The 104,533-nt window shown below is 72.4% G+C and carries 94 protein-coding genes, 1 tRNA gene and 1 pseudogene (1 of these 96 only partly in view); 71 read left to right on the forward strand and 25 right to left on the reverse strand.

From position 1 onward, the window contains the following. On the forward strand, nucleotides 1-708 hold the 3' portion of the coding sequence (locus tag RM446_RS06060; protein ID WP_311544121.1) for an aminoglycoside phosphotransferase family protein. 225 nt of this gene lie to the left of the window's left edge; the window shows 708 of its 933 coding nt (coding positions 226-933); its start codon lies off the left edge, out of view; the stop codon is at nucleotides 706-708. A 28-nt stretch (nucleotides 709-736) separates the two neighbouring features. On the opposite strand, the gene RM446_RS06065 is transcribed toward RM446_RS06060, so the two are convergent. The 4 genes from RM446_RS06065 to RM446_RS06080 form a co-directional block, all read right to left on the reverse strand. Further along, nucleotides 737-1,411 (reverse strand): response regulator, encoded by a 675-nt coding sequence (locus tag RM446_RS06065; RefSeq protein ID WP_311544122.1) that lies wholly within the window; start codon nucleotides 1,409-1,411, stop codon nucleotides 737-739. A gap of 10 nt (nucleotides 1,412-1,421) precedes the next feature. Continuing rightward, the gene (locus RM446_RS06070; RefSeq protein WP_311544123.1) at nucleotides 1,422-4,034 is read right to left on the reverse strand and encodes an ATP-binding protein; all 2,613 of its coding nucleotides are present in this window, start codon (nucleotides 4,032-4,034) and stop codon (nucleotides 1,422-1,424) included. A 136-nt stretch (nucleotides 4,035-4,170) separates the two neighbouring features. Then, nucleotides 4,171-5,133, reverse strand: coding sequence for a quinone oxidoreductase family protein (locus tag RM446_RS06075; RefSeq protein ID WP_311544124.1), 963 nt, complete (start codon nucleotides 5,131-5,133; stop codon nucleotides 4,171-4,173). 128 nt (nucleotides 5,134-5,261) lie between these two features. Continuing rightward, the gene (locus RM446_RS06080) at nucleotides 5,262-6,086 is read right to left on the reverse strand and encodes an enoyl-CoA hydratase-related protein (RefSeq protein WP_311544125.1); all 825 of its coding nucleotides are present in this window, start codon (nucleotides 6,084-6,086) and stop codon (nucleotides 5,262-5,264) included. Nucleotides 6,087-6,286: 200 nt separating this feature from the next. Here RM446_RS06080 and RM446_RS06085 point away from each other — a divergent pair, with 200 nt between their 5' ends. Next, nucleotides 6,287-6,871 (forward strand): hypothetical protein, encoded by a 585-nt coding sequence (locus RM446_RS06085; protein WP_311544126.1) that lies wholly within the window; start codon nucleotides 6,287-6,289, stop codon nucleotides 6,869-6,871. 42 nt (nucleotides 6,872-6,913) lie between these two features. On the opposite strand, the gene RM446_RS06090 is transcribed toward RM446_RS06085, so the two are convergent. Then, entirely contained in the window at nucleotides 6,914-7,708 is a 795-nt protein-coding gene (locus tag RM446_RS06090) for a protein phosphatase 2C domain-containing protein (RefSeq protein ID WP_311544127.1), read from the reverse strand. 160 nt (nucleotides 7,709-7,868) lie between these two features. Then, nucleotides 7,869-8,753, reverse strand: coding sequence for an SCO6745 family protein (locus RM446_RS06095; protein ID WP_311544128.1), 885 nt, complete (start codon nucleotides 8,751-8,753; stop codon nucleotides 7,869-7,871). Nucleotides 8,754-8,975: 222 nt separating this feature from the next. Here RM446_RS06095 and RM446_RS06100 point away from each other — a divergent pair, with 222 nt between their 5' ends. Continuing rightward, nucleotides 8,976-10,448: a carboxylesterase/lipase family protein gene (locus RM446_RS06100; protein ID WP_311544129.1), complete on the forward strand. Its 1,473-nt coding sequence runs from the start codon at nucleotides 8,976-8,978 to the stop codon at nucleotides 10,446-10,448. Nucleotides 10,449-10,522: 74 nt separating this feature from the next. On the opposite strand, the gene RM446_RS06105 is transcribed toward RM446_RS06100, so the two are convergent. Beyond that, nucleotides 10,523-11,047, reverse strand: a complete 525-nt coding sequence (locus RM446_RS06105) for an inorganic diphosphatase (RefSeq protein WP_311544130.1) — start codon at nucleotides 11,045-11,047, stop codon at nucleotides 10,523-10,525. Between the two features lie 465 nt (nucleotides 11,048-11,512). On the opposite strand from RM446_RS06105, the gene RM446_RS06110 reads away from it, so the two are divergent. Beyond that, nucleotides 11,513-12,991 (forward strand): SDR family oxidoreductase, encoded by a 1,479-nt coding sequence (locus tag RM446_RS06110; RefSeq protein WP_311544131.1) that lies wholly within the window; start codon nucleotides 11,513-11,515, stop codon nucleotides 12,989-12,991. A gap of 32 nt (nucleotides 12,992-13,023) precedes the next feature. On the opposite strand, the gene RM446_RS06115 is transcribed toward RM446_RS06110, so the two are convergent. Next, nucleotides 13,024-14,340, reverse strand: a complete 1,317-nt coding sequence (locus tag RM446_RS06115; protein ID WP_311544132.1) for a cryptochrome/photolyase family protein — start codon at nucleotides 14,338-14,340, stop codon at nucleotides 13,024-13,026. Nucleotides 14,341-14,424: 84 nt separating this feature from the next. Here RM446_RS06115 and RM446_RS06120 point away from each other — a divergent pair, with 84 nt between their 5' ends. Beyond that, a complete protein-coding gene (locus RM446_RS06120) occupies nucleotides 14,425-15,396 on the forward strand; it encodes a 2-thiouracil desulfurase family protein (RefSeq protein ID WP_311544133.1) in 972 nt (323 codons plus the stop codon). Between the two features lie 56 nt (nucleotides 15,397-15,452). On the opposite strand, the gene RM446_RS06125 is transcribed toward RM446_RS06120, so the two are convergent. Both RM446_RS06125 and RM446_RS06130 read right to left on the reverse strand, forming a co-directional pair. Further along, complete coding sequence (locus RM446_RS06125; protein WP_311544134.1) at nucleotides 15,453-16,787, reverse strand: sulfatase-like hydrolase/transferase; 1,335 nt, start codon at nucleotides 16,785-16,787, stop codon at nucleotides 15,453-15,455. 120 nt (nucleotides 16,788-16,907) lie between these two features. Further along, complete coding sequence (locus RM446_RS06130) at nucleotides 16,908-18,242, reverse strand: MFS transporter (protein ID WP_311544135.1); 1,335 nt, start codon at nucleotides 18,240-18,242, stop codon at nucleotides 16,908-16,910. A gap of 294 nt (nucleotides 18,243-18,536) precedes the next feature. Between RM446_RS06130 and RM446_RS06135 the strand changes: the two genes are divergently transcribed. The 3 genes from RM446_RS06135 (at nucleotide 18,537) to RM446_RS06145 (ending at nucleotide 23,033) form a co-directional block, all read left to right on the forward strand. Beyond that, nucleotides 18,537-19,571, forward strand: a complete 1,035-nt coding sequence (locus tag RM446_RS06135) for a LacI family DNA-binding transcriptional regulator (protein ID WP_311544136.1) — start codon at nucleotides 18,537-18,539, stop codon at nucleotides 19,569-19,571. 309 nt (nucleotides 19,572-19,880) lie between these two features. Next, on the forward strand, nucleotides 19,881-22,124 hold the full coding sequence (locus tag RM446_RS06140) for an alpha-galactosidase (protein WP_311544137.1): 2,244 nt from the start codon (nucleotides 19,881-19,883) through the stop codon (nucleotides 22,122-22,124). A gap of 468 nt (nucleotides 22,125-22,592) precedes the next feature. After that, nucleotides 22,593-23,033 carry a DUF4234 domain-containing protein gene (locus RM446_RS06145; protein WP_311544138.1) on the forward strand — a complete coding sequence of 147 codons (441 nt, stop codon included), beginning with the start codon at nucleotides 22,593-22,595 and terminating at the stop codon, nucleotides 23,031-23,033. Between the two features lie 72 nt (nucleotides 23,034-23,105). Here RM446_RS06145 and RM446_RS06150 read toward each other — a convergent pair whose 3' ends face one another. Beyond that, nucleotides 23,106-24,197, reverse strand: coding sequence for a hypothetical protein (locus tag RM446_RS06150; protein ID WP_311544139.1), 1,092 nt, complete (start codon nucleotides 24,195-24,197; stop codon nucleotides 23,106-23,108). A gap of 528 nt (nucleotides 24,198-24,725) precedes the next feature. Continuing rightward, nucleotides 24,726-25,454 (reverse strand): DUF2267 domain-containing protein, encoded by a 729-nt coding sequence (locus RM446_RS06155; RefSeq protein WP_311544141.1) that lies wholly within the window; start codon nucleotides 25,452-25,454, stop codon nucleotides 24,726-24,728. 293 nt (nucleotides 25,455-25,747) lie between these two features. On the opposite strand from RM446_RS06155, the gene RM446_RS06160 reads away from it, so the two are divergent. Then, the gene (locus tag RM446_RS06160) at nucleotides 25,748-26,149 is read left to right on the forward strand and encodes a DUF2267 domain-containing protein (RefSeq protein ID WP_311544142.1); all 402 of its coding nucleotides are present in this window, start codon (nucleotides 25,748-25,750) and stop codon (nucleotides 26,147-26,149) included. Between the two features lie 231 nt (nucleotides 26,150-26,380). Continuing rightward, a pseudogene (locus RM446_RS06165) lies at nucleotides 26,381-27,310 on the forward strand (NADP-dependent oxidoreductase); the annotation flags it as partial. Nucleotides 27,311-27,413: 103 nt separating this feature from the next. Here the strand turns inward: RM446_RS06165 and RM446_RS06170 are convergent. Beyond that, complete coding sequence (locus tag RM446_RS06170; protein WP_311544143.1) at nucleotides 27,414-28,985, reverse strand: long-chain-fatty-acid--CoA ligase; 1,572 nt, start codon at nucleotides 28,983-28,985, stop codon at nucleotides 27,414-27,416. Nucleotides 28,986-29,197: 212 nt separating this feature from the next. Continuing rightward, nucleotides 29,198-29,680 (reverse strand): MarR family winged helix-turn-helix transcriptional regulator, encoded by a 483-nt coding sequence (locus RM446_RS06175; RefSeq protein ID WP_311544144.1) that lies wholly within the window; start codon nucleotides 29,678-29,680, stop codon nucleotides 29,198-29,200. Between the two features lie 67 nt (nucleotides 29,681-29,747). Here RM446_RS06175 and RM446_RS06180 point away from each other — a divergent pair, with 67 nt between their 5' ends. The 7 genes from RM446_RS06180 to RM446_RS06210 all read left to right on the forward strand — a co-directional run bounded on the left by RM446_RS06180 (nucleotide 29,748) and on the right by RM446_RS06210 (nucleotide 37,387). Further along, entirely contained in the window at nucleotides 29,748-30,608 is an 861-nt protein-coding gene (locus RM446_RS06180; RefSeq protein WP_311544146.1) for a p-hydroxycinnamoyl CoA hydratase/lyase, read from the forward strand. Nucleotides 30,609-30,707: 99 nt separating this feature from the next. Further along, nucleotides 30,708-32,033: an MFS transporter gene (locus RM446_RS06185; protein ID WP_311544147.1), complete on the forward strand. Its 1,326-nt coding sequence runs from the start codon at nucleotides 30,708-30,710 to the stop codon at nucleotides 32,031-32,033. Nucleotides 32,034-32,115: 82 nt separating this feature from the next. Beyond that, complete coding sequence (locus RM446_RS06190) at nucleotides 32,116-33,624, forward strand: acyl-CoA synthetase (protein WP_311544148.1); 1,509 nt, start codon at nucleotides 32,116-32,118, stop codon at nucleotides 33,622-33,624. A gap of 857 nt (nucleotides 33,625-34,481) precedes the next feature. Next, nucleotides 34,482-35,894, forward strand: coding sequence for a sensor histidine kinase (locus RM446_RS06195; RefSeq protein WP_311544150.1), 1,413 nt, complete (start codon nucleotides 34,482-34,484; stop codon nucleotides 35,892-35,894). A 54-nt stretch (nucleotides 35,895-35,948) separates the two neighbouring features. Next, nucleotides 35,949-36,380, forward strand: a complete 432-nt coding sequence (locus RM446_RS06200; protein WP_311544152.1) for a roadblock/LC7 domain-containing protein — start codon at nucleotides 35,949-35,951, stop codon at nucleotides 36,378-36,380. A 64-nt stretch (nucleotides 36,381-36,444) separates the two neighbouring features. Beyond that, nucleotides 36,445-36,804, forward strand: coding sequence for a DUF742 domain-containing protein (locus RM446_RS06205; protein WP_311544153.1), 360 nt, complete (start codon nucleotides 36,445-36,447; stop codon nucleotides 36,802-36,804). Beyond that, nucleotides 36,779-37,387: a GTP-binding protein gene (locus RM446_RS06210; protein WP_311544154.1), complete on the forward strand. Its 609-nt coding sequence runs from the start codon at nucleotides 36,779-36,781 to the stop codon at nucleotides 37,385-37,387. Before RM446_RS06205 ends, RM446_RS06210 begins: the two co-directional genes overlap by 26 nt. 133 nt (nucleotides 37,388-37,520) lie before the next feature. Here RM446_RS06210 and RM446_RS06215 read toward each other — a convergent pair whose 3' ends face one another. Both RM446_RS06215 and RM446_RS06220 read right to left on the reverse strand, forming a co-directional pair. Next, nucleotides 37,521-38,852 carry a TrkH family potassium uptake protein gene (locus tag RM446_RS06215; RefSeq protein WP_398694569.1) on the reverse strand — a complete coding sequence of 444 codons (1,332 nt, stop codon included), beginning with the start codon at nucleotides 38,850-38,852 and terminating at the stop codon, nucleotides 37,521-37,523. Between the two features lie 402 nt (nucleotides 38,853-39,254). Next, nucleotides 39,255-39,326, reverse strand: a tRNA-Arg gene (locus RM446_RS06220). A 106-nt stretch (nucleotides 39,327-39,432) separates the two neighbouring features. On the opposite strand from RM446_RS06220, the gene RM446_RS06225 reads away from it, so the two are divergent. From RM446_RS06225 to RM446_RS06340, 24 genes are all read left to right on the forward strand, one after another. Then, complete coding sequence (locus tag RM446_RS06225; RefSeq protein WP_311544155.1) at nucleotides 39,433-39,831, forward strand: response regulator transcription factor; 399 nt, start codon at nucleotides 39,433-39,435, stop codon at nucleotides 39,829-39,831. A gap of 3 nt (nucleotides 39,832-39,834) precedes the next feature. Continuing rightward, nucleotides 39,835-41,163 carry a DALR anticodon-binding domain-containing protein gene (locus RM446_RS06230; RefSeq protein ID WP_311544156.1) on the forward strand — a complete coding sequence of 443 codons (1,329 nt, stop codon included), beginning with the start codon at nucleotides 39,835-39,837 and terminating at the stop codon, nucleotides 41,161-41,163. Nucleotides 41,164-41,470: 307 nt separating this feature from the next. Beyond that, complete coding sequence (lysA, locus tag RM446_RS06235; protein WP_311544157.1) at nucleotides 41,471-42,868, forward strand: diaminopimelate decarboxylase; 1,398 nt, start codon at nucleotides 41,471-41,473, stop codon at nucleotides 42,866-42,868. 67 nt (nucleotides 42,869-42,935) lie between these two features. Next, complete coding sequence (locus RM446_RS06240; protein ID WP_311544239.1) at nucleotides 42,936-44,234, forward strand: homoserine dehydrogenase; 1,299 nt, start codon at nucleotides 42,936-42,938, stop codon at nucleotides 44,232-44,234. A gap of 283 nt (nucleotides 44,235-44,517) precedes the next feature. Further along, nucleotides 44,518-45,576: a threonine synthase gene (gene thrC, locus RM446_RS06245; protein WP_311544240.1), complete on the forward strand. Its 1,059-nt coding sequence runs from the start codon at nucleotides 44,518-44,520 to the stop codon at nucleotides 45,574-45,576. 53 nt (nucleotides 45,577-45,629) lie between these two features. Further along, nucleotides 45,630-46,616 carry a homoserine kinase gene (gene thrB, locus RM446_RS06250; protein ID WP_311544158.1) on the forward strand — a complete coding sequence of 329 codons (987 nt, stop codon included), beginning with the start codon at nucleotides 45,630-45,632 and terminating at the stop codon, nucleotides 46,614-46,616. A gap of 431 nt (nucleotides 46,617-47,047) precedes the next feature. Beyond that, entirely contained in the window at nucleotides 47,048-49,102 is a 2,055-nt protein-coding gene (rho, locus tag RM446_RS06255) for a transcription termination factor Rho (protein WP_311544159.1), read from the forward strand. Between the two features lie 331 nt (nucleotides 49,103-49,433). Further along, nucleotides 49,434-51,251, forward strand: coding sequence for an L-lactate permease (locus RM446_RS06260; protein WP_311544160.1), 1,818 nt, complete (start codon nucleotides 49,434-49,436; stop codon nucleotides 51,249-51,251). Nucleotides 51,252-51,478: 227 nt separating this feature from the next. Further along, nucleotides 51,479-51,694, forward strand: a complete 216-nt coding sequence (gene rpmE / locus RM446_RS06265) for a 50S ribosomal protein L31 (protein WP_311544161.1) — start codon at nucleotides 51,479-51,481, stop codon at nucleotides 51,692-51,694. Nucleotides 51,695-51,850: 156 nt separating this feature from the next. Beyond that, a complete protein-coding gene (gene prfA, locus RM446_RS06270) occupies nucleotides 51,851-52,918 on the forward strand; it encodes a peptide chain release factor 1 (RefSeq protein ID WP_311544162.1) in 1,068 nt (355 codons plus the stop codon). Continuing rightward, nucleotides 52,915-53,772 carry a peptide chain release factor N(5)-glutamine methyltransferase gene (prmC, locus tag RM446_RS06275; protein ID WP_311544163.1) on the forward strand — a complete coding sequence of 286 codons (858 nt, stop codon included), beginning with the start codon at nucleotides 52,915-52,917 and terminating at the stop codon, nucleotides 53,770-53,772. Before prfA ends, prmC begins: the two co-directional genes overlap by 4 nt. 97 nt (nucleotides 53,773-53,869) lie before the next feature. Continuing rightward, nucleotides 53,870-54,790, forward strand: coding sequence for an L-threonylcarbamoyladenylate synthase (locus RM446_RS06280; protein WP_311544164.1), 921 nt, complete (start codon nucleotides 53,870-53,872; stop codon nucleotides 54,788-54,790). 814 nt (nucleotides 54,791-55,604) lie between these two features. After that, nucleotides 55,605-56,765 (forward strand): MraY family glycosyltransferase, encoded by a 1,161-nt coding sequence (locus RM446_RS06285; RefSeq protein ID WP_311544165.1) that lies wholly within the window; start codon nucleotides 55,605-55,607, stop codon nucleotides 56,763-56,765. Between the two features lie 340 nt (nucleotides 56,766-57,105). Then, nucleotides 57,106-57,513: a hypothetical protein gene (locus RM446_RS06290; protein WP_311544166.1), complete on the forward strand. Its 408-nt coding sequence runs from the start codon at nucleotides 57,106-57,108 to the stop codon at nucleotides 57,511-57,513. A gap of 328 nt (nucleotides 57,514-57,841) precedes the next feature. After that, nucleotides 57,842-58,702, forward strand: coding sequence for a F0F1 ATP synthase subunit A (gene atpB / locus RM446_RS06295; protein ID WP_311544167.1), 861 nt, complete (start codon nucleotides 57,842-57,844; stop codon nucleotides 58,700-58,702). Between the two features lie 90 nt (nucleotides 58,703-58,792). Continuing rightward, complete coding sequence (gene atpE / locus RM446_RS06300) at nucleotides 58,793-59,002, forward strand: ATP synthase F0 subunit C (RefSeq protein ID WP_311544169.1); 210 nt, start codon at nucleotides 58,793-58,795, stop codon at nucleotides 59,000-59,002. Between the two features lie 43 nt (nucleotides 59,003-59,045). Then, a complete protein-coding gene (atpF, locus tag RM446_RS06305) occupies nucleotides 59,046-59,588 on the forward strand; it encodes a F0F1 ATP synthase subunit B (protein ID WP_311544170.1) in 543 nt (180 codons plus the stop codon). Beyond that, the gene (locus tag RM446_RS06310) at nucleotides 59,588-60,397 is read left to right on the forward strand and encodes a F0F1 ATP synthase subunit delta (protein ID WP_311544171.1); all 810 of its coding nucleotides are present in this window, start codon (nucleotides 59,588-59,590) and stop codon (nucleotides 60,395-60,397) included. The genes atpF and RM446_RS06310 overlap by 1 nt, the downstream gene beginning before the upstream one ends. A gap of 77 nt (nucleotides 60,398-60,474) precedes the next feature. Beyond that, the gene (atpA, locus tag RM446_RS06315) at nucleotides 60,475-62,118 is read left to right on the forward strand and encodes a F0F1 ATP synthase subunit alpha (protein WP_311544172.1); all 1,644 of its coding nucleotides are present in this window, start codon (nucleotides 60,475-60,477) and stop codon (nucleotides 62,116-62,118) included. 3 nt (nucleotides 62,119-62,121) lie between these two features. Further along, nucleotides 62,122-63,042, forward strand: coding sequence for a F0F1 ATP synthase subunit gamma (locus RM446_RS06320; RefSeq protein ID WP_311544173.1), 921 nt, complete (start codon nucleotides 62,122-62,124; stop codon nucleotides 63,040-63,042). 4 nt (nucleotides 63,043-63,046) lie between these two features. Then, the gene (gene atpD / locus RM446_RS06325; RefSeq protein WP_311544174.1) at nucleotides 63,047-64,489 is read left to right on the forward strand and encodes a F0F1 ATP synthase subunit beta; all 1,443 of its coding nucleotides are present in this window, start codon (nucleotides 63,047-63,049) and stop codon (nucleotides 64,487-64,489) included. Between the two features lie 78 nt (nucleotides 64,490-64,567). Continuing rightward, nucleotides 64,568-64,972, forward strand: a complete 405-nt coding sequence (locus RM446_RS06330) for a F0F1 ATP synthase subunit epsilon (protein WP_311544177.1) — start codon at nucleotides 64,568-64,570, stop codon at nucleotides 64,970-64,972. 37 nt (nucleotides 64,973-65,009) lie between these two features. After that, nucleotides 65,010-65,495, forward strand: coding sequence for a DUF2550 domain-containing protein (locus tag RM446_RS06335; protein WP_311544178.1), 486 nt, complete (start codon nucleotides 65,010-65,012; stop codon nucleotides 65,493-65,495). An 82-nt stretch (nucleotides 65,496-65,577) separates the two neighbouring features. Then, nucleotides 65,578-65,877 (forward strand): MTH1187 family thiamine-binding protein, encoded by a 300-nt coding sequence (locus RM446_RS06340; RefSeq protein WP_311544180.1) that lies wholly within the window; start codon nucleotides 65,578-65,580, stop codon nucleotides 65,875-65,877. Nucleotides 65,878-65,914: 37 nt separating this feature from the next. Here RM446_RS06340 and RM446_RS06345 read toward each other — a convergent pair whose 3' ends face one another. The 4 genes from RM446_RS06345 to nucS form a co-directional block, all read right to left on the reverse strand. Continuing rightward, nucleotides 65,915-66,514: a hypothetical protein gene (locus RM446_RS06345; RefSeq protein WP_311544181.1), complete on the reverse strand. Its 600-nt coding sequence runs from the start codon at nucleotides 66,512-66,514 to the stop codon at nucleotides 65,915-65,917. Nucleotides 66,515-66,615: 101 nt separating this feature from the next. Next, complete coding sequence (locus RM446_RS06350; RefSeq protein WP_311544182.1) at nucleotides 66,616-67,227, reverse strand: cob(I)yrinic acid a,c-diamide adenosyltransferase; 612 nt, start codon at nucleotides 67,225-67,227, stop codon at nucleotides 66,616-66,618. 434 nt (nucleotides 67,228-67,661) lie between these two features. Then, nucleotides 67,662-69,191, reverse strand: a complete 1,530-nt coding sequence (locus RM446_RS06355) for a M20/M25/M40 family metallo-hydrolase (protein WP_311544184.1) — start codon at nucleotides 69,189-69,191, stop codon at nucleotides 67,662-67,664. Between the two features lie 270 nt (nucleotides 69,192-69,461). Then, nucleotides 69,462-70,139, reverse strand: coding sequence for an endonuclease NucS (gene nucS / locus RM446_RS06360; RefSeq protein WP_311544185.1), 678 nt, complete (start codon nucleotides 70,137-70,139; stop codon nucleotides 69,462-69,464). A 347-nt stretch (nucleotides 70,140-70,486) separates the two neighbouring features. On the opposite strand from nucS, the gene RM446_RS06365 reads away from it, so the two are divergent. The 4 genes from RM446_RS06365 (at nucleotide 70,487) to RM446_RS06380 (ending at nucleotide 73,466) form a co-directional block, all read left to right on the forward strand. Then, nucleotides 70,487-70,873: an SCO5389 family protein gene (locus tag RM446_RS06365; protein ID WP_311544186.1), complete on the forward strand. Its 387-nt coding sequence runs from the start codon at nucleotides 70,487-70,489 to the stop codon at nucleotides 70,871-70,873. A gap of 125 nt (nucleotides 70,874-70,998) precedes the next feature. Continuing rightward, nucleotides 70,999-72,189: a 3-hydroxyacyl-CoA dehydrogenase gene (locus RM446_RS06370; protein ID WP_311544187.1), complete on the forward strand. Its 1,191-nt coding sequence runs from the start codon at nucleotides 70,999-71,001 to the stop codon at nucleotides 72,187-72,189. Between the two features lie 128 nt (nucleotides 72,190-72,317). Then, nucleotides 72,318-72,632 (forward strand): ATP/GTP-binding protein, encoded by a 315-nt coding sequence (locus tag RM446_RS06375; RefSeq protein WP_311544188.1) that lies wholly within the window; start codon nucleotides 72,318-72,320, stop codon nucleotides 72,630-72,632. 96 nt (nucleotides 72,633-72,728) lie between these two features. After that, entirely contained in the window at nucleotides 72,729-73,466 is a 738-nt protein-coding gene (locus tag RM446_RS06380) for an alpha/beta hydrolase (RefSeq protein ID WP_311544189.1), read from the forward strand. 215 nt (nucleotides 73,467-73,681) lie between these two features. On the opposite strand, the gene RM446_RS06385 is transcribed toward RM446_RS06380, so the two are convergent. Together RM446_RS06385 and mce are read right to left on the reverse strand one after the other, a co-directional pair. After that, entirely contained in the window at nucleotides 73,682-75,019 is a 1,338-nt protein-coding gene (locus RM446_RS06385) for a DivIVA domain-containing protein (RefSeq protein ID WP_311544190.1), read from the reverse strand. 570 nt (nucleotides 75,020-75,589) lie between these two features. Then, complete coding sequence (gene mce / locus RM446_RS06390; protein ID WP_311544191.1) at nucleotides 75,590-76,033, reverse strand: methylmalonyl-CoA epimerase; 444 nt, start codon at nucleotides 76,031-76,033, stop codon at nucleotides 75,590-75,592. Between the two features lie 84 nt (nucleotides 76,034-76,117). On the opposite strand from mce, the gene RM446_RS06395 reads away from it, so the two are divergent. The 17 genes from RM446_RS06395 to RM446_RS06475 all read left to right on the forward strand — a co-directional run bounded on the left by RM446_RS06395 (nucleotide 76,118) and on the right by RM446_RS06475 (nucleotide 94,263). Continuing rightward, nucleotides 76,118-77,311, forward strand: a complete 1,194-nt coding sequence (locus RM446_RS06395; RefSeq protein WP_311544192.1) for an acetyl-CoA C-acetyltransferase — start codon at nucleotides 76,118-76,120, stop codon at nucleotides 77,309-77,311. 89 nt (nucleotides 77,312-77,400) lie between these two features. Beyond that, on the forward strand, nucleotides 77,401-78,105 hold the full coding sequence (locus RM446_RS06400) for a carbon-nitrogen hydrolase family protein (RefSeq protein ID WP_311544193.1): 705 nt from the start codon (nucleotides 77,401-77,403) through the stop codon (nucleotides 78,103-78,105). Between the two features lie 158 nt (nucleotides 78,106-78,263). Then, nucleotides 78,264-78,872 (forward strand): DinB family protein, encoded by a 609-nt coding sequence (locus RM446_RS06405; RefSeq protein WP_311544194.1) that lies wholly within the window; start codon nucleotides 78,264-78,266, stop codon nucleotides 78,870-78,872. A 117-nt stretch (nucleotides 78,873-78,989) separates the two neighbouring features. Continuing rightward, nucleotides 78,990-79,934 carry a methylmalonyl Co-A mutase-associated GTPase MeaB gene (meaB, locus tag RM446_RS06410; protein ID WP_311544196.1) on the forward strand — a complete coding sequence of 315 codons (945 nt, stop codon included), beginning with the start codon at nucleotides 78,990-78,992 and terminating at the stop codon, nucleotides 79,932-79,934. A 171-nt stretch (nucleotides 79,935-80,105) separates the two neighbouring features. Then, nucleotides 80,106-80,681, forward strand: a complete 576-nt coding sequence (locus RM446_RS06415) for a MarR family transcriptional regulator (protein ID WP_311544197.1) — start codon at nucleotides 80,106-80,108, stop codon at nucleotides 80,679-80,681. Between the two features lie 332 nt (nucleotides 80,682-81,013). Continuing rightward, the gene (locus RM446_RS06420) at nucleotides 81,014-82,744 is read left to right on the forward strand and encodes an acyl-CoA mutase large subunit family protein (protein ID WP_311544198.1); all 1,731 of its coding nucleotides are present in this window, start codon (nucleotides 81,014-81,016) and stop codon (nucleotides 82,742-82,744) included. A gap of 174 nt (nucleotides 82,745-82,918) precedes the next feature. Then, entirely contained in the window at nucleotides 82,919-83,872 is a 954-nt protein-coding gene (locus tag RM446_RS06425; protein WP_311544199.1) for a tetratricopeptide repeat protein, read from the forward strand. Between the two features lie 252 nt (nucleotides 83,873-84,124). After that, a complete protein-coding gene (locus tag RM446_RS06430) occupies nucleotides 84,125-84,817 on the forward strand; it encodes a cytidylate kinase-like family protein (protein WP_311544241.1) in 693 nt (230 codons plus the stop codon). A 315-nt stretch (nucleotides 84,818-85,132) separates the two neighbouring features. Further along, entirely contained in the window at nucleotides 85,133-86,575 is a 1,443-nt protein-coding gene (locus tag RM446_RS06435) for an NAD-dependent malic enzyme (RefSeq protein ID WP_311544200.1), read from the forward strand. Nucleotides 86,576-86,637: 62 nt separating this feature from the next. Continuing rightward, nucleotides 86,638-87,225: a YqgE/AlgH family protein gene (locus tag RM446_RS06440; protein ID WP_311544201.1), complete on the forward strand. Its 588-nt coding sequence runs from the start codon at nucleotides 86,638-86,640 to the stop codon at nucleotides 87,223-87,225. 54 nt (nucleotides 87,226-87,279) lie between these two features. Then, a complete protein-coding gene (locus tag RM446_RS06445; protein WP_311544202.1) occupies nucleotides 87,280-87,525 on the forward strand; it encodes a DUF3039 domain-containing protein in 246 nt (81 codons plus the stop codon). 516 nt (nucleotides 87,526-88,041) lie between these two features. Further along, on the forward strand, nucleotides 88,042-88,842 hold the full coding sequence (locus tag RM446_RS06450; protein WP_311544203.1) for a class E sortase: 801 nt from the start codon (nucleotides 88,042-88,044) through the stop codon (nucleotides 88,840-88,842). Nucleotides 88,843-88,848: 6 nt separating this feature from the next. Next, entirely contained in the window at nucleotides 88,849-89,022 is a 174-nt protein-coding gene (locus RM446_RS06455) for a hypothetical protein (RefSeq protein ID WP_311544204.1), read from the forward strand. Between the two features lie 154 nt (nucleotides 89,023-89,176). Next, nucleotides 89,177-90,904: a DEAD/DEAH box helicase gene (locus tag RM446_RS06460; protein WP_311544205.1), complete on the forward strand. Its 1,728-nt coding sequence runs from the start codon at nucleotides 89,177-89,179 to the stop codon at nucleotides 90,902-90,904. A gap of 104 nt (nucleotides 90,905-91,008) precedes the next feature. Then, nucleotides 91,009-92,037 carry a zinc metalloprotease gene (locus RM446_RS06465; RefSeq protein ID WP_311544206.1) on the forward strand — a complete coding sequence of 343 codons (1,029 nt, stop codon included), beginning with the start codon at nucleotides 91,009-91,011 and terminating at the stop codon, nucleotides 92,035-92,037. 247 nt (nucleotides 92,038-92,284) lie between these two features. Continuing rightward, a complete protein-coding gene (locus RM446_RS06470) occupies nucleotides 92,285-93,295 on the forward strand; it encodes a tryptophan--tRNA ligase (protein WP_311544207.1) in 1,011 nt (336 codons plus the stop codon). A 182-nt stretch (nucleotides 93,296-93,477) separates the two neighbouring features. Then, nucleotides 93,478-94,263 (forward strand): FkbM family methyltransferase, encoded by a 786-nt coding sequence (locus tag RM446_RS06475; protein ID WP_311544208.1) that lies wholly within the window; start codon nucleotides 93,478-93,480, stop codon nucleotides 94,261-94,263. 95 nt (nucleotides 94,264-94,358) lie between these two features. Here RM446_RS06475 and RM446_RS06480 read toward each other — a convergent pair whose 3' ends face one another. Beyond that, a complete protein-coding gene (locus tag RM446_RS06480) occupies nucleotides 94,359-94,934 on the reverse strand; it encodes an isochorismatase family protein (protein WP_311544209.1) in 576 nt (191 codons plus the stop codon). Nucleotides 94,935-94,974: 40 nt separating this feature from the next. Beyond that, nucleotides 94,975-96,285, reverse strand: coding sequence for a nicotinate phosphoribosyltransferase (locus RM446_RS06485; RefSeq protein WP_311544210.1), 1,311 nt, complete (start codon nucleotides 96,283-96,285; stop codon nucleotides 94,975-94,977). Between the two features lie 214 nt (nucleotides 96,286-96,499). Between RM446_RS06485 and clpS the strand changes: the two genes are divergently transcribed. The 7 genes from clpS (at nucleotide 96,500) to RM446_RS06520 (ending at nucleotide 101,280) form a co-directional block, all read left to right on the forward strand. Next, nucleotides 96,500-96,790, forward strand: coding sequence for an ATP-dependent Clp protease adapter ClpS (gene clpS / locus RM446_RS06490; RefSeq protein ID WP_311544211.1), 291 nt, complete (start codon nucleotides 96,500-96,502; stop codon nucleotides 96,788-96,790). A gap of 28 nt (nucleotides 96,791-96,818) precedes the next feature. After that, nucleotides 96,819-97,388: a DUF2017 domain-containing protein gene (locus RM446_RS06495; protein ID WP_311544212.1), complete on the forward strand. Its 570-nt coding sequence runs from the start codon at nucleotides 96,819-96,821 to the stop codon at nucleotides 97,386-97,388. A 64-nt stretch (nucleotides 97,389-97,452) separates the two neighbouring features. Next, complete coding sequence (locus RM446_RS06500; RefSeq protein WP_311544213.1) at nucleotides 97,453-97,875, forward strand: M67 family metallopeptidase; 423 nt, start codon at nucleotides 97,453-97,455, stop codon at nucleotides 97,873-97,875. Between the two features lie 213 nt (nucleotides 97,876-98,088). Next, nucleotides 98,089-98,367 carry a MoaD/ThiS family protein gene (locus tag RM446_RS06505; protein WP_311544214.1) on the forward strand — a complete coding sequence of 93 codons (279 nt, stop codon included), beginning with the start codon at nucleotides 98,089-98,091 and terminating at the stop codon, nucleotides 98,365-98,367. A gap of 8 nt (nucleotides 98,368-98,375) precedes the next feature. Next, nucleotides 98,376-99,323: a PLP-dependent cysteine synthase family protein gene (locus RM446_RS06510; RefSeq protein WP_311544215.1), complete on the forward strand. Its 948-nt coding sequence runs from the start codon at nucleotides 98,376-98,378 to the stop codon at nucleotides 99,321-99,323. Nucleotides 99,324-99,474: 151 nt separating this feature from the next. After that, nucleotides 99,475-100,284 (forward strand): thioesterase family protein, encoded by an 810-nt coding sequence (locus RM446_RS06515; RefSeq protein WP_311544216.1) that lies wholly within the window; start codon nucleotides 99,475-99,477, stop codon nucleotides 100,282-100,284. A gap of 225 nt (nucleotides 100,285-100,509) precedes the next feature. Next, nucleotides 100,510-101,280: an MBL fold metallo-hydrolase gene (locus RM446_RS06520; protein WP_311544217.1), complete on the forward strand. Its 771-nt coding sequence runs from the start codon at nucleotides 100,510-100,512 to the stop codon at nucleotides 101,278-101,280. 46 nt (nucleotides 101,281-101,326) lie between these two features. Here RM446_RS06520 and RM446_RS06525 read toward each other — a convergent pair whose 3' ends face one another. After that, nucleotides 101,327-102,085, reverse strand: a complete 759-nt coding sequence (locus RM446_RS06525; RefSeq protein WP_311544218.1) for a hypothetical protein — start codon at nucleotides 102,083-102,085, stop codon at nucleotides 101,327-101,329. Between the two features lie 255 nt (nucleotides 102,086-102,340). Between RM446_RS06525 and rph the strand changes: the two genes are divergently transcribed. Continuing rightward, nucleotides 102,341-103,018: a ribonuclease PH gene (gene rph / locus RM446_RS06530; RefSeq protein ID WP_398694596.1), complete on the forward strand. Its 678-nt coding sequence runs from the start codon at nucleotides 102,341-102,343 to the stop codon at nucleotides 103,016-103,018. Then, nucleotides 103,015-103,662: an RdgB/HAM1 family non-canonical purine NTP pyrophosphatase gene (gene rdgB, locus RM446_RS06535; protein WP_311544220.1), complete on the forward strand. Its 648-nt coding sequence runs from the start codon at nucleotides 103,015-103,017 to the stop codon at nucleotides 103,660-103,662. The genes rph and rdgB overlap by 4 nt, the downstream gene beginning before the upstream one ends. Nucleotides 103,663-104,533 lie beyond the last annotated feature (871 nt).

The following is a 104,533-nucleotide window of genomic DNA, read 5'->3' on the forward strand; positions in this document are numbered from 1 at the left end:
CCCGACCGCGGACTGGGCACATCCGAGGCACGCGTACTGCGGCTGTGGCAGGGAACCGGCCGTGTGCCGGCCGTCTGGGAGGTCGACCCCCAGAGCAGCGCCGTACTGCTGGAGGCCGTGGGCAAGGGGCGCACCGTCGCTCTGGTGGGAGAGGTCCCCGACATGGCCGACATCGCCGCGTTGATCGCGGACCTGCATTCGGTGGACATGCCCCGCAGCGACCTGGACCAGTTGCACCCGCTGGACAGCCGGATGAACTTCATCTTCGATCTCTGGGAACGCGAGCGCCAGACCGGCCGGGCCGCCGAGATCGTCCCTCCCTCGGCAATGCATCGCGGCCACGCCCGCGCGCGCGACCTGTCCCACGCCGAGGACGAGGACGACGACGGCACCGTGCCGCTGCACGGCGATCTGCACCCCGGAAACGTCCTCTACGGCGGACCCGAGCGCGGCTTCGTCGCGGTCGACCCCCGCGCCTGCGTCGGCGACGGCGCCTTCGACGCGGTCGACTGGGCGGTGTGGCAGGCCGAGGACCTGGAGGAGGTCGACCGCAGGGTGGCCGTGCTGGCCGACGGCATCGGCGTGCGCGGTGAGCGGCTGATGGCCTGGTGCCGGGCGTGCGCGCCGCTGTTCGCCGTGGCCGCCGCGAACCGCGGGCGGGCCGACACGCCCCACTTCGCGATGCTGATGCGGCTGGCCGCGGGCTGAGGTTTCGCCGGCACGGCGGGGCGCGGGCTCAGCCCTTCTCGAACCGGTAGCCCATACCCGCCTCGGTGATGAGGTACAGCGGGTGCGCCGGATCGGGTTCGAGCTTGCGGCGGAGCTGGGCCATGTACACCCGCAGGTAGTTGGTCTCGCTCTGGTAGTTGGGCCCCCACACCTCGTGCAGCAGCTGGCGCTGGCTGATGAGCCGCCCGGCGTTGCGCGCCAGCACCTCCAGGATGTGCCACTCGGTGGGGGTCAGCCGCACCTCCTCGTCGCCGCGGGTGACCCGCTTGGCGCCGAGGTCCACGGTGAACGCGGCGGTCGTGACCACCGGTGCCTCCTCGACGTGCATGGACCGGCGCTGAGCCGCGCGGATGCGCGCCATCAGCTCGTCCATGCCGAACGGCTTGGTGACGTAGTCGTCGGCGCCGGCGTCCAGGGATCGCACCTTCTCGCTGGCGGAGTGGCGGGCCGAGAGCACGATGATGGGCACCGAGGTCCAGGCGCGCAGCCCTTCGATGACCTCGCCGCCCTCCATGTCGGGCAGTCCGAGGTCCAGCAGCACCACGTCGGGCGGGTGCTTGGCCGCGGCCTGCAGCGCGGAGGCGCCGTCGAAGGCGGTGTCGACGTCGTAGCCGCGCGCCCGCATGTTGATCCGCATGGCCCGGATGATCTGCGCGTCGTCGTCGACGACCAGGATCCGCATTCGTCACACCCTACGTTTCGGAGGAGGCGCCGTCGGACGCGGCGCGGGAGCCGTCGGAGGCCCTCTGGTCGGCGGCCGCCGCGGGCGGGACCGGCGCCCCGCCGCGCGCGGGGTCGGCCGTGGTGCTGTGCAGCGTGAAAACCATGGTCAGACCGCCGCCCGGGGTGTCCTCGGCGGTGAGCGTACCGTCCATCGCCTCGGTGAATCCTCGCGCGACCGCCAGGCCCAGACCGATCCCGGTGCCCCGCGGAGCGTCGCCGAGGCGCTGGAAGGCCTCGAAGATGCGGTCCTTGTGCTCGTCGGGCACACCGGGCCCGTGGTCGGCGACCCGCAGCTCGACGGTGTCGCCCAGGGCGCTGGCCGACAGCCGGATGGGCGGCCGGTCGGGCGGGTTGTGGCGTGCGGCGTTCTGCACCACGTTGGCCACCGCGCGCTCCAGCAGCCCTGCGTCGGCGCGCACCCGGGGCAGGCTGTCGGGCACGTCCACGTGCACGGTGTGCGGCGGTATCCCGATCAGCGTGGCCGGAACGACCTCCTCCAGGCCCACCGCGCGGATCTTGGGCTGGACGGTGTCGGTCTGCAGCCGGCTCATGTCCAGCAGGTTGTCGACCAGGCTGTTCAGCCGGTCCGTGGACTCCTCGATGTTCTCCAGCAGCTCGCCGCGGTCGTACTCGTCGAGTTCGATGTCGACCGAGCGCAGGCTGGAGACGCTCGCCTTGATCGAGGTGAGCGGGGTGCGCAGGTCGTGGGAGACGGCCGCGAGCAGCGCGGTCCGGATCTTGTTGCGGGCCGCCTGGCGCTTGGCCTCAGCCGCGTCGTGCGCCAGGCGCTGGCGCTCCAGCGCCATTCCGATGTGGGTGGCGAAGGCGCTGAGGATGCGCCGGTCGGAAGCCGGAAGCACGTGCCCGTGCAGGGCCAGGGCGAGGGAGTCGCTGACCGAGACGAGCGCGTCGGCCTGGTCGGGGGACTCGCAGGGGGCTTCGCCGACGGACTCGACGTTGGTCCACTCGCCGCCGTCCTCCTGGCGCAAGAGGGTGACCGAGCGCTGGCCGAAGGTCTCGCGGATGCGGCGCAGCAGCGCCGGAAGCGGCTCCTGGCCGTCGATGACGCTGCCGGCCAGCAGGCTGAGCGTGCTCGCCTCGGCCTTGGACCGGCTGGCCTGCATGGCACGGCGCTTGGCCAGGTCGACCACGAACGCCACGAGGACTCCGACGAGGATGAACACGGCCAGCGCGATCCCGTTGCCGGGGCGGTCGATGGCAAGCCCGTACAGCGGGGGTGTGAACAGCAGGTCCAGGAGCAGTGTGCTCCATACCGCGCACATCAGCGCCGGCCACAGCCCGCCGGTCATGGCCGCGGCGATGGTGGCGACCAGGAACAGCAGGACGTGGGTGGTCAGTCCGGCTCCGGCGGCCATCGGCAGCTGCAGCGCGCCGGCCAGGAACACCGGGCCGAGCACGCCGATGCCCCAGCCCCAGACCTGCCGGGCGCGGCTCAGTGAACCCGGGCGGGGCGGCAGCAGGTTGCGACCGCGCCCCACCTCCTCGTGGGTGACGATGTGCACGTCGATGTCGCCGGACTCGCGGGCCACCGTGGCGCCCACGCCGGGGCCGAGGATGTACTGCCAGGCGCGCCGCCGCGACGAGCCCAGCACGATCTGGGTGGCGTTGACGCCGCGGGCGAATTCCAGCAGCGCGGTGGGGATGTCGTCGCCGATGACCTGGTGGTAGGTGCCGCCCAGCTCGGCCAGGAGCTTGCGCTGGCCGGTGATGACGTCGGGCAGCGGATGGGCGAGGCCGTCGCTGGCGACCACGTGCACGGCCATGAGGTGGCTGGGCTGCGGCCGACCGCCGCGGGAGCGGGCGGCCACGCGGGCGGCGCGGCGGATCAGGGTCTCGCCCTCGGGCCCGCCGGTCAGCGCCACCACCACACGCTCGCGGGCCTCCCAGGTCTGGCGGATCTTGTGCTCGCCGCGGTAGAGCGCCAGGCCCTCGTCGACGCGGTCGGCGACCCACAGCAGCGCCAGCTCGCGGAGGGCGGTCAGGTTGCCCTCGCGGAAGTAGCTGGAGAGGGCGGCGTCGATCTTCTCGGCGGGATAGATGTTGCCGTGGGACATCCGCCGCCGCAGCGCGTGCGGGGACATGTCGCACAGCTCGATCTGGTCGGCGCGCCGGACGATCTCGTCGGGGATGGTCTCGTGCTGGCGCACTCCGGTGATCTGCCGCACGACGTCGTTCAGGGACTCCACGTGCTGGATGTTCAGCGTGGTGATCACGTCGATGCCGGCGTTGAGCAGCTCGTCGACGTCCTGCCACCGCTTGGCGTTGCGGGTGCCGGGGGTGTTGGTGTGGGCGAAGTCGTCGACGACCGCAACCCGCGGGGCGCGCAGCAGCAGCGCGTCGAGGTCGAGCTCGCCGGAGCCGCCGCCGGGCTGCGCCGCGCGCGGCAGCTGTTCCAGGCCGTCGAGCAGCTCGGCCGTGCGGGGGCGGTCGCGGGTCTCGACCAGGCCGACCACGACGTCGGTGCCGCGGTCGCGTCGCCGGTGCGCCTCGCCCAGTGCGGCGAAGGACTTGCCGACGCCGGGAGCGGCGCCCAGGTAGATGCGGAGCTTGCCACGTGCCACACCTCCATTGTGCGGCGAATCCGCCGCGAACCCGTCGATCTTGTGGCCATCGTCACTGGAAATCGCTTTCCTTCACGATGGCTACAAGATCAACGGCGTTGTCCGGGGGTCGCCGCGTTACCGACCCCTCGGACCATCACGCCTCACGGGTCGGGTCCAGGACCAGCTTGCCCTGCGTGGTGCGTGAGCGCAGGTCCTCGTGGGCGCGGCGGGCGTCGGCGAGCGGGTACTCCCCGCCGACCACGGCGCGAAGGCGGCCCGTGCGCACCAACTCGAACATCTCGGCCATCGCGCGCCCGACCACGTCGCCGGGCAGCTGGAAGGCGTGCGGCAGCCACATCCCGCTGACCGTTGCGGAGTGGCGCATCAGGTTGGGCAGCTGTACCGGCTTGGGCGCCTTGCGCGAGGCCATGCCGTAGAAGGCGAGCCGCCCGAACGGCGCCAGCGCGCGCAGGCTCTCGTCGGTGACGCGGCCGCCGGTCATGTCCAGCACCGCGTCCACCCGGCGGCCCTCGTTGGCCTCGACCAGGGCGGCGGTCATGTCCTCGGCGCGGGAGTCCACCGCTGCGTCGGCGCCCAGCTCCAGGGCCAGCTCGCGCTTCTCGGAGCTGCCGGCGGTGGCGATCACCCGGCCGGCGCCGAAGGCCTTGGCCAGCTGGACCGCGATCGAGCCCACGCCGCCCGCGCCGGCGTGCACGGCGACCGACTCGCCTTCGGCCAGGTGGACGTTGCGCCGCAGCAGGACCCAGGCGGTGGAGCCCTGGACGAGCAGCGCGAGCGCGGTGCCGGCATCGACGCCGTCGGGAATGTCGACGGCCATGCCGGCCGGCGCCGCGGCCCGCTCGGCGTAGCCCCCGCTCTCGACCATGGCCACCACCCGGCGTCCGTCGGGCGTGCGCCCGGCGACCTCGCTTCCGGGGACCAGCGGCAGGGCGCTGCTGGAGAGATAGGTGTCCTCGACGCGGTGGGTGTCGGCGTAGTTGACGCCGGCGCGCTCGACCTCGATGAGCAGGTCGCCGGGGCCGGCTACCGGGTCGGGGAGGTCGGCGGGGTTCAGGACCTCGGGGCCGCCGAACTCGGTGATCTGGATCGCTCGCATAGCGTTGCTGTCTCCCAATGCGGGTGTCGAGGGGCCGGTCGCGTCGCAGACCGACCGGATGGTATGTCCCGAGCCTAGTCGTGCGCGCCGCGCGGCCGGTCCAGGGGGTCGGCGGCGTGTCGGGCGGCTCACTCGTGGGTGCCCAGGCCGGGGAACCGCGGCGGCCGCCTCTCCAGGTAGCTTCCGATGCCCTCGGCGAAGTCCTCGGCGGCGAAGGCCTCGGCCATCAGCCCGGCGGCCTCGTCGGCCGCGTCGTCGAAACCGGTCTCGTGGGCGCGCAGCACCTGGCCCTTGATCGCCGCCATCGAGCGCGGCGAGCACTCGGCCGCCAGAACGCCGGCGTAGGACAGCGCCTCGGCGAGGACGTCCTCCCGCGGCAGGGAGAAGTCCACCAGCCCCATGTCGCGGGCCTCCGCGCCCAGCACCACGCGGGAGGACAGCAGCAGGTCCATCGCCCGGCCCCGTCCGACCAGCCGCGGCAGTTGCCAGGCGGCTCCGTACTCGGCCACCAGGCCGCGTCGGCTGAAGGAGGTGGTGAGCTTGGCGTCGTCGGCGGCGAAGCGGACGTCGCAGAAGAGCGCCATCACGAGTCCGACTCCCGCGGCCGGCCCGTTGACGGCGGCGACGACCGGCTTGCGCAGTTTCGCCGGCGCGGCCATCGAGCGCCCGTCGACCTCGATCGGGGCGCCGCTGATACCGCTGAGCGCGTCCATGTCGGCGCCGGCGCAGAACGCCCGCCCGGCGCCGGTGACGACGATCGCCCGGACCGCGGGATCGCCGTCAGCCTCGCGCAGCAGCGTGAAGAGCCGGTCGGCCATGTCGGGGGTCCAGGCGTTGAGGCGGTCCGGCCGGTTCAGGGTCAGCAGCAGCACCCCGCCGTCGCGTTCGCTGAGCACCGGCGCACCGGCTGCGTCGGCGTCTGCGGGCGGTGTCGGGTCGGTGGTGCGGGCCATCGCGGTCCTCCCGTTCGTCGCTGCGGTCCTGTGCCGGGGCGCGACCGGTTGCGGGCGCGTCAGGCTCCGGACCGCCGGTCGGCCAGATCCTACGGGCGTGGCACGCGAGGCTCTTTACCCCCGCAACACGGACATGTCAGGTACATTCCCTTTGGTCTTACCGGCCCCGGGGTCGAAACACACGGTGAGGGAGCCGTCCCGTGGCACTCGCGCGCACACGGATCTACACCGACGACACGCGCCTGTTCTGGCTGCAGCTGGGCAAGGTGGCGCTCGGGGGTGCCGCACTGTTCACCGGCTTCTGGTTGTCCGGCGTCAACGACGCGGTGCTGTGGTGCAGCGCGGGGATCTCGGTCGCGAGCCTGGCCGCGATGATCCTGCTGGCCTGGCGGACCCGGGTCTCCTACGGACGCGTCCGCTTCGTCCTGGACGGCACCACCCTGCACTACTGCCGCGGGGCGCGCGGGGACCGCTCGGAGAGCCGCCGCTACGACCTGGGCGACATCGCCAGGGTCCAGCTGCGGATGCACGTCGGCAGCGCGCAGTCGCTGGAGTTCGGGTTCAACAGCCACGGGCTGCCCGAGCTGCGGATCGAGACGCTGGACGGGCAGGCCGACCGCTTCCGGGTGCTCGCACTCGACCTCGAAGGGTGCGAGGAGTTCCGCAGCTTCGTCACCCACGTGTGCCACAGCGGCGGCATGGAGAAGCGCAGCCCGGCCACGAGCGGCACCGACGCGGTGGTCGACCGCTGGGACAACCCGGCGTGCACGCGCACGGTGTCCTGAGCCCGCTGCCGCGGGGCGGCGGACGCCGACCGCACCGCCGGTTCACGCCGGCTCCGCAGCGGGAGGGCCGAACGCGCCCGCGACCACCGTCGCGTCGTCGTGGCGCTTGCCGTGGGGCACGCCGCGGGCCTCCTCCTCGGCGCGCACCCAGGCGACCAGGGAGTCGGGGCCCTCCGCCTCCAAGAAGCGCCAGATCCGCCGCCACGGGTGCCCGTAGTAGTCGGCGAGCCGGGCGCAGCCGTCGGTCATCAGCGCGAACCGCGCACCGGCCGTGTGTGAGACCCCGGTGACCGCGCGGTAGGCGGCCTCGGGTACCGCTCCCGCCACCCAGAACCCGCCCTCGGTGTTGCGGTGTGCGCGGACCAGTCCGGCGCTGTAGGGGCGGCCGCCGGGGAGCTGCTCCACGCGGCCGTCGGTGGTCGCGGCGACCTCCCCGCCGCGTTCGGCCAGCAGCACCGTGCAGTCGGCGAGGACCAGGTACTCGACCCGGCGGGCCCCGGGCGCACCGCGGTCCAGGCCGCCGGGCTCGGGCCGTGCGATGGCGACGGTGGCCGACGGGCTGTCGGGGTTGTCGAGGTCGCAGGTGCCGCCGTGAGCGCGGCGCGCAGCCCGGATGGCCGCGGCCAGGCAGTCGGACAGCGGCGCCGGGCGCTCGGCGGACAGCTCGGCGGCGAGCCCGCCGCACAACCGGTCCACCAGCCAGGAGACGCCGTGGCGGCAGCCGGAGTCCACCGCGGGCGGGGCCGTGGCCCCGTCGATCACCAGCGCCCAGTCGGAGCCGGCGTACACCCGGTCCTCGTTGGCCCGGCCCTGCCCCTGCTCGCTCGCGAAGCTCATGCGCACCTCAGCAGCTTAGGAGACCCGCGCAGCCGCCGACGGACAGGCGCCGCCGCCGCGCCCCGGACCGCTCGCACCGCGCCGGGAACGGCGGCGCTCCTTGTGCGCGGGGTGCGCACGAGGAGCGCCGCCCGCCATACCCGCCCCGTCGGTCGACGGTTCAGCTCCGGCGGCTCCGGGGGGCCGGGACGAGGCCCTCGTCCCTGAGGGCCTCGGTGAAGGGGGCGGTGAGCTCCGCGAGCCGCTCGCACCCCCGGGCGCGGATCGCCGCGTAGGGCTCGGCCGAGAGGACGTCGGTGCGCGACTCCAGGTCCGCGCGCAGGGTGCGCCCGGCCTCGGTCAGCGAGAGCGCGCCCTCCTGGTCGGCGGTGACCAGACCGCGCCCGACCGCGCTGCGGACGCCCTCGGCCCACTCGTCTTCGCTCCAGCCGCGGCTCTTGCGCAGGAACGACGTCTTGATCGCGCCGGTGGCGGCATGCGTGGCAAGCGCCTCCAGCGGCGCGAGCCGCGCGTCGACGAGGGTCGCGATGTGGCCGTCGCCGCGGAACTCGCGCAGCAGGGTGGCGGCGTGCCAGAGCACCGTGTGCGGCTCGCCGGGCCACTCCAGCCCCGCGTGGCCGGCGAACAGCGGCCGCCCGTGCGGCAGGCCGGCGGCGGCCTCCGCGGCCGTCCGGGCGAGTCCGGCGGCCTCCTTCATCCGCTCCGAGCCCACGGCCTCCTCGCCGAGGACGCGGCGCAGCACCCGGTCGGCGACGTCGAGGCGGGTCCGCAGGACGGCCTCGGGCGAAGCCAGCGACCACGCCCGCGGGATGACCGAGCGCACGACCGCGGGGCTGAAGTTGTAGAAAGCCGCCGTCACCGTGCCCGAGCCCACGGCCCCCATGGCCGCCGAGCGGGAGGCGAAGTAGACCAGCGCGCGGTCCTCCAGCCCGAGCGCGGCATAGCGCTCCCGCGACTCCGGCGCGAAGTAGACGGGGACGTGGAGCGGCTCCAGGGCCGACCAGGCGGTGCGGGCGAGGTCGGGGGACGGTGCTTCGTCGGGCATGGCACTCTCCTGATCTCCTCGGGGGGCGGCCGGGTCGTCCGGTGCCGCCGGCAGGCGGGCCGCCGCGCCCCCGTACCCGCCTTGCCCCCGCAAGGCTAGACAGGCCCGCCCGGCCGGGCGAGACCGCCCCACGGGTTGACACCGACCGGTCGGTTTGCGTAGGAACGACAGCGGCGGCGCGCCGGTCGGCGGCCCGCCCGGCGACCGCGAACGGGAGCGCTCATGGAGGCTTCGGCCACGACCACGTCCGGACGCGTCAGCGGCGCAGTCGAGGGCGGTGTGTGCGTCTTCCGCGGCATCCCCTACGCGGCGCCCCCGGTGGGGGAGGCGCGCTTCGCGGCGCCGCGCCCGCCCGAACCGTGGCCGGGCGTGCGCGAGGCGGTCGAGTACGGGCCCACCGCACCGCACCCGCCCTACGAAGCCGGAATGGCCGACGAGCTGCCCGAGCGCGACATCCCCGGACCCGAGTGCCTCAACCTCAACGTGTGGACCCCCGGCACGGGGGAGCGCGGCCTTCCGGTCATGGTGTGGGTCCACGGCGGCGCATTCACCAACGGCTCCGGCGCCGAACCCGCATACGAGGCGCGGGCCTTCGCCCGCAGCGGCGTCGTCGCGGTCACCCTGAACTACCGGCTCGGCGCTCAGGGCTTCGCCCTGGTCGAGGGCGCGCCCGCCAACCGGGGGCTGCTCGATCAGATCGCGGCGCTGGAGTGGGTCCGCGACAACATCGCCGCGTTCGGCGGCGACCCCGACCGCGTCACCGTCTTCGGCGAGTCCGCCGGCGCCATGAGCGTGGTCACCCTCATGGCGATCCCGCGCGCCCGCACGCTGTTCCGCCGCGCCGTCGCCCAGTCCGGCGCGGGCCACAACACGGTCTCCGCCGAGGACGCCGCCACCGTGGCACGGGTCCTCGCCGAGCGCCTGGATGTGCCGCCGACGGCCGCCGGCCTGGCGGGCGTACCGCCGAAGCGCCTGCACGAGGAGCAGTCGCGCATCGCCGCCGACCTGCGGGGTACGGCCGACACCCGCGTGTGGGGGACGCGGCTGCCGGCCTTGGGCACCCTCGCGTTCTCGCCCGCCGTCGACGGCGAGGTGCTCGCCGAGCGGCCCGTCGACGCGCTGCGCGCGGGCGCGGGCGGCGACAAGGACCTGCTGATCGGCACGACCACCGAGGAGTACCGGCTCTTCCTGGTCGCGCCCGGTCTGATCGGCCACCTCCGCGAGAAGCACGTCATCGCCCAGGCCGCCGGGCTCGGGCTGTCCCCGGAGGCCGCGGAGGAGTACCTGCGCCGCAACCCCTCGCCGGGCGACGCCTTCGCGGAGCTCGGCACCGACGCCGTCTTCCGCATCCCCGCCTACCGCGCACTGGAGGCGCGCGCGGCGGCGGGCGGGGGCGGGCGCACCTACGGCTACGAGTTCGCCTGGCGCTCCCCGCGCTTCGGCGGGCGGCTGGGCGCCTGCCACGGACTGGAGATCCCGTTCGTCTTCGACAACCTCCCGGGCCCGGACGAGCCCCGTCAGCTCGCCGCCGACTTGCACGCCGCCTGGGTCCGCTTCGCCTCCACCGGCGAAGCCGACTGGCCGCAGTGGGACGCGGTGCGGCGCCCGTTCATGCGCTTCGACGCCCCGGAGTCGGCGGTGGTCCACGACCCGGCTGCCGAGACGCGTCGCCTGTGGCAAGGACTGCGCGAGTAGCCTGCCGGACCGGCGGACCGGCGGACCGGCGGACCGGCGGACCGCGGGCCGGTCGGGGGCGGGCGCCCGGACCGCTAGTGCGGGGACGTCTCGGTCGGCGCGGACCCGGCGGCGCCGGAGGACTCGCGGGCCCGCTTCTGGGCCGCCTGCACGGTCTCCTCGGCGGAGGAGCGGTCCTGCCATCCGCGGACCTCCGAGCTCTTGCCCGGCTCCAGCCGCTTGTAGATGTCGAAGAAGTGCGTGATCTCCTGAAGCTGGAACTCCGGCATGTTGCGCAGGTCGCGGATGTGGTCCAGGCGCGGGTCGCCTGCGGGCATGCACAGGACCTTGGCGTCGGGTCCCCGCTCGTCCTGCATCCAGAACACCGCGACCGGCCGCACCCGCACGACGCAACCGGGGAAGGAGCGCTTCTCCAGCGGGACCATCGCGTCCAGCGGCTCGCCGTCCTCGGCCAGGGTGCCCGGGATGTAGCCGTAGTCCGCGGGGTACTGCGTCGAGGTGAACAGCGTCCGGTCGAGCCGGATGCGGCCCGCCTTGTGGTCCATCTCGTACTTGTTCTGCGACCCCTGCGGGATCTCGACGATCATGTCGAGTTCCATCCGAACCCCTCCTCGCAGTGTTGCGGTAGTGGCGCCGGAGCGGCTGACGCGGCGATCGCCGCCCCTCCTTTCCCCGGCGCGGCCTGTGCCGGGCGCCGGAGTGCCCGAGAGCATCCGCCGTGCCGCTCGCCACGCCGAACGCTACCCCCGGTGGGCGGGAGGAGCGCGGGCCGCCCTCCCCGCAGGAAGCGTGCGGCACCGACCGCCGAAGACCCCCTACCCGCGATCACTCGGCGCGTGCGCGCCGGGCCGCCGCGGCGAGGGTGACACACGCGACACCGACGCAACCCCGCTGTCGGGCCGCGTCCTGAGCGAGGGCCGCGGAGGCAGTGTGCACTCGCCCGGCTCCGTGCCGGGCCGCGGGCCCGTCCCGCCCGTTGTGTTCGCGGCCCCCGGAGCGGGCAGGGGGACAGCAAGCCGCCGCGGGACCGCAGGTCACCGCGGTACGGGGACGGGGGGACGACCATGCGCGTACTCGTGACGGGTGCTACCGGCTACATCGGCGGCCGACTGGTGCCCGAACTGCTCGGGGCCGGCCGTACCGTCCGGTGCATGGCCCGGTCGGTGGAGAAGCTGCGCGACCACCCCTGGCGCGGCGAGGTGGAGGCCGTCCGCGGCGACGTCCTCGACCCCGACAGCCTGGACGAGGCGCTGGAGGGCGTCGACGTCGCCTACTACCTGGTCCACTCCATGGGCGGCGGCGCCGAGTTCGCCGAGCGCGACGCCCGCGGCGCGCGCAACTTCGCGGCCGCCGCCGAACGGGCGGGCCTGTCCCGGATCGTCTACCTCGGCGGCCACGTTCCCGACCGCGACCGTTCCTCCCCGCACCTGGCCTCCCGGGAGGAGGTCGCCGGCATCCTCCTCGACTCGGCCGTCCCGGCGGCCGTGCTGCGCGCCGCCGTGATCATCGGCTCCGGATCCGCCTCCTTCGAGATGCTGCGCTACCTCACCGAGCGGCTGCCCGCGATGACCACGCCGCGCTGGGTGCGCACCCGCGTCCAGCCCATCGCCGTGCGCGACGTGCTGCGCCTCTTGGTCGGCGCGGCCGACCTGCCGCGCGAGGTCGACCGCGGATTCGACGTCGGCGGACCCGACATCCTCACCTACGCGCAGATGATCCGGCGCTTCGCCCGGATCTCGGGCGTGGGGCGGCGCCTCATCGTCCCCGTCCCGGTCCTCACCCCGGGCCTGTCGAGCCTGTGGGTCGGCCTGGTCACCCCGGTCCCCGGGGCGATCGCCCGTCCGCTGGTGGAGTCCCTGCGCAGCGAGGCCGTCTGCCGTGACGCCGACCTCGCCGACATGCTCGGCGACCACGAGCGCCTCGGCTTCGACGAGGCCGTGCGCCTCGCGCTGCGCCGCATCCGGGAGGCAGCGGTGGCGACCCGCTGGTCCTCCGCCGCGTGGCCCAGCGCGCCCAGCGACCCGATGCCCACCGACCCCCGATGGACTGGGGGGTCGCTCTACACCGACGAGCGGCGCGTCCGCGCGCGCACCCGCGCCCCGGAGCTGTGGCCGGTCGTCGAGGGCATCGGAGGGGACCGCGGCTGGTACTCCTGGCCGCCCGCCTGGGCCCTCCGAGGGCTGGTCGACCGCGCCGCCGGCGGGGTGGGGCTGCGCCGCGGCCGCCGCGACCCCGGGCGCCTGCGGGTGGGCGACTCCCTGGACTTCTGGCGGGTCGAGGAGATCGAGCGGGGCGCTCTGCTGCGGCTGCGGGCCGAGATGCGGATGCCCGGCCTGGCGTGGCTGGAGCTGCGGGTTGAGGACGCGGACGAGGGCGCCGTCCTGCACCAGCGGGCGCTGTTCCATCCCCGCGGCCTGGTCGGGCACCTCTACTGGTGGGCGCTGCTGCCCGTGCACAAGCTGGTGTTCCGGCAGATGGCGGCCAACATCGCGGCGCAGGGGGAGCGGGAGAGCGAGCCCAAGGCGGGCGCGGCGCCGACGTGAACCGGGCGCGCCGCGCCGGCGCGGGAGCGCCGTCAGTCCTCGTCGAGCAGCGGCGGCGGATAGCCGGGGACCGGCGGGTCGGCGCGCCACGGCGTGTGCGCATCAGGCCCGGCCGCCGCGGCGAGCTCGGGTACGTAGCGCCGGATGTAGGCGCCGTCGGGGTCGAACCGCCGGCTCTGGCGCAGCAGGTTGAAGGAGCGGTTGGGCCGCGTGTCGTTGCCGGTGCCGGCCACCCACTGCCAGTTGCCGTAGTTGTCGGCGATGTCGCCGTCGCTCAGCACCGCGTGGAAGTGGTCCCCGCCCCGCTTCCAGTGCACCCGCAGCCGCTTGGTCAGGAACGCGGCGGTGATCAGTCGCGCGCGGTTGTGCATGAAGCCCTCGTCGAGGAGTTGGCGCATGCCCGCGTCCACGATGGGGACGCCCGTCCGCCCTTCGCGCCAGGCGGCCAAGCCGGACTCGTCCGCGCGCCAGGCGATGTCGCGCCGCCGGTAGTCGCGCCGCGGAAGGTCCGGGAACGCGGCGCAGACCTGGTGGTGGAAGTCGCGCCAGGCCAGCTGGCGGACGAACGGGGCGCAGGCGGTGCGCTCGCGTGCGGCCGCCGCCAGCTCCAGCGGCGACAGGCAGCCGAAGCGCAGGTCGGCGCTGAGCCGCGAGGTGGCGTCGGCGGCGAGGTCGTCGCCGGCGTGCTCGTAGTCGGCGCAGGCGGCGCCGAGCCAGGCGTCCATCCGGCGGCGCGCCTCGACCTCGCCGCCCCGCTGGCGGTGCGGCGAGAGCGGTCCGGTGCCGGAGTCGGCGAGCCGCTGCGGGACCGCCCCGGGGTCGAGCCCCGAAGGCACCTCCAGCCGCTTCGGCGCGGGCTCGGGGGTGCGCCACCGGACGCCCTCCCAGGCCCGCCAGTAGGGGGTGAACACCTTGTAGTGGTCGCCGCCCGCCGGCACCGCCTCGCCCGGCGGCACGACGGTCACGCCGGGGAACTCGCGCACCCGGATCCGCTGCGCTTCGGCGGCCTCGCGCAGCCGTGCCGCGCGGCGGGCGGCGAAGGCGCTCACGTCGGCACTCAGGTTCACCCGGTCCGCGCCGGTTTCCGCGGCGAGCCGGAGCGTCTCGTCGACCGTGTCGCCGAAGCGCACCACCAGGTCGCCGCCCAGGCGCCGCAGACCCTCGCGCAGGGCGGGCAGCGCGTCGCCCAGATAGGAGAGGCGGTTGCGCGCCGAACGCCTTCGGACCGCGCGGTCGAGGACGAACAGTGGGACGACGGGGCGGCCGGACCGCGCGGCGGCCGCCAGCGCGGGATGGTCGCATATCCGCAGGTCGCGCGTGAACAGCACGATCGTAGGCCGCTCCGGCACCGCCGTCCTTCCATCAGAGTGTGCTGCGAATACTACCCGCGGTGACGTTCGGTTCGGTCCGGTCGCCCCGGGTAGGGCGGGTGCATGGCGATACACGCGGACGCCCGGGTCGGCGCCCGTCCCCGCGTCGGAGTGCCGAGCTGCCTGCTCGGTTCGCCGGTGAGCTGCGACGGCGGCCGCTCCCGCAGCCGCTTCCTCGCCGACGTCCTCGACCGGCACGTCGACTGGGTTCCGGTCTGTCCCGAGGGCGGGAACGGGCCGGGCGTGCTGCGCGAGCGCCCGCGGCTTGAGCGCGCCGGAAGCGGCGGACGGGCGGCGAGCCGCAGCCGCGCCGATCGCACCGACGACCCGCGCGCGGCGTCCGACCGACGATTCGAAGCGCTCGACCGCCTGGACGGCTGCGTGCTGAAGGACGAGCCACCCGGTTGCGGACTGTCCGGCCCTCCGGTCGACGAGCGCCCCGACCCGCCCGTCGAGGAACAGGGGCGGCTCCGCGACCCCGGTCTCCGCGAGCGCTTCGTCGAGCGCGTCTTCGCCCGCGCGCGGCTGCGGGCACTGTTCGCCGGCGCACGCGGCGACGGGGCGGGACCCGCGCCCGGCGGTGCGGACGAGGCGGGCTGTGCCGCGTGGCGCCCGCGCGAGCTGGTCGCCTTCCACGCCCGGAACAAGCTGCAGCTGATGGCGCACTCGCCCGAGGGCTACCGAGCGACCGGCCGAATCGCCGCCGAGGCGGGATCGCGACCGCCGGAGGAGGTGCGGCGCGACTACACCGCCGCTTTCACCCGGGCTCTGGCCCGCCCGGCGAGTCCGGGCCGCAACGCCAACGCGCTCCAGCACGCCTTCGGGATGATCAGCGACCGGCTCGACGGCGCGCGCCGCCGCGACCTGGTCGACGCCGTCGACCGCTACCGGGAGGGCCTCGTCCCGCTCAGCGTGCCGATCGACCTGATCCGCTATCACGCGGACGCCGCGAGCGCTTCCTGGGTCCGCGAGCAGACCTACCTGGATCCCTACCCGGCGGACCTGCGCTTGCGCGACTCCCCGGCGGCGCCATAGCTCCGGGGAGCGCCCGGGGCCGACCTGGAACGCCGGTCCGGGCCCGGCCGCGCCCGTCAGCCGGCCGGATCGATCACGGGGTGCTCGCCCGTCTCCGCCAGGCGCTGGAGCAGGCGCTTGCGCAGGGGCCCCGCCGCCTCCTCCGCCGCTTCGGCGGCAGCCGGGTCCGCTATCAGGTTGTGCAGCTCGTGCGGATCCTCCTCCAGGTCGTAGAGGTAGGCGTCGACGTAGCGGTCCGCCGCCGGTGTGTTCCAGGCGTCGGCGCCGGGGGCCACCACCCCGTACTTCCAGCGCGGCGTCCTCAGCGCCCGGCCCAGCTCCGACTCGCTGATCTGCACCAGGACGTCGTCGGGCCGGTCGTCGGCGGCGCCGCCCACCAGCGGCAGCAGCGAGCGCCCGTCCATGTCCTCGGGAACGTCGAGGCCGGCCGCGTCCAGCAGGGTCGGCGGCAGGTCGATGTGGCTGACCAGCCGCTCCAGCGGGCGGCCGGTGTCCAGGCCCGGACCGAGCAGGGCGGTCGGCACCCGGATGGAGGCGTCGTGGCAGCTGCGCTTGTACTCGGCGTTGCGGGTCTTGAAGTGGCACCCGTGGTCGGAGGTGAAGAGCACGATCGTGTCGTCGGCGAGCCCGTGGTCCCGCACCGCCGACAGCACCCGGCCCAGGCACTCGTCCAGCCGCTTGACCATGCCGAGGTAGCCGCCGAGGTGCTCGGCGGAGTTGCCGCCCAGGGCCGTCAGGTCGCCGGGCACCCAGGCACCGTCGTAGCGCTCGCTGTAGCCCTCGGGTGCCGGGTAGTCGTCGCGCTGGTTCTGGTGGTGGGGCTCCAGGTACGACACGAAGAGGAAGAACGGCGCGTCGCGCTCGCGGGCGATGTAGTCGACGGCGGCGTCGGTGAGCGCGTCGGCGCGGTAGCCGGGCAGCTCGTGCGCGCGGCCGTCGCCGTCGTAGAGGGTGGTCTCGTAGGCGTCGGAGGTGAACTCCAGCAGGTTGGCCGCGAGCCAGTCGCGGTAACCGCCGCGCTGCCCGGGGCGCACCGGGCCGGCGGTGTGGGTGTCGCCGAGGTGCCACTTGCCGATGTAGCCGGTGTCGTATCCGGCGTCGGCGAAGCGGTCGGCGACGGTGGGCGCGTCCTCGGGCAGCGGGATGTTGTTGCGGAAGCAGCCCAGCTGGGCGGGGTAGCGCCCGGTCTGCAGCGAGGCCCGGGAGGGCGCGCACACCGGCTGGCAGGTGAAGGAGCTCCGCACGTGCACCCCCTCCGCGGCCATCCGGTCGAAGTTCGGGGTCAGGTCGAGGGGGTTGCCGTGCGCCCCCGTCGTGTCCCACCGCTGCTGGTCGGTGAAGAACACGATGACGTTCTTAGGTTCGCGGCCGTCGCCGGGCGTGCTGCTCACTGTCGGGCTTCCTCGTCTTCGCGCCGTGGCGCGGCGAGCCCCCGGGGCCGCCGCGCCTGCCTTGCGTCGTGTGCCCGGCCCCGCCGGAGCGGGGCCGGGGCCGGTGTCCCGCCGTGGCCGTCAGCCCTGCGCCGGGCTGCCGAGGGCGGCCGCCTCCTGTTCGCGCTCGGCCGTGTCCACGTGCCGGGTCTCGCGCATGAACAGCGTAGAAACCACCGATACCGCGCCCAGGCCGACGACGAGCAGCGCCACCGGCCAGCTCGCCTCGCCGCCGGCGATCAGCAGCGCGGTGGCGATGGCGGGGACGAAGCCCGCGACCATGGCCGAGGACTGGTAGGCGAACGACATGCCCGAGTAGCGGACCTTCACGCTGAACATCTCGGTGAACAGCGTGGCCTGCAGGCTGGACATGCACACCGCGCCGCCGATGGCGGCCAGGCCCATCGCGACCCAGGCCCACCACGTGCTGCCCTGCTCCAGCAGCCAGAAGTAGGGGAAGGCGGTCAGCGCCACCAGCACGCCGCCGGTCAGGTAGAGCGGGCGCCGCCCGATCTTGTCGGAGATCGCCCCCGCCACGGGCATCAGCGCCAGTCCGATGACGTTGTAGACCACGATCCCGGTCAGCGCCACCCCTTGGGCGAACCCGAGCGAGGTGGTCAGGTAGCTGATGGCGAAGGGCTGGTAGATCTGGGAGGTCCCGGCCTCGCCGAGGCGGGCGCCGAACCCGACGACGATGCTGCGCGGGTTGCGCTTCAGCGCCGTCCACAGGGGGATGGTCTCCTGGGCCTCGGCCTTCTTCACCCGCTCGAAGGCCGGAGTCTCCTCGATCTTGAGCCGGACGATCAGGCCCACGGCCAGCAGCGCCGCGCTGAGCAGGAACGGGATGCGCCAGCCCCAGGTCAGGAAGGCGTCGTCGGGCATCAGGGCGAACAGGCTGACCACCGACACGGCGATGAGGTAGCCGATCGGGCCGCCGGTCTGGGGCAGGCTTCCCCAGAAGCCGCGGCGGGAGCGCGGCGCGTGCTCCACGGTGAGCAGCGACGCTCCGCCGAACTCGCCGCCCAGCCCCAGTCCCTGCACCAGGCGCAGCGTGACCAGCAGGATCGGCGCCCATACGCCGATGGTGGCGAAGTCGGGCAGCAGCCCGATCAGGAAGGTCGCACCGCCGATGATGAGCATGGTGGCGACCAGGACCTGCTTGCGCCCGACCCGGTCGCCGAGGTGGCCGAACAGCAGCGCGCCGATGGGCCGGGAGACGAAGCCGACGCCGAAGGTCGCCAGCGAGGCGAGGGTGCCGATCAGCGGATCGGCGTCGGGGAAGAACAGTTCGTTGAAGACCAGCGCGGCCGAGAGCCCGTAGAGGTTGAAGTCGTACCACTCCAGCAGGGCGCCGGAGAGGCTGGCCGCGATGACCTTGGACATGGGTTGGCGTGGGGTTTCGCTCGGGCTTGTCATGACGGCCTTCTTCATTGGGCGTAGGGCGCGTTCGGATAGCGGCGGGACCGGGCGGGTGCCCGGGCGCGCGTCCGGGGCGGACCGGAGCGTTGCGGTCCGGGCGGGGCGCCGACGCCTCCGGCGGTGCATGCCCGCCCGCCGCGCCGACGCCGCGGAGTGTGCTGCGGCGTTCGTGTTATTCGATTAACATGACGCACGTTACATCGGTCCCGCCCGAGTCGTCCAGCGCCGCGGCGCGCGCCGCCCGCACACGGCCCGCCGGGACCAGCCGAACGGCCGACTAGTCTGCGGGATGTGGCAGTGACAGAGCCTCCCGAACGACCCACCCAGCGCGACATAGCGCGCCGAGCGGGGGTCTCCACCGCCACGGTCTCCTATGTCCTCAGCGGGCGCCGTGGCGGCGCGAAACCGCCGCCCGAGGAGACCCGGCAGCGGGTGATGCGCGCCGTCGCCGAGGTCGGCTACCAGGTGGACCACGCCGGGCGCAGCCTGCGCCGGCGCCGCAGCGACCTGATCGCCCTGATGTACCCGGCGCCCTCCAGCCCGTGGTCGGACCGGCTCGCCGAGCAGATGCAGGAGGCGGCCGCCGAGCGCGGTCTCGGCGTGGTGGCCCTGCCGATGAGCGGCTCCGCCGCAGGCGGCGCGCTGCTGCGTGTGCTGCGGGAGCGCTACGTCGACGGCGCGGTCCTGCTGCCCGACTGCCCGGTCGACCCGGACGAGATCGCCGTGCTCGCCCGCCAAGGGCTGTCGCTGGTGGTATTCGACGACGACCTCGACCCCGACGGCTTCGACGTGGTGCGCCAGGGCCGGGGCCGCGCCTGCCGCGACGCCGTCGAGCACCTGGTGGCCGCGGGCCACCGCAGGATCGCCTACCTGGGCCACCCCGGCGAGGACCGCTGGCGCACCGCCCGGTCGGTCAAGCTGCGCAGCTACCGGCAGGTCCTGCAGGAGCACGGCATCGGCGTCGCGCCCGACCTCGTGCTGCCGGTCGCCGACTCCCGCCCCGACGCCTACGCCGCCGTGCGCGGACTGCTGCGCCGCGCCGAGCCGCCCACCGCGGTCGTCTCGGCCACCGACCGCGCCGCGATCGACGCCGTGTGGGCGGCGCGCGACCACGGCACGGCGGTGCCCGGGGGACTGGCCGTCACCGGCATCGGCAACATCCCCGAAGGCCTGGTGATCAAGCCGTCCCTGACCACGGTGGGCGCGCGCGAGTTCGACTTCTCCGCTCAGGTGGCCCGCCTCTTCGAGCGCCTCGACGCCGCCGCCGCGCTACCGGGAGAGGTGATGGCCGCCCGCTGGGAGCTCATCGTCCGCGAGTCCGCCTGAGATATGACCGTTGATCTATTCCCAAAACAGCGGAGCTGGTGCCTCTGACCTGGGCAAACGAACTCCATCGCGAGACGTCCACGAAATCCCGTTATCGTTCCGTGACATTCCCTGGAGTGGGTCTGGAGCGGCCCGGTTCACCCTCGTTTTGTTCCTCCGGTACGGCCGACCGCTAGGGAGGCCCCACACAGCTTGTAGCTATCGTCACTGGAAATCGTTTTCCTTCACGATGGCTACAAGATCAACGGGGGTTCCTTCTAGCCTTGGGGCGTCCGGCCGGCTCCGATCCCCGACCCCTGGAGGCGCCCAGTGAACGCACCGACCGACGCGACCGGCCCTGCATCGCCGGTCGTCGCACTGCGCAGGGCCGGCACGGCTCTGGTCGTCGACCTCGCGCCCCAGGCAGGGGGCGGGCTTCCCGAGGTGCTGCACTGGGGCGCCGACACCGGTCCGCTCACGCCGGAGCTCGCCGAGCATCTTCGCACCACCTCGGTGCCCGCGGTGCCCCACAGCGCGCCCGACGCGCCGCGCGGGTTCACGGTGCTGCCCACCGAGGCCGACGCCTGGGCCGGCACACCCGCGCTCAGCGGCCACCGCGCAGGAACGGCCGGTGCGCCGCGCCTCGGACTGCGGGACCACCGCGCCTCCTCCGACGACGCGGCCGACACCCTGGTCCTGGACCTGTACGATCCCGCCGTCGGCCTCGCCGTGCGGCTGCGCTACCGGCTCGACGCCTGCGGCGTGCTGCGCGTCGCGGCGACCGCCGAGGCGGCAGCCGGCCCGCACTCCGGCTCCGACGCGGCCTACGACCTCGCCGCGCTGCGCGTGCTCCTCCCGCTGCCCGCCCGGGCCGCCGAGATCGTCGACCTGACCGGGCGGTGGGTCCGCGAGCGCAGTCCCCAGCGCCGCGACATGGCCGACGGGACCGTCCTGCGACGCGCCCTGCGCGGCCGCCCCGGCCACGACAGCCCCCTGCTGACGGCAGCGGGAACCCGCGGGTTCGGGTTCCGCTCGGGCGAGGTCTGGGCGGCGCACGTGGCCTGGAGTGGCGACCAGGAGTACCTCGTCGAGCGGCTGCCCGAGGGCGCGGGCGCGCACGCGGCCGCGCTCGGCGGTGCCGAGGCGCTGCGGCCGGGCGAGATCCGCCTGGGGCCCGGCGACTCCTACGAGGGTCCCGAGATCGTCTTCGCCCACTCCACCGCCGGCCTCGACGGCGTTTCGGAGCGCCTGCACACCGCCTTGCGCGCCCGGCCCGAGCACCCGGCCGAGCCGCGCCCGATCGTCCTCAACACCTGGGAGGCCGTGTACTTCGACCACGACCTCGACCGGCTGCGGGCGCTGGCCGACCGGGCGGCGGCCGTGGGGGTGGAGCGCTTCGTCCTCGACGACGGCTGGTTCCAGGGCCGGCGCAACGCCCGGGCCGGGCTGGGCGACTGGACCGTCGATCCCGACGCATGGCCCCGGGGCCTGGACCCGATCATCGAGCACGTCCAGGCGCTGGGCATGGACTTCGGCCTGTGGGTGGAGCCGGAGATGGTCAACCTCGACTCCGACCTCGCGCGCACCGACCCCGGCCGGCTGCTGCACCCCGAGGGCGCGCCCGGTCGCTCCTGGCGCCACCAGTACGTGCTGGACATCGCCCGGACCGACACCTGGCGCCACATCCGCGACCGGCTCGACGCCCTCCTGCGGCGCTACCCCGTCCGGTTCGTGAAGTGGGACCACAACCGGGACCTGTACGAGGCGATGCACGCCCCCGACGACGGTTCCGGCGCAGCGGGCGCCGACCGCGTGCCCGGAGTCCACCGCCAGACCCGCGCCCTCTACGACCTGCTCGACTCGCTGCGCGAACGCCACCCCGACGTGGAGTTCGAGTCCTGCTCCAGCGGCGGCGCGCGCGTGGACCTGGGCATCCTGGAGCGCGCCGAGCGGGTCTGGGCCTCCGACTGCAACGACCCGGTGGAGCGCCAGGGGATCCAGCGCTGGACCGGCCTGCTGCTGCCGCCCGAACTCGTCGGCTCGCACGTGGGACCCCCGGTCGCCCACACCACACACCGCCGCACCGAGACCGCTTTCCGGCTGACCACCTCCCTGTTCGGCCACGCCGGGATCGAATGGGACCTCACCGCCTGCTCGGAGCGCGACCTCGCGGCGCTGACCGCGTGGACGGCGCTGGTGCGCGAGTTCCGGCCGCTGCTGCACACCGGCCGCACCGTGCGCAGCGACGCCACCGGCCCCGACGCGCTGCTGCACGGGATCGTGTCGCCGTCGGGCGAGCGCGCGCTGTTCTGCTTCGCCCAACTGGAGACCGCAGTGGCCGAGCAGCCCGGGCGCACGCCGCTGCCCGGACTCGACCCCGAGCGGCGCTACACCCTGCGCTACCGGACCGAGCTGGGCGACCCCACCCGGGGCGCCGCCGGCGCGCCCGCGTGGATGCGCACCGACACCGCCGCGCCGGTGATGACCGGCGCGGCGCTGGAGCGCCTGGGCGTGCCGATGCCGCGGCTCTTCCCGGCCCAGGCCGTGCTGGTCGAGGCGGTCGCCGCGGAGTAGCCGCGCGCCGCGCTGGTCCCCGGACACGGGTTCCCGCGCGCCGAGGCGTGTGGATCCGCGGGAGACTCGGCCTGGCCGCCTGCGGCCGCGCGCCGGTCTTTGCGGAGAGCGGGCCCGGGCCGGCGGGGCCCGCCGGCCCGGCGGCACCGCGCGGATGCCGGCGGAGACGGAACCGTGCCAGGATCGCGATTTCGTGCGCGCATGCGGGCGCGGTCACCCTGTTAGCATCGGTCCACCTTCGCGGCGGTCGCGTGCTGCGCCCGGTGCAGGGGTCCAAGACCCGACCTCGGCGCGCGCCCCGCGGGGTGGCGATTGCGCGCGAACCCGCGCCGACCGGTCGTCTCCAGTGGCCGATACGGCGGCGTCGCCGCCGCGGCACTGCGGACGCGCAGCCGTACCCCCGCTCCATCGGTCCGTCTCCCTGAAGAAGCTGTCCCCCCGAATCTGTCGAAGAACCAGGAAGATGCCATGACCGTCGACCCCCAGGCCCAGTCCCGAGCCGCCACCGGCGCCCAGATGAAGCGTCGCAGCCCCGCTGCGGCCTGGCTCGGACTGCCGCTGATCACCCTCGGGATCTACTACTTCGTCTGGTACGCCAAGATCCACCGCGAGCTCGGCGGGTTCGACCCCCGCTACTCGGGCAGCTCCCCGGCCGGGGCGGTGTGCTCGCAGCTCTTCGGCGGCCTGACGCTGGGGATCTGGACGCTGATCAACATCGCCGGTACCGCCGGCCGGATCGCCGGCGCCCAGCGCGCCGCGGGACTCAGCCCCTCGTGCGGCGGCGGTGTCGCCATCCTGCTGTGCTTCCTGCTCGGCACGCACGTGATCTACTTCCAGAGCAACATCAACAAGATCATCGACGCCTACGGGCAGGTGCCCGAAGGCGAGCCGGTGGAGCTGCGCGCCTGACTCCTCCGATCCGGCGCGGGGCCCGCAGTGCACACGGGCGCGACGGGCCCCGCGCCGCCGGGGTACGACGTCTCAGTCGCCCTTGGCGAGCGGGTTCTTCAGTCCCGGAGACCAGGCGGCGGCGGTGGCCGCCGCACTCCCTGCGGCCTCGGCGACGTCCGGCGCCGTGTGCTCGGCCGGCTCGGCGGCGGGGGAGTAGCGCAGCTCGCCGGTGTCGCCGACGATGCGCACGCCGGAGTTGCGCAGGTCCTCCACGTCGGCCCGGCTCCAGGCGTCCACGGTCTCGCGGTAGGTCAGAGGGATTCCCAGCCGCGGACCGCGCGACGGGCGCCGGGCGAACCCCTCTATGATCCGCGCCCGCAGCCGCCGCGCGTCGTCCGCCGGCCACTCGGCCGCGGCCAGGTTCGAGTTGAGCGTTCGCAGCACCTCGGCCTCGGGAGCCGTCACCCCGCTGTGCACGGTCGTCGAGTCGTCCGGCGCCGAGATGCTCGACGTGTCGCCGAGCTCCACCGCCTCCAGGAACCGGTGCCACAGCCGATCGGCGGGCGAGCCCGGATTCGTGATGAGCGTCACCTTGTCCGTCCCCACGATCGAGGCCCACCGCCGCGCGAGCCCGCCCAGCGCGAACGCGCGCCACAGGTGGGCCTTGCCGTCGCTCTCCACCGCATCCCAGCCGGCCTCGCGCTGGCGTTGGAGCTGGCGCAGGTAGGAGTGGAAGCTGGAGGACTTGCCGTTGCGAATGTGCTGCTGCCACACCGACGGCAGCAGCTTGCCCAGTCCGCGCCCGGTGATGAACACGCGCGTATCGGGAGAGCCCAGCGCCTCGATCGTCTTGCGGGCCGCATCGGAGCGCACCACCGACAGCGCCTCGGCCGAGACGATCGCCGTACCCTCCCACGACCGGATCTGCTTCTGCAGGTTCTCCCACCAGGACTGCTCCTTGGCGGCGCGTGCCTCGGTCACCCACGAGTACTCGCCGCGCAGCAGCGCGTAGCTGGCGGTCTCGTGGTAGTTGACCCGGGTCGCGCCGGGGCGCCGCCGGGGGGGAACCGGATAGAGCGCACCGAGCGCGGCGAGCTCCTTGGTGCGGTCCTGCATCATCTGCTGCAGATAGGTCGTTCCGGATTTCTGCACCCCGATGTGCAAGACAAGCCGCTCTGCCACCGAATACTCCACTCCCTAGGTACTGCGCGCAGAAGCTACCGGCGAGGGGCGAGCGGCAGGCGAACCCCGAGCGAACAGCGGGATTCGATCGAGCGCGTCGCCGTGCCCCCGGCCGACCGTGCCGGCGCCGGACAGCGCGCCGGGGCCTGTCCGGTTGAAGGCACGGTACCGCCAAAACCCGGTCCTGTACCCGGAGCGCGGCCGTCGCGGGCGGGCCGCCGGCCAGTGCGCGGTCGGCGGCGGAAGGCGGCCCGCGCAGGGAGCGCGCGGAGGAGGCGGGACCGAAACGGAAATGTCCCAGCCCGCCAGTACATTCGCTATCGCTCCCGCAACGCGGGGGTGAGGCGAGCGGACGCCAGACACGGGCGGCCGGTCCGGCCGGGAACCGGGCCGGCCCCCACTCGCCGGGCCCTTCCGGCGGCCCAACGGGCGCCGGAAGGGCGCCGCCGCCGTCTCGCCGACCGCAGTGTGCGGGCGAGGGGCCGAGGAACTTCCGATCGGCCGGCCCGGCAGCAAGGCGCGCCGGCGTCAGCCGCCGGATCCCACCTCGGCCACCGCTTGGTCGATACTCTCGGCCAGGTCGATGTCGGCCGTGGTCACCGCGCCCACCGATGCCGTGCGCACCGTGAAGCGGATGCCGCCGGCGGTGCGCGCGTGGTGGGCCCGGCGTCCGGCCCGGTCGCTGATCCGGTCGATCCGGGCGAGCAGGGGCGGGAGCCGGTCGGCGGGGATCTGCACGGTCCGCGACAGCCCTTCGGTGCCGCCCTCCCACTCGGGCAGGCGCTCCAGAGCGGCGTCGAGCGTCTCCTTGTCCAGCCTGCTCGGCTCGCCGGTGATCCCGGTGTCGGCGCGTCCCCGGGCGCCGGTCGGGTCGGCGGTCCACCTCGCCAGGTCCTCCGGCAGCGCTGCGGCGAGACCGGCCGAGATCCCCGGTTCCGAACGGGCGATCTCCGCGAGCACGACCCGCGCGAGGTGCAGTCCCTCCTCCGGCAGGCAGCCCAGCTCGCCCGCGACCTGCTGGGCGATCCCGCTCGTCCCGCTCGCGCGTTCGACGCGCTCGATCTCGGGGTCCTGCGCGTGCGGCGGTTCGATCCACAGGGACTCGGGCAGACTGTCGTGCAGCTCGCGCCGGGTGCCCTCGTCCAGGCGCCGCGCGATCGAGGGGACGACCGCGCGGATCGCACGTCCCGCCCGGTCGGTGTCACCCACCTCGCCGTGCGCCGCCACCCGTTCCACGAGCTGCTGATGCGCGACCATGGCCCACCTCCCGATTCGGCTGCAGGTGGCCGGAGCGGACGCCCGATCGGCGCCGCCCTCCGGCTGGGTGGACCGACTAACCCGTCCGCGGCCGGTGAAACCGGGCTTCGGCGGAGTGAAGCGGCAGGTGGCGGGCGCGAAAGCGGCGCGGTGCGGCGCATCGCGGCGCCGCGGTGATCGGCGCCGTGCATACGGGCCGTTCCTGGTGGTAGCGGACCTGTGCACGATCGTTCGGCGGGCAGCGCCGGACCGCTCGGTCCCGCTGCCGCAGCCCATAGGAGTAGGAGGGGGACATGCAGCACGACGCGTTCATCGGCCAGGTGCAGGACCGAGCCCGCCTCGACAGCCGTGGGGCCGCCGAGGCCTTCACCCGGGCGACCCTGGAGACCGTCGCCGAGCGGATCAACCCGGACCTCGCCGACGACCTCGCCGCCCAGCTCCCGCAGGAGATCGGGGAGAACGTCCGGCGGGTCACCGACCAGTGGTTCCCCACCCAGCGGTTCGGCCAGGACGAGTTCGTCCGCCGGGTGGCCGAGCGCGCCCACTCAGACGGGGAGCGGGCCGCCTACGCCGCCCGGGTGGTGTTCGAGATGCTGGACGAGGCGACCACCGGCGACGTGATGGGCAAGGTCCGCCAAGGCATGCCCGAGGACCTGCGCGAGTTCTCGCTCGCGGGCAGCAGCGGCGATGCGTGACCGCCCCTTCTTCGCCCCCCGACTCCCGCCCGCCGGTCGCCGGGCGGGGGGCGGGGCGAGGCGCCCGGTCGCCGCAGCGGCCGACTCTAGGCTGGGGCGGCTACCCCGGCGTACCGAGACCGAGGGTGTCCGGGACGATCGTTCCGGAACGAGCGCAGCGCGGCGCGGCGGGCGCGGCGGCGAGCCCCCCGCCGCCCGCAGACGAAAGGTGGGGAAATGGCGGCGACCACGATGCGGGCCGTGTCCCAGGACGTCCACGGCGGTCCCGAGGTCCTTCGCGAGGTGGAGCTCGACGTGCCCCGCCCCGGACCCTCCCAGGTGCTGGTGCGGGTGCACGCGGCCGGCATCAACCCCACCGACTGGAAGCACCGGGCCGCACGCATCTTCCTCGGCGACCCGCCCTATGTGCTGGGGTGGGACGTCTCCGGCGTCGTCGAAGCGGTGGGGATCGGGGTGACCGTGCACCGACCCGGCGACGCGGTCTTCGGCATGCTGCCCTACCCCTACGGTGCGGGGTCCTTCGCCGAGTACGTCACCGCGCCCGCGCGCTCCCTCACCGGCAAGCCGCGGGCCATCACCCATGTCGAGGCCGGCGCCCTGCCGCTCGCCGCGCTGACCGCCTGGCAGGCGCTGGTGGACACGGCCGGCCTGACGGCGGGCCAGCGGGTGCTCGTGCACGCCGCGGCGGGCGGAGTGGGCCACCTCGCGGTGCAGATCGCCAAAGCCCGCGGCGCCTACGTGTTCGGCACGGCCAGCGCGGGCAAGCACGACTTCCTGCGCGGAATCGGGGTGGACGAGCCGATCGACTACCGCGAAACCGACTTCGCCGATGCCGTCGCGGACGCGGACGCGGTCCTCGACACCCTCGGCGGCGACAACGCCTTCCGCTCGCTGGGCGTGCTGCGTGCCGGCGGAACGCTCGTCACGATCCTGCCGGTGCCGCCCGAAGGCCTGCTCGACGAGGCGAAGGGACGCGGCGTGCGCGCCGCGCCCCTGCTGGTGGAAGCCGACCAGGCGGGGATGGCGGCGATCGCCGCGCTGGTGGAGTCGGGTCGGCTGCGCCCGCACGTCAGCGAGGTCTTCCCGCTGGAGCGCATCGCCGACGCCCACCGGGCCGGCGAGACCGGACGCACCACCGGCAAGCTGGTCGTCGACGTGGCGGGCGAGCGGCACCCGGCGCATCCGGTCGAGCCGGACCGAACGCGGGACAGCTCCAAGCCCCGCGTGCCGGAGGATCCCTTCGGCCCCCCGGCGCCCGCCGGTGCTACTGGCGGGAGACCGCCGAGGCGCCGTCGCGCAGCACGTACTTCTGGATCTTGCCGGTGGCGGTCTTGGGCAGCTGGTCCACGAACTCCACCCGCGTGGGCGCCTTGAAGTGCGCGAGGTTCTCCCGCGCGAAGGCGATCAGCTCGTCCTCGGTGGCCGAGGCCCCCTCGCGCAGCACCACCGAGGCCTTGGGCGTCTCGCCCCAGCGCTCGTGCGCAACGCCGACGATCGCGACCTCCTGGACCGCCGAATGGCGCAGCAGCACGCCCTCGACCTCGATCGAGGAGATGTTCTCGCCCCCGGAGATGATCACGTCCTTGATGCGGTCCTGGATCTCGACGAACCCGTCCGGGTGGGTGACCGCGGCGTCGCCGGTGCGGAACCAGCCGTCCCCCATGACCTTCTCGGTGGCCTCCGGGTCGTTGTAGTAGCCGGCCATCACAACGTTGCCGCGCACCGCGATCTCGCCGACCGTCTCGCCGTCCCAGGGGACCTCGCCGCCTCCGGGGCCGAGGACCTTCAGCTCGCCGGAGGTGATCAGCTCGACGCCCTGTCGCGCCTTGACCGCGGCGCGATCGGCTCCCACGAGGCCGGCGTGCTCGGGCCAGGGCTCGCACACGGTGATGAACGGCGCGGTCTCGGTGAGCCCGTAGACGTGGGTGACCGACCACCCGAAGGCGCCCTCCAGCCGCTCGATGGTGTCGGCGGCGGGCGATGCTCCCGCGGTGACGACGTGCACGCCGGGCGGCACCTGGCCGCGGACGTCCTCGGGCGTGTTGGCCAAGGTGATCAGTACCGTCGGCGCCGCGCAAAGCCAGGTGACCTGCTCGTTTCGGATCAGGTCGAACACGCGCGCCGGGTCGACGGCGCGCAGGCAGACGTGGGTGGCGGCCGCCGCGGTGACGGTCCACGTATAGGTCCACCCGTTCGCGTGGAACATGGGCAGCGTCCACAGGTAGCGCTCGCCGACTCCCACGCGCAGGTGCAGCAGGGTACCCACCACGTTCATGTAGGCGTTGCGGTGGGTGATCATCACGCCCTTGGGCCGGGCGGTGGTGCCGCTGGTGTAGTTGATCGTCAGCAGGTCGGTCTCGGCGATGTCGGGCCGGGTGAAGTTCGGTTCGGCGCCCGCGACCAGGGCCTCGTAGTCCTCCCACCCCTCGGCGGAGCCTTCCAGCGCGACGAAGCGCTCCACGCCGGGCATCCGGTCGCGCACCCCGTCGACCGCCGCGAGCTGGTCCGCGTGCGCGCACAGCACCTTGGCGCCGGAGTGGTTGGCGATGTAGACGAAGTCGTCGGCGGTGAGCCGGTAGTTGATCGGCACCAGGACCGCGCCCAACTGGGGAACGGCGTAGAAGGACTCCAGCTGCGCGTGTGTGTTGGGCGCGATGTAGGCGACGCGGTCGCCCTTGGCCACGCCCATCCGCTGCAGAGCGGTCGACCAGCGGTCGCAGCGGTCGAAGAACTCCTCGTATGTCAGCCGCAGGTCCTGGTCGACGACCGCCTCCCGCCGCGGATGCAGCCTGCGCGTGCGCCGCGCGAACTCCAGTGGGCTAAGGGCGGTTTCCATGGTGCCTTCTCTCCGTGACGGCGGCGAGCGGATCGTCCCCGGTACCTGGGTGCAACGAAAATACGGCGCGCCCTCGGTCCGGGACAAGACCGCCACACGACGGCGGGCGGCGCCGCTGTCAGGGAGGACGCGGCGCGCGGGTCCGCCGGACCCCTGCCCCCGAACGGCCGCTCCGCGCGGCGGGCGCCGCCGCGGGGGCGGCGGCGCCGGGGTCAGGCGCGGGCCGCCTCGGCCCCGGTGAACGCGCCCAACCCCGAGGCGCAGGCGGCGAGGGCCCGGCGCAGGGCGGCCGCGTCCTGGGGCGCGACGTCGCGCAGCATGCGCTCCTCCAGAAGGTCGGCCGCGCGGTCGCAGGCCTCCAGAGCCGCGCGGCCCGCGTCGGTCAGGTGGGCGCGCAGCACGCGGCGGTTCCCGGGGTCGGGCTCGCGGCGGATCATGCCCTTGGCCTCCAGCGTGCCGACCATCTCGTTCGTCGCCTGCGGACTGACGAAGGACCGCCGGGCCAGTTGGGCGGCCGACAGCCCGGGCTGGGCGCGCAGCACGCTCAGGGCCGTGTACTGCAGCGTGGTCAGCCCGTAGTCGCGGGTGATCGCGTCCAGCTGCGCGCGGGCGACGAGCTCCACCCGTTTGACCAGGTAGATGATGCGCGGTTCGGGGGGATCGGCGGCTTCGTCGGCACCGGCGGGTGTGATCATGATTGACACATTATCAAGGTTCTTGTTAAACAGCTTCATCAAGGTCCCTGATATCAAGGAGTTTGACATGGAGTCAGAGGGTGGGGCGGCGGCCGGCCCGGCTGAGACCTGGGGGGAGTCGGTCCTCGTCGACTTCGACGAGGGCGTCGCCTGGGTGGCGCTCAACCGGCCCGGGAAGCGCAACGCCATGAACCCCTCGCTCAACGAGGAGATGGTCGCCGTCCTCGACGCGCTGGAGGGGGACGAGCGCTGCCGCGTCCTCGTGCTCACCGGCGCGGGGGACTCCTGGAGCGCCGGCATGGACCTCAAGGAGTACTTCCGCGACGTCGACGCCTCCGGCGATCCGGCACTGCAGAACCGGGTGCGCCGCACCGCGGCCGAGTGGCAGTGGCGGCGGCTGTCGACCTACGCCAAGCCCACCGTGGCCATGGTCAACGGCTGGTGCTTCGGCGGCGCCTTCACCCCGCTGGTCGCCTGCGACCTGGCGGTGGCCGACGAGGACGCCCGCTTCGGGCTCTCCGAGATCAACTGGGGGATCCCGCCCGGCGGCGTGGTCAGCCGGGCGCTGGCGGCCGCCGTGCCCCGGCGCGACGCGCTGTACCACATCATGACCGGCGCGACCTTCGACGGCCGCGAGGCCGAGCGCATGCGGCTCGTCAACGAGGCGGTCCCGGCCGCGAGCCTGCGGGCTCGCACCCGCGAGCTCGCCCGGCAGTTGGCCGGCATGAACCCGGCGGTGCTGCGGGCGGCGAAGACCGGCTACAAGCTCGCCGCCGAGATGTCCTGGGACCAGGCCGAGGACTACCTCTACGCAAAACTGGAGCAGTCGCAGTTCCTCGACCCCGAGCAGGGGCGCAGCCAAGGGCTGGAGCAGTTCCTCGACTCCAAGAGCTACCGGCCCGGCCTCGGACACTACACGCGCGGCTGAACCTTCGGCCGACAGGCCCGAGGGCGGAGCGGGCCCCGGCTCCGCCCCTCGACCGGCCCGGAGCCGGGGCGCATCCCCCTTCCTGCAACGGAGACCGACGTGACCAGCTCTGTGCCCCCAACCGCACCCTCCCAGCAGCGCGAAGCCCGCAAGATCGCCCTGGCCAGCTTCGTCGGCACCAGCATCGAGTGGTACGACTTCTTCCTCTACGGGGCCGCGGCCGCACTCGTCTTCGGGCCCCAGTTCTTTCCCTCCGACAACGCGCTCGCCAGCCAGCTCGCCGCGCTGTCCACGTTCGCCGTCGGGTTCGTCGCGCGCCCGCTCGGCGGGATCATCGCAGGCCACCTGGGCGACCGCGTCATCGGCCGCAAGCGGATGCTCGTCGTGTCGCTGCTGGTCATGGGATCTGCGACGGTGCTGGTCGGCCTGCTGCCCAACTACGCCCAGATCGGCGTCGTCGCGCCGATCCTGCTGGTGGTGCTGCGCCTCGCCCAAGGGCTCGGCGTGGGCGCCGAATGGGGCGGGGCCGCCCTCATGGCCGTCGAGCACGCGCCCGCCGGCCGCCGCGGACTCTACGGCGCCGCTCCGCAGCTGGGCGTGCCCGCCGGCGCGATCACGGCGAACCTCGTCATGCTCGGCTCCTCGACCATGACCGCCGAGGCGTTCGCCGAGTGGGGGTGGAGGCTCGGCTTCCTGGCCAGCGTCGTGCTCATCGCGGTCGGCTATGTGATCCGCCGGCGCATCAGCGAGAGCCCGCTGTTCGAGGAGGAGCGGAGCAAGCGGGCGGAGGGCGACGGCCGGGCCCCGAGCGCCCCGCCGCTGGCCGAGGTCGTGCGCCGCTACCCGCTGGGGGTCCTGCGCGCCGTGTTCGCGACGGCGGCCTCCACCGGCCTGGGCTACATCGTCCTGGTCTACACGCTCTCCTACGGCACCACCGAGCTGTCCTACTCGCGCGACGCGCTGCTGGCCGTGGTCACCATCGCCAGCGGTGTGCAGCTGGCCGCCATCGTGGGCTGGTCGGCGCTGAGCGACCGGGTGGGCCGGCGCAGCGTCTTCATCGGCGGCGGCCTCGCCCAGATCGTGCTGGCCCTGCTCTTCTTCCCGATGTTCGACCGGGAGAGCCTGGCCTGGGCGCTGCTGGCCTGCACGCTCGCTGTCGTCGTGGTCTCCGCCCAGTACGGCCCGCTTCCCGCGCTACTCGCCGAGCTGTTCCCCACCCGGGTGCGCTACAGCGGCATTTCCGCGGGGTATCAGCTGGGCAACGTGGTCGGCGGCGGCCTGGCGCCCATCGCCGCCACCGCTCTGTTCGCGGCCCAGGGCGGATCCGCAGCCGTGGGCCTCTACCTCGCCGGGATGGCGCTGCTGGCGACCCTGGCCGTGCTGCTGACCCCCGAGACCTCCGCACGCGACCTGCGGCGGATCTGACCGCTCGCGGCGTCCTCCGGATGCCCGCCCCCGCAGCCGCCCACCGACTGTGCCCCCGTCCGCGACCCGCACGGAGACCGCCATGCGCAACCACGGCATCGGATCCTGGCCCGCCCGGAGAAGCCGCGCGGCCGGTGCCCGCACCGCCCTCGTGCACGACGGCCGCTCGACCACCTACCGCGAGCTCGACGAGCGCTCCACCCGGGTGGCCCGCGTCCTGGAGGAGCGCGGGGCGGTGCGCGGCGACCGCGTCGCCTACCTCGGCGCCAACCGGCCCGAGTTCCTGGCGGCGATGTTCGGCTCCGCGCTACTGGGAGCGGTGTTCACGCCCTTCAACACCCGCCTGGCGCGCGCCGAACTCGAGGTCCTCGCGGCCGACAGTTCGCCCGTCCTCCTCCTCGCCGACGCCGACCGCCGCGCCGACGCCGAGGCGCTCCACCGCGCCGGCCTCGTGGGCGGCTACCTCACCGTCGGCGGTGCGGGCGCCGAGGACGACCCCTGTGACCTGGAGCGCGCGGTCGCGGCCGCGCCGGGCGGGGCCCTCGACCGGCCCGTCGCACACGCCGACCCGTTCCTGCTGCTCTACACCTCCGGCTCGACCGGCCGGCCCAAGGGCGTGGTGCTGACCCACGGCAACGTCACCTGGAACTGCCTCAACTCGGTCGTCGACACCGACCTGGTCGGCACCGACACCGCCCTGGTCAGCGCGCCGATGTTCCACACTGCGGCGCTGAACATGCTGTGCCTGCCGGTCCTGCTCAAGGGCGGCCGCCTGCTGCTGGAGGAGAGGTTCGACCCCGAGCGCGCCGTCGACCTCATCGAACGCGAGGGCGTGACCGTGACCTTCGGCGTGCCGACCATGTACGAGCGCATCGCCCGCTCACCCCGGTGGCCCGACGCCGACCTGTCCGCGCTCCGCCTCCTGCTGTGCGGGGGCGCGCCGGTGCCGCCGCCCCTCATCGACAGCTACATGCGCCGCGGCCTGGCGTTCGTCCAGGGCTACGGGTTGACCGAGGCTGCGCCGGGCGCGCTGCTGCTGCCGGTGGCCGACTGCGCCGGCAAGGCCGGCAGCGCCGGTGTGCCCGCGTTCTTCACCGACGTCCGCACCGCCGAACCGGGGCCCGGGCCCTCCGAGGTGCTGGTGGAGGGGCCCAACGTCACCCCGGGCTATTGGAACCGCCCCGCCGAGAGCGCGGCGGCGCTGCGCGAGGGGTGGCTGCACACCGGCGACGCAGCCGAGGTCGACGGTGACGGGTACTTCCGCATCGTGGACCGGGTCAAGGACATGTACGTCTCCGGTGGGGAGAACGTGTACCCGGCCGAGGTCGAGGCGGCGCTGGCGGCCCACCCCGACGTGCTGGAGTGCGCGGTGGTCGGTGTGCCCGACGCCACGTGGGGCGAGTCCGGCGCCGCGCTGGTCGTGCCCGTGCCCGGTCGCCGCCCGGAGCCCGCGGATCTGCGCGGCTTCCTCGCCGAGCGGTTGGCGCGCTACAAGATCCCGGCCGCCTTCTCCCTCGGCGGGGAGCTGCCGCGCAACGCCGTCGGCAAGATCGACAAGAGATCGCTGCGCTCCCGGTTGGCGGGCGCGTAGGTGAGGGCGCGCCACCGGGCGCCGAGCCGCGCGCTGTCGGCCGCCGGTGCGGCCGACAGCAGGGGAGGGAGGGTGGAAGAATCGCCGGGCGCGGGGGCGCCTTCGCCGGTCGCGCGCCGCAGTCTCCGGAGCAGCAGTGTCCGATGTGCCCGGAATCATGCTCGGTGCATGCTTCGGCAGTGAACGTGATCTTGCTCACCGGCTGCGTTTTCTGCCCTGAGTGCGAACCTGCACGCGGATTCTCGTCTCCCGCGGAAGCCCGTTCCAGGTCAGTGCCGCATTCCCCGCGGTCGGCGAAGACGGCCCCGGTCGTCATGCGTATTGCGCATCGAGGCCGGGAGGCCGGAGGGCCGTCGTGGCGGTAGGTTTGAGATCGGTCGGCAGGTCCCGAATTGTGCCGCACTAAATGTCTGGTTTCGCGGGTATCTGCGGCGGCTTGGCGGGCCGCAACCCCCGCGTCGAGTTTTTCTACGGTGTGCGCTGTCGGGCGATATCTCTACGGAACGGCTTTCCTGTGCTAGCGTAACCGCCGATTCGTCGGATTCCAGGCGCTTGCTGCAATGGGATCGTGCCCGGTCCAGGAATTCGGGGGCGGTCTGTCGCGGAGTGCGTCTGGCTCTGCCCGCGGCGCGGACCCGGGTGACCGCTCGGAGCAGCGCCCCACGCTGCTCCGGCTCGCGGGACTCGGCGAACCGGCCGCCGCTCACCCGTTCCCGCATAAGAGGAGGTGTGCCGTGGCGCAGGCGTCGTCATCGGCCGGCCAGGGGAATCCGCCCCCGGCGCAGCCGCCGGTCACACATCAGAACCCCCCGCCGCCCATGTGGCCGGCGCCGCAGCCTGAAGGCCGCTGGAAGCGGATGCTGAGACGGCTCGGCATCGGCAGACGCGGAGCGGCGCAGCAGGGGATGACCGCCAACGAGCTGTTCGCTGCCCAGCAGCAGGCGCTGAACCAGCAGTTCAACGGCCGTCCGGTGCCCAACGGCGCGGTCCAGGCCCACCACCCCGGACCGCCCCAGGCGGCCTGGCCGCAGTACCCGCCCCCGGCTCCCGGGTACCCCCGGCCCGACGCCTACCAGCAGCCCTCCCAGCCCCCGCCGCAGGGCGGGTCGGCCTGGCACCACACCCCGAGCGGGGTGCCCCAGCAGGCCGAGCCGGCGCTGCCGGCGGAACCTGCCGCGCCCGCGGAGGCGCCCGGGCAGGGCGAGTCGGGCGGCGCCACCGCGCCGGTCGCGGTCGGCGGCGAGCAGGCGTCGGTGAAGCTCGTCACCAGCACCCTGGCCGGCCTGGCGATGCGCGACCTGGCTCTGGTCGACTCGCTGATCGAGGTGGTCGAGGACCTGGAGGACAGCAGCGAGGATCCCGAGCTGCTGGACAGCCTGTTCAAGATCGACAACCTGGCCACGCGGATGCGGCGAAACAGCGAGAACCTGCTGGTGCTCGCCGACCAGGACACCGGCGACCCCTCGGCCGAGCCCGTACCGATGCTCGACGTGGCGCGCGCCGCGATCTCGGAGATCAAGGACTACCAGCGCGTCCAGGTCGGGCGGCTGCCGCAGGTCTTCGTCGCGGGCACGGCCGCCGACGACCTCAGCCACCTGCTCGCCGAGCTGATGGACAACGCGACGGGCAAGTCGCCCGAGCACGCCCAGGTGGTCGTCAGCGGCCAGTACATGGTCGACGGCGAGCGCCTGCTGATCACGGTCCAGGACGAGGGCATCGGCATCCCCGACGACCAGATCACCGACCTGAACGAGCGCCTTCGCGGTGAACCCGTGCTCGACGAGCAGGTCATGCGGCACATGGGCCTGTACGTGGTCAGCAACATCGCCCACCGCCACGGGATGGAGGTGCAGCTGGAGGCGCGCGCTTTCCGCGGGATCAGCGCCCACGTGGTGGTCGGTTCCGGCCTGGTCAGCAAGACGGGTCCCCAGCCCTCCGCTCCCGCCCCCGCGCCACCCCCGCTCCCGGCGGCTCCCCCGGCTCCGCGCCGTTCGGCCCCCGAGTCCCCGAGGGCAGCGGCTCCTGTCCAGAATGCGCAAGAGGAGCGCAGCGCCATGGATTCCTCCTCGTCGGTCACCCCCGCCGGCCTGCCGCGCCGCAGCGCACACCGCACCACGTCGCCGATGCCGGTCGCAGAGACCTGGGACTCCGAAGAGCAGGCCGAGAGGGCCGAGGAGGCGGAGTCCGCGGACAGAGCCGAGCGCATCCGCGACGACCTCGCCGGATTCGTCGAGGGCGAGGAGGCCGCGCGGGGCGACGAGGATGCATAACCGCCCGGATCGGCTCAGGACCACCACCCGAACCACTGAAGAAGCTGGACCGAAATGGACAACCGCTTGAGTGAGAGTGCCGACGCGGAGAATTTCACCTGGCTGATCTCCAACTTCGTCGATGACGTCCCCGGCGTCGAGCACGCCATCGTGGTCTCTTCCGACGGCCTGCTGCTGACCGCGTCTCGCGACTTCCCCGAGCAGTACGCCGAGCAGCTGGCCGCCATCGCCAGCGGCATGCACAGCCTGGCGCTGGGCGGGGCGAAGATGTTCGGCAAGGGCGAGTGCGAGCAGCTGATCGTACGCATGCAGCGCGGTCACCTGTTCGTCATGTCGATCAGCGACGGCTCGTGCCTGGCGGTGCTCAGCGCACCCAGCGCCGACATGAAGGTCGTCGCCTACCAGATGACCAAGCTGGTGGAGAGCGCAGGGCACGCGCTCACCCCGCAGCTCCGCTCACAGCTGCGCGGGGTCGTGTCACCGTGAGGGAACCATTGCCAGTCAACGAACGCCCGTGCGCATGGGCGGGGACGAAGAGGGTGGCAGCCGAATGAGGAACCGCAGGAGCAGGCGCGGGCGCATCCGCCCCTACACCTTCACCGGCGGTCGCACCCGCTCCCGCCATCCGCTGCTGGTGCAGACTCTCGTCTCGGCGGCCGACGCGGGCACCGAGACACCGTCCAACCTGCCTCCCGAAGCACAGCGCATCTACGAGATGTGCCGCGAGACGCGCTCGGTCGCCGAGCTCTCCGCGGCACTGAAGATTCCGTTGGGTGTAACGCAGGTCCTGCTCAGCGACCTCGCCGACCAGGAGCTCGTCTACATCCACCCAACAATCACCGGCCACAGCCCGTCGGAAAACCAAGTTCTTGAAAGGGCGCTTCGTGGACTCGAACGTCTCTTCCAGTAGCTCCAGCGCAACGGGTCGGTCGCTCGTCTCCGCCAAGGTGGTAGTCGCCGGCGGATTCGGTGCGGGCAAGACCACGCTGGTCGGCTCGGTATCGGAGATCCCCCCGGTCTCAACCGAGGCCGTCATGACCGAAGCAAGCGAGAAGCACGACGACCTCTCCTCCACCCCGGAGAAGGTCACCACCACAGTGGCCATGGACTTCGGCCGGCTGACTCTCGAACAAGAGCTGATCATGTACATGTTCGGCACGCCGGGTCAGGCGCGGTTCTGGTTCATGTGGAACGACATCGTCCGCGGCGCCATCGGCGCGGTCATCGTCGTCGACTCCCGCCGGCTGGCGGACTGCTTCGACGCGATCGACTACTTCGAGACGACGCAGGGCGTGCCCTACATCGTCGCCGTCAACCGGTTCGACGACGACCTCCCCTACACCGTCGACCAGATCCGCGAGGCGCTGGAGATCGCCCCGAAGGTGCCGATCATCGACTTCGACGCCCGCGACCGCAATTCGGCGGGCAACGTTCTGAAGATCCTCCTCCGGTACGCGCTCGAGCGTCCGAGGCAACCCGACGCCGCGGCCTGAGCCCGCGGAGTCCGATGCGAACGGCCGGGCCGCCGCACCCCGCTGAGCGGGACGCGGCGTCCCGGCCGTCGCGGTTCGGCGCCGGCCTCGGCTGCTCTCGGCGCTTTCGACCGTCCTCGGCCGGCCCTGCTCCTCAGCCGACGATCGGGCGCTCCTCGGGCAGTTCGAAGCGGCGGCCCGTGGTGCGCAGCGCCAGCGCGGTCGCCAGCGTGATCGGCCCGAGGCGGCCCACGAACATCAGCAGCGTGATCAGCAGGTGGCCCAACGGGGGGAGTTCGGCCGTGATGCCGGTCGACAGCCCCACCGTGCCGAACGCCGACACCGTCTCGAACAGCACCTGGTCCAGACTGAACCGCGTCGTGGACAGCAGGACGAGCGTGCAGCCGATGACGGCGCCGATGCTCAGCAGCGCGACGGCAAGCGCCTGCTGCTGCGCGCCGGTCTCCAGGCGGCGCCCCATCACGTGCACGCTGGACTCGCCGCGCACGATCGACCAGAGCACGAAGCCCACCAGCGCGAAGGTGGTCACCTTGATGCCGCCGGCGGTGCCGGCGCTCCCGCCCCCGATGAACATCAGCACGTCGGTGGCCAGCAAGGTGGAGGGCCGCATCTCGCCGACGTCCAGGCTGTTGAACCCGGCGGTGCGCGGCATGACCCCGTGGAAGAACCCGTTGAGCAGCTTGTCGGCGTCGTCGTAGGCGCCCAGCGTCGCGGGGTTGCGCCACTCCAGCACGGTGATCAGCGCCGTTCCCACCACGAGCAGCAGGGCGGTCATCGCTGTGGTGATCTTGAAGTGCAGCGACCACCCGCGGCGGCCGCTGCGCCGCGCGTGCCGCCACAGCTCGAACCATACGGGGAACCCGAGCCCGCCGGCGATGACCGCGAGGGCGATCGGGACGAGGATCCACGGATCGGTGTCGAAACCGACCAGGCTGTCGGTGTAGAGCGCGAAGCCGGCGTTGTTGAACGCCGAGATCGCGTGGAACACGCCGTACTCCAGCGCCCGCGGCCAGGAGTAGCCGTGGTGCAGGGCCAGCCTCAGCACCAGGACGAGCGCGAGCACCGCCTCGACGCTGACACTGACCAGAAAGACGCCCTGCACGACGCGGCGCACCTCGCCGATGGTCAGCGCCTTGGTCTCCATCTGGGCGCTGAGCTGCATGCGCAGGCCTACGCGATGGGCCAGGAGCAGCACGACCACCGAGACCAGGGCCATGATGCCGAAGCCGCCGACCTGGATCAGGGCGCCGATGATTACGATGCCCAGGCCCGACCAGTAGGAGGCGGTGTCGAGGACGATCAGCCCGGTCACGCACACCGCGGAGGTGGCGGTGAACAGCGCGTTCTCGAGCCCGGTGGCGGAGCCGTCGCGGGAGGCCCACGGCGTCATCAGCATCGCGGTGCCTGCGAGGACCACGGCGGCGAAGCTGCCGACCACGATCACCGACGGGTGCTGCAGGCGCACCAGTAGTCCGCGAAGGGGGGCCCGTCCGGTCAACCGGCTCCGGGCGAGAGCAAGCTTGCGCCGGGCGGTGCTGCCGAGGTTCTGCCGCACAGCCCTACGCCGTCCCGAGTCGAAGCCGTCCGAAGGTCACAGGTTCGGCAGTCTAGCCCGTTCCCCTCCGCCGGACGCGGCGGCTCGGCGGAGGTTCCAGCAGTCCTCCCGACACACCGTTCAGACCTAGTCCGCCGCCGGTGGGGACCACCGTTGATCTTGTAGCTATCGTGAAGGAAAACGATTTCCGTTTGCGATAGCTACAAGATCAACGGTGCTGGCGTCGCGGGTGGAGCGGGGTGAAAGGGAAAACCAGCGGGCGCAGATGCGTCTCCGCTGGTCATCGGGTGAGAGTCGCTGCTCTTGGTGCTGTGCCCCCTGGAGGATTCGAACCTCCGCACACGGCTCCGGAGGCCGTTGCTCTATCCCCTGAGCTAAGGGGGCGCTTTCGAGATCAAGACTAGCAGGCTCCGGGGGGTGGATCGCCCAGAATCCGCGGGCTTGGCGGATCGCCAGCGAAGACGGGGGGCGGACCGTTAGTCTCGCGCCCGTGGGTGATGCTCTGGCACGGGTACTGGTGGTCGACGACAACGAGGTGATCAGGCAGCTGATCGCCGTCAACCTGCAGCTTGAAGGCTTCGAGGTGCACACCGCTGTTGACGGCGAGGACTGCCTCGCCCGTGTGGGCGAGGTCCAGCCCGACGTGATCACGCTGGACATCATGATGCCCAGGCTCGACGGATGGGTGACGGCGTCGCGGCTGCGCGAGGACGCCGCCACGCGCAGCATGCGCGTGCTGCTGATCACCGCCCGCGCACAGGAGGACGATGTGCGCCGAGGGAAGGAGATCGGCGTCGACGCCTATCTGACCAAGCCCTTCGACCCCACGGAGCTCATCCGCCTGGTCCGCGAGCTCGCGGCGGGCAACCGGGCCGAGCAGGCCGGCTGATCCGTGGCCGCGGACCGCCCCGACGCACAGGGCATGTGGTGGCGGCCGGACGGCGCTGCCCCGTGGCGTGTGGATGCCCTGCTACGCGGCGCCGTGGCCCGCGCCGCCGAGTGCCCTCCGGAGGACGTCCCCATTGCCGAGCCGCGGCGGGCCGCGCCGCCGGGCCACTCCCGCTGCACGAGCGCGCTGCCGCTGCGTGCCGCCCGCCCGCTCGGGCTGAACGCTGTCCGGCTGGCCGCCCAGGCGGCCGAGCGGCTGCGCGACTGCCCCGGGGTGGCCGACGCCGGGGTCGAGCGCGGCGGGTTCGTCACCCTCGACGCCGACCCGGAGGCGCGCGCCGCGATGGTGCGCGCCGCGGCCGCCGACGGGGACCGGTTCCTACGCGGCTACCTGCACTATCTGGAGGGCATCGGCCGCCTCGGCGACCCTCCCGGCCGGCACGGTGAGGGTGCCCCGGCCCCGAGCGCCGCGGTGCCCGTGCCCGCGGCAGAGGGGGAGCGGTCCGCCTCCGCACCGCTCGACGAAGCCTCCAGCGTCGAGGACCTCCGCCGCCTGGCGCGCGCCGACGCCCTCCTGCGGATGAACGCCGCCGTCGGGACCGGCTCGGAATCCTCCGTCGGGACCGCGCCGGAGCCCGGTGGCGAGGGCGCTGCCGGCGCACCCCCGCGCGAGGTCTCCTGGCGCGACCCCCGGCTCGACGGCGGCCACGGCACGACCCCCGCCGCACGGTTGCTCGCGACCGTCGGGGAGGCGAGCGCGCGCGTCGCCTTCTGCCGCTCGGCGGCCGCTCGGCCGCGGCCGAGCGAGGAGACCGGCCCCGGCCTGCCGGCGGTCCCGACCGCCGAGCGTCCCGGAGCCTGGGTGCTCGGCACCGCGGCCAATCCCGCCTTCGCTGTCCGCTACGCCCACGCCCACGCCGCCTCGACCCTGCGCTGGGCGCGGGAGGCGCACGAGGCCCGAGCGGCGCGGACGCCCGAGGGCTGCGCTTGTTCCGAACCCGCCGGGGAGCACGTCGACGCCGTCCTCGCAGCCGCGCTGGAGCCGCCCGCGGCCGCCGAGCTCGCCGGAGCGCTGTACGACGGCCCGCTGGTGCTCCACGCGGCGCGGAGACGTAGCGAACCCCATATGCTGGTCAGATACCTCGAAGGTCTCGCGGCTGCCTACCATGGTTGGCGGGGTTCCTGCGGCGGACTGATCGTCGGGGCCGCCGGCGGCCCCGCGGGCAGGGAACCGGCGTCCGCGTTCGGTCGGCTGCGGCTGTGCGCCGCGGCGGCCGAGGTCCTGCGCGCGGGTCTGTCCCTGCTCGGCGTGTCCGCGCCCACAAGGCTGTGAGTACTCCGAAGGCGACGACCGCCCGTGTCCGCAGCGCGGATTCCCCGGGGGAACCCCGGACGCCGCACCGGCGGAGAGGCCCCGGGCGCCTCCACCGAGCGGGCGCCCGCCGACCGCCCGCAACGCCGCGGGCCCGCAGATGGATCGGCCCCCGGAGCCGGACGTCGGCGTGCGCCGCCGCGCACACCGAGCCCCACCGCCCGCACCACCCCCGGTTCGGCCGACCCCGGCCCCGACCGCGCCGGCCCGGCCCGGACCGCCCCGGAGTCGGCACGAAAACCCGTCCACACGTCGAGAGCGCACACTGATGAGCCGATACGCCCACCCCGCGGGTCCCCGCCACGCGGAGGTGCTGCCCGAGGAGAACCCACCGAGCCCGCCGCGCGACCTGGCGCGCCTGGACCCGCGCGTATGGCCCGCCACCGCAGGGCGCGGCGACTCCGACGGCGAGCTGGCCGTCGGGGGTGTGGGTGTGCGCCGACTGGCCGCCGAGTACGGAACCCCCCTGTTCGTGATCGACGAGGAGGACTTCCGCCGCCGCGCCCGCGCCTACCGCGAGGCCTTCAGCGACGCCGAGGCCGACGTCTACTACGCCGGCAAGGCGCTGCTCACCAGGGCTGTCGTCCGCTGGGTGCACGAGGAAGGGCTCAAGCTCGACGTGTGCAGCGGGGGTGAGCTGACCGTCGCCCTGGCCGGGGGCATGCCGCCCGAGCGCATCGGCATGCACGGCAACAACAAGTCCGAGGCCGAGCTCGCCCGCGCCGTCGAGGCCGGGGTGGGGCGCATCATCGTCGACTCGTTCGACGAGATCGAGCGCCTGGAGCGCATCGCCGGCGAGCGCGGCCGCGTCCCCAAGGTCCTGGTGCGCGTGACCACCGGCGTCGAGGCCCACACGCACGAGTTCGTCGCCACCGCACACGACGACCAGAAGTTCGGCCTCGCGCTGAGCACCGGCGCCGCGGCCGAGGCGGTGCGGCGGGTGCTGGCCTGCGAGCACGTCGAGCTGGTCGGCCTGCACTCGCACATCGGCTCGCAGATCTTCGACACCGCCGGGTTCGAGGTGGCCGCGCGCCGCGTCACCGAGTTCCTCACCAGCGTCCACCGCGAGACCGGAGCCGATCTGGCCGAGCTGGACCTGGGCGGCGGCCTGGGGATCGCCTACGTCTCCGACGACACCCCGCTGGAGCCCGAGGCCATCGCCAAGAGCCTGCTGAGCATCGTGCAGCGCGAGTGCGACTCCCACGGCCTGCCGATGCCGCGCATCGCGGTCGAGCCGGGCCGCGCCCTCTCGGGGCCGGCCGGGATCACGGTCTACGAGGTCGGCACGGTCAAGGACGTCGAGGGCATCCGCACCTACGTGAGCGTCGACGGCGGCATGAGCGACAACATCCGCACCGCCCTCTACGGCGCCGAGTACACCTGCGCGCTCGTCTCGCGCGCCGGCGCTGACGAGCCGGTGCTCTCCCGCCTCGTCGGCAAGCACTGCGAAAGCGGCGACATCATCGTGCACGACCTGTACCTGCCCTCCGACGTGCGCCCCGGCGACCTGGTGGCCGTCGCCGCGACCGGCGCCTACTGCTTCTCGATGGCCAGCAACTACAACCACCTTCCGCGCCCCGCGCTGGTCGCGGTGCGCGACGGCGTCCCCCGCACGCTGGTTCGCCGGGAGACCGAGGAGGACCTGCTCCGCTTGGACGTAGGCTGACTAGCGCGCCTCCGGCGGCGGACGAAGTGGACGGCACGACGTGACAGAAGTGGGAGTCACTCCTCTTATGGCGATGAAGGTGGCGCTGCTGGGATGCGGCGTTGTGGGTGCGGAAGTGGTGCGGCTGGTCGACCAGCAGGCGTCCGAACTCGCCGCACGGGTGGGAACGCCCCTGGAGATCGGCGGGATCGCCGTGCGGCGCCTGGGGCGCGATCGCGGCACCGGCGTCGACCCCCAGCTGTTCACCACCGACGCCACGGAGCTGGTGACACGGCCCGACATCGACCTCGTGGTCGAGGTCATCGGCGGAATCGAGCCGGCCAGGTCGCTGATCCTGGAGGCGGTCAAGGCCGGCAAGTCCGTGGTCACGGCGAACAAGGCGCTGCTGGCCGAGGACGGTGCGACCCTGCTGAGCGCCGCGCGCGAGGCCGGCGTCGACATCTACTACGAAGCCGCGGTCGCCGGCGCGATCCCGCTGCTGCGCCCGCTGCGCGACTCGCTGGCCGGCGACCGGGTCAACCGGGTGCTGGGCATCGTCAACGGCACCACCAACTTCATCCTGGACCGGATGGACAGCCAGGGGGCCGGGTTCGCCGAGTCGCTGGAGGAGGCGCAGACGCTCGGTTACGCCGAGGCCGACCCCACCGCTGACGTCGAGGGGTTCGACGCGGCCGCCAAGGCGGCGATCCTGGCACGGCTCGCGTTCCACACCCAGCACGTCACAGCGGCCGACGTGCACCGCGAGGGCATCACCGAGGTCTCGGCGGGCGACATCGCCGGCGCCAAGGAGATGGGCTGCGTGGTCAAACTGCTGGCGATCTGCCAGCGCACCCCCGACGGCGGCTCGGTGGGCGTGCGCGTCCACCCCGTGATGCTGCCGCGCGAGCACCCGCTCGCCGCGGTCACCGAGGCCTACAACGCCGTGTTCGTCGAGGCGGAGTCGGCCGGCCGGCTGATGTTCTACGGGCCCGGCGCCGGGGGAGTACCCACCGCCGGCGCCGTGCTGGGCGACCTGGTCGCCGTGGCGCGCAACCGGCTCGCCGGGACCTTCGCGGGAGAGGGCGGCCACGACACCGGGCTGCCGGTGCACCCCATGGGCGAGACGGTCACGCGCTATCACATATCGCTGGACGTCGCCGACCGCCCGGGCGTGCTCGCACGCGTCGCCGAGGTCTTCTCCGAGATGGGCGTGTCCATCAAGAACGTGCGCCAAGAGGGCTCCGGCGAGGACGCGCAGCTGGTGCTGGTCAGCCACATCGCGCCCGACTCCGCCCTGGCCGAGACGGTCGAGCGGCTGCGCGGGCTGGACATGGTGCGGTCGGTGGCCAGTGTGATGCGCGTCGAGGCGTTCTCCGAGGACGTGTGACGCCCGCGGGCGCGGCGGCGCGCAGACGGGCGCGCGCCGCGCGAAAACACCGTCCCAACTGCTGAGACGAGGATCGCGGGATGCACGCGCCACGGCGTTCGGGCTCTAGACTCGGAGGCGGTCGCACGGCCGCGCGGCGGCGCCCGACGGCGTCCGCCGCACCTGCCGCGCACATCCACCGGGGCATGCCGCGCGATCGGGCGTCGTGCTCCTATCCGCGGCACGGCCGCTTCGCGAATACGCTTTTCCATCCGCACTTTCTCGAAAGGGCCCTGTCGTGAGCATGGCACGGGCATGGCGGGGGGTGGTCGAGGAGTACCGCGACCATCTCCCGGTCACTGCGAACACCTCGGTCGTCACCCTGTTGGAGGGCGGGACCCCGCTGGTTCCGGCCGCACGCGTCTCCGAGCTGACGGGGTGCGAGGTGTTCCTCAAGGTCGAGGGCCTCAATCCCACCGGGTCGTTCAAGGACCGCGGCATGACGATGGCGATCACCAAGGCCGCCGAGGAGGGCGCCAAGGCCGTCATCTGCGCCTCGACCGGCAACACCAGCGCCAGCGCCGCCGCCTACGCCGTGCGGGCCGGGATGACGTGCGCGGTGCTGGTGCCCCAGGGCAAGATCGCCATGGGCAAGCTCGCCCAGGCTCTGGTGCACGGCGCCAAGCTGCTGCAGGTCGACGGCAACTTCGACGACTGCCTGGAGTTGGCCCGCAAGCTGTCGGTGGACTACCCGGTCGCGCTGGTGAACTCGGTGAACCCCTACCGCCTGCAGGGGCAGAAGACCGCGGCCTTCGAGGTCGTCGACGCGCTGGGCGACGCACCCGCCGTGCACTGCCTGCCGGTCGGCAACGCCGGCAACATCAGCGCCTACTGGATGGGCTACAGCGAGTACGCCGGCTCCGGGGCCGCCACGTCCGCGCCGCGCATGTTCGGGTTCCAGGCCAGCGGGTCGGCTCCGATCGTCTCAGGCGCCCCCGTCGAGCAGCCGCGCACCATCGCCACCGCCATCCGCATCGGCAACCCGGCCTCCTGGCTCTACGCCGAGCGGGCGCGCGACGAGTCCGGCGGGCGCATCGACTCGGTCACCGACCGCAAGATCCTGGCCGCCTACCGGATGCTGGCCGCCGAGGAGGGCGTGTTCGTCGAACTGGCTTCGGCCGCAAGCGTCGCGGGGCTCATCCAGTCGGTCGAGGCGGGCCACATCGAGCGCGGCACCCGCGTGGTGTGCACGGTGACCGGCAACGGCCTCAAGGACCCCGACTGGGCGCTGGCGGGCGCGTCCACCGCCACGACGGTGCCCGTCGACGCGCACGCGGCGGCGTCGGCCCTCGGCCTGGCCTAAAGCCGACGCGGCTCCGCGCCGTATCCGACCCCCGACCACGGAAGAGCGTTCGCATGCTCCAGACGCGCCCTGCCGGTGTGCACGTCCGCACTCCCGCCACTTGCGCGAACCTCGGTCCCGGATTCGACGCCCTGGGGCTCGCGCTGCGCCTGCACGACGAGGCCGACGTCCGCCTGACCGGAGACGGCCGGCTGGTCGTCGACGTCGAGGGCGAGGGTGCGGCCGACGTGCCGCGCGACGGCACCCACCTCGTGGTGCGGGCGATGCGGGCGGTGTTCGAGGAGGCGGGGGAGCCGCTGCCCGGTCTGCACCTGCGCTGCACCAACCGCATTCCGCACGGGCGCGGACTGGGATCGTCGGCCGCGGCCATCGTGACGGGCGTCTGCGCGGCGACCGCGCTGCTCAGCGGTGAGGACCCGGCGCTGGGGCGCCTGGACCGCGATCGTGTGTTCCGGCTGGCCGCCGGGATCGAGGGGCACCCCGACAACGTGGCGCCGTGCGTCTACGGCGGGTTCACCGTCGCCTGGCGCGGCGACGGGCAGTGGCGCGCGACCGGAATGGCGCCGTCGGCGCGGCTGCGGCCTGTGGTGTGCGTGCCTGAGGACAGGCTCTCGACGGAGGAGGCGCGCGGTCTGCTGCCCGCGACGGTGCCGCACGCCGACGCGGCGTTCACCGCGGGACGCGCCGCGCTGCTGGTGGCGGCCGTTTCCGGCCACCCCGAGCTGCTACTGGACGCCACCGAGGACCGGCTGCACGAGCAGTACCGGCGCCCGGCGATGCCCGAGAGCCTGCGGATCGCCGGTGAGCTGCGTGAACTCGACGGGCTCGCGGCGGTGGTCTCGGGGGCCGGGCCCACAGTCCTCGTGCTGGTCGACGCAGGGCCCGACTCGCACGGGCCTGCATCGCCGGAAGCGGCGGATGTCCCGCAAATCAGTGACGACCTGGTTGATTCGATTCGGCACCGGACGGGTAAGCATTGGCACATACGCCCCTTAGCCATCGATCCGGCAGGAGCGTGGATCGAAACTCCCCGTTCATAGACCTGTGTCAAGGAATAGCTGTGGGCTCCGGTGATGTTAGGCTGGGTGAAGCACCAGATGCCCCGATGCGGGGCGTGTGCTCATCCGCCACAGTGTTTTCCGCGTCCAAGGTGTACGTGGTCTTGGCCATGCGATCACTGCGCACGGTTACCACTGTGTTGAGTTCGCGGCGCTCCCGTGAATCCGTCCACCCTGACTGTGTCGCCGACTCGCCCGTCGAGGGCGGCAGAACGGTTCACGGGCGGCACTACCGGACTCATCGCCCTCACGCCTGGCTGTACCCAGAGCCCGCCGCGATCGGGTAGGGGATCGACGGTTCCCGACACATCCGCGTGGGGCATGCCCGACCCGGCCCCCGCCGGTTCGCACCACCGGGCCGGCCGTTAACGACACGATGACGGCCTGAGCCCGCTCCTTGGGAAGGACCCTTAGTGAGCGACACCACCGAACTCCACACGGACGCGGCGGTCAGTAAGCAGCAGGAGACGACCGCGTCCGCTGCGGACGCCGGCGACGCCGCGACCTCGTCCAGAAAGAGCACGTCGTCCCGGTCGCGGTCCGGTGGCACCGGACTGTCGGCGCTGAAGCTGACCGAACTCCAGCGGCTGGCGTCGAGTCTCGGTATCACGGGCACGGGGCGGATGCGCAAGAACGACATCATCGCCGCCATCGAGGCGAAGCAGGGCGGCCCGGTGTCGGCGCCGCAGTCCGACGGCTCGGCCAAGCAGGCCGCGGACGGTCCTGACAAGAGCGCCGGGCAGCAGGGCGGCGCCGCGGGGCAGCGGGCTTCCGGGCAGCCCGACACCGAGCAGCGCGACACCGAGAAGCAGGACGCCGGGCGCAGCGCCCCCGCGGCCGAGGCCCGCTCGGCCAAGGCCGAACAGGGCGGGCGCGGCTCCGAGTCCGCGCAGGCCGGCGGCTCCGAGAAGCCGGCCCGCAACCGTCGGTCCCCGCGCAAGCGCGGTGAGGACTCCGCAGACCAGAACCGGCACTCGGACGGTACCGATCCCTCTACCCCCGCGAGCAGCGTGACGAAGACATCCAATTCCCAGAAGACCGACTCCCAGGGCGGCCAGTCCGGGCAGGGCGGCGGCCAGGGCGGCCAGCAGGGCGGCGGCCGCGAGCGCCAGCGCAACCGGCGCAACCGCGGCAACCGCGATGACTCCGGCGGCGACGGCCAGCAGCAGAGCCAGGACGGCGGCCAGCAGCAGGGCGGCGGCAACCGCGGCGGCGGAGGCGGAGGAGGCGACGACGACTTCGCCGGCGGGCGCCGGCGCGGGCGTCGCCGGGACCGCCGCGACCGGCGCCGCGACCGCCAGGACCCCGAGCCCGTGGTCAGCGACGACGACGTTCTGCTCCCGGTCGCCGGGATACTGGACATCCTGGACAACTACGCGTTCGTCCGCACGACCGGGTACCTGCCCGGCGCCAACGACGTCTACGTCTCGCTTGCTCAGGTGCGCAAGAACGGTCTGCGCAAGGGCGACGCCATCACCGGCGCGGTGCGCCAGCCGCGCGAGGGCGAGCGCCGCGAGAAGTTCAACGCGCTGGTGCGCCTGGACACCATCAACGGCATGACCCCGGATCAGGCGCGCAACCGCCCGGAGTTCTCCAAGCTGGTGCCGCTGTACCCGCAGGACCGCCTGCGGCTCGAAACCGAGCCCGGCATCCTCACGACGCGGATCATCGACCTCGTGGCGCCCATCGGCAAGGGGCAGCGCGGGCTCATCGTCTCGCCGCCCAAGGCCGGCAAGACCATGGTGCTGCAGTCGATCGCCAACGCGATCACCGAGAACAATCCGGAGACCCACCTGATGGTCGTGCTCGTCGACGAGCGGCCGGAAGAGGTCACCGACATGCAGCGCACGGTCAAGGGCGAGGTCATCCACTCGACCTTCGACCGTCCGGCCGAGGATCACACCACCGTCGCCGAGCTGGCGATCGACCGCGCCAAGCGCCTGGTCGAGATGGGCCTGGACGTGGTGGTGCTGCTCGACTCCATCACCCGGCTCGGCCGCGCCTACAACCTCGCCGCGCCGGCGAGCGGGCGCATCCTCTCCGGCGGTGTCGACTCCACCGCGCTGTACCCGCCCAAGCGGTTCTTCGGCGCCGCCCGCAACATCGAGAACGGCGGCTCGCTGACGATCCTGGCCACCGCGCTGGTCGAGACCGGCTCGCGGATGGACGAGGTCATCTTCGAGGAGTTCAAGGGCACCGGCAACATGGAGCTCAAGCTCAACCGGTCCCTGTCCGACAAGCGGATCTTCCCCGCGGTCGACGTGGTGTCCTCCAGCACCCGCAAGGAGGAGATCCTGATGTCGGGCGAGGAGCTCAACATCATCTGGAAGCTCCGCCGGGTGCTGCACGCCCTGGACATCCAGCAGGCGCTGGAGCTCCTGCTGGAGCGGATGAAGGACACCAAGAGCAACACCGAGTTCCTCCTGCAGGTGCAGAAGACCACGGTGGGCGGACCCAACGAGCACTGACGCGGCGCGGCGGTCCGCACTCGGCCGCCGCGCAGCGCCGCACGTGTGAGCGCGGCGCCGCATCCCGATCGGATGCGGCGCCGCGCTTTTTCGCGCCGGAACCGCTCCCTATCCCTCGCGCCGCTCGCGCCAACCCCGCCGCCCCGGCGCGATGTCCGACGCGCACGGGAGCGAGTCCGTTGCGATTTGTGAACCCATGTGAGCCGGTTGAACTGCGTATGCGCGGATACCGCGGCATTTCGACCTTTACCCGACGGGATCATGTGATCTAAGGTCACGGCGTACGGCGTGTACTGGATACCGTGTACGACTCCACCCCCGGGAGTGAAGGATGGACAGCCTCCCCCTCCTCAGCCTGTTCGCCATCGCGCCGATCCTGGTCGTCGGCGTCCTGCTGGTCGGATTCCGCCTGCCCGCCAAGTACGCGATGCCCGCCGGCTACGTCGTCGTCGTGCTCGTCGCCGTAACCGTGTGGCAGATCGAGTGGAGCGCGGTGGCCGCCTCCACGGTGCAGGGCCTCATCCTCGCCGTCGGCCTGCTCTACATCATCTTCGGCGCGCTCCTGCTGCTGGCCACGCTCACCAAGAGCGGAGCCATCCACACCATTCGCGCCACCTTCACCGGTATCAGCTCCGACCGCCGCGTTCAGGCGATCATCATCGGCTGGCTCTTCGGCAGCTTCATCGAAGGCGCCTCCGGCTTCGGCACCCCCGCCGCCATCGTCGCCCCGCTGCTGCTGGCGCTGGGCTTTCCGGCGATGGCGGCCGTCATGGTCGGCCTGGTCATCCAGAGCACGCCGGTCAGCTTCGGTGCCGTGGGAACACCCATCCTGGTCGGGGTCGACGGCGGGCTCGCCGGCTCGGAGGCGGTGCAGCAGCGGGCGCAGGAGCTGGGGCTGGCCGTGCCTGAGCTCGTCGAGCGGATCGGCCTGCAGACCGCGATCGTGCACGGCATCACCGGAACGCTCATCCCGCTCTTCCTGTGCTGCCTGCTCTGCGGCTTCTACGGCGAGCGCCGCCGCTTCGCCGACGGCCTCCAAGTCTGGCCCTTCGCGCTGTTCGCCGCCTTCTCCATGACCATCCCCTCCGTGCTCTACAACGCCTTCCTCGGCGTGGAGTTCACCTCGCTGCTGGGCGGGCTCACCGGCCTGCTGATCGTGGTCGCCGCGGCCCGCCGCGGCTTCCTGCTGCCTAAGACCACCTGGGACTTCGGGCCGCGCGAGAGCTGGCCGGCCCGCTGGACCGGACGGCTCAGCCCCGGCGACGGCGACGGCCCCGAATCCGCCGGAGGCGCGCCCTCCATCGGGCTGCTGCGCGCGTGGTCGCCCTACCTGCTGGTCGCGGCGGTCCTGGTGGCCACCCGGGTGCTTCCCGGCGTGCCGGAGTGGCTGCAGTCGTTCGAGCTGGGCGCGAGCGAGCTGTTCGGCACCTCGATCGGCGACGCCGTGCAGCCGCTGTACTCGCCCGGCGCGGTCTTCATCCTGGCCTGCCTGGTCACCTACGCGCTGCACCGCATGAGCGGTACCCAGATCGCCGCGTCATGGCGCATGGCCGGCGGCCAGCTCGCCGGCGCCGCGGTGGCCCTGCTGTTCGCGGTCCCGCTGGTGCGGGTCTTCATCAACTCCGGGTCGGAGTTCAGCGCCGGCGGACTGGACAGCATGCCGCTCACCCTGGCGCAGGGCGCGGCGGCAGCGGCCGGCGGCTCCTGGCCCGTCCTCGCCCCCTGGATCGGCGCGCTCGGCGCGTTCGTCGCCGGCAGCAACACCGTCTCCAACCTGATGTTCTCGCTGTTCCAGTTCTCCACCGGCGAGCACATCGGCGTGGCGCCCGAGACCGTGGTGGCCGGGCAGGCGGTCGGGGGCGCCGCCGGGAACATGATCACCGTGCACAACGTCGTCGCGGCGTCGGCCGTCGTCGGCCTGGTCGGGCGTGAAGGGGACCTGATCCGCCAGACCTTCATCCCGATGACGTACTACCTGCTCGCGGCCGGTGCGTTGACCTACCTGATGGCCTATGGCCTGGGCCTGAACGCGGGACTGCTGATGCTCGCGCTCATCCTGGGCGCGCTGGCGGCCCTGGTGGTGCTGATCCGGCGCGCGGCGCGCGGCGGCGACCCGGGGAGGGAGCCCTCCGGCACCGACGTCCGCTGACGCCGGACGAGCCGGGCGGACGCCCCCGTGCATGGGAGGTGCGGGGCGTCCGCCCGCCTTCGCCGCGGTCGGGAATAGCCGCTGGTCGGTTCTTGTTCGAAGGTCTGGCAAACTGGTATATCGACCGCCGCGGTACCGGTTCACGCCGTCGAAGGCAGCCATGCGGCGCGCACCAGTGCGCGCCCTGCCGAGGGCGCCCGGCGACCGCCACTAGCGAGGAGATCCACGTGAAAGCCGACATCCACCCCGAGTACGTTGTAACCCAGGTCACCTGCACCTGCGGGAACACCTTCACCACCCGCAGCACCGCGCCGTCGGGTGAGATCCGGGCCGACATCTGCTCCGCCTGCCACCCGTTCTACACCGGCAAGCAGAAGATCATGGACACCGGCGGCCGGGTCGCCCGCTTCGAGAAGCGCTTCGGCAAGCGCTCCAACAAGTAGCTCCGCAGGCGGCGCCGGAGCGCGCGGTCCGGTTCCGGGCCGCGCGGCCGGCGCCGCTGCTCGTAGGCAGGCCTCGCGGGCCGCGCGAGCACACCCGCGCCCGCGGGCCCGCGCGCACCCGATCACCACGCCACCGACGGAAGCTGGATACCAAACGTGAAGCTGGACGACCTCCTGGGCGAGTACTACGAGCTGGAACAGCAGCTCGCCGACCCGGCCGTGCACGCCGACCAGTCGCAGGCGCGCGCTCTGAGCAAGCGCTACTCCCAGCTCACGCCGATCATCTCCGCCTATCGCGAGCTGACGCAGGTCGAGTCCGACCTCGAGACCGCCAAGGAGCTCTCGGCCGAGGACCCCGCCTTCGCCGACGAGGCCAGGCAGCTGGAGAAGAGCCGCGAGGAGCTCGTCGACCGCCTGCACCATCTGCTCATCCCGCGCGACCCCGCCGACGAGAAGAACCTCATCATGGAGGTCAAGGCCGGCGAGGGCGGCGAGGAGTCCGCGCTCTTCGCGGGCGACCTCGTGCGCATGTACCTGCGCTACGCCGAGCGCCACAGCTGGAAGACCGAGGTCATCGACTCCACGCCCTCCGACCTCGGCGGCTACAAGGACATCACCATCGCCTTCAAGAACAAGGGTGCGCCCGAGCCCGGCCAGGGCGTGTGGCCCCAGTTGAAGTTCGAGGGAGGCGTGCACCGCGTGCAGCGCGTGCCGGTCACCGAGTCCCAAGGGCGCATCCACACGTCGGCCGCCGGCGTCCTCGTCGTGCCCGAGGCCGAGGAGGTCGAGGTCGAGATCAACGACAACGACCTGCGTGTGGACGTCTTCCGCTCCTCCGGCCCCGGCGGGCAGAGCGTCAACACCACCGACTCCGCGGTGCGCATCACCCACCTGCCCAGCGGAATAGTGGTCTCCTGCCAGAACGAGAAGAGCCAGCTGCAGAACAAGGAGCAGGCCATGCGCATCCTGCGCTCCCGGCTCCTGGCGGAGGCCCAGGCCAGCGTCGACGCCGAGGCCGCCGCCGAACGCCGGAGCCAGGTGCGCACGGTCGACCGCTCCGAGCGTGTGCGGACCTACAATTTCCCCGAGAACCGCATCTCCGATCACCGTGTCGGCTACAAGGCCTACAATCTCGACCAGGTCCTCGACGGCGACCTGGGCGGTGTCCTGCAGGCGCTCATCGACGCCGACACCAAGGAAAGGCTGGAGCAGGCCGAGTCATGAACTTCCTGCTCGACGAGGTCGCCCGGGCCACGCTGCGGCTGGCCGAGGCGGGCGTCCCCTCGCCCCGCACCGACGCCGAGGAGCTCGCGGCGTTCGTGCACGGCGTTCGTCGAGGAGAGCTGCACGAAGTCGCCGACTCCGACTTCGACGCGCTCTACTGGGAGTGCGTCGCCCGCCGCGCCGCGCGGGAGCCGCTCCAGCACATCACCGGGCGCGCCTATTTCCGCTACCTGGAACTCCAGGTGGGTCCCGGCGTGTTCGTGCCCAGACCCGAAACCGAGATCATGGTGGGCTGGGCGATCGACACCCTGCGGGCCATGGACGTGGCCGACCCGCTGGTGGCCGACCTGGGCACCGGCTCGGGCGCCATCGCCATCTCCATCGCCCAGGAGGTCCCCCGCTCGCGCGTGCACGCGGTCGAGTTCGATCCCGACGCGCTGAGCTGGGCCAAACGCAACATCGACGCCAGCGGCCACGCCGACCGCATCACCGCCCACCAGGCCGACATGCGCTCGCCGCCGGCCGACCTCGACGGGCGGCTGGACCTGGTGATCTCCAATCCGCCCTACGTGCCCACCGCCGAGGCGGCGCTCATACCGCCGGAGGTCGCCAACCACGACCCCGGCCCCGCGCTGTGGGCCGGAGACGACGGCCTGGACGCCATCCGCGACCTGGAGGCGGTGGGGCGCCGGCTGCTCCGGCCGGGCGGGGCGATGGCCATGGAGCACGGCGACGGCCAGGGCATCGACATCCCGCGGCTCTTCCCCGAGGAGCAGGGCTGGCGCGACGTCCGCAACCGCAAGGACCTGGCCCACCGGGACCGGTTCGTGGTCATGCGCCGAGCCGAGGACTGATGGCGGCGCCGGCGGCGTGCGCCGCCGTTCCCGCGACATGACAGGCAGGCGGTCAGCGCGCCCGTCCGGGCGCCGACGAGAGATGAGGTGACCTCAGGTGAGCCGCAGCTACGACTGCGCAGACGCGCAGGGGCGCAAGGACGGCATCGCCGACGCGGCGTCGAGCGTCCGCCGAGGCGAGCTGGTGGTGCTGCCCACCGACACCGTCTACGGGATCGGCGCCGACGCGTTCAGCCCGGCGGCCGTGTCGGCGCTGCTGGACGCCAAGGGGCGCGGTCGCGACATGCCGCCGCCCGTGCTCGTGGGCTCCGTGCGTGCCGCCCAGGCGCTCATCGAGGACCTGGGCAACTACGGCCAGGACCTCATCGAGGAGTTCTGGCCCGGGCCGCTGACCATCGTCTGCGCCGCCGCCCCGAGCCTCTCGTGGGACCTCGGCGACACCAAGGGGACCGTGGCGGTGCGCATGCCGATGCACCCGGTCGCACTTGAGCTGCTGAAGGAGGTCGGCCCTATGGCGGTGAGCAGCGCGAACCTGTCGGGGCACCCGGCCGCCACGACGGCGGAGGAGGCCGAGAAGCAGCTCGGCGACGCCGTCGCCGCCTACCTCGACGGCGGCGCGTGCGCCGACGACACCCCCTCGACGATCGTCGACCTGACCTACGCAGTTCCGCGCGTGCTGCGTGACGGGGCGATCTCCGTGCAGCGGCTGCGCGCGGTCTGCGGCACCGTGATCGGCGTGCCCAAGCGGCGCTCCACGAGCGAGGGAGAGACCGGCGACGAGGCCGCCCAGGACGGCGCTGAGGAGCCCGCGGGCACCGGCTCGGGGGAGAGCCCGGGTGCCGCCGGAAGTACCGCGGGGGCGGCGGCTGACGACGCCGAGCCGACCGCGAAGGGCGAAGCGGCACCGGCCGCCCCCGGTGCGTCGCCCGACGCGGCCGCGGCCGCGTCCCCGGAGTCCGGCGAGGCGCAGCGGGCCGACTCTTCCGAGACCGGAGCCGAGCGCGGCGGCACGGCCTGACTCGGGCGCATCTCCGTTGATCTTGTAGCCATCGCAAATGGAAATCGCTTTCCTTCACGATGGCTACAAGATCAACGGGGTTCGGCCCGGTTCTAACGTGCCGGGGCGCTAAGAAAGCGCAAAGAATGCAGCGCCCGCGATCGGCGGCGGCTACGGAGCGCGTCCGGGGTGCCGGTGCCGGCGGGCAGGCGGCACCGGCACCCCGGACGCTCGGAGGGATCGGGAGGGCGCCGCGAGCGGGCCGTGCCCGATGCGTCCGGCGCACCGGGTGGGCGGCGCCGCTCGACGACGGCGTCCCGCGCGCGCCGGTCTCCCCGCTGCGCAGCGGCTTCGGTGCAGCGCGGGCGGCGGTGCACCGCCCGGCCGTCGCACGGCGGCCCGCGGGTCCCGCGGGCCGGGGGCGCCTCCTCATGCCGCGGGCGTGCTGCGCGTCGGCCTCCGTGGCCTGTGTCCGCGCCGGGGGGACCGGCCGCCCGGATCCCGGACGCGAACTGTGACACGGCGCACTTTTCTTACTCTGCGTAGTCGAAACGTATTGCCGCGCACCCGCGGCAGGTAGTGCTAGTTTCGACTGCGCCGCGGTCACCGGAACGGCAGCCGTATCCGACGTCGCTCGCACCGCGGTCGCGACCGCCCCCTCGCGTCCCGAGGGCGGCCGGTGGCCGACCGCCGTCCCGCCTCGCCGGTTCGCGGCCCGTTCCGCCCGAGGGCAGCACCAGCAGCAGAAGCCGTCAGCCCAGCGCCGAACCGCCGACCGCCTCCGCCGGCTCCCCCCGCCGTCGGCGCGCAATCCGAGGAAGGCACCAGAAACGCCGTGCGTGAGTACGCGCTCACCTTCGTCATCGCCTTGGCGGTCACCTATCTGCTGACCCCGTTCGTACGGCGTGCGGCGATCACGTTCGGCGCGGTCCCCCCGGTCCGCGACCGCGACGTGCACTCCGAGCCGATCCCGCGCATGGGCGGCATCGCCATCTACGGCGGCTTCGCCGCGGCGCTGCTGATCTCCTACCGGCTGCCCCACCTGCAGGACGTCTTCGTCTACAACACCTGGCGCGGACTGCTGCTGGCCGGCGGCCTGATCGTCGTCATCGGGATCATCGACGACCGGTGGGGGATGGGGCCCGTGCCCAAGCTCGCCGGGCAGACCGCGGCGGCGGGGATCATGGTGTGGTCGGGCGTGCAGATGCTCTGGCTGCCGGTGCCGGGCACGCAGCTGTCGCTCGGGCCGATGCTGGGCTCGCTCGTCTCGGTCGTGCTGATCGTCGTCACCATCAACGCCGTGAACTTCGCCGACGGGCTCGACGGCCTCGCCGCCGGGATCGTGGCGATCTCGGCGTTCGCGTTCTTCGCCTACTACTACGTCGCAGCGGTCGACCAGGGGTTCGAGCGGCAGTCCTACCCGGCCATGATCGCGATCATCCTGGCCGGCGTGTGTATCGGGTTCCTGCTGCACAACTTCAACCCGGCCCGGGTCTTCATGGGCGATACCGGCGCCATGCTGCTCGGCCTGCTGCTGACCTCGATCACCATCACCGTGACCGGCCAGTTCTACCCGGACGGCCGCACGAGCGTGCACGGGATCGCGCTGTTCCTGCCGGTCTTCCTCCCGCTGCTGGTGATCGCGCTGCCGCTGGCCGACCTGGTGCTCGCGGTCGTGCGCCGCACGCTGGCCGGGAAGTCGCCGTTCGCCCCCGACAAGAAGCATCTGCACCATCGGCTGCTGGAGCTGGGGCACTCCCACGCCCGCGCTGTACTGCTGATGTACCTGTGGGCCGCGATCATCGCGTTCGCGTCGGTGTCGCTGTCGGTCTTCGACACCCCGTTCGTCGTGCTGACCGTCACATTGCTGGTGGCGGCGTGTGCCGTGGGGCTTATCACGCTGCCGCGGCTGCGCCGCCGGAACCGGGCGCGCGACGCCCGCGCCCGAGCAGCGGCCGCCGGCTCCGCGTCGACCACGTCGGCCTCGGTGGACTAGGGGGAGAGCGCGATGCTGATCACGCCCCGCCGCCCGGCCCGTCGCGCCGACCCGGCCTCGCGGACCGCGGATCCCCGGCGGCGTGGAACCGCGCCGGGCCCCACCGGTCCCGTCCCGCAGTGAACCCGTCCGGAACCGGAGGTCGAGACCAGCCGAACGCCACATGACCCGCGTTCACAGAACAGCGGCGACAAACTCGACAACCTGCATAGACGGCCGGTGATCTCGACTCCGCGCGAGCGGCGGGGGTGACCGCAGGGGTGACCCGTGCTCGGATGCCCGAATCCTTGTGATAGCTTTCACGAGCAAGCACCCCCACGTCACTACCGGAGCCGAACCTATGAAGGGACACGACGCCCGGATTCTCCGTGGCGCCGCGATTCCGACCGCCGCCGCCGGTGCGCTGGCCATGGCCGTCGCAGGCTTTGCGGCGGGCACGCAGGCGTTCCTCGGCGCCGCCACCGGTGCCGTCCTGGCGCTGGTGTTCTTCGGTTTGAGCTTCCTCATCGTCACGTGGGCGGGCGACAAGAACCCCAAGTACCTCTACCCGGCCGCCATGGGCACCTATCTCGCCAAGATCGTGCTGCTCGGCGTGCTGCTCGTGGCGTTCGGCGACGCCGCCGTGTTCAACCACCTCTCCTTCGCCATCACGGCCTCGGCGTGCACCGTGGTCTGGATGGGCGCTCACATGTGGGCGCTGAACACCGCGAAGATCCTCTACGTGGAACCCGCGGAGGAGGGGACGTGACGGCCGCCGGCTTCGGAGCCCGTGTGCCCGCTCCCCCCGCCGCGCGAAGGCGCGGGGGCGCGCGCTGCCGGGCCTGGGGACGTCGCCCCGCGTCGATCATGGGCTTTCCGCACGGTATGTTCATCTCGGTTGGCATCGGCTGGGCCGCCATCCAGGCGCTGTCCTTATCCAGCGGCGAGCCGCACGGATCAGTGGGAACGGCATAGGCGCGGCCGTCTTCGAGCTGCCATCCTGACCAACCACTCCGGTGCTCCGCCGCACGCATTGACGGCGCGGCACCGCCAACCACGAACGAGGTTTGAGTTGTGTCACGACGAAAGGATTCGCCGTGAGTGCTGAAGCGCGCCTCCTCGCGTCCGGGGAGGAGAGCTGCCATCTCTTCGGAGACAACGGCTGCGGATTCGACTCAGTCGTGCCCGGCGCGGAGGTCTTCTTTCCGGAGCCGTGGCTGAGCTTCGGAGTCGCAGGCACCTCCGGCATCACCAAGTACACGGTGCTGCTGGCGCTGTGCGTGCTCCTGGTACTGGCGTTCAGCTACTTCATCCTGCGCAGGCCCTCGGTGGTCCCGGGGCGCGTCCAGGCGGCGGGCGAGCTGATCATCGAGTTCATCCGCACCAACGTGGTGCACCAGCAGATCGGCGGCAAGCGCGGCGAGAAGTACATGCCGCTGATGATGACGCTGTTCCTGTTCATCTTCGCGATGAACGTGATGGCCATCATCCCCTTCCTGCAGCTTCCAGTGACCAGCCATCTGGCCTATCCGATCGTGCTGGCCGTGTACATCTACGTGCTGTGGAACTACATCGGCCTCCGCGAGCACGGGTTCCGCGGCCACGTCATCGGCAAGCTCGTGCCGCCGACGGCTCCCAAATGGGTCCTGCCGATCTTCGCCCCCCTCGAATTCGCCTCGACCTTCCTGATCCGGCCGTTCACCCACGCGGTCCGGCTCTTCGCCACCATGCTGGCTGGCCACCTGCTGCTCGCGGTGTTCGCGGCGGCCGGGTGGTACATGCTCAACCTCGACGCGGGCGGCGCCCTCACCATCGTCTCGATCGGCTACTCGCTGCTCGCGCTCGTGGCCTTCCTGGTCTTCACCGCCCTGGAACTGTTCATCATGGCGCTGCAGGCCTATGTGTTCGTGACGCTCGCCTCCAACTACATCGGCGAGTCCATCGAGGGAGCACACTGACCTCTCCTCGTCTTGACCCCAGCCCGATAACCAACGTCAGTCCGGCGGCGAGAACGCCCGCCGGCGGGTTCTGAGTAAAGGAATGCAGTAATGGACATCACGGGTAACCTCAACGTCATCGGCTACGGCCTCGCCGCCATCGGCCCCGGCATCGGCGTGGGGCTCGTCTTCGGTCTGGGCGTCCAGGCCATCGCCCGCCAGCCCGAGGCCCGCGGTCTCCTCCAGGGCCAGATGATCATCGGCTTCGCCCTGTCCGAGGCGCTGGCCCTCATCGGCCTGGTGCTCGCCATCGCGCTGTAGTGGCCGGCTGGTTGTCAACGGAAACAGCGAAGGGAAGCCAGCCATGATGTTCTTGGCAGCCGAGGAACCGAACGTCCTCAGGGTCCACTGGGACGAGGTCGTGTTCGGGGCCATCGCCTTCTTCCTGATCCTCGCCGTCATCACCAGGATGTGGCCGCGCTTCACCGCGATGCTGGACGAGCGCAAGAACCAGATCGAAGGTGGCATCGAGCGCGCCCAGAAGGCCGAGGCCGATGCGGAGGAGATCCGCCAGCAGTACCGCGAGAAGCTCGACGAGGCGCACCGCGAGTACGCCCGCGAGCTGGAGAAGGCCAAGGAGCAGCGGGCCTCCATCATCGCTGAGGCGCGTGAGGAGGCTCAGACCGAGGCCCAGCGGATCCTCGACGCCGCGCACGCCCAGATCGAGGCCGACCGCCAGCACACGTTCGCTCAGCTGCGCGGTGAGATCGGGTCGCTGTCGACCGACCTCGCCGAGCGGATCGTCGGCGAGTCGCTCAGCGAAAGCGAGGCCCAGAACCGGGTCATCGACCGGTTCCTGGAGGAGCTGGAGCAGAGCGAGAACACCTCCCAGGCCGAGGTGCGCTGATGCGGGGCATCAGCCGCTCCTCCCTGCAGGAGGTCACGGAACGGCTCGGCACGGTGCTGGAGTCGGCCGACACCGCTGCGCTGGGCGCCGAGCTCTTCGACGTGGTGGCGCTGCTGGAGCGCGAGCACACGCTGCGGCGGTGGCTGGCCGACCCGGCCAACCCGGCCGAGGCGAAGTCGGGGCTGATCGGCGAGCTGCTGGAGTCGCAGGCGTCGCCGTCGACCGTCATGGTCGTCGGCGACGTCGTCCAGGCCCGCTGGTCGCGCCAGCGCGACCTGATCGACGCCGTCGAGCGGGCGGCCGTCTTCGCGACGATCGCCCGGGTCGAGAGTGAGCAGCGGCTCGGTGAACTGGAGGACGAGCTCTTCCGGTTCAGCCGCGTCATCGCCGGCGACACCGAGCTGCGCGCCGCCCTCACCGACGAGTCCGTCTCCGAGGTGCGCAAGGGCGGCATTGTGGAGGCCCTGCTGGCGGGCAAGGCCGACCCGGCGACGACCACCCTGGTCACCCGGGTTGTGACACACCCGCGGGGCCGTACCCTGGAAGACGGTCTGGAGTACTACGGGCAGCTCGTCGCCGAGCGCGCCCAGCGCTACGTTGCGCTGGTTCGCACGGCGGTCGTCCTGAGCGAGGACCGGCAGGAGCGGCTGCGCGCCTCCCTGGCCCGGATCTACGGGCGCCCGATCCACCTGAACATCGACGTCGACCCCTCGATCGTGGGCGGCCTGTCCATCCGGGTGGGCGACGAAGTCATCGACGGCACGATCACCGGGCGTCTGGGCGAGGTCCGGCGACGCCTGGCCGGCTGAGGCGACGATCCACCCCCAAGCAGAACGCACCGGCGCCGGGGAACGCGGCGCCATACGAGAGCAAGGACATACGTGAGATGGCGGAGCTGACGATCCGGCCGGATGAGATCCGGAACGCGCTGCAGCGCTTCGTCCAGTCGTACGAGCCCGACGCCGCCGCGCGCGAGGAGATCGGCACCGTCACCTACTCCGGTGACGGGATCGCGCGCGTCGGCGGCCTTCCCTCGGCGATGGCGAACGAGCTGCTGCAATTCGAAGACGGCACCCTGGGCTTGGCCCAGAACCTGGAGATCGGCGAGATCGGCGCGGTCGTCCTCGGCGACTTCTCCCAGATCGAGGAGGGCCAGGCCGTTCGCCGCACCGGCCAGGTGCTCTCGGTGCCGGTGGGCGACAACTTCCTCGGCCGGGTCGTCGACCCGCTGGGCACCCCCATCGACGGCCAGGGCGAGATCGAGACGACCGAGCGCCGCGACCTGGAGGTGCAGGCCCCCACGGTCATGCAGCGCCAGCCGGTGGGCGAGCCGATGCAGACCGGCATCAAGGCCATCGACTCGATGACCCCGGTCGGCCGCGGCCAGCGCCAGCTGATCATCGGTGACCGCCAGACGGGCAAGACCGCCATCGGCATCGACACGATCATCAACCAGAAGAGCAACTGGGACTCCGGCGACCCCAAGAAGCAGGTCCGCTGCATCTACGTCGCCATCGGCCAGAAGGGCTCGACCATCGCCGGCGTGCGCGGCGCGCTGGAGGAGGCCGGGGCGATGGAGTACACCACCATCGTGGCCGCCCCCGCGTCCGACCCGGCGGGCTTCAAGTACCTGGCGCCCTACACCGGTTCGGCGATCGGCCAGCACTGGATGTACGACGGCAAGCACGTGCTGATCGTCTTCGACGACCTGACCAAGCAGGCCGAGGCCTACCGAGCGGTGTCGCTGCTGCTCCGCCGCCCGCCGGGCCGCGAGGCCTACCCCGGTGACGTCTTCTACCTGCACTCCCGCCTGCTGGAGCGCTGCGCCAAGCTCTCCGACGAGATGGGCGCGGGCTCGATGACCGGTCTGCCGATCATCGAGACCAAGGCCAACGACGTCTCGGCCTACATCCCGACCAACGTCATCTCCATCACCGACGGCCAGGTCTTCCTGGAGAGCGAGCTCTTCAACCAGGGTCAGCGCCCGGCCATCAACGTCGGTGTGTCGGTCTCGCGTGTCGGCGGCGCGGCCCAGACCAAGGCGATCAGGGGTGTCACCGGTTCGCTGCGCCTGGGCCTTGCCCAGTTCCGCGAACTGCAGGCGTTCGCCGCCTTCGGCTCGGACCTGGACGCGGTGTCCAAGGCGCAGCTGGAGCGGGGTGAGCGGCTGATGGAGCTGCTCAAGCAGGGCCAGTACCAGCCGCTGGCGATGGAGCGGGAGGTCGTCTCCATCTGGGCCGGCACCACCGGCCAGATCGACGACGTGCCCGTCGAGGACGTGCGGAGGTTCGAGGAGGACTTCCTGGACTACGTCTCCCGCGAGCACGCCAAGGTCCTCGACAACATCCGCGAGAGCGGCAGGTTCGAGGAGGAGACCGAGGCCGCCCTCAAGGAGGCCATCGCGGAGTTCAAGATGACCTTCCAGACCTCGGCCGGCACTGTGCTGGGCACCGAGGAGGAGGCCGAGGCGCTCGAAGAGAGCCAGGTCGGCCAGGACACCATCAAGGTAGCCAAGAGCAGCGGGAAGTAGCCCATGGGTGCACAGCTTCGCGTCTACCGCCGGAGGATCCGCTCGACCAAGTCGATGGCGAAGATCACCCGCGCGATGGAGCTCATCGCCACCACCCGCATCACCAAGGCACAGCGGGTGATGCGGGCGGCGGAGCCCTACGCGCGGGAGATCACCCGGTCGGTCTCGGCCTTGGCCCAGCAGGTCAAGGACCACCCGCTGCTGATGGAGTCGGAGAACCCGACGCGGGCCGCGGTCCTGGTCATCACCAGCGACAAGGGCCTCGCCGGCGCGTACACGGCCAACGCCATCAAGGAGTCCGAGCGCCTGAGCGCCCTGCTGGGCAACCAGGGCAAGGAGGTCCTGCAGTACGTGGTGGGACGCAAGGGCATCGCCTTCAACCAGTTCCGCGGCCGCGCCATGGAGCGGACCTGGGAAGGCATCACCGAGCGGCCGACCTACCTGGACGCCCGCGAGATCGCCGACGCCCTGATGGACCGCTTCACCAAGGACAGCGAGACCGAGGACGGGGTGGACGAGATCCACATCGTCTCCACCGAGTTCGTCTCCATGCTGACCCAGCACGCGGCCTCCCACCGGGCGCTGCCGCTGGAGGTCGAGGAGGTCGAGCCGAAGGTCCTCGAAGCCGAGCAGGGCGGCCCGCTGCCGCTCTACGACTTCGAGCCCTCCGCCAAGGAGGCACTGGACCAGTTGCTGCCCCAGTACGTGGCGAACCGGATCTATTTCGCGCTCCTGGAGTCGGCAGCATCGCAGCAGGCCTCGCGCCGCAACGCGATGAAGTCGGCCACCGACAACGCCGAGGAGCTTGTCCAGAACCTGACCCGCCAGGCCAACCAAGCCCGCCAGGCGGAGATCACCAACGAGATCAGCGAGATCGTCGGCGGCGCCGACGCGCTCGCTGGTGCCAGCGCGGGAAGTGAGTAGGAAAGTGACTGCGACTGCTGAAGGGACGGCCGCGCCTGGCACGGCCACCGGGCGAATCGCCCGGGTCACCGGCCCGGTCGTCGACGTGGAGTTCCCGGTCGGCGCCCTGCCCCCTCTGAACAACGCCCTGAAGACCGAGGTCACCCTCGGGGGCGAGACGAAGACGCTGACCCTTGAGGTCGCCCAGCACCTGGGCGACAACCTGGTGCGCACCATCAGCCTCAACCCCCAGGACGGAATGGTCCGGGGCGGCGAGGTCCGCGACACCGGCGAGCCCATCAGCGTGCCGGTCGGCGACGGAGTCAAGGGGCACGTGTTCAACGCCCTCGGCGAGTCCATGGACGTGCCGAGCTCCGAGCTGCAGGTCACCGAGCGCTGGCCGATCCACCGCAAGGCGCCTCCCTTCGACCAGTTGGAGTCGAAGACGGAGATGATGGTGACCGGCATCAAGGTCATCGACCTGCTCACGCCCTACGTGCGCGGTGGCAAGATCGGCCTGTTCGGCGGCGCCGGTGTGGGCAAGACGGTGCTCATCCAGGAGATGATCACCCGTATCGCCCGCAACTTCGGCGGCGTGTCGGTGTTCGCCGGCGTCGGCGAGCGCACCCGTGAGGGCACCGACCTGTTCCTGGAGATGGACGAGATGGGGGTCCTCCCGGACACCGCGCTCGTATTCGGCCAGATGGACGAGCCCCCCGGCACCCGTCTGCGGGTGGCGCTGTCCGGGCTGACCATGGCGGAGTACTTCCGCGATGTGCAGAACCAGGACGTGCTGCTGTTCATCGACAACATCTTCCGGTTCACCCAGGCCGGCCAGGAGGTCTCCACGCTGCTGGGCCGCATGCCCTCGGCCGTGGGCTACCAGCCCAACCTGGCCGACGAGATGGGCGTGCTGCAGGAGCGGATCACCTCGACCCGCGGCAACTCGATCACCTCCATGCAGGCGATCTACGTCCCCGCGGACGACTACACCGACCCCGCTCCGGCGACCACGTTCGCCCACCTGGACGCCACCACCGAGCTCTCGCGGCCCATTTCGCAGAAGGGCATCTACCCGGCGGTGGACCCGCTCGCGTCGACCTCGCGCATCCTCGACCCGCAGTACGTGGGCCAGGAGCACTACGACGTCGCCCAGCGGGTCATCGGGATCCTGCAGCGCAACAACGACCTGCAGGACCAGATCGCCATTCTGGGTATCGACGAGCTGTCCGAAGAGGACAAGATCATCGTCGAGCGTGCGCGCCGCCTGGAGCGGTTCCTGTCGCAGAACATGTTCGTCGCGGAGAAGTTCACCGGCAACCCGGGCGTGTTCGTCCCGCTGGAGGAGACCATCGCCTCGTTCAAGGCGGTCTGCGACGGCGAGTACGACCACCTGCCCGAGCAGGCGTTCCTCGACGTCGGCAACATCGAGATGGCCGTCGAGAAGGCCAAGACGCTGCAGGGCTAGACGTTCAACGGGGCGCGGGCGGCACCCGCGGTCGGCCGCGCCCCGTGAAACCGCCCACTAGCAGAGGAGTTTGTGGCAGTGTCGAAGAAGCTTTTCGTCGAGATCGTCTCGCCGGAGCGGGAGCTGTGGGCCGGCGAGGGCGACATGGTCATCGCCAAGAGCGTCGAGGGCGAGATCGGCGTGCAGCCCGGCCACACGCCGGTGCTGGCCCTGCTGGCGCCCGGCGCCGTCGTCCGGGTCCTGGGCGCCCGCGAGACCGGCGAGGTCCGCGCCGCGGTCCATGGCGGCTACATGGTCGTGACCATGGGCGACCGTGTGTCGATCCTGGCCGAGCTCGCGGAGCTGGCCGAGGACGTCGACGTCGAGCGGGCGAAGGCGGCGCTGCGCGACGCCGAGTCCGAGGGAGAAACCGAGGACGAGGACGCCCAGGGGCGTGCCGCGCGGGCGCGCAGCCGCCTGCAGGCCGCCGGCGTAAGCGAATGAGCGGCGCCGGCGGGCGCTGAACGGGGGAGATGCGCCGGTGCAGGAGCTGATATTCGGCCAGCCGTGGTTCAAGGCGGCGGAATGGCTGTTCATCGCGCTCCTCATCGTGATCGTGGTCGCCCTGCTCGCCGTCACCGCGCGGCGCTATGGCCTGGAGCGCGGAGGCGGCGCCGTCGAGTGCTACCTGCGCTCGGGTGCGGGGGCCCCGGACCTGCCCTGGCGCATGGGACTCGCCCGGTACGGCAGCGAGGAACTGCGCTGGTACCGGGTCTTCTCGTTGTGGCCGCGGCCGGCAGCCGAACTGTCGCGCCGCGGCCTCGTCGTTCTGCACCGCCGCCCGCCCACGCCCGGCGACCTGCGCGAGCTCACCCAGGACCTGGTGGTGATCGAGGTCGGCTGGGCCGCCGCCGACGGCTCCGATCCCGCGGAGGCGGTCTACGAGCTGGCGATGTCCGACGGCGCGCTGACGGGGTTCCTCTCCTGGCTGGAGTCGATGCCGCCCGGAACGCACTGGCAGTCGTGAACCTCCGCCGCCGCGGAGGCGCCTGCGGCGACTCACCGCCGGGCGAGCGGCACCGAACCCGCCCGCCGTCTAGGCTGGGCGCATGATCGTTGCATTCTCAGTGAGTCCGATGGGTTCCGGCGACGACTCCGTCGCCCCGGCGGTGGCCCGCGCGGTGCGCGTCGTGCGCGAGAGCGGCCTGCCCAACCGTACCGACGCCATGTTCACCAGTGTCGAAGGGGAGTGGGACGAGGTGATGGACGTCGTCAAGCGCGCCGTCGCCGCCGCCGGCGAGGGGGCGCCGCGGGTCAGCCTCACGTTCAAGGCAGACATCCGCGAAGGCGTCAGTGAGGGCCTCACCAGCAAGGTCGCAGCCGTCGAGCGCGAGCTCGGCGGGTCCTGAGTCCGCGCCCGGGTCACGGCCGGAAAGCGGAGGCGGGTCAGAGCCCCGCCACGGTCGCGACGAGCATCAGGCCCACTATCATCGCGATAAGGATGCCCGCGATCGCGAACCCGCCCTGGACGGGATAGCGCTCGATGAACGTCACCATGCGCAGGTCCGGGTACATTTTGGCGAGTTCGCCGGCGGTGACGGGGCGGTCGGGACCGCTGCACGGTACCGCCAGTGCCCTCACCAGGCGGTCCATGTCCTCCCGCGCGTAGTTGGTGCCGGCCACCCTGAGCACCAGCTCGCGCCGGGTGTCGAGCAGGAAGAGCGTGTCGCCGGGCGGCGCCCGGTGGGCGTGAATCTCGGCACGCACCACCTCCGCGGCGCGTGAGCGCAGTCGGCGCTGCTGGAAGAACAGCCCGTGAAGGACGATCTCGTCCGCCGTCAGTTCGATCCGGGAGCGGATCAGGTGTCCGACGGCGCCGGCGATCAGTGCGGTGAACCCGGCGCCCCCGACCAGGGCGGCTATGAGGCCGAACTTGAACGTCACTGTTATGACGAGACTCCCCATGACCACCGCCGCGGTGACGAGGTGCCACACCGCCTTTCGGGTGTCCGGCCGCAGTGCGAGTACCTCCGGTGCATAGCGCATGCCCGCGCCACTCCTGTCTGTCCGTCCTGTCGGTCCTGCAGAGGGTCCCGGCGCCGTCCGGTGCGGTTATGGTCGGGCGCCAGGCGGCCGCGGTCCCGAGGTCAGCGGTCGCCGCCCGGCTTCCATAGCACTTCCGATCCGTCCTGCCCCAGTACCCGGCACAGGATGAACAGCAGGTCCGAGAGCCGGTTGAGATAGCGCGCCGTCAGCGGGTTCACGCTGGTGCCGTGCTCCTCGCGTGCCGCCCACGCGTTGCGCTCGGCGCGCCGCACCACGACGCGGGCCTGGTGCATCAGCGCCACCGGCGCCGATCCGCCGGGAAGCAGGAAGGAGCGCAGCGTGGGCAGGTCGGTGTTGTAGCGGTCGCACTCGGCCTCAAGGCGCTCGATGTAGGCCTCGTCTACGCGCAGCGGCGGGAACTCCGGCTCCCGGCCGGGCGGAGCGACAGGGCAGGACAAGTCGGCGCCGAGGTCGAACAGCTCGTTCTGGACGCGGACGAGCATCGTGCGGACGCGTTCGGGGACGCCGTCGCCGCCGAGCGCGAGCGCGGTTCCGATGGCGGCGTTGGCCTCCTCGACGTCGGCGTAGGCGACCAGGCGCGAGTCCGTCTTGGCGGTGCGGCTCATGTCGCCCAAGGCGGTGGTGCCGTCGTCGCCCACACGCGTGTAGATCTTGGAAAGCACGACAGGGGTCTCGGAATCCCGTTTGGTCATGGAGCCACTCTAGGCCGTGCGGCCCGTGCGGCCCGTTCGGCCCTGCGGGCGGTGCGGGGTGCGCAAGGGCCGCGGTGCACCGGCCGGGGCCGGACGGACACGCGTCGGCAATCGTTCTGTTTCGGGGGCTGTGCTCCGCACCGTCATGCTGATACTTTTCGAATCGAGGGAGACACGCAGAGTAGTTTCCCGGGGTCGGGTCCGCGGGCCGGATCGGGTGCGGCGCGGGGGCCATCCGAAAGGACCGGTGCGGACGCCGCCAGCGGCCGGGCGGCGACCGGGGTCGAGGGGGCCCGGTCGCCGCGCATGAGGGGACCGGCGAGCGCGGCGGTGTGCGACGCGGCGGCCGGATCCGCGGATCGGCCACGGAAAACGCCCGTGGGCGAGGAGTCGGCTCCTCGCCCACGGGCGCCTCAACGAGTGCGGCAGGACGGTTACCGCAGCCAGAGGTCTCCGACCCGGTCGGCACGGAACTCCTGGGCGGACTGGATCCGCGGAGCCACGCCGTTGACCGGGAGGGTGCTCTTGGAGTAAGTCTCCACGGCGTAGGCCACGCCGTCGGAGAGCTGGTCCAGCGCCGTCCAGTCGATGTTGCCGATGTCGTCCTGGGCCGTGTGGTAGTTCGGGTCGAAGTCCTCGCCGGCAGTGCCGCCGTAGTACTCGACCTGCTGCTCGGTCTTGGCGGCGTCGCCGCCGCTGAACAGGCCGCCGGAGGCGATGCCGGCCTCCATGAAGGCGCTGTAGTCGGACCTTCCGCTGAAGGCGGTCGGCTCGGTCACCAGGCCGCGCTGCTCGTAGTAGTCCTCGAACATCTTCTGGATGGCCCCGGAACCCGAGGGCGGCGGCAGCGAGCCCTCCAGTTCGCCGCGTCCGTCGTAGATGAAGCGGCCGAAGTTGGGCGAGCCCAGCATGTCGAAGTTCAGGTACAGCGCGATGCGCTCGCGCTGGCGCTCGTTGAGGCCTTCGACGTACTTGGTGGAGCCGACCAGGCCCTGCTCCTCGGTGCCCCAGAAGGCGAACCGGACCTTGTTCTCGTGGCCGTCCAGCTTGGCCAGCTGCTGGGCGGTCTCCAGGATCGCCGCCGTGCCGCTGCCGTTGTCGTTGATACCGGGGCCCTCGGGAACACTGTCCAGGTGGGCGCCCACCATGACGACGTTGTCGCGCGCTCCGCCCTTGGTCTCGGCGACGATGTTATAGGAGGTGCGCTCGGAGACCGAGGCGTCGACCTTCAACCGCAGTTCCAGGGAGTCGCCGGCCGCCACGAGCGCGTCGCCGGTCGCGGTGGTGGTGCCCACCACCGGGATGGCCGACTCCTCGCTGACCGTGCCGTTGAGCGGGCCCTCGACGTTGTTGGCGACGACGGTGCCCGCCGCTCCGGCCTCCGCGGCGTTGGCGGTCTTGGCCTGGAAGGAGCAGCTGCCGCGCATGACGATCGCGATGGCGCCCTCGGGGAAGCCCGCGAAGTCCTCAGCGGTGCAGCCGCTGTCGGTGCTGTCGTAGTCGACGGGCACGCCCGCTCCGGTGGCGTCGCCGGCCCCGGAGTAGGTCATGGTGACGAAGTCCTCGCCGGGGGTGAACTCGCGCTTCTCGGGGGCGAGTTGGGTGAGCACGGCCTCGGAGTGCTCCTCCCACAGCTCGTAGTCGTAGGTGTCGCGCCTGGGGCGGTACCCGGCGCGCTTGAGCTGGTCGGTCACGTAGTCGGCGGCGACGTCGTAGCCGGGGGTGTTCGTGGCGCGGTTGCCGCCGTTGTAGTCCGCGATCGTGCTCAGGTTCTCGACGTGCTCGCGCAGACCGTCGGGGGTGACCAGGGTCGGCAGCACGGCTTCGTCGGCGTGGGCGGTTCCGGGGGCGAGTCCCAGGCCCAGCACCAGGGTGGCCGAGGCACCCGCAGAGGCGAGGCGCTTGACGGTCGGCGGAACGTGTCGCCGGGGTCTGGGGGATCGTCCGGTCGGGCTTGTAGGCACTGGCGTCCTCCTGCTGCGGACGCCCGTCTACTCGGGGTGATGAGACGGGCGCGGTTCGTGCGAGGTATCGGGCACTCTGTCACCGCCGTATACCGCAGAGCAAGGTGATACGCCCTGTATTGCCACATCCAGCCACAGTTCTTCCGCCGTTTCGGCGATGTGTGGTCTCATGGACGGTTTCCGGCGCGCCCGCCCGGCCGGACGCAGAGAACCGCCGCGGCGGTGCGCCGGCGGCGGTTCGCGGGGTGTCGGGGGATCGCCCGGCCCGGCTCAGAACAGGCGCGGGGTGTCGGGCTCGATGCCCCGCAGCGCGTCATAGTCGAGCGTGACGCAGCCGATGCCGCGGTCGCCCGCGAGCACGCGGGCCTGCGGCTTGATCTCCTGGGCCGCGAAGACCCCCTTGACCGGGCTGAGCGAGGGGTCGCGGTTGAGGAGCTCCAGGTAGCGGGTGAGCTGCTCGACGCCGTCGATGTCGCCGCGCCGCTTGAGCTCGACGGCGACGGTGCCTCCCTCGCCGTCGCGGCAGAGGATGTCCACCGGGCCGATGGCGGTGGGGTACTCGCGGCGGATCAGCGTATAGCCCTCGCCGAGCGTGGTGATGTGCTCGGCCAGCAGCTCCTGCAGGTGGGCTTCGACGCCGTCCTTCTGCAGCCCGGGGTCGGCGCCCAGGGTGTGGGAGCTGTCGTGCTGGATCTCCTCGATGCGCAGCACCAGCTTCTCGCCGGACTTGCCGTGGGTGACCGTCCACAGCTCGGAGCCGTCCTCGTCGGCGGACTCCTTGACCGAGCAGGGCGGGTTCATCCAGTTCAGCGGCTTGAACGCGCGGTCGTCGGCGTGCACCGAGACCGAGCCGTCGGCCTTGAACAGCAGCAGCCGGGGGGCCATGGGCAGGTGGGCGGTCAGGCGTCCGACATAGTCGACGCTGCACCGGGCGATCACGAGTCTCACGCTGCACGATCCTAGCCCCGGCGGGCGGTCGGCGCGGGCCGCTCGGGAGGCCGCTCCCACAGGCTGTTGGGCAACCGGATGATCACCGGTCCGCGGGCCCCACCCCCGTTGATCTTGTAGCTATCGTGAAGTAAAACGATTTTCAGTGACGATAGCTACAAGATCAACGGTGATTTCCCGACTATGGCGTCGGGGCTAGCCACATGTGGCGCTCCGGCACCGTGACGATCCGCGCACGATGCCACTAGCGTCGCAGACCGGTGTGCGAGGTCCCGGCATCCGCCGGAACGGGCGGCTCCGCCGCGGATCCCGCACCCCGCCCCGGTCGCCAACAGAGAGGGACCTCCATGTCGCTGACGGTTTCGCCGGAACTCCTGCACAAGGCCGAGCAGGGACCCGTCGACAACGACGATTTCATCGCCTGCATCCGCGAGTCGCTGCCCTACGCCTGGAGCGTGGTCAGCGGGCTGGCCCAGCGAGCCGCCGGCGGCCACGCCGACTTCGAGGCCAACGAGGTGCCCCCGCCCGGCGAGACCGAGCGCGGGCAGCTGCTGCGTCTGCTCGCCAGCGACGCCATGCGTGCCGCCGTGGAGCGCCACTTCGGGATGCGGCTGGCCTTCCAGAACTGCCACCGGGTCGCGCTCTTCAAGCCGGGCGCCGACGCCGCCCACGCCGAGTTCACCTCGCCGCGTGCGCAGCTCCTCAACCAGTCGCCCGAGCTCGTCGACTGCTGATCCGCGGCGCGCGCCGCCCGCACGCGGCGCCGTCCCTTCGGGGGCGGCGCCGCGGCGCTTTCTCCGGGTGCGCCGCGAGGGCTCCTTCCTGCGGCGCCGCCGCGGCGACCGCGTAGGGTGGGCGCATGCAGGAATTTGACAAGGTCGGCGTGGTCGGGCTGGGTACCATGGGCGCCGGTATCGCCGAGGTGTTCGCCCGGGCCGGATTCCAGGTGTGGGGCGTGGAGGTCGACGGCGACGCCCTGGACCGCGGCCGCGACCACGTCCGTAGTTCGCTGTCCAAGGCGGTGGACAAGGGCAAGCTGGGCGCCGAGGAGCGCAGCGGCATCCTCGACCGGATCGCCTTCACCACCGATCGCGAGGACCTGCGCGACGCCGATTTCGTCGTCGAGGCCGTCCCCGAGCGGATGGACCTCAAGCGCGACGTCTTCGCCGACCTCGACCGCATCTGCCCTCCGGGCACGATCCTGGCGACCAACACCTCCTCTCTGTCGGTCACCGAGATCGCCGCGCTGACGGACCGGCCGGACAAGGTCGTGGGCCTGCACTTCTTCAACCCCGCCCCGGTGATGAAGCTGACCGAGGTCGTCAGCACCATCAGCTCCGCACAGGCGACCGTCGACATCGCCACCGAGGTGGCCAAGCGCATCGGCAAGACCCCCGTCACGGCCACGGATCGGGCCGGCTTCGTCGCCAACGCCCTGCTCGTGCCGTTCATCAACGACGCCGTCTCGGTCTACGAGCGGCGGATCGCCTCGCGCGAGGAGATCGACACCGCAGTCACCAAGGACGCCGACCTGCCGATGGGGCCGCTCGCGCTGGCCGACCTCGTGGGTATCGACGTGTGCCTAGCGGTCATGGACGTGCTCTGGGAGGAGTTCCGCACTCCCCGCTACGCGGCCACCCCGCTGCTGCGCCGCATGGTCGCCGCCGGGCGCCTGGGCCGCAAGAGCGGGCGCGGGTTCTACGACCACGGCGGTCGCGCCAACATGCCGGAGGACCTGCCCGCCGGCCAGCTCGCCCAGGCCGTGCGCACGGGCAGCTTCGGGTTCGACCTTGCGGCGATGCTGCTGGTGCCGCACGTCAACGACGCGCTGCGGATGGTCGGCGACGGCTACGCCTCGGCACAGGACGTCGACACCGCCATGCGGTTCGGCTGCGGCTACCCCAAGGGTCCGGTGGAGCTGTTCGAGGAGCGCGGCATCCCCTGGTTCGGCGCCGTCCTCGAAGCCCCGATCCCGGCGCGGCTCACCACCGCCACCGCGGCCCCGGTCCTGCTGGCCATGGAGGTCAACGGACACCGGAGCCTGCACTAGTCGCGGCACAGCGCCGTCGATCTTGTAGCTAACGCAAATGGAAATCGTTTTCCTTCACGATGGCTACAAGATCGACGGGGTTGGGGCCCGGGTGGGTCGCGGCGGGTGGCTCCCCCTACTCTGGAAGGGTGAGTCCGCGCCGCAACAGCCCTCGCCGCCGCAACGGGCAGAGCCGTCCGCCCGGCGACGACGAGGTCTTCCAGCGCATCACCGGAGCCGAGCGCCGCGAGAACGGCCCCGACGGCGAGTGGGCCGTGCGCCGCATCAGCGGGTCCGCCGCGACCAAGACCTACCGGTGCCCGGGTTGCCATCAGGAGATCCCGCCGGCCGTTCCGCACGTCGTGGCCTGGCGGCCGTTCGGCGACGGCGATGACCGCCGCCACTGGCACAGTTCCTGCTGGGAGCACCGGACCAGCCGCGGCGTCCGCTTTCCGCGGCGCTGACTCCCGACACCCCCGCGGTCCGGCCGCACCGGCGCACCGCCGGGCGCGCCTGCGCCGCCCCGCCGCCCCGCCGCCCCGTCAGTGAACCGAGGGACCATGCAGATCCGCGCCACCACGGTGCTGCCCGCCGAGCGCCGCCCCGTCACCCTGCACACCTCCGACGGCCTGGAGCTCGTCGGCGAGCTGGCCCTGCCCGAGGGCCGCGAGCCCGTCGCCGCGATCGTGTGCCTGCACCCGCTGCCCACCGCCGAGGGCATGATGGACAGCCACGTCCTGCGCAAGGCCGCATACCGGCTGCCGGCGCTGGCGGACACCGCCGTCCTGCGCTTCAACACGCGCGGCACCGAGTCCCGGCACGGCAGGAGCCAGGGCGAGTTCGGCGAGGGCGAGTCCGAGCGCTACGACGTGGCCGCAGCGATCGAGTTCGCCGAGTTCGAGGGGCTGCCCCGCCCCTGGCTGCTGGGCTGGTCCTTCGGCACCGAGCTGGCGCTGAAGTGGGGCTGCGACCCGGAGGTCGAGGGTGCGATCCTGCTCTCGCCGCCGCTGCACCGGGCGGGCGAGGCCGACCTGGACGCCTGGGACCGCTCCGGCAAGCCGCTCGTCGCGCTGGTGCCGGAGTTCGACGACTACCTCCGCCCCGACGAGGCCCGCAAGCGCTTCGCGCGCGTCGGCCGGGCCGAGGTGATCGGCGTCGAGGGCGCCAAGCACCTGTGGGTGGGCGAGCCCTACGTCCGCACGGTGCTCGACACGGTCGTCGAGCACGTCGCTCCGGGGGCCGCGCCGCTGCCCGTGGAATGGGACGGCCCCTATGAGCGCGACACCTTCTCCGCCTGACCGGCCATCAGGACGGGCACCTGCCGGGGACGAGTGCGGCCGCACCGGAACGCGCCGCGGGCCGCCGCCTAGCCGGAGCCGCCGGAGCCGGACGCGCGCCGGGCCCCGGCGCACGAACAGGCCCCGGCACCCCGAATCGGATCGGGTGTGCCGGGGCCTTTCGCGGTCGCGGTTCCGGCCGAAAGCCGTGCCCTAGCGACCCGACGCCGGGACGGCTACTCCTGCCACCAGTCCTCGTCGTCCTCGGCCTTGGCGCCGGAGGCGGCCACCGGCTGCTTGGCGGCCTCGCCGCCCGAGCGCTGCTGGGCCTGCTGCTCGCCGCCCTGCTGCGACTCGATGGCCGGCGCCGGCTCGGAGGAGGCCACCTGAGCGGGGGCCGGAGCCGCCGGTGCGGCGGCAGCGGGGTCCCCGCCGCCGGCCCCCAGCAGCTGGCGCAGCTGGTCCAGGTGCGACTGGATGCTGTCGCGCTGGCGGCTCTTCTCCTCGACCTCCTGCTGGGCGATGGTCATGATCCGGTCGGCCTCGGCCTTGGCGTCGCTGACCATGTGGTCGGCCTTGGACTTGGCCTCGGCGGAGATCTGCTCGGAGTTCTTCTTGGCGTTGGCCACGAGCTGCTTTGCGTGCTGCTCGGCCTCGCGGCGGGTCTGCTCGGCCTGGTTGCTGGCCTTCGTGGCGCGCTGCTCGGCGCTGGCGGCCCGCTCCTCGGCCTCCGAGACCAGCTTCTGCGTCGCGGCCTGCGCGGCGGCCAGGCGCTCGGCGTCCTGGCGCTCGGCCTCCTCGCGGCGGCCGGCCAGCTGGATCTCGAACTCGGCCTCCTCCTGAGCCCGCTTGGCCTCGCTCTCCTCAAGCGTGCGCTGGGCCTGGGCGCGCATCTCGTCGGCCTGGCGCTTGGCGGTCTGCAGGGTCTCGTCCCGCTCGCGCTTGGCGGAGGCGCGCGCCTGGGCGCACTCGCGCTCGGTGGTGGTGCGCAGCTTGGCGATCTCGCCCTCGAAGGTCGCCCGCTTCTCGGCGATCTCGTGGTCGACGGCCGAGCGCTTCTTCTGCACCTCGCGCTCGGTGGTGGAGGTCAGTTCGTCGGCCTCGCGCTGGGCCGTGGTGCGGATCTCCTCCGACTCGGACTCGGCGGAGGAGCGCATCTCGTCGGCCTCGCGCTGGGCCGTCGTGCGCAGGTCGTTGGCCTCGTTCTCGGCGGCCGAGCGCATCTCGGCGGCCTCGATCTTGGCCTCGGACTTGATGTCGTTGGCCTCGGCGCGGGCGCCCTGGACGAGCTCGGTGGCCTGCTCCTCAGCGAGGCGGAGCAGCTGCTCGATGCGCGCGCCGAGTCCCGAGTAGGTGGGACGCTCCTGCTCCTGCAGTTGGCGCTTGGCCTCGGTGAGGTCGTGCCGACCCTGCTCGGCCTCTTCCTTTGACTGCTGGAGCTCGGTCTTGAGTTGGTCGACGAAGCTCATCACCTGCTGCCGGTCGTAACCGCGCAGGACTACGTCGAACTCGGTGGCCTGGTTGCCTTCCTCGAAGAAATTGGTCAGCTGGGCTTCAATATCGGACGACGACATGTGGCGGAATCCTGAACGAGTGACGAGACGGCTACTTACGGGTGTTCGTGTCGAGTCGGGGGCATGCGGCCCGGCGCCTGCGGCCGCTCCTCTCGCCACGATCCAGCGGTTTCGCGAGCTACTCCCGGGGAGGGTACTCCGGGAACCACGCGTCTGTGGGCGAGTTCGCTCCATTGGTACGGATTGCGGAGCGAAGGAGCCTTACCGACGGAAGGGGACGCTCTGCGCAGCTTGCCCGGCTCGGCGAGCCGCGGCGGGCAAGGGACGGTGTGTACCGGAAGTCCCGGTAGTTAGCAGACTTTATCAAGCTCAACGCCCCGCAGAGGAGGGTTTGCGGCATACGGATCGGGGTCTCGGGGCAATCGCAGGGCGGGACGTGGGACGATAGCGCATGTGACGGTTCCGTTGCGCTGCGCAGCGGTGCGCGGACCGCACAGCGGTGCGCGGCGGCGAAGGCGCGCCCTGCGGCCGCGGGCACCTGCATAACCGGGGGTCTCCAAGGACCGCCGCTCGCGCGCGGACCCGACCCGACCGGTGGGCCCCCGCCCACCGGTCGGCCTCGGCAGGCGCCTACTCCGCGCCGCCCGCCCCCTCGCCGGCCGCCTGCACCAGCTCGGTCAGCACCCCGCCGCAGTCCTTGGGGTGCAGGAAGGTGATCGAGGAGCCCATCGAGCCCGGGCGCGGAGCCTCGTCGAGGACGCGCACTCCCGCCGCTCCGATCTCCGCCGCCGCGCCGGCCACGTCGCCGGTGCCGAAGGCGATGTGGTGCACGCCTTCACCGTGCCGGGCCAGGAACCTGGCGACCGGGGAGTCCTCGCGGACCGGCTCCAGCAGCTGCAGGTAGGTCGCGTGGCCGTCGTCGGTGCCGTTCACGCGCAGCATCGCCTCGCGCACGCCCTGCTCCTCGTTGACCTCCTCGTGCGCGACCTCGAAACCGTGCACCCGCCGGTACATGCCCGCGGTCGCGTCCAGGTCGAAACAGGCGATGCCGACGTGGTCGATCCGGGTCAGCAATGGCTCCACCTCCGAGAATCCGCCGAACGACGCGTATGTATCGTGGCAGACGAGGTCGGACAGGAACGCAACGGAGGCTCGCCAATGCCCGGATCCGTCATCGTCAGTGGAGCACGCACCCCGATCGGGCGCCTGCTCGGTTCGCTCTCCGGGTTCTCGGCGGTGCAGCTCGGGTCGTTCGCGATCGAGGCGGCGCTGCAGCGCGCCGGGATCGCCGGCGACCGGGTCGACTACGTCGTCATGGGCCAGGTCCTTCAGGCCGGCCAGGGCCAGATCCCCTCGCGCCAGGCGGCCGTGGGTGCCGGCATCCCGATGAGCGTGCCGTCGCTGACCATCAACAAGGTCTGCCTTTCGGGACTGGACGCCGTCGCGCTCGCCGACCAGCTCATCGGCGCCGGCGAGTTCGACGTCGTCGTCGCGGGGGGCATGGAGTCGATGACCAACGCGCCGCACCTGCTGCCCAAGGCGCGCAGCGGGTACAAGTACGGTTCGGTCGAGGTCCTCGACGCCACCGCACACGACGGGCTGACCGACGCCTTCGACGGCGACTCCATGGGCGCCTCGACCGAGCGGCACAACGCCCGCCTGGGCATCGGGCGCCCCGAGCAGGACGCCTTCGCCGCGCGCTCGCACCAGCGGGCGGCCGCAGCGGTCAAGGACGGCCGCTTCGAGGCCGAGATCGCGCCGGTGCGCGTTCCGCAGCGCAAGGGCGAGGACCGGCTGGTCACCGAGGACGAGGGCGTGCGCCCCGACACCACGGCCGAGAGCCTGGCCCGGCTTCGCCCCGCATTCCACGACGCCGGCACCATCACACCCGGCACCTCCTCGCAGATCTCCGACGGGGCCTGCGCACTGGTCGTGATGAGCCGCGCCAAGGCCGAGGAGCTGGGCTGCGAGATCCTCGCCGAGGTCGGCGCACACGGCAACGTCGCCGGGCCCGACAACGCCCTGCAGTCCCAGCCCTCCAACGCCGTCCGCCATGCGCTGGGCAAGGCCGGCGGCCAGGCGTCGGACCTGGACCTGATCGAGATCAACGAGGCGTTCGCCAGCGTGGCCGTGCAGTCCATGCGCGACCTCGGCCTGCCTGAGGACTCCGACAAGGTCAACCCCGACGGCGGCGCCATCGCCCTCGGCCACCCGATCGGCATGTCCGGCGCGCGGCTGGCCCTGCACCTGGTGCACGAGCTGCGGCGGCGCGGCGGCGGTCGGGGCGCGGCCGCCCTGTGCGGCGGCGGAGGCCAGGGCGACGCACTGCTGTTCGAGGTCCCCGGGGCCTGAGCGGGGCCCGCAGGCCGCGGCGGCCCGGCGAGGCCGCCGCGGGGGCCGCCGAAACGAGTCCGGGCCGGAAGGCGGAAGGGGGCGGACCTGTGCGCGAGCCGCTGGTGGTCGCGGTCGCCCAGCCCGTGTGCGAGCCGCGCGACGTGGCCGCCAACGCCGGGGTGCACGCTGAGGCGGTGCGCGCCGCGGACGCCCGCATCGTGGTGTTCCCGGAACTGTCGCTGACCGGCTACGAGCTGGACGCGGCGCCGCTCGCGCCCGGCGACGCGCGGCTGCGGCCGATCGTGCAGGCGTGCGACCGGGCGGGCGCGACCGCGCTGGTGGGGGCGCCCGTGCGAGGCGAGGACGGCGTCGAGCACATCGGGATGCTGGCGGTCGACGGCGGCGGGGCCGCGCACGTCTACAGCAAGACGTGGCTGGGCGGTGCCGAGCCCGAGCGGTTCGCGCCCGGCACCGGGCCCGCGGTGCTCGACGTCGACGGCCGCCGCGTCGGGCTGGCGATCTGCAAGGACTTCGGTGTGGCCGCGCACGCCGCCGGCACCGCCGCACTCGGCGCAGTCATCTACGCGGCGACCACCCTCGAGCACGCGCGCGACGAGGCCGTCCAGCAGGAGCGCGCCGCACACGCCGCCGCCGAGCACGGGATGTGGGTCGCCGTCAGCAGCTTCGCCGGACCGACCGGCGGCGGTTACTCCCGCACGCTGGGGCGATCGGGGGTCTGGCGGCCCGGCGGAGCCGTCGCCGCCCAGGCCGGGCCGGACGCCGGCGTCATCGTCCGTACCGCGCTGGCCTGACCGGGCACCGGACGCGGCCGGCCCGGGTCCCCGGGGAGGCGGGCAGGGCGGACCGGTGCGCGGCGCGGACGCTCCGGTGCGCCGAGGGGCCGCTTCCGGCCGCGCGGCCGCGGTCCCGGCGGGCTTCTGCCGACGCGGGGCGTGCGTAGGCTCCCGGTATGCGCGACCAGCCTCCGGTTTCCGGTCCCGACGCTCCTGACGGCTCCGCGGCCCCACAGGCTGCGGGCGGCGCGGCGCCCCCGGCCGACCGCGCTCTGCGCGAGGCGCAGCGGGCCGTGCTGGCCCGCGCAGCCGGCGGCGAGCGCGAGACCGCCGAGGCGTTCCTCGACTACCTGCGGCGGGTCGTCGCGGACAAGGTCCGCGGGCTGACCGAGGAGCAGGCGCGCCGCCGGCTGGTGCCCTCGCGGACCACCATGGCCGGACTGCTGGTCCACCTGACCTTCGTGGAGCGCAACTGGTTCCAGCGCGTCGTCGGGGGCCGCTCCGCGGCGGAGCTGGACCTGCCGCTCGATACCGCCGAGGACACCTGGGACGTCCCCGCCGAAGCGACGCTCGCGTCGCTGGCAGCCGACTACGAGCGCGAGTGCGCCCGCTCCCGCGCCACCGCCGCCCGGTTCGACCTCGACGACGTCTTCGGGCAGAAGGAGGCGGAGGGACTGTCGCTGCGCTGGATCCTGCTGCACATGATCGAGGAGACCGCCCGGCACGGCGGCCACGCCGACATCCTCCGCGAGCAGACCGACGGCAGGACCGGAGACGGGGGGTGACCCCTGCCCCCCGCCGGGCCACGGGAAGCCCCGGAGGGCGGGGGAGCGTGCGCCGGGGAACCCGCGGTTGCGATACTTGGACGTCCGAAGGACTGCGGCGAGCGCGGAGGGAGACCGATGGACGTCGGCGACCTGGTCAAGCGGGTGCTGGAGGGGGACCGCCGGGCCCTCGCTCGGGCGATCTCGCTGGTGGAGGAGTCCGCGCCCGAGCTTCGGGAGATCGTCTCCGGCCTCGCCGCGCACACCGGGGGCGCTCGGATCGTCGGGCTGACCGGCGCCCCCGGGGTGGGAAAGTCCACCTCGACCAGCGCGCTGGCCAAGGCGCTGCGCGGACGCGGCGACAGCGTGGCGGTGCTCGCCGTCGACCCCTCCTCGCCCTTCACCGGCGGCGCCCTGCTCGGCGACCGGGTGCGCATGCAGGAGCACGCCACCGACCCCGGCGTCTACATCCGGTCGATGGCCACCCGCGGGCACCTCGGCGGGCTGTCGTGGGCCGCTCCGCACGCCTTGCGGATCCTCGACGCCGCCGGGTTCACCGCGGTGCTCGTCGAGACTGTCGGCGTGGGCCAGGCCGAGGTCGACATCGCCGCGCACGCCGACACCACGGTCGTGCTGTCTGCACCCGGTATGGGCGACGGAGTCCAGGCGGGCAAGGCCGGGGTCCTGGAGGTCGCCGACGTCCTGGCAGTGAACAAGGCCGACCGCGAGGGCGCGCGGGCCGCCGTGCGCGACCTGCGCCAGATGGTCGCCCAGATCGACAGGGAGCCGGGCGAGTGGAAGCCGCCGGTGGTGAGTATGTCGGCAGCCGAGGGTGATGGCGTGGCGGACCTCCTCCAGCGCCTCGACGAGCACGCCGAGCACCTGCGCGAGTCGGGGGGCCTGCGCGCGCGGCGCCGCGACCGCGCCCGGCGCGAGATCGAGGGCATCGCGATGGGAGAGCTCACCCGCCGGCTCGCCGACGTCCACGGCCACGCCGCGTTGGACAAGCTCGCCGACGAGGTTGCCGCCGGGGCGGACCCCTACGCAGCGGCCGACACCGTACTGGCGGCGCTGGACACCTGAGCGCCCGGTGGGTGGGCGGGCGGCGACGCGGCCGGGTCGCAAGCACTGCAGAGCCGCAGCCGGCGGCGGGGCCGGGCCGCGCCGCGCGACGGCCGTCCGGCCTGGAGGTGCAGGCCGGCGGTGCGCCCCGCCGGGGAGTGCGCGGCTCCTACGGGTCGGTACAGTGTCGGCGTGGGCAACCCGCTGAATCTCCCGTTCGATCCCATCGAGCGCGCACACGACAACTGGACGCGACGGTGGGGCGCCAACCCGTCGATGCTGGCCGTCACCTCGATCATGCGTGCCCAGCAGATCCTCATCGGCCAGCTCGACACGGCGCTGAAGCCCCACGCGCTGACTTTCGCGCGCTACGAGGCGCTGGTGCTGCTCACCTTCAGCTCGACGGGGGCGCTGCCCCTGGGCAAGATCGGCGAGCGCCTGATGGTGCACCCCACGAGCGTCACCAACACCATCGACCGGTTGGAGCGCCAGGGCTTCGTCCGCCGCCTGCCCAATCCCAGCGACGGCCGCGGCACCCTCGCCGAAATCACCGGCAGCGGACGCGAGGTCGTCGAGCAGGCCACCCGCGATCTGGTCGCCATGGACTTCGGGCTGGACTGCTACTCCGACGAGGAGGCCTGGCAGATCCATTCGGTGTTCGCCAAGCTCCGCGTCGAGTTCGGCGACTTCCCCGCCGCGCGGTTGCGCTCCGCTGACGGGAGCGAGCGCTCGGGCGAGGGCCCCGGCGACTCCGCTGCAGGGGACTAGCTAGCCGGAACCGCGTCGATCTATTCCCAAAACAGCGGAGATTGTGCCACTGACCTGGGCAAACGCACTCCGTTGCGAGACGCCCACGAAATTCCGTTATCGTTCCGTGACATTCCCTGAAGTGGGTCTGGAGCGGGCCGGTTCACCCTCGTTTTGTTCCTCCGGTACGGCCGACCAGAGGGAGGCCCCACACAGCTTGTAGCTATCGTGAAGGAAAGCGATTTCAGTTTGCGATGGCTACAAGATCGACGGTGCTGTGGCGGTGCACCAGCGCCCCCGGGCGCCCGCCTGCGGCTCTATGCATCGTTAGTTGGACATCCTACTATTGGACTATGGCCAACCCTGAAGACATCGCTGCGGGCCGTGCCCGCTGGCAGGCGCGCTACGACGCCGCGCGCACCCCCGGGTCCGGCGGGCGGGGCAGCGCCGCCCCCGAGGCCAGGACCACCATCTCCGGCGAGCCCCTCGACCCCGTCTACGGGCCCCAGGAAGGTGTCGAGGCCCCCGGCTTCGAGCGGATCGGCTGGCCGGGGGAGTTCCCCTTCACCCGCGGGCTCTACGCCACCGGCTACCGCGGGCGGCCCTGGACCATCCGCCAGTTCGCCGGATTCGGCAACGCCGCCCAGACCAACGAGCGCTACCGGATGATCCTGGAGTCCGGCGGAGGCGGGCTCTCGGTGGCCTTCGACATGCCCACGCTCATGGGCTACGACTCCGACCACTCCTTCGCGCTGGGCGAGGTCGGCCACTGCGGTGTGGCCGTCGACTCCGCCGCGGACATGGAGGTGCTCTTCGACGGCATCCCGCTGGCCGAGATCACGACGTCCATGACCATCAGCGGCCCGGCCATCCCCGTCTTCTGCATGTACCTGGTCGCCGCCGAGCGCCAGGGCGCCGATACCTCCGTGCTCAACGGCACACTGCAGACCGACATCTTCAAGGAGTACATCGCGCAGAAGGAGTGGCTCTACCCGCCGGAGCCGCACCTGCGCCTCATCGGCGACCTCATGGAATTCTGCGGCGAGAGCGTGCCTGCGTTCAAGCCGCTTTCGGTGTCCGGCTACCACATCCGCGAGGCCGGAGCCACGGCCGCCCAGGAGCTGGCGTTCACCCTCGCCGACGGCTTCGGCTACGTCGAGCTGGGCCTCTCCCGCGGGCTGGACGTCAACCGGTTCGCTCCCGGCCTGTCCTTCTTCTTCGACGCCCACGTCGACTTCTTCGAGGAGATCGCGAAGTTCCGCGCCGCCCGCCGGATCTGGGCGCGCTGGATGCGCGACCGATTCGGCGCCGACCAGGAGCGCGCCCAGTGGCTGCGCTTCCACACCCAGACCGCCGGGGTCTCGCTCACTGCCCAGCAGCCCTACAACAACGTGGTGCGCACCGCGGTGGAGGCGCTCTCGGCGGTGCTGGGCGGCACCAACTCACTGCACACCAACGCCCTCGACGAGACCCTCGCGCTGCCCACCGAGCGGTCCGCCGAGATCGCCCTGCGCACCCAGCAGGTCCTGCGCGAGGAGACCGGTGTGATCAACGTCGCCGACCCCCTCGGCGGCTCCTACTACGTCGAGGCGCTGACCGACCGCCTGGAGGCCGAGGCCGAGCGCATCTTCGAGCGCATCGAGGGCATGGGCGGGGGAGCCGGAGCCGAGCACGCCATCGGCCCGATCACCTCGGGCATCCTCGCCGGCATCGACAACGGGTGGTTCACTTCCGAGATCGCCGAGTCCGCCTTCCAGTACCAGCAGGCCCTGGAAAAGGACGAGAAGCGCATCGTCGGTGTCAACACCCACACCGCCTCGGTCACCGGCGAGGTCGAGACCCTTCGGATCAGCCACGAGATCGAGCGCGAGCAGAACCGGGCGCTGGCCGGGCGCCGCGAGAGCCGGGACGGCGCGGCCGTCGACAAGGCGCTCGCCGACCTGCTCGGTGCGGTCCGCGACCCCGAACGCCCCAACCTGATCCCCGTCATCCTCGACGCCGTGCGAGCCGAGGCCACACTCGGCGAGATCTGCGGCACCATGGGCGAGGAGTTCGGCACCTACACCGAGAAGCCGCACCTGTAACGCAGGCAGCGCCCGGCGGGCACCGGCGCCCGCCGGGCCTGGAACGCGCGGGGCCGCCGCCGGGGCCGCCGCCGGGGGCGTGCCGGGCGGCGGCCCCGCGGCCTGCCGAGCAGGGCGGCGGCCCGCCCTCCACAACCTTCACCGGCGCCCCGCACTATGCGGCAGGATGGAGGTATGCAGCCTTCGGACTTCTCCATGCAGAGCGCGGTCGACCTCGGAGCTCGCAAGGCGGCCTTGGAACGCGAGGCCAAGCGGCAGGCCGAGGCGTCGTCCGGCAACGCCAATCCTTACGCCATCGACATCAACGAGGAGAACTTCCAGCAGGAGGTTCTGGAGCGCTCGATGAGCGCCCCCGTCGTCCTCGCCGTCCTCCAGTCGCGTTCCGAGCAGTCGGACCAGGTCGAACGGGCTTTGGACCGGCTGGCCGTCGAAGCCGGCGGCCAATGGGCGGTCGCCAAGGTCGACGTGCAGGCCAGCCCGCAGATCGCCCAGGCCATGCGCGTCCAGGCGGTGCCCACCATCGCCATGGTGATCGGCGGCCAGGTCGTGCCCGGCCCGGGCGGCCCGGCCACCTACGACCAGCTGCGCGACTGGCTCAGCCAGATCTTCGAGGGCCTGCGCCAGCAGGGCGTGCTGCCCGAGGAGTACAGCGGCCTGGGCGAGCCCCAAGAGGACGGCGAGGACCAGGAATGGGAGGGCGCCGAAGCGGGCGAGCAGAGCCCTGCCGACGCCGAGGCCCAGGAGGCCCTCCAGCGCGGCGACTTCGAGGCCGCCGAGGCCGTCTACGCCAAGGCCGTCGAGGCCGACCCCCAGGACGCTGAGGCCAAGATCAAGCTCGCCCACATCCGGCTGGTCGCCCGCGTCCGCAGCCTCGACGGCAACGAGCGCCGCAAGGCGGCCGCCGACGACCCCGCCGACGTGCAGGCCCAGATCGACGTCGCCGACATCGACATGTACGGCGGCAACATCGAGGACGCCTTCGACCGCCTGGTCGCCACCGTGCGCCGCACCGCCGACGACGACCGCGATCGGGCGCGCCAGCACCTGCTTTCGCTGTTCGAGGTCCTGCCCCCGGGCGACCCCCGCGTGGGCAAGGCCCGGCGCGCCCTCACCTCCGCGCTCTTCTGATCCCGGCGGACGGGAACAGGCCGCGCAGGCCTGGCTGAGCCGCGCCCACCCGGCGGCGGGCGGCCCGTGCCGCACCGTCCGCCGGGAGGGGCCCGGGCGCCGCGGCGTGCCCGCGGCGCTGCCTGCGCAGCCCTCGGCCGCACCGCAGGAGGTTCGCCGCCCGGACGTGGCCCGGAGCGCCGCGGCGGGTACTACCGGGGCACGGGTGCCCGGCACGGCGGGCACCGGGCCCAACCCGGGCGGGTGAGCGCGATGGTTTACGTGGTGACGGTTTCGGCGGCCTTCGGGGCCGGCGGCAGCGTGATCGGCCCGGCCCTCGCAACGCGGCTCGGCGTCGCCTTCGTCGACCGCGCCATCCCGGCCGCGGTCGCGAGCGAGATCGGCTGCACCCTGCAGGACGTACTCGAGCACGACGACCGCGCCCCCACTGGGCTGCAGCGCCTGCTGGCCGGGGCCGCGCGGCTGCCGGCGGTCACGCCGGGCAGCGTCGACATGACCTACGTGCGTGCCGCCGAGGGCAGCGGGCACCTGCTCTTCGACCAGGAGTTCGTCGAGCGCACAGAGCACGTCATCCGCGAGGTCGCCCAGGTCGGCGGCGTTATCCTCGGCCGAGCCGGCGCCTGCGTGCTCGCCGAACACCCCGGTGCGCTGCACGTGCGCCTCGACGGGCCTCCCGAGGCGCGGCTGACCCGGGCGGCCGCGCTGCGCGAGCAGGGCCCGCACACCGGCTCCGCAGGCGGCGCCGAGGGGCGGTGGAGCCCGCCGACCATGCGCGACCTGCGGGACAACGATCGCGCGCGCTCGGCCTACGTGCGCCGCTTCTATCGGGCCGACCCGGCATCGCCGGCGTTGTACCACGCGGTGCTGGACACCACCGCGTTCCCCCTCCAAGCCTGCACCGACGTCATCGAGCGGCTCGCCCGCGAGCGTGCCCGGCGCACCTGATCGCCGCGGCGCCCACCGAGGGCCGCCGGACGCCGGGCCGATCCGCCGCGTCCCCGGTTGGATACCGAATACGATTCCGTGTCCGTTTTCTCACCTGTGAGGCGCGCAGAACGATCACCGGTGATGGCACTATGAGAGTGGCGCCCCGGGTCCGTCGTCCGCGCGGCAGCCCGACCGCTGCCCGCCTCCCCCGATGCGCGGCCCCGGTGCCGGCGCCAGGCAGCATGATCGCGCGGCCCGACCTGTGCCGTACCTCCCCCGCCGGCAGGCCGACGGCAGCCCCGCGGCAGATCCGTGATTCACAAGGAGCATTTCGTGGCCACCCTTCCCAGCGTCTCCTACTCGATTACGATTCGCCTGGAGCTCGACGGGCACGGCAGCGCGGTAGGCAGCCTCACCAACGCCGTCGAGCACGTCGGCGGCGTGATCACCGCCCTGGACGTCGCCTCGGCGGGCCACGAGCGCATCCGGATCGACGTCACCGCCGCGGCCCGCGACACCGACCACGCCCAGTCCATCGTCGACGCGCTCGGCGCGATCGAGGGCGTCACGGTCCACAAGGTCAGCGACCGCACCTTCCTGCTGCACCTCGGCGGCAAGATCGAGATGAAGTCGAAGGTGCCGCTGCGCAACCGCGACGAGCTGTCGATGGCCTACACCCCGGGGGTCGCGCGGGTCTCCCAGGCCATCGCCGCCAACCCCGACGACGCGCGCCGGCTGACCATCAAGCGCAACAGCGTCGCCGTGGTCACCGACGGATCGGCGGTGCTGGGGCTGGGCAACATCGGCCCTCAGGCGGCCATGCCGGTGATGGAGGGCAAGGCGGCGCTGTTCAAACGCTTCGCCGACATCGACGCCTGGCCCATCGCGCTGGACACACAGGACGTGGACGAGATCGTGCGCACCGTCCAGCTGCTGGCGCCCGGGTTCGGCGGCATCAACCTGGAGGACATCTCCGCGCCCCGCTGCTTCGAGGTCGAGGAGCGGCTGCGCGAGCTGCTCGACATCCCGGTCTTCCACGACGACCAGCACGGCACCGCGATCGTGGTGCTGGCCGCCCTGCGCAACGCGCTGCGGGTGGTCGGCAAGGACCTCGGCGAGGTCCGCATCGCGATGTCGGGCGCCGGCGCGGCGGGCACCGCCATTCTGAAGCTGCTCATGCACGCCGGCGCCAAGCACGTCGTGGTATGCGACCTGCACGGGGCGGTCCACTCCGGCCGCGGCGACCTCGACCCCAACCTGGCCTGGATCGCCGAGAACACCAACCCCGAGAGCTACGCCGGCGACCTGCGCGGCGCGGTCGAGGGGGCCGACGTGTTCATCGGCGTCTCGGCGCCCAACGTGCTCGACGGCGCCGACATCGCCGAGATGAACGACGACTCCATCATCTTCGCGCTCGCCAACCCCGACCCCGAGGTCGATCCGGAGGTCGCCCATCTGCACGCCTCCGTGGTGGCCACCGGGCGCAGCGACTACCCCAACCAGATCAACAACGTGCTGGTCTTCCCCGCAGTCTTCCGCGGGCTGCTGGACGCGCAGAGCGACCACGTCGACGCCGACATGATGGTGGCCGCCGCCAAGGCGCTCGCCGACGTCGTCACCTCCGACGAGCTGGGCCCGCACTACATCGTCCCCAGCGTCTTCCAGCCCGACCTGGCCCCGCAGGTGGCCACCGCCGTGCGCGACGCCGCGCTGCGCGAGCAGGCGCAGCGCGCCGAGCGCCGCGCGGGCGGGGCGCAGGCCCGCGCCGCGGACTGAGGGCGTCCCCACCCGGCCCGGCGGCACTGGATTCCGCCCGGCGATGCGGGTACACGTGGAGCATGGACGAGCCGACTCTGACCGGGAGCCTCCTCGTGGCGACCCCCCTGCTGGAGGACCCCAACTTCCGGCGGGCGGTGGTGTTCGTCGTCGACGACGAACCCGCCGAGGGCACGCTCGGCGTGATCGTCAACCGCCCGCTGGAGCTGGCGGTGGGTGAGGTTCTGGAGGACTGGAGCGGGTTCGCCACGGCTCCCGCGGTGATGTTCTCCGGCGGGCCGGTGGGAACCGGCGCCGGGTTGGCGCTGGGCACGCCCGGCGGCGACGACGCTCCGCTGGGGTGGCGCCCGCTGGAGGGAACGCCGCACGAGGGCTCGCGGGTGGACGGGGTGGGCGTCGTCGACCTCGACACCCCGCCGGAGGTCCTCGGCAGCGCGCTCGGCCTCTTCCGGGTCTTCGCCGGGTACGCGGGGTGGGGCGCGGGCCAGCTCGCCGGCGAGATCGACGAGGGCGCCTGGTACGTGGTCCCGGCGGTGACCGAGGACGTCTTCTCCGCCGACCCCTCGTCCCTGTGGCCGCGGGTGCTGCGCCGCCAAGGCGGGGATCTCGCCTTGGTATCGACCTATCCGGACGACCCGACACTGAACTGAGCGCCGGTTCCGCAGGATACCGTGGAACGAGCATGGAGGAGGTGTGAGGGCCCGATGGCAATGGACGTTGTCAACAAGGTGCTTCCGGAGAGCGAGACCCGGCCCGACGTCTCGCATGACGACGGTGATCGCGAGCGGTTCGCGCACTACGTGCAGAAGGACAAGATCACCGAGAGCGCTGTCACGGGCAGCCCGGTGATCGCGCTGTGCGGCAAGGTGTGGGTACCCAACCGCGACCCGAAGAGGTTCCCGGTCTGCCCCGAGTGCAAGGAGATCTACGAGGAGATGATGAAGGGCTGAGTCCGCGGTGCGCCCTCCGGGCGCGAACGCGGACCAGTGAGCCCGCGCGGGTCGTCGCGCCGCGGGCCCGCCGCCGGGCGGGCTCCGCAGGCCGCCTCCGGCCGCTAGCGGGTCAACTCCTCCTCAGGTCGCCGCGAGATCGGTGCCGCCGGCGCTCTGTGTCCGCAGGCGGCCACGGGCCCGCTGCGGCGCACCCTGCCCGCGCCGCGTAGCGGCGGCGGCCGTGTGCATCGCCGCGCCTTCGTCGCCCCCTCGGTTCGCCGCGATCGCCCGCCGATTCGGCGATGAGCGCTGTGCGCGCGTCGGCGGCGCGGTACCCTCCCGTGTGGACCGATCGCCGCATTCGGACCAACGGGGAAGCACGTGCCGAATGCGCCCTCGGATCCCCGCGTCCACGCGACGCCCCCTGATTTCTTCCCGACTCCAACACCGAGCACAGCCGCCCCCGAAGCACAGCGGCACGCGTCCCTCACCGCGCCCGGGTGGCCGGGGCGGCGGCAACCGACGGTAGGTCACATGGTCTCCACGAGTGAACTGCACGCGCCCCGCGCCGGGCGCCGGGGCCACGCCCGCGGACGCCGCAGGAAGCCGCCGGCACGGCGGCGCACCGGCGGCGACGTCGCCCGCGGGGTCGTGCGCACCCTGGGCGAACTGCTGTTCACCGCCGGGGTGCTGATGCTCTTCTTCGCCGCCTACGAGGTCTACGGCAAGCAGATGCAGACCGACCAGGAGCAGCAGCAGCTCTCCCAAGGACTGGAGGAGAGCTGGGAGCAGCAGGAGGAGAAGGGCCCCGACGCCGGTGCCATGCCCGGCGCCGCCAACAGCCGGCTCTACATCCCCGACCTGGACCTGAAGTGGGTCGTGGTCAACGGGGTCTCCCCGGAGGACATCCGCTACAGCCCCGGTCACTACACCGACGGCGACGTCTCCGGCGGCGACGCCACCGCGGCCGGCGAGAAGGGCAACTACGCCGTGGCCGGGCACCGCACCCCCGGCATCTTCTGGGACCTCGACCAGCTGCAGGGCGGCGACGAGATCGTGGTCGAGGACGCCGACAACTTCTACACCTACGAGGTGATCGAGGAGACCACCGTCACCCCCGACCAGGTCGAGGTGGTCGACCCCGACCCGTTCGACACCCAGGACAGCGGCGACCCGCAGCGCTCCCTGCTGACGCTCACCACGTGCGCGCCCAAGTTCAACAACACCCACCGGCTGGTCATCCACGCGGAGCTGGCCGACACCCGTCCCAAGGAGGACGGCATGCCCGACAACATCGCCGACATGGCACCGCAGGACCAGGGAGAGGGGGCCTGACCGCTGATGTACGGACTCGTCTGGCGCATCCTCCCCGGGCCCTGGCCGGTGCGGCTGGTGCTGGTGCTGGCGCTGGTGGCGGGCATCGCGGCGGGGCTGTGGTTCTATGTCTTCCCGGCGATCGACCCCTACATGCCCTTCAACGACGGCGCCGTGGAGACCTCCACCAGCGGCGGCTGAGCAGGCCCGGCGCGGCCGGTGCGCACGCGGGCGCACCGGCCGCGCCGCGGTGCGCCCCGCTGGCGCGACGTGACGAACGCACCGGCCGCCGGACACCATGCGCCCCGGCTGAGCGGGATACCCTCGTCCCCGTGAGCATCTGGGGAATCACACGATGACGCTTGTCGACACCGATACCGAGGACCGGCTGAGCGGTCTGCGGCAGTGGCAGCGCGAGGCATTCGAAGAGTACTTCCGCCGGGAACCCCGGGACTTTCTGGCGGTCGCCACGCCCGGCGCCGGCAAGACCACGTTCGCGCTGACCCTCGCCGCGGAGCTGCTGGCCCGCCGCACCGTCCGCGCCGTCACGATCGTCTGCCCCACCGAGCACCTGAAGAAGCAGTGGGCCGAGGCCGCGGCCGCATTCGACATCCCGATCGACCCGGACTTCAAGAACGGCCAGGGCGCGCTCGGCAAGCAGTACCTCGGCGCCGCCGTCACCTACGCGCAGGTCGCGGCCCACCCCATGCTGCACCGCAACCGCACCGAGGCGCGCCGCACCCTGGTGATCTTCGATGAGGTCCACCACGCCGGCGACGCGCTCTCCTGGGGCGAGGCGGTGCGCGAGGCGTTCGACCCCGCGGCGCGGCGGCTGTCGCTGACGGGCACGCCCTTCCGCTCCGACGTCAACCCGATCCCGTTCGTCGACTACGTGCAGGACCAGAACGGGGTGCGGCGCTGCGCCTGGGACTACAGCTACGGCTACGCCCCGGCGCTGGCCGACGGGGTCGTGCGGCCGGTCATGTTCATGGCCTACTCCGGCGAGATGCGCTGGCGCACCACGGCCGGCGACGAGCTCGCCGCGCGCCTGGGCGAGCCGCTCACCCAGGACGCGCTGGCCCAAGCGTGGCGGGCGGCGCTGGACCCCAAGGGCGACTGGATCAAGAAGGTGCTGGCCGCCGCCGACCGCAGGCTCACCGAGGTCCGCAACAGCCATCCCGACGCCGGCGGCCTCGTTGTGGCCACCGACCACGAGAACGCGCGCGCCTACGCCCGCATCCTGCGCCAGATCACCGGGCGCGCAGCTACGGTGGTCCTCTCCGACGACCCCACGGCCAGCAGGAAGATCAAGCGCTTCACCGAGTCCGACGAGCGGTGGATGGTCGCGGTGCGCATGGTCTCCGAGGGCGTCGACGTGCCGCGCCTGATGGTGGGGGTCTACGCGACGACCACCAGCACAGCCCTGTTCTTCGCCCAGGTGGTGGGCCGCTTCGTGCGTGTGCGCAGGCGCGGCGAGCTGGCCTCGGTGTTCTTGCCCTCGGTGCCGACCCTGCTGGAGTACGCCGGGGAGATGGAGCGCGAGCGCGACCACGCTCTCGACCGCCCCATCCGCGAGGACGACTTCGACCCCGAGCAGGACATGGTCGACGAGGCCCGCAAGAAGCGGGACACGCCCGACGCGGGCGACGAGCTTCCCTTCGAGACCATGGAGGCCTCGGCCGAGTTCGACAGGGCGCTCTACGACGGCTCGGAGTTCGGGGGCGGCGCTCCGGACTCGCCCGAGGAGGAGGACTTCCTGGGGCTGCCCGGGCTGCTGGAACCAGAGCAGGTCAGCCAGCTGCTGCGCAAGCGCAAGGCGGACCAGAAGGCAAACGAGCGCAAGGCCGGGGGCGGCGCCAAGGAGGAGGACTCCGGGCCGCCGGCCCACGAGGTCATCGCCGACCTGCGCAAGGAGCTGAACGGGCTCGTCGGGGCCTGGCACCACCGCACCGGCCAGCCGCACGGCGTCATCCACAGTGAGCTGCGCCGGGCCTGCGGCGGCCCGCCGATCGCCCAGGCCAGCGCGGAGCAGATCCGCACCCGCATCGCCAAGCTGCGTGCGTGGGCGACGGGGCAGAAATAGCGGGGCGGCGCAGGGGCGAAAGCCGAGCAAGAACGGGCAAACACTTCGCAAGACGGTCATGCCGTCAGAGATGCACCGCTACCAGGTGACTACCGTCCGTGTTCATGAACTACGGTGGAAAAACCCTGGGCAATGCCATCAGCGGCAAAGCGGGCACTGCAGCGCGCCTGTGCGGCGCCCTGCTGATCAGCGCCGGAGCGCTGGCGGGCGGGGCACTCGCCGCTCCGGCCGCGCAAGCGGGCACCGCCGCGCGCCTCGACGACTGCCCCGAATCGGGCGCGCAGGAGCGGCACGGGTTCCGCCGCGACCACGAGGGCCACCTCACCTCGAAAGAGGCCGCCGCCTACGACCGCGAGCTCCGCGAGGCGCTGCGCGACGAGCAGTCGCCCGGCGCCCAACAGCAGGTCGACGTCACCGTGCCGGTGGCGGTGCACATCGTGCACGCCGAGAACGGCACCGGCAACGTCTCGGACAGCACTGTCAGGGAGCAGGTCGCGGTGCTGGCCGAGGCGTTCGGCGGCGGCCTGGCCGGCGCCGACACCGGGTTCGCCTTCGACCTGACCGGGATCACCCGCACCGCCAACAGTGCATGGTTCTCCGACTTCGCCGAGCACGAGGACGAGATCAAGAGCAACCTGCGCGAGGGCGGAGCCGCGACACTCAACCTCTACATCGCCGACCTGGGCGAAGGGGTGCTGGGCCAGGCCACCTTCCCGCAGGAGTACTACTCCGATCCGCAGAACGACGGTGTGGCGATGAGCTACCGCACCGTCCCCGGCGGGTCGCAGCAGGACTTCGACCGCGGTTACACCGCCGTCCACGAAACCGGCCACTGGCTCGGGCTGTTCCACACCTTCCAGAACGGCTGCACCGAGCCGGGCGACTATGTCGACGACACCCCCTACGAGGCGGAGCAGGCCTCCGGCTGCCCCGAAGGCCGCGACACCTGCCCGAACCGCCGGGGCGACGACCCCGTGTCCAACTTCATGGACTACAGCGACGACGCGTGCATGGACGAGTTCACCGACGGCCAGGCCGGGCGCATGGGCGACCACTGGACGGCCTTCCGCGGCGAGCAGGCGCAGAAGGACCGGCAATCGCGGGGCTCGGCCGTTCCGCTGGCCCGCCACTGAGCGTCGCCGCCGGGGGTGGGCGGCGCTGCGCCGGTCCGCCCCCGGAAAGTCCCGGAAGCGCCCCGGCGCGGCGAGGCCGATGCCGGTCGTGCACCGCGACGCCCCCGGCGGCCCCCTGCGTCGTCGACTTCGGCATCGCCCGCTCCCGGGGCGGGTGACCGGCCGCGGGGGAGCCGCGCCCGCCGCCGCCCGCACGCAGCCCTCGCCCGGGAATCCGGAGCCGCCCCGCGCCGATAAACTCGGCGCCATGGCAGCGACCAAGACCTATCTCACGGGCATCCAGACCTCCGGCATGCCCCACCTCGGCAACTACTACGGCGCGATCCAGCCCGCGCTGGCCGCCGCCGAGTCCAACGACACCCTGTACTTCCTCGCCGACTACCATTCGCTGAACTCCGTCAAGGAGCCGGCGAAACTGCGGGAGGACGTCCGGTCGGTCGCCGCCACCTGGCTCGCCTGCGGACTCGACCCCGAGCGCACGGTGCTCTACCGCCAGTCCAGCGTCCCCGAGGTCTTCGAGCTCGCCACCGTTCTGGCCAGCGTCACCGCCAAGGGCCTGATGAACCGGGCGCACGCCTACAAGGCCGCGCGCGACCGCAACGAGGCCGCGGGCGGCACCGAACTCGACGCCGGGATCAACATGGGGCTGTTCAACTACCCCATCCTCATGGCGGCCGACATCCTGGTCATGGAGACCGACGTCGTCCCGGTCGGCCGCGACCAGGCGCAGCACATCGAGTACACCGCCGACATCGCGCGCGCCTTCAACCACCTCTACGGCGAGAGCTACAGCTTCCCCGTCCCCGAGGGCGCCTACCCCGAGGGCACGGGCAGCATTCTGCCCGGTGTCGACGGCCGCAAGATGAGCAAGTCCTACGACAACCACATCCCGCTGTTCATGCCGGAGAACAGGCTCAAGAAGCTTGTCCGCCGCATCCCCACCGACTCCACGCCGGTCGAGGAGCCCAAGGACCCCGACTCCTCGGTCCCGTTCCAACTGCTGGCCTACCTCGGCGGCGCCGAGCGCGCCGACGGCATCCGCAAGCGCCTGGAGGCGGGCGGCATGGGCTGGGGCGAGCTGAAGAACGAGCTGTTCGACGAGATCAACGGCCGGTTCGGACCGATGCGCGAGCGCTACGAGCAGCTCGTGGCACCCGGCAGCGAGCTCGATGACATCCTGGCCGCCGGTGCCGCGCGCGCCCGCGTCCGCGCGGCCGCCACCATGGCCAAGGTCCGCCGCGCGGTCGGCATCGACTAGCTAGCGCGATCCGCCCCTGCCGCAGCCGGGCCACGCGTGGGGCGAGATCGGCGGTGATGGTACGCACGTACGGTGGCGGCCGCCGGGAGCGCCTGCCCTGGTAGTAAGGGGGGCCGCACTAGCATGGGCCCGTCCCGCCCGCGCGGCGGGTGAGGAGACGACCCGGCCGCGAGTGAGGACGCATGGACCCCGACGCACGCCGGAGCCGCGGCTCCGCAGCCCCGTCCGGCCCGCCTGCGGTACGGGCGGCGGGTGCCGCGCTGCGCGGCCTGGCTCCGTACGCGTTCTTCATCGAGCGCGAGGTCGCCGGGCTCGCCGAGATCGTCCGTCCCGGCCACGTGTGCCTGGACATCGGCGCCGAGTACGGGCTGTACACGTGTACGCTGGCCGATCTCGCCGGTCCCGGCGGCCGGGTCCTCGCCGTCGAGCCGCTGCCCGGGCCCGCCGCGTTCCTGCGCTCGGCGGTGCGCGCGCTCGGGGCGGGCCACGTATGCGTCGTCCGCGGCGCCGTCGGCGCCGACGAAGGGCCGGGCGCGCTGAGCTTGCCGCTGCGCCGCGGCCTGCCCGTGCACGGCCGCGCCTTTCTGACCACCGGTGCCGAAGGGGTGGGCCCCAACGTCGAGTTCGCCGGCGAGCGCGCGGTCGCCACACGCGTCACGACACTGGACGCTCTGGTCGAGGGGGCCGGGCTCGATCGGATCGACTTCGTCAAGGCCGACGTCGAGGGGGCCGAGCTGCGGGTGCTCGACGGGGGGCGGCGGACACTGCGCGACCACCGCCCGGCACTGCTGCTGGAGATCGAGGACCGCCATCTGGCGAAGTACGGCGCGCGCGCCACCGACGTCGTCGAGCGCCTGGCCGGCCTGGGCTACCGCATGAGCGTGTGGGTCGCGGGCGCCTGGCGCCCGGTCGACCGCGTGCGGGAGGGCCACCGCAACTACCTGTTCACCGCCGAGCCGCGGCACTGAGTCCGGAGGCGGGCGCGCACCGCCCGGCCCCCGGCGTCGCCGGGCACGCCGACCGCCGGGCGGGCGTCGCCCCGCGGGGCGACGCTCACCGGCCGTCAGGCCGCCACTACGGGCTCGCCCTCCAGGCGCACCCCCTGCTCGGCCATCCGGGCCCGGGCCGCGTCGGTCCCCGCGCGTGAGACGCCCGCGGTCAGCCCGAGCAGCACCCGGGTGTCGAACCCGGCCCGGGCCGAGTCCAGCGCCGTCGCGCGCACGCAGTGGTCGGTGGCGATGCCCACGACGTCGACGGCGAGGGCGCCGCGGTCGCGCAGCCACGCCTCCAGGCTCCGCCCGTCGTCGGACTCCCCCTCGAATCCGCTGTAGCCCGAGCTGTACTGCCCCTTGCGGAACACCGCGTCGACCTCGCCGCCCTCGAACCGGGGGTGGAACTCGGCGCCGGGGGTGCCGGCCACGCAGTGCGGCGGCCAGCTGTCGACGAAGTCGGGGTCGTCGGAGAAGTGGGGGCCGGGGTCGATGTGGTGGTCGCGGGTGGCGGCGATCCCCGCGTACTCGCCGCGGTGCTCGGCGATGTGGCGCGACACGGCGGCCGCGACCGAGGCGCCGCCGGACACGGCCAGACTGCCGCCCTCGCAGAAGTCGTTCTGCACGTCGACGACGATCAATGCCCGCATTTCGGTCTCCGTTCTCTATCCGCCCGGCGGAGCGCCGGGCTCAGGCCAGTTCCGGCTGCTCGAACCGGGTCGCAATGACGGGCTCGGCCCGATGCATGCGGTGAACGGTCTCGGGCAGCTCGGCGATGGAGCGGGAGTGGCGCTCACGCGCCTCGTCGATCGGTTCGCGCCCCACGACCTCGCCGTCGGCGACAAGCCGCCGCAGCAGCGGCCGCAGCCGCGGATCCCCCTGCGGCTCCTTGCCGTGCACGATCTCGGCGGCGGCCACCCCCGACTCGTCCAGCCGGCGCGACGCCCACTTGCGCCCGCCCTTGCTGGGCTTGCCGACCGACCGCTTCGCGACCGGCTCCAGCTCACCGGTGCCGTGCTCGGAGCGGGCCACGAGCTTGTAGACCAGGGACGCCGTGGGCGCCCCGGAGCCGGTGACCAGCGCGGTACCGACGCCGTAGCCGTCGACCGGGGCCACTGCGAGCGCCTGGATCGCGTGCTCGTCGAGGTCACCGGTGACGATGACGCGGCTCTTCGGCGCGCCCAGATCGTCCAGCTGCCGGCGCACCCGGAACGCGGCGCTGCTGAGGTCGCCGGAGTCCACACGCACCCCGCCTAGGCCGGACCCGCCCAGCTCGACGGCAGTGCGCACCGCCTCCTCCACGTCGTAGGTGTCCACCAGCAGCGTGGTGTCGCCGCCAAGGGCGCGCAGCTGGGCCTCGAACGCCTCGCGCTCGGTGTCGTGCACGAGCACGAAGGAGTGCGCGCTGGTGCCTGCGGTGGGCACGCCGAAGCGGCGGCCCGCCTCCAGGTTGGAGGTCGAGGAGAACCCCGTCATGTAGGCGGCCCGCGCGGCCGCCACCGCCGACATCTCGTGGGTGCGGCGCGAGCCCATCTCGATCATGGGCCGGTCGCCGGCCGCCAGGGACATGCGCGAGGCCGCCGAGGCGATGGCGCTGTCGTGGTTGTAGATCGACAGTGCCACGGTCTCCAGCAGCACCGACTCGGCGAACGTGCCCTCGACCACCAGGATCGGCGACCCGGGGAAGTAGGCCTCGCCCTCGCCGTAGCCCCAGACGTCGCCGGAGAAGCGGTAGTCGGCGAGCCAGGAGAGGGTGGTGTCGTCCAGCCCGCCCGCGCCGGCGAGGTAGTCCAGCGCCGCGGAGTCGAACCGGAAGCGCTCCAGGGCGTCGAGGAAGCGGCCGGTACCGGCCACGACGCCGTAGCCGCGGTTCTCGGGCAGTCGGCGGGCGAACATCTCGAACACCGTCCGCCGGTTCGCGGCCCCGCTGTGCAGGGCCCCTTGCAGCATCGTCAGCTCGTACCGGTCGGTGAGGAGCGCGCTGCTCGCATCGTCGGTCATAGCGGACCAGCCTAGTTTGTGACTATCGGTATCAAAATGGGTCACCTGCTATGACACTGCCCACCAGATCCGGCCGCCAACAGTGGCACCATGGAGGCGGGGGCCGGAAACCCGCGGCGCTGCCCGTACGTTGCGCCAGAGCGGGGAGCGCCCCGCGGCGGCGAGCCCCCGATGGGCGGCCGGCAGCGGCGGAGTCGAGGCAGGAGAACCATCCATGAGTACGGCACCGGTCGAGCTCGAGCGCCCGGAGACCGAGGAGGACGCGGCACCGGACCTCCCGTGGGTGACGATCGTCTGGAACGACCCGGTGAACCTGATGTCCTACGTCACCTACGTCTTCCAGACCGTCTTCGGCTACCCCAAGAGCACGGCGCACAAGCTGATGCTGGACGTGCACTACAAGGGGCGGGCCGTGGTCTCCAGCGGCAGCCGCGAGGAGATGGAGCGCGACGTCGCCACACTGCACGAGTACGGCCTGTGGGCCACCCTGCAGCAGGACAAGTAGCAGCGCGGGCGACGGGAGGGACCGCCATATGACACGAGGCTTCCGCGCCGTGGGCGGCGGCGTGGCCGTCGACCTCGACGCCGACGAGACCGAGATCCTGCGGGCCATGGCCGGGCTCGTCCTGGAGCTGGTCGAAGAACCGCCCGAGAAGGGCGAGTTCGAGCGCATCGTCGGCATCGGCGCCAGCACCGAGACACCCGAGGACCCGGTGCTCGCGCGGCTGTTCCCCGACGCCTACAGCGGAGGCGACGCCGATCCCTCGTCCTCCGCCGACTTCCGGCGCTTCACCGAGGACGGGCTGCGCCTGAACAAGCGCGCGAACGCCCGGTCGCTCATCGAGGAGCTGCCCGCGGGCGGCGGCGGGCGTGTCGAGCTGGACTCCGGCGGCGCCCACGCCTGGCTGAAGTCGCTGAACGACGTGCGTCTGGCGTTGGGGACCAGGCTGGGCATCGACGAGGAGGCGCACCACGCCTACCTGCGCGGCGAGGACGTGGCGCCCGAGTCCGAGGCCGCCGCACTGCACCTGTACGACTGGCTGGGGATGCTGCAGGAAAGCCTGGTCGAGGCGCTGTCCGACGTGCGGCGCGAGGGGGAGTGAGCGGCGGGCGACAAGCCATACCCAGCGGGTGGGTAGGGAAATTTCCTCGGTTAGGCTGAGCCCCATGCTGAGGATCAACCGCGCGATCTACGATCGGATCGTCGCCCATGCGCGCCGCGACCACCCCGACGAGGCGTGCGGCGTCGTCGCCGGCCCGGAGGGCACCGACCGGCCCGAGCGGTTCATCGAGATGGCCAACGCCGAACGCTCCCCGACGTTCTACCGTTTCGACTCCAAGGAGCAGCTGAAGGTGTGGCGGGAGATGGACGACCGCGACGAGGAGCCAGTGGTCGTCTACCACTCCCACACCGCCACCGAGGCCTACCCCTCGCGCACCGACATCTCCTACGCCTCCGAGCCCAACGCCCACTACGTGCTGGTCTCCACGCGCGACCCCGAGACCGAGGAGTTCCGCTCCTACCGCATCGTCGACGGGGTGGTGACCGAGGAGCCGGTGGAAGTCGCCGAGGGCGAGCCCGCCCGGTAGCGCGGCGGTGGCGCGCCGGGGACCGGGCGCCGATCGCGCCCGGGCGGGTCCAGGACGGCGGCCGCCGCACGGAATCAGCGGTGAGCCCCGCCTGTTGGAATCCTAGGCAGAGGAGTGCGCGCCCGCGCGCGGTCCCCGCGGGCGGTGCGGCCGGCGTCCGAACCCCCGCGACACCACACAGACGCAGACGTCCACACGCTACGGAGAACTCTCATGGCCATCGAGGTCCGCATCCCCACCATCCTGCGCAACCTGACCGGCGACGCGAAGGCGGTCGAGGGCGAGGGCTCCTCTCTCGGCGAGCTCATCACCGACCTCGACAAGCGCCACCCCGGCCTGCAGGAGCGCCTCGTCGAGAACGGCAAGCTGCGCCGGTTCATCAACGTCTACCTCAACGACGAGGACGTCCGCTTCCTGGGCGGTCTGGAGTCCCCGGTCGCCGACGGCGACACCGTGACGATCCTGCCCGCGGTCGCGGGCGGCATGCGCTGACCGCCGCGATGCGATTCGACTCCCTGCTGGACTCCCTGGGCGGCACCCCGTTGGTGGGGCTGCCCCGGCTTTCGCCGGCGCCGGGTGTGCGGCTGTGGGCCAAGCTGGAAGACCGCAATCCCACCGGCTCGATCAAGGACCGGGCCGCCTTCTACATGATCGAGCAGGCCGAGAAGGACGGACTGCTGTCCCCCGGCTGCACCATCCTGGAGCCGACCTCCGGCAACACCGGCATCTCCCTGGCCATGGTCGCCAAGCTGCGCGGTTACCGCATGGTCTGCGTGATGCCCGAGAACACCTCGGAGGAGCGGCGCCAGCTGCTGGCGATGTGGGGCGCCGAGATCCACTACTCGCCGGCCCGGGGCGGCTCCAACGAAGCCGTGCGAGTGGCCAAGGGGATGGCGGCCGAGCACCCCGACTGGGTGATGCTCTACCAGTACGGCAACCCGGCCAACGCCCGCGCCCACTACGAGACCACCGGGCCCGAGCTGCTGGCCGACCTGCCGGAGATCACGCACTTCGTGGCCGGACTGGGCACCACCGGAACGCTCATGGGCATCGGCCGCTACCTGCGCGAGCAGCGGCCCGGTGTCAAGATCGTGGCCGCCGAGCCCCGCTACGGCGAGCTGGTCTACGGGCTGCGCAACCTCGACGAAGGGTTCGTACCCGAGCTCTACGACGAGTCCGTGCTGACCACCCGCTTCTCGGTGCCCTCCGACGCCGCGCTGAAGCGCACCCGCGAGCTGCTGGAGAACGAGGGCATCTTCGCTGGAATCTCCACCGGCGGCGCCCTGCACGCGGCGATGGGCATGGCGGCCAAGGCCGCCAAAGTCGGCGAGGAGGCCGACATCGCGTTCGTGATCGCCGACGCGGGATGGAAATACCTCTCCACCGGCGCCTACGAGGGCACGCTGGAGCAGGCCGAGCAGCGCATCGAAGGCCAGCTCTGGGCCTAGCGCCCGGATCGCGCGGCGCACCGCCGCGTTCGGACGCGCCGGCGGGCTCCCGGCACTCAACCGGGAGCCCGCGCCGCACACGAGCCGGTCCGCACCGGCCGCGAGCAGGGGCGAGTGCAGGCGCCGGAACGCCGTTCGGTTCAATGTCACCATGACGCGATTCGATTCCGCCACCGCGGTGACCGCCGCCTCCGACGGCCGCTACACCGCCGAGCTCGACCCCGGCTACCTCATCGGCAAGGCGATGAACGGCGGCTACCTGATGGCCGTGCTGCAGCGCGCGGCGCTGGAGGCGTCCCCCCACCCCCACGCCGTCTCGTCGTCGTTCCACTTCATGCGCCCAGCCTCGGCCGGCGCCGCCGAGGTCGACGCGGAGGTCCTCAAGGCCGGGCGCACCGTCGCCACCGTCCGCGTCACGCTGCGCCAGGAGGGCAAGGCGTGTGTGACCGGGACCATCGCCACGTCCGAGGTCGCCGAGGGAGCGGTCCCCGACTACGCGGTCGCTGCGCCGCAGCTGCCGCCGATGTCCCGGTGCCGCCGGTACGACCCCCGCGCCGGCGTGGAGAACGCCCCCGCCTTCACCCACCGCGTCGCCCAGTTCTACACCGAGGAGTCCTGGCAGCGGCTGCGCGGCCGCGAGGAGTCCCCGGTGCCCGAGCTCTGCGGCTACGTCCACCTGAGCGAGGAGGACGGCGGTCCCGGCACCGACGACCCCGCCCTCTTCCTCCCGCTGGCCGTTGACGCGCTGCCGCCGGTGGTCACCGTCTTCGGCACGTGGCGCTGGGCTCCCACGGTCGAGCTGACCTGGCATATGCGCGGCGTCCCCCAGCCCGGCCCGCTGACGTTCCGGGCACGTGCCGACGCGGTCAACGACGGCTGGTTCGACGAGACCGTCGACGTGTGGGACGTGAAGGGAACCCTCGTCGCGCAGAGTCGCCAGCTCGCTCGAGGTGGACGCTGACCGGCTCCCGCATCAGGCTGTGCGCGGGGAGAACGGCGCTCGTTGCGATGTGTGAAGTCGTCACATGTGATTCAACACGCGTGAGACTCGGACCACATTTGGTACCACCGGTGCGGTCATTGGGGTAGACCCGTAACACGGAGAACACGCAGGGGCCCACCTCGCGATACACCGGCTTCACGTGTGCGTCTCCGCGGAGGCACCCCAGCGAAAAGGCAATGCACCGTGCGACTCACCATCATCGGCTCGTCGGGAAGCTTCCCCGGCCCGGCCAGCCCTGCTTCCTGCTACCTGGTGGAGGCCGACGGGTTCCGGCTCCTGCTGGACATGGGCAACGGAGCGCTCGGCGTGCTGCAGCGCCACGTCGACATCTACCGCATCGACGCCGTCTACCTCAGCCACCTGCACGCCGACCACTGCTTCGACCTGTGCTCCTACTGGGTCGCCCGCACCTATCCGCGCGGCGGCCCCAAACCGCCCATCCCCGTCTACGGGCCGCCCGGGGTGGCCGACCGCATGGCCGAGGCCTACGGGCTGGAGCCCGACCCGGGCATGCGCGAGACCTTCGACTTCCGCGAGCTCGCTCCCGGCGAGATCTCCATCGGCCCGATGACCGCGCGCCTGGGCCGGGTGAACCACCCCGTCGACGCGTTCGGCATCCGCCTGGAGCACGGCGGCAGCAGCCTCGCCTACAGCGGCGACACCGGCGCCTGCGACGAGCTGGTCGACCTCGCCGCCGGGTCCGACCTCTTCCTGTGCGAGGCGTCCTTCCACGACCACTGCGAACACCCCAAGGACATGCACCTGACCGGCAGCGAAGCGGGGGAGCACGCGCGCCGCGCGGCGGCGCGGCGGCTGGTGCTGACCCACCTGGTGCCCTGGAACGACGACGACTGCACACTCGCCGAGGCGCGCAGCACCTTCGACGGACCCATCGACGTCGCGCGTTCCGGCGCCGTCTACGAGGTGGGCAGGGCCGCCCTCAACCCGGCGTAGGCGCCGGGTCCGCGCCGCTCGACCTTTCGGCGAGGCCGTCCGGGAGTCAGTCCCGCGGTTCGGCGGTGGTGTCCCCGTCGGCCTGCGCGGTCGGTTCGGGGGCCGGCGTCGGCGGAGACGGCTCGCCCGTGCCCTGGGGCACGGTGCCGCCGGTGAGGTCCCGGGCGGTCGCGGTGGCCGCGCGCAGCAGGTCGCCGGTCTCGACCCGCGGCGTGTTGCTCGTGGTGGAGATCAGCATCCCCGGCAGGTGCAGCTTGACCCCGGAGAACATCTCGCCGGTGTCCCACTGGGCGACCCCGCCCATCGAGGCCACCGCGTCGGTGGTGAAGAAGTCGTCGCGCCGCTGGGCCTTCACCGGCACGTGGCCGGGGTAGGCCACCAGGCTCTTCTCGGGCGCGAAGGTCACCATGACCACCTCGCTGCCCTCGGCCGGATCGAATCCCGCCCAGGAGCACTCCAGCCGGGTGTCCGTGCGCACTTCGGTGAACTCCGGGCTCTCCAGCTGCCCGAGAACGCGGGAGGCGTCCTGTTCGATGCCGGTGGCCTCGCACGACGCCGGGAGCGCAAGCGGGTCGACGCGGCGATCCTCGACCGCGCTCTCGGAGGCGCTGGGCGAGACGGTGGGACCGGTCACCGCCTCGCCGCCGACGGCCGCCCAGCCCGGGGCGGACACGGACCCGCTGGGCGAGGGCGACTCCTCCGCGGACGCGTCGGAGTCGGGCGCGCAGCCTGTGGCGGCCAGCGCGAGGGCGGCCGCGCCGACCGCCCAGCGCGCCCGGTACACCCTTCTCGGAACGATGCTCATCGCGTGGTGACCTTCTACCATCCAGCTACCATCCAGCGGTGCTCGGGCCGCCCGCGGTGAGAGACCGCGTCGGCGCCTCCCATGGTGTCACCTTCGGGACGTCCACCGGTGCGCGCCGGCGCGACCGTAAGCCAAGGGATACCTCGTCCGCACGCACCATGAGTGTGGGACGGAGCGGCGCGTCCGTCGGAACACCCGGATAAGCTTTCGCGCATGGCACGACCAGACGGACGCGCTCCGAACCAACTTCGCCCCGTGACGATCACCCGCAACTGGCTGCGGCATGCGGAAGGCTCCGCGCTCATCGAATTCGGCGACACCCGCGTGCTCTGCGCGGCCAGCGTCGAGGACGGTGTCCCGCGCTGGCGGCGCGGCACCGGAGAGGGCTGGGTCACCGCGGAGTACGCGATGCTGCCCCGCTCGACCGACACCCGCGGCGCCCGCGAATCGGTGAAGGGGAAGATCGGCGGCCGCACCCATGAGATCTCCCGACTCGTGGGGCGCTCCCTGCGCGCCGTGGTCGACTTCAAGGCGATGGGCGAGCACACGGTGACGCTGGACTGCGACGTGCTCCAGGCCGACGGCGGCACCCGCACGGCGGCGATCACCGGGGCCTACGTGGCGCTGGCCGACGCCTTCAAGTACCTGCGCAAGAAGCGCAACCTGAAGAACAACCCGCTGAAGGGGTCGGTGTCGGCGATCAGCGTCGGCGTCATCCAGGACCAGCCGCGCCTGGACCTGAACTATCTGGAGGACTCCGTCGCCCAGACCGACATGAACGTCGTGGTGACCGGTGACGGCGACTTCGTCGAGGTGCAGGGCACGGCGGAGGGTGCGCCCTTCGACCGCGCCAAGCTCGACAGCCTGCTCGACCTGGCCGTGTCCGGCTGCGGCGAGTTGACCGAGATCCAGAAGAAGGCCCTGGCGGGATGAGCGACCGCATCACGGTGGTGCTGGCCACCCACAACACCAAGAAGCTGCCGGAGATGCGGGCGATCCTGGGTGAGGCGGGTCTTGACGCGGACGTGGTCGGCCTCGGGGACTATCCGGACGCGCCGGAGGTCGCGGAGACCGAAGCGACCTTCGCCGGCAATGCGCTGCTGAAGGCTCGGGCGGTCGCCGCTCACACCGGGCTTGCGGCGGTGGCCGACGACTCGGGGCTTCGCGTCGACGCGCTCAACGGGATGCCGGGTGTGCTGTCGGCCCGCTGGTCCGGGCGCTTCGGCACGCGCTCGGGACACAAGGACGAGGCCAATCTCGACCTCGTCCTGGACCAGCTCGCCGACACCCCCGAGGCGCGGCGCGGCGCGGAGTTCGTGGCCGCCGCGGCCCTCGTGGTCCCGCTGGGCTCCGCTCCCCGGCCCGAGGACGAGGTCGAGGAGGTCGTCGAGGGCGTCATGCGCGGACGGATCGTCGGCGAGCGCCGGGGGACCGGCGGCTTCGGCTACGACCCCGTCTTCGTCCCCGACGGCGAGAGCCGTACCACGGCCGAGATGAGCGCCGAGGAGAAGAACACCATCAGCCACCGCGGTACCGCGTTCCGCAGGCTCGCGGCGAGGCTGGGCGAGCTTCTGTGACCGCAGGGCCGCGACGTCGCGGCCCTGCGCGTCCCCGTCGCCGGTGTCCGGGCGGGAAGTCGGCCACCGGCTCCGGTTTGGTGTCGCGGCGGATCCGTGGTTAGGATCGAGAGCTGACGCGGATACGGTGTGTCCGGCGATCCGGTGCCGGCGAGAGTCGGCGGTCGCCGCAGACCGGGTCCGTACTCTTCGGAGGATCCGTTCGCGGCGGTCGTCGTGAGCTAGTAGCCTGGAGAGAGCAGGGAAGCCGAGAGCCGAACATCCTTCGGGATGGGCGGTCGGCCCGGTCCGACACACGGACGGCGCGGACGCAACGGCGGACGCGCTCCGGTACTTGCCAGAGTCTCCATCGAAACGGCCGATATGTCGGCGGTTGAGTGTGTGGACTTGTTTCGGAAGCGGGACCGCGTGCGGTGACGCATTCCGAAAAGCGAAAGTACCGGAACCGTCGCAGCGTTTGGCGGGACGAGTTCGAATTCGCCGAGTTGGCGGTTTGCGGGAGTCCTGTTAACGTGGAGACACAACAGAACGCGGATGCGGGATCGCGGACGCCGGAACATGTTTCCGGGTGACGCGGTCGAAGGATCCGCTGGGAGATTCCGTCTCTTGGGATAGAGTCTGAGCGGGCCCGCTTCATTGGCGGGGCCGGGGCTTGTACCGGATGAGCGGTCGCTTCTTGAGAACTCAACAGCGCGTGTTTATTCTTTGTGCCATGTTTGTTTTGGCCCCGAGAAGCCGTCCCGTACAGCGGGACCGCGGCTTCGGGGTTCCTTTGATGGGCCCGGGTTTCGCCCCGACCCTCCGCGTTCCGCGGGGGCGGCAGGGGTGTTTTTCACCGGGCCGTGTCAGGGTTCAGACCTTTGATGGAGAG

This window comes from Streptomonospora wellingtoniae, from assembly GCF_031845375.1.
GTDB classification, from domain to species: Bacteria; Actinomycetota; Actinomycetes; order Streptosporangiales; family Streptosporangiaceae; genus Streptomonospora; species Streptomonospora wellingtoniae.

Coding starts and splice junctions, on each gene's coding strand:
- RM446_RS06065 (WP_311544122.1), bottom strand. CDS start 1,411: ATGCGGATCCTGGTCGTCGACGACGACGCGCAGATCATCCGGGCCATG.
- RM446_RS06075 (WP_311544124.1), bottom strand. CDS start 5,133: ATGCGAGCGATCCAGATCACCGAGTTCGGCGGCCCCGAGGTCCTGAAC.
- RM446_RS06080 (WP_311544125.1), bottom strand. CDS start 6,086: ATGGCCCGCACCACCGACCCGACACCGCCCGCAGACGCCGACGCAGCC.
- RM446_RS06090 (WP_311544127.1), bottom strand. CDS start 7,708: ATGAGCTTCGCGAGCGAGCAGGGGCAGGGCCGGGCCAACGAGGACCGG.
- RM446_RS06095 (WP_311544128.1), bottom strand. CDS start 8,753: ATGCCCGACGAAGCACCGTCCCCCGACCTCGCCCGCACCGCCTGGTCG.
- RM446_RS06100 (WP_311544129.1), top strand. CDS start 8,976: ATGGAGGCTTCGGCCACGACCACGTCCGGACGCGTCAGCGGCGCAGTC.
- RM446_RS06105 (WP_311544130.1), bottom strand. CDS start 11,047: ATGGAACTCGACATGATCGTCGAGATCCCGCAGGGGTCGCAGAACAAG.
- RM446_RS06110 (WP_311544131.1), top strand. CDS start 11,513: ATGCGCGTACTCGTGACGGGTGCTACCGGCTACATCGGCGGCCGACTG.
- RM446_RS06120 (WP_311544133.1), top strand. CDS start 14,425: ATGGCGATACACGCGGACGCCCGGGTCGGCGCCCGTCCCCGCGTCGGA.
- RM446_RS06130 (WP_311544135.1), bottom strand. CDS start 18,242: ATGACAAGCCCGAGCGAAACCCCACGCCAACCCATGTCCAAGGTCATC.
- RM446_RS06145 (WP_311544138.1), top strand. CDS start 22,593: ATGACCGTCGACCCCCAGGCCCAGTCCCGAGCCGCCACCGGCGCCCAG.
- RM446_RS06155 (WP_311544141.1), bottom strand. CDS start 25,454: ATGGTCGCGCATCAGCAGCTCGTGGAACGGGTGGCGGCGCACGGCGAG.
- RM446_RS06160 (WP_311544142.1), top strand. CDS start 25,748: ATGCAGCACGACGCGTTCATCGGCCAGGTGCAGGACCGAGCCCGCCTC.
- RM446_RS06170 (WP_311544143.1), bottom strand. CDS start 28,985: ATGGAAACCGCCCTTAGCCCACTGGAGTTCGCGCGGCGCACGCGCAGG.
- RM446_RS06175 (WP_311544144.1), bottom strand. CDS start 29,680: ATGATCACACCCGCCGGTGCCGACGAAGCCGCCGATCCCCCCGAACCG.
- RM446_RS06180 (WP_311544146.1), top strand. CDS start 29,748: ATGGAGTCAGAGGGTGGGGCGGCGGCCGGCCCGGCTGAGACCTGGGGG.
- RM446_RS06190 (WP_311544148.1), top strand. CDS start 32,116: ATGCGCAACCACGGCATCGGATCCTGGCCCGCCCGGAGAAGCCGCGCG.
- RM446_RS06195 (WP_311544150.1), top strand. CDS start 34,482: ATGCTGAGACGGCTCGGCATCGGCAGACGCGGAGCGGCGCAGCAGGGG.
- RM446_RS06200 (WP_311544152.1), top strand. CDS start 35,949: ATGGACAACCGCTTGAGTGAGAGTGCCGACGCGGAGAATTTCACCTGG.
- RM446_RS06205 (WP_311544153.1), top strand. CDS start 36,445: ATGAGGAACCGCAGGAGCAGGCGCGGGCGCATCCGCCCCTACACCTTC.
- lysA (WP_311544157.1), top strand. CDS start 41,471: ATGAGCCGATACGCCCACCCCGCGGGTCCCCGCCACGCGGAGGTGCTG.
- RM446_RS06240 (WP_311544239.1), top strand. CDS start 42,936: ATGGCGATGAAGGTGGCGCTGCTGGGATGCGGCGTTGTGGGTGCGGAA.
- thrC (WP_311544240.1), top strand. CDS start 44,518: ATGGCACGGGCATGGCGGGGGGTGGTCGAGGAGTACCGCGACCATCTC.
- thrB (WP_311544158.1), top strand. CDS start 45,630: ATGCTCCAGACGCGCCCTGCCGGTGTGCACGTCCGCACTCCCGCCACT.
- RM446_RS06260 (WP_311544160.1), top strand. CDS start 49,434: ATGGACAGCCTCCCCCTCCTCAGCCTGTTCGCCATCGCGCCGATCCTG.
- prmC (WP_311544163.1), top strand. CDS start 52,915: ATGAACTTCCTGCTCGACGAGGTCGCCCGGGCCACGCTGCGGCTGGCC.
- RM446_RS06290 (WP_311544166.1), top strand. CDS start 57,106: ATGAAGGGACACGACGCCCGGATTCTCCGTGGCGCCGCGATTCCGACC.
- atpE (WP_311544169.1), top strand. CDS start 58,793: ATGGACATCACGGGTAACCTCAACGTCATCGGCTACGGCCTCGCCGCC.
- atpF (WP_311544170.1), top strand. CDS start 59,046: ATGATGTTCTTGGCAGCCGAGGAACCGAACGTCCTCAGGGTCCACTGG.
- RM446_RS06310 (WP_311544171.1), top strand. CDS start 59,588: ATGCGGGGCATCAGCCGCTCCTCCCTGCAGGAGGTCACGGAACGGCTC.
- atpA (WP_311544172.1), top strand. CDS start 60,475: ATGGCGGAGCTGACGATCCGGCCGGATGAGATCCGGAACGCGCTGCAG.
- RM446_RS06320 (WP_311544173.1), top strand. CDS start 62,122: ATGGGTGCACAGCTTCGCGTCTACCGCCGGAGGATCCGCTCGACCAAG.
- RM446_RS06340 (WP_311544180.1), top strand. CDS start 65,578: ATGATCGTTGCATTCTCAGTGAGTCCGATGGGTTCCGGCGACGACTCC.
- RM446_RS06345 (WP_311544181.1), bottom strand. CDS start 66,514: ATGCGCTATGCACCGGAGGTACTCGCACTGCGGCCGGACACCCGAAAG.
- RM446_RS06350 (WP_311544182.1), bottom strand. CDS start 67,227: ATGACCAAACGGGATTCCGAGACCCCTGTCGTGCTTTCCAAGATCTAC.
- RM446_RS06365 (WP_311544186.1), top strand. CDS start 70,487: ATGTCGCTGACGGTTTCGCCGGAACTCCTGCACAAGGCCGAGCAGGGA.
- RM446_RS06370 (WP_311544187.1), top strand. CDS start 70,999: ATGCAGGAATTTGACAAGGTCGGCGTGGTCGGGCTGGGTACCATGGGC.
- RM446_RS06380 (WP_311544189.1), top strand. CDS start 72,729: ATGCAGATCCGCGCCACCACGGTGCTGCCCGCCGAGCGCCGCCCCGTC.
- RM446_RS06385 (WP_311544190.1), bottom strand. CDS start 75,019: ATGTCGTCGTCCGATATTGAAGCCCAGCTGACCAATTTCTTCGAGGAA.
- RM446_RS06395 (WP_311544192.1), top strand. CDS start 76,118: ATGCCCGGATCCGTCATCGTCAGTGGAGCACGCACCCCGATCGGGCGC.
- RM446_RS06405 (WP_311544194.1), top strand. CDS start 78,264: ATGCGCGACCAGCCTCCGGTTTCCGGTCCCGACGCTCCTGACGGCTCC.
- meaB (WP_311544196.1), top strand. CDS start 78,990: ATGGACGTCGGCGACCTGGTCAAGCGGGTGCTGGAGGGGGACCGCCGG.
- RM446_RS06420 (WP_311544198.1), top strand. CDS start 81,014: ATGGCCAACCCTGAAGACATCGCTGCGGGCCGTGCCCGCTGGCAGGCG.
- RM446_RS06425 (WP_311544199.1), top strand. CDS start 82,919: ATGCAGCCTTCGGACTTCTCCATGCAGAGCGCGGTCGACCTCGGAGCT.
- RM446_RS06430 (WP_311544241.1), top strand. CDS start 84,125: ATGGTTTACGTGGTGACGGTTTCGGCGGCCTTCGGGGCCGGCGGCAGC.
- RM446_RS06440 (WP_311544201.1), top strand. CDS start 86,638: ATGGACGAGCCGACTCTGACCGGGAGCCTCCTCGTGGCGACCCCCCTG.
- RM446_RS06445 (WP_311544202.1), top strand. CDS start 87,280: ATGGCAATGGACGTTGTCAACAAGGTGCTTCCGGAGAGCGAGACCCGG.
- RM446_RS06450 (WP_311544203.1), top strand. CDS start 88,042: ATGGTCTCCACGAGTGAACTGCACGCGCCCCGCGCCGGGCGCCGGGGC.
- RM446_RS06455 (WP_311544204.1), top strand. CDS start 88,849: ATGTACGGACTCGTCTGGCGCATCCTCCCCGGGCCCTGGCCGGTGCGG.
- RM446_RS06460 (WP_311544205.1), top strand. CDS start 89,177: ATGACGCTTGTCGACACCGATACCGAGGACCGGCTGAGCGGTCTGCGG.
- RM446_RS06465 (WP_311544206.1), top strand. CDS start 91,009: ATGAACTACGGTGGAAAAACCCTGGGCAATGCCATCAGCGGCAAAGCG.
- RM446_RS06470 (WP_311544207.1), top strand. CDS start 92,285: ATGGCAGCGACCAAGACCTATCTCACGGGCATCCAGACCTCCGGCATG.
- RM446_RS06475 (WP_311544208.1), top strand. CDS start 93,478: ATGGACCCCGACGCACGCCGGAGCCGCGGCTCCGCAGCCCCGTCCGGC.
- RM446_RS06480 (WP_311544209.1), bottom strand. CDS start 94,934: ATGCGGGCATTGATCGTCGTCGACGTGCAGAACGACTTCTGCGAGGGC.
- RM446_RS06485 (WP_311544210.1), bottom strand. CDS start 96,285: ATGACCGACGATGCGAGCAGCGCGCTCCTCACCGACCGGTACGAGCTG.
- clpS (WP_311544211.1), top strand. CDS start 96,500: ATGAGTACGGCACCGGTCGAGCTCGAGCGCCCGGAGACCGAGGAGGAC.
- RM446_RS06495 (WP_311544212.1), top strand. CDS start 96,819: ATGACACGAGGCTTCCGCGCCGTGGGCGGCGGCGTGGCCGTCGACCTC.
- RM446_RS06500 (WP_311544213.1), top strand. CDS start 97,453: ATGCTGAGGATCAACCGCGCGATCTACGATCGGATCGTCGCCCATGCG.
- RM446_RS06505 (WP_311544214.1), top strand. CDS start 98,089: ATGGCCATCGAGGTCCGCATCCCCACCATCCTGCGCAACCTGACCGGC.
- RM446_RS06510 (WP_311544215.1), top strand. CDS start 98,376: ATGCGATTCGACTCCCTGCTGGACTCCCTGGGCGGCACCCCGTTGGTG.
- RM446_RS06515 (WP_311544216.1), top strand. CDS start 99,475: ATGACGCGATTCGATTCCGCCACCGCGGTGACCGCCGCCTCCGACGGC.
- RM446_RS06525 (WP_311544218.1), bottom strand. CDS start 102,085: ATGAGCATCGTTCCGAGAAGGGTGTACCGGGCGCGCTGGGCGGTCGGC.
- rdgB (WP_311544220.1), top strand. CDS start 103,015: ATGAGCGACCGCATCACGGTGGTGCTGGCCACCCACAACACCAAGAAG.